The organism is Nonomuraea sp. KM90 (assembly GCF_052246675.1).
Taxonomy (GTDB): domain Bacteria; phylum Actinomycetota; class Actinomycetes; order Streptosporangiales; family Streptosporangiaceae; genus Nonomuraea.
The window spans coordinates 56,637-171,979 of sequence record NZ_JBQQCB010000006.1 but is presented as its reverse complement, the minus strand read 5'-3'; the positions used below and the strand labels follow the sequence as shown (position 1 = coordinate 171,979).

99 protein-coding genes and 1 pseudogene (1 of these 100 only partly in view) are annotated in these 115,343 nt (G+C 70.0%); 50 read left to right on the top strand and 50 right to left on the bottom strand.

What is annotated here, in order from left to right; genetic code table 11:
* A protein-coding gene (locus ACTWPW_RS09945) for a proline--tRNA ligase (RefSeq protein WP_443168502.1) crosses the window boundary here: on the top strand, positions 1–781 show its 3' portion. The gene continues 965 nt to the left of window position 1, outside the view; only the last 781 of its 1,746 coding nucleotides appear in the window; its start codon lies beyond the left edge, outside the window; the stop codon is at positions 779–781.
* Between the two features lie 193 nt (positions 782–974).
* Here the strand turns inward: ACTWPW_RS09945 and ACTWPW_RS09940 are convergent, their stop codons facing one another.
* Both ACTWPW_RS09940 and ACTWPW_RS09935 read right to left on the bottom strand, forming a co-directional pair.
* Positions 975–1,475: a ferritin-like domain-containing protein gene (locus ACTWPW_RS09940; RefSeq protein ID WP_443168501.1), complete on the bottom strand. Its 501-nt coding sequence runs from the start codon at positions 1,473–1,475 to the stop codon at positions 975–977.
* A 72-nt stretch (positions 1,476–1,547) separates the two neighbouring features.
* Positions 1,548–2,012, bottom strand: coding sequence for a hypothetical protein (locus tag ACTWPW_RS09935; protein WP_443168500.1), 465 nt, complete (start codon positions 2,010–2,012; stop codon positions 1,548–1,550).
* 234 nt (positions 2,013–2,246) lie between these two features.
* Here ACTWPW_RS09935 and rimP point away from each other — a divergent pair, with 234 nt between their 5' ends.
* The 8 genes from rimP (at position 2,247) to truB (ending at position 10,176) form a co-directional block, all read left to right on the top strand.
* Positions 2,247–2,735 carry a ribosome maturation factor RimP gene (gene rimP / locus ACTWPW_RS09930; RefSeq protein ID WP_375115811.1) on the top strand — a complete coding sequence of 163 codons (489 nt, stop codon included), beginning with the start codon at positions 2,247–2,249 and terminating at the stop codon, positions 2,733–2,735.
* A gap of 12 nt (positions 2,736–2,747) precedes the next feature.
* Complete coding sequence (gene nusA / locus ACTWPW_RS09925; RefSeq protein ID WP_364130402.1) at positions 2,748–3,752, top strand: transcription termination factor NusA; 1,005 nt, start codon at positions 2,748–2,750, stop codon at positions 3,750–3,752.
* On the top strand, positions 3,736–4,035 hold the full coding sequence (locus ACTWPW_RS09920) for a YlxR family protein (protein ID WP_375115812.1): 300 nt from the start codon (positions 3,736–3,738) through the stop codon (positions 4,033–4,035). The genes nusA and ACTWPW_RS09920 overlap by 17 nt, the downstream gene beginning before the upstream one ends.
* A gap of 125 nt (positions 4,036–4,160) precedes the next feature.
* Positions 4,161–7,331 (top strand): translation initiation factor IF-2, encoded by a 3,171-nt coding sequence (infB, locus tag ACTWPW_RS09915; RefSeq protein ID WP_375115813.1) that lies wholly within the window; start codon positions 4,161–4,163, stop codon positions 7,329–7,331.
* Positions 7,332–7,451: 120 nt separating this feature from the next.
* Entirely contained in the window at positions 7,452–7,748 is a 297-nt protein-coding gene (locus ACTWPW_RS09910; RefSeq protein WP_375115814.1) for a DUF503 domain-containing protein, read from the top strand.
* A 39-nt stretch (positions 7,749–7,787) separates the two neighbouring features.
* Positions 7,788–8,267: a 30S ribosome-binding factor RbfA gene (gene rbfA / locus ACTWPW_RS09905; protein ID WP_364130411.1), complete on the top strand. Its 480-nt coding sequence runs from the start codon at positions 7,788–7,790 to the stop codon at positions 8,265–8,267.
* Positions 8,264–9,304: a DHH family phosphoesterase gene (locus ACTWPW_RS09900; RefSeq protein ID WP_443168499.1), complete on the top strand. Its 1,041-nt coding sequence runs from the start codon at positions 8,264–8,266 to the stop codon at positions 9,302–9,304. The genes rbfA and ACTWPW_RS09900 overlap by 4 nt, the downstream gene beginning before the upstream one ends.
* Complete coding sequence (gene truB / locus ACTWPW_RS09895) at positions 9,304–10,176, top strand: tRNA pseudouridine(55) synthase TruB (RefSeq protein WP_375115816.1); 873 nt, start codon at positions 9,304–9,306, stop codon at positions 10,174–10,176. Before ACTWPW_RS09900 ends, truB begins: the two co-directional genes overlap by 1 nt.
* A gap of 152 nt (positions 10,177–10,328) precedes the next feature.
* Here truB and ACTWPW_RS09890 read toward each other — a convergent pair whose 3' ends face one another.
* Positions 10,329–11,348, bottom strand: coding sequence for a TRM11 family SAM-dependent methyltransferase (locus ACTWPW_RS09890; protein ID WP_443168498.1), 1,020 nt, complete (start codon positions 11,346–11,348; stop codon positions 10,329–10,331).
* An 82-nt stretch (positions 11,349–11,430) separates the two neighbouring features.
* Here ACTWPW_RS09890 and ACTWPW_RS09885 point away from each other — a divergent pair, with 82 nt between their 5' ends.
* From ACTWPW_RS09885 to ACTWPW_RS09845, 9 genes are all read left to right on the top strand, one after another.
* Positions 11,431–12,357, top strand: coding sequence for a bifunctional riboflavin kinase/FAD synthetase (locus ACTWPW_RS09885; RefSeq protein ID WP_443168497.1), 927 nt, complete (start codon positions 11,431–11,433; stop codon positions 12,355–12,357).
* A gap of 198 nt (positions 12,358–12,555) precedes the next feature.
* Positions 12,556–12,825, top strand: a complete 270-nt coding sequence (rpsO, locus tag ACTWPW_RS09880) for a 30S ribosomal protein S15 (RefSeq protein WP_090945762.1) — start codon at positions 12,556–12,558, stop codon at positions 12,823–12,825.
* 291 nt (positions 12,826–13,116) lie between these two features.
* Positions 13,117–15,456, top strand: coding sequence for a polyribonucleotide nucleotidyltransferase (locus tag ACTWPW_RS09875; protein ID WP_375115823.1), 2,340 nt, complete (start codon positions 13,117–13,119; stop codon positions 15,454–15,456).
* A complete protein-coding gene (locus tag ACTWPW_RS09870; protein ID WP_375115824.1) occupies positions 15,453–16,763 on the top strand; it encodes a M16 family metallopeptidase in 1,311 nt (436 codons plus the stop codon). Before ACTWPW_RS09875 ends, ACTWPW_RS09870 begins: the two co-directional genes overlap by 4 nt.
* Positions 16,764–16,772: 9 nt before the next feature.
* Positions 16,773–17,510 carry a 4-hydroxy-tetrahydrodipicolinate reductase gene (gene dapB, locus ACTWPW_RS09865; RefSeq protein ID WP_375115825.1) on the top strand — a complete coding sequence of 246 codons (738 nt, stop codon included), beginning with the start codon at positions 16,773–16,775 and terminating at the stop codon, positions 17,508–17,510.
* A 163-nt stretch (positions 17,511–17,673) separates the two neighbouring features.
* A complete protein-coding gene (locus tag ACTWPW_RS09860; RefSeq protein WP_375115826.1) occupies positions 17,674–18,150 on the top strand; it encodes a GNAT family N-acetyltransferase in 477 nt (158 codons plus the stop codon).
* A gap of 140 nt (positions 18,151–18,290) precedes the next feature.
* Positions 18,291–18,815, top strand: coding sequence for an ABC transporter substrate-binding protein (locus ACTWPW_RS09855; RefSeq protein WP_443168496.1), 525 nt, complete (start codon positions 18,291–18,293; stop codon positions 18,813–18,815).
* Positions 18,812–19,513, top strand: a complete 702-nt coding sequence (locus ACTWPW_RS09850) for an ABC transporter permease (RefSeq protein ID WP_375115828.1) — start codon at positions 18,812–18,814, stop codon at positions 19,511–19,513. The genes ACTWPW_RS09855 and ACTWPW_RS09850 overlap by 4 nt, the downstream gene beginning before the upstream one ends.
* A gap of 1 nt (position 19,514) precedes the next feature.
* Positions 19,515–21,248 (top strand): ABC transporter ATP-binding protein, encoded by a 1,734-nt coding sequence (locus ACTWPW_RS09845; protein WP_443168495.1) that lies wholly within the window; start codon positions 19,515–19,517, stop codon positions 21,246–21,248.
* A gap of 30 nt (positions 21,249–21,278) precedes the next feature.
* Here ACTWPW_RS09845 and ACTWPW_RS09840 read toward each other — a convergent pair whose 3' ends face one another.
* The 7 genes from ACTWPW_RS09840 to ACTWPW_RS09810 form a co-directional block, all read right to left on the bottom strand.
* Positions 21,279–21,872: a helix-turn-helix domain-containing protein gene (locus ACTWPW_RS09840; RefSeq protein WP_443168494.1), complete on the bottom strand. Its 594-nt coding sequence runs from the start codon at positions 21,870–21,872 to the stop codon at positions 21,279–21,281.
* Between the two features lie 80 nt (positions 21,873–21,952).
* Entirely contained in the window at positions 21,953–22,666 is a 714-nt protein-coding gene (locus ACTWPW_RS09835) for a GAF and ANTAR domain-containing protein (protein ID WP_443168493.1), read from the bottom strand.
* 66 nt (positions 22,667–22,732) lie between these two features.
* Entirely contained in the window at positions 22,733–23,731 is a 999-nt protein-coding gene (locus tag ACTWPW_RS09830; protein WP_443168492.1) for an adenosine deaminase, read from the bottom strand.
* A 25-nt stretch (positions 23,732–23,756) separates the two neighbouring features.
* Complete coding sequence (locus ACTWPW_RS09825; RefSeq protein ID WP_375115833.1) at positions 23,757–24,632, bottom strand: 1,4-dihydroxy-2-naphthoate polyprenyltransferase; 876 nt, start codon at positions 24,630–24,632, stop codon at positions 23,757–23,759.
* Positions 24,633–24,647: 15 nt separating this feature from the next.
* Complete coding sequence (locus tag ACTWPW_RS09820; protein WP_364128145.1) at positions 24,648–25,256, bottom strand: GNAT family N-acetyltransferase; 609 nt, start codon at positions 25,254–25,256, stop codon at positions 24,648–24,650.
* A 44-nt stretch (positions 25,257–25,300) separates the two neighbouring features.
* Positions 25,301–25,834, bottom strand: a complete 534-nt coding sequence (locus tag ACTWPW_RS09815) for a CGNR zinc finger domain-containing protein (RefSeq protein WP_375115834.1) — start codon at positions 25,832–25,834, stop codon at positions 25,301–25,303.
* A 29-nt stretch (positions 25,835–25,863) separates the two neighbouring features.
* The gene (locus tag ACTWPW_RS09810; protein ID WP_375115835.1) at positions 25,864–27,291 is read right to left on the bottom strand and encodes an aminotransferase-like domain-containing protein; all 1,428 of its coding nucleotides are present in this window, start codon (positions 27,289–27,291) and stop codon (positions 25,864–25,866) included.
* A gap of 175 nt (positions 27,292–27,466) precedes the next feature.
* On the opposite strand from ACTWPW_RS09810, the gene ACTWPW_RS09805 reads away from it, so the two are divergent.
* Both ACTWPW_RS09805 and ACTWPW_RS09800 read left to right on the top strand, forming a co-directional pair.
* A complete protein-coding gene (locus tag ACTWPW_RS09805; RefSeq protein WP_443168491.1) occupies positions 27,467–28,453 on the top strand; it encodes a DMT family transporter in 987 nt (328 codons plus the stop codon).
* Positions 28,454–28,499: 46 nt separating this feature from the next.
* Positions 28,500–29,522: a hypothetical protein gene (locus ACTWPW_RS09800; RefSeq protein WP_375115837.1), complete on the top strand. Its 1,023-nt coding sequence runs from the start codon at positions 28,500–28,502 to the stop codon at positions 29,520–29,522.
* Between the two features lie 37 nt (positions 29,523–29,559).
* Here the strand turns inward: ACTWPW_RS09800 and ACTWPW_RS09795 are convergent, their stop codons facing one another.
* The 4 genes from ACTWPW_RS09795 to ACTWPW_RS09780 form a co-directional block, all read right to left on the bottom strand.
* Positions 29,560–30,099, bottom strand: coding sequence for a GntR family transcriptional regulator (locus tag ACTWPW_RS09795; protein WP_443168490.1), 540 nt, complete (start codon positions 30,097–30,099; stop codon positions 29,560–29,562).
* 41 nt (positions 30,100–30,140) lie between these two features.
* The gene (locus tag ACTWPW_RS09790; protein WP_364128162.1) at positions 30,141–30,629 is read right to left on the bottom strand and encodes a GntR family transcriptional regulator; all 489 of its coding nucleotides are present in this window, start codon (positions 30,627–30,629) and stop codon (positions 30,141–30,143) included.
* A 162-nt stretch (positions 30,630–30,791) separates the two neighbouring features.
* On the bottom strand, positions 30,792–31,079 hold the full coding sequence (locus tag ACTWPW_RS09785) for a pentapeptide repeat-containing protein (RefSeq protein ID WP_443168489.1): 288 nt from the start codon (positions 31,077–31,079) through the stop codon (positions 30,792–30,794).
* Positions 31,080–31,093: 14 nt separating this feature from the next.
* On the bottom strand, positions 31,094–31,567 hold the full coding sequence (locus ACTWPW_RS09780) for a MarR family winged helix-turn-helix transcriptional regulator (protein WP_375115841.1): 474 nt from the start codon (positions 31,565–31,567) through the stop codon (positions 31,094–31,096).
* A 57-nt stretch (positions 31,568–31,624) separates the two neighbouring features.
* Here ACTWPW_RS09780 and ACTWPW_RS09775 point away from each other — a divergent pair, with 57 nt between their 5' ends.
* Complete coding sequence (locus ACTWPW_RS09775; protein ID WP_375115842.1) at positions 31,625–32,425, top strand: alpha/beta fold hydrolase; 801 nt, start codon at positions 31,625–31,627, stop codon at positions 32,423–32,425.
* A gap of 1,090 nt (positions 32,426–33,515) precedes the next feature.
* On the opposite strand, the gene ACTWPW_RS09770 is transcribed toward ACTWPW_RS09775, so the two are convergent.
* Together ACTWPW_RS09770 and ACTWPW_RS09765 are read right to left on the bottom strand one after the other, a co-directional pair.
* Positions 33,516–34,172, bottom strand: coding sequence for a JAB domain-containing protein (locus ACTWPW_RS09770; protein WP_375115944.1), 657 nt, complete (start codon positions 34,170–34,172; stop codon positions 33,516–33,518).
* Between the two features lie 1,040 nt (positions 34,173–35,212).
* Entirely contained in the window at positions 35,213–35,929 is a 717-nt protein-coding gene (locus tag ACTWPW_RS09765) for a GntR family transcriptional regulator (RefSeq protein WP_375115843.1), read from the bottom strand.
* Between the two features lie 1,005 nt (positions 35,930–36,934).
* Between ACTWPW_RS09765 and ACTWPW_RS09760 the strand changes: the two genes are divergently transcribed.
* The 3 genes from ACTWPW_RS09760 to ACTWPW_RS09750 all read left to right on the top strand — a co-directional run bounded on the left by ACTWPW_RS09760 (position 36,935) and on the right by ACTWPW_RS09750 (position 40,751).
* Positions 36,935–37,381, top strand: a complete 447-nt coding sequence (locus ACTWPW_RS09760) for a GNAT family N-acetyltransferase (protein ID WP_375115844.1) — start codon at positions 36,935–36,937, stop codon at positions 37,379–37,381.
* Positions 37,382–38,093: 712 nt separating this feature from the next.
* Positions 38,094–39,011 carry a 4-hydroxy-tetrahydrodipicolinate synthase gene (dapA, locus tag ACTWPW_RS09755; protein ID WP_443168488.1) on the top strand — a complete coding sequence of 306 codons (918 nt, stop codon included), beginning with the start codon at positions 38,094–38,096 and terminating at the stop codon, positions 39,009–39,011.
* A gap of 54 nt (positions 39,012–39,065) precedes the next feature.
* Positions 39,066–40,751, top strand: a complete 1,686-nt coding sequence (locus ACTWPW_RS09750) for a ribonuclease J (RefSeq protein ID WP_375115846.1) — start codon at positions 39,066–39,068, stop codon at positions 40,749–40,751.
* Between the two features lie 403 nt (positions 40,752–41,154).
* Here the strand turns inward: ACTWPW_RS09750 and ACTWPW_RS09745 are convergent, their stop codons facing one another.
* The 3 genes and pseudogenes from ACTWPW_RS09745 to ACTWPW_RS09735 form a co-directional block, all read right to left on the bottom strand.
* Positions 41,155–41,931, bottom strand: coding sequence for an ABC transporter permease subunit (locus tag ACTWPW_RS09745; RefSeq protein WP_443168487.1), 777 nt, complete (start codon positions 41,929–41,931; stop codon positions 41,155–41,157).
* A 280-nt stretch (positions 41,932–42,211) separates the two neighbouring features.
* Complete coding sequence (locus ACTWPW_RS09740; protein WP_375115848.1) at positions 42,212–42,976, bottom strand: ABC transporter permease subunit; 765 nt, start codon at positions 42,974–42,976, stop codon at positions 42,212–42,214.
* Positions 42,977–43,038: 62 nt separating this feature from the next.
* Positions 43,039–43,692 (bottom strand): annotated as a pseudogene (locus ACTWPW_RS09735) (ABC transporter ATP-binding protein); the annotation flags it as partial.
* 113 nt (positions 43,693–43,805) lie between these two features.
* Between ACTWPW_RS09735 and ACTWPW_RS09730 the strand changes: the two are divergent.
* Both ACTWPW_RS09730 and ACTWPW_RS09725 read left to right on the top strand, forming a co-directional pair.
* A complete protein-coding gene (locus ACTWPW_RS09730) occupies positions 43,806–45,005 on the top strand; it encodes a sensor histidine kinase (protein ID WP_443168486.1) in 1,200 nt (399 codons plus the stop codon).
* Positions 45,002–45,643 (top strand): response regulator, encoded by a 642-nt coding sequence (locus ACTWPW_RS09725; protein WP_375115850.1) that lies wholly within the window; start codon positions 45,002–45,004, stop codon positions 45,641–45,643. Before ACTWPW_RS09730 ends, ACTWPW_RS09725 begins: the two co-directional genes overlap by 4 nt.
* A 20-nt stretch (positions 45,644–45,663) precedes the next feature.
* Here ACTWPW_RS09725 and ACTWPW_RS09720 read toward each other — a convergent pair whose 3' ends face one another.
* From ACTWPW_RS09720 to ACTWPW_RS09705, 4 genes are all read right to left on the bottom strand, one after another.
* Positions 45,664–45,873 carry a hypothetical protein gene (locus ACTWPW_RS09720; protein WP_443168485.1) on the bottom strand — a complete coding sequence of 70 codons (210 nt, stop codon included), beginning with the start codon at positions 45,871–45,873 and terminating at the stop codon, positions 45,664–45,666.
* Between the two features lie 53 nt (positions 45,874–45,926).
* A complete protein-coding gene (locus ACTWPW_RS09715; RefSeq protein WP_375115851.1) occupies positions 45,927–46,424 on the bottom strand; it encodes a DUF402 domain-containing protein in 498 nt (165 codons plus the stop codon).
* A 594-nt stretch (positions 46,425–47,018) separates the two neighbouring features.
* Positions 47,019–48,227, bottom strand: coding sequence for a hypothetical protein (locus tag ACTWPW_RS09710; protein WP_375115852.1), 1,209 nt, complete (start codon positions 48,225–48,227; stop codon positions 47,019–47,021).
* A 540-nt stretch (positions 48,228–48,767) separates the two neighbouring features.
* Entirely contained in the window at positions 48,768–50,036 is a 1,269-nt protein-coding gene (locus ACTWPW_RS09705; protein WP_443168484.1) for a glucarate dehydratase family protein, read from the bottom strand.
* 89 nt (positions 50,037–50,125) lie between these two features.
* Between ACTWPW_RS09705 and ACTWPW_RS09700 the strand changes: the two genes are divergently transcribed.
* Positions 50,126–51,592 (top strand): aldehyde dehydrogenase (NADP(+)), encoded by a 1,467-nt coding sequence (locus ACTWPW_RS09700; protein ID WP_443168483.1) that lies wholly within the window; start codon positions 50,126–50,128, stop codon positions 51,590–51,592.
* A gap of 441 nt (positions 51,593–52,033) precedes the next feature.
* Here the strand turns inward: ACTWPW_RS09700 and ACTWPW_RS09695 are convergent, their stop codons facing one another.
* The 5 genes from ACTWPW_RS09695 to ACTWPW_RS09675 form a co-directional block, all read right to left on the bottom strand.
* Positions 52,034–52,936 carry a 5-dehydro-4-deoxyglucarate dehydratase gene (locus ACTWPW_RS09695; protein ID WP_375115855.1) on the bottom strand — a complete coding sequence of 301 codons (903 nt, stop codon included), beginning with the start codon at positions 52,934–52,936 and terminating at the stop codon, positions 52,034–52,036.
* 12 nt (positions 52,937–52,948) lie between these two features.
* Positions 52,949–53,716 carry an IclR family transcriptional regulator gene (locus tag ACTWPW_RS09690; protein WP_375115856.1) on the bottom strand — a complete coding sequence of 256 codons (768 nt, stop codon included), beginning with the start codon at positions 53,714–53,716 and terminating at the stop codon, positions 52,949–52,951.
* A 67-nt stretch (positions 53,717–53,783) separates the two neighbouring features.
* Positions 53,784–54,644 (bottom strand): carbohydrate ABC transporter permease, encoded by an 861-nt coding sequence (locus ACTWPW_RS09685; protein WP_443168482.1) that lies wholly within the window; start codon positions 54,642–54,644, stop codon positions 53,784–53,786.
* Entirely contained in the window at positions 54,641–55,570 is a 930-nt protein-coding gene (locus tag ACTWPW_RS09680; protein WP_443168481.1) for a carbohydrate ABC transporter permease, read from the bottom strand. The genes ACTWPW_RS09685 and ACTWPW_RS09680 overlap by 4 nt, the downstream gene beginning before the upstream one ends.
* A complete protein-coding gene (locus ACTWPW_RS09675) occupies positions 55,567–56,781 on the bottom strand; it encodes a sugar ABC transporter substrate-binding protein (RefSeq protein ID WP_443168480.1) in 1,215 nt (404 codons plus the stop codon). The genes ACTWPW_RS09680 and ACTWPW_RS09675 overlap by 4 nt, the downstream gene beginning before the upstream one ends.
* A gap of 232 nt (positions 56,782–57,013) precedes the next feature.
* Here ACTWPW_RS09675 and ACTWPW_RS09670 point away from each other — a divergent pair, with 232 nt between their 5' ends.
* The 3 genes from ACTWPW_RS09670 to ACTWPW_RS09660 all read left to right on the top strand — a co-directional run bounded on the left by ACTWPW_RS09670 (position 57,014) and on the right by ACTWPW_RS09660 (position 59,997).
* Positions 57,014–57,808, top strand: coding sequence for an NAD-dependent epimerase/dehydratase family protein (locus tag ACTWPW_RS09670; RefSeq protein WP_443168479.1), 795 nt, complete (start codon positions 57,014–57,016; stop codon positions 57,806–57,808).
* 297 nt (positions 57,809–58,105) lie between these two features.
* The gene (locus ACTWPW_RS09665; RefSeq protein WP_364128232.1) at positions 58,106–59,068 is read left to right on the top strand and encodes a LacI family DNA-binding transcriptional regulator; all 963 of its coding nucleotides are present in this window, start codon (positions 58,106–58,108) and stop codon (positions 59,066–59,068) included.
* Positions 59,065–59,997, top strand: a complete 933-nt coding sequence (locus ACTWPW_RS09660) for an aldose epimerase family protein (protein ID WP_443168478.1) — start codon at positions 59,065–59,067, stop codon at positions 59,995–59,997. The genes ACTWPW_RS09665 and ACTWPW_RS09660 overlap by 4 nt, the downstream gene beginning before the upstream one ends.
* Here ACTWPW_RS09660 and ACTWPW_RS09655 read toward each other — a convergent pair.
* Complete coding sequence (locus ACTWPW_RS09655) at positions 59,990–62,452, bottom strand: SpoIIE family protein phosphatase (RefSeq protein ID WP_443168477.1); 2,463 nt, start codon at positions 62,450–62,452, stop codon at positions 59,990–59,992. The genes ACTWPW_RS09660 and ACTWPW_RS09655 overlap by 8 nt on opposite strands.
* A gap of 95 nt (positions 62,453–62,547) precedes the next feature.
* Here ACTWPW_RS09655 and ACTWPW_RS09650 point away from each other — a divergent pair, with 95 nt between their 5' ends.
* From ACTWPW_RS09650 to ACTWPW_RS09615, 8 genes are all read left to right on the top strand, one after another.
* The gene (locus ACTWPW_RS09650; protein ID WP_443168476.1) at positions 62,548–66,321 is read left to right on the top strand and encodes a HAMP domain-containing protein; all 3,774 of its coding nucleotides are present in this window, start codon (positions 62,548–62,550) and stop codon (positions 66,319–66,321) included.
* Positions 66,318–66,932: a response regulator gene (locus ACTWPW_RS09645; protein WP_375115864.1), complete on the top strand. Its 615-nt coding sequence runs from the start codon at positions 66,318–66,320 to the stop codon at positions 66,930–66,932. Before ACTWPW_RS09650 ends, ACTWPW_RS09645 begins: the two co-directional genes overlap by 4 nt.
* A 265-nt stretch (positions 66,933–67,197) precedes the next feature.
* Positions 67,198–69,531, top strand: a complete 2,334-nt coding sequence (locus tag ACTWPW_RS09640) for a DNA translocase FtsK (protein WP_443168551.1) — start codon at positions 67,198–67,200, stop codon at positions 69,529–69,531.
* A gap of 83 nt (positions 69,532–69,614) precedes the next feature.
* Positions 69,615–70,376, top strand: a complete 762-nt coding sequence (locus ACTWPW_RS09635; protein ID WP_375115866.1) for a helix-turn-helix domain-containing protein — start codon at positions 69,615–69,617, stop codon at positions 70,374–70,376.
* 70 nt (positions 70,377–70,446) lie between these two features.
* A complete protein-coding gene (gene rimO / locus ACTWPW_RS09630) occupies positions 70,447–71,856 on the top strand; it encodes a 30S ribosomal protein S12 methylthiotransferase RimO (protein ID WP_443168475.1) in 1,410 nt (469 codons plus the stop codon).
* Positions 71,853–72,425 (top strand): CDP-diacylglycerol--glycerol-3-phosphate 3-phosphatidyltransferase, encoded by a 573-nt coding sequence (pgsA, locus tag ACTWPW_RS09625; protein ID WP_364128255.1) that lies wholly within the window; start codon positions 71,853–71,855, stop codon positions 72,423–72,425. Before rimO ends, pgsA begins: the two co-directional genes overlap by 4 nt.
* A 12-nt stretch (positions 72,426–72,437) precedes the next feature.
* On the top strand, positions 72,438–72,929 hold the full coding sequence (locus tag ACTWPW_RS09620) for a CinA family protein (protein WP_375115868.1): 492 nt from the start codon (positions 72,438–72,440) through the stop codon (positions 72,927–72,929).
* Positions 72,930–73,215: 286 nt separating this feature from the next.
* The gene (locus ACTWPW_RS09615; protein ID WP_090929002.1) at positions 73,216–73,572 is read left to right on the top strand and encodes a helix-turn-helix domain-containing protein; all 357 of its coding nucleotides are present in this window, start codon (positions 73,216–73,218) and stop codon (positions 73,570–73,572) included.
* Here the strand turns inward: ACTWPW_RS09615 and ACTWPW_RS09610 are convergent.
* Positions 73,569–74,348 carry a DNA-formamidopyrimidine glycosylase family protein gene (locus tag ACTWPW_RS09610; protein WP_375115869.1) on the bottom strand — a complete coding sequence of 260 codons (780 nt, stop codon included), beginning with the start codon at positions 74,346–74,348 and terminating at the stop codon, positions 73,569–73,571. The two genes, ACTWPW_RS09615 and ACTWPW_RS09610, sit on opposite strands and share 4 nt — an antisense overlap.
* Before the next feature lie 196 nt (positions 74,349–74,544).
* Here ACTWPW_RS09610 and ACTWPW_RS09605 point away from each other — a divergent pair, with 196 nt between their 5' ends.
* The 3 genes from ACTWPW_RS09605 (at position 74,545) to ACTWPW_RS09595 (ending at position 80,633) form a co-directional block, all read left to right on the top strand.
* The gene (locus tag ACTWPW_RS09605) at positions 74,545–76,464 is read left to right on the top strand and encodes a protein kinase domain-containing protein (protein WP_443168474.1); all 1,920 of its coding nucleotides are present in this window, start codon (positions 74,545–74,547) and stop codon (positions 76,462–76,464) included.
* Positions 76,461–78,371 carry a serine/threonine-protein kinase gene (locus ACTWPW_RS09600; RefSeq protein ID WP_443168473.1) on the top strand — a complete coding sequence of 637 codons (1,911 nt, stop codon included), beginning with the start codon at positions 76,461–76,463 and terminating at the stop codon, positions 78,369–78,371. Before ACTWPW_RS09605 ends, ACTWPW_RS09600 begins: the two co-directional genes overlap by 4 nt.
* A gap of 174 nt (positions 78,372–78,545) precedes the next feature.
* Entirely contained in the window at positions 78,546–80,633 is a 2,088-nt protein-coding gene (locus tag ACTWPW_RS09595; protein ID WP_443168472.1) for an ATP-binding protein, read from the top strand.
* Between the two features lie 15 nt (positions 80,634–80,648).
* Here the strand turns inward: ACTWPW_RS09595 and ACTWPW_RS09590 are convergent, their stop codons facing one another.
* Positions 80,649–81,098: an RrF2 family transcriptional regulator gene (locus tag ACTWPW_RS09590; protein WP_443168471.1), complete on the bottom strand. Its 450-nt coding sequence runs from the start codon at positions 81,096–81,098 to the stop codon at positions 80,649–80,651.
* 293 nt (positions 81,099–81,391) lie between these two features.
* Here ACTWPW_RS09590 and ACTWPW_RS09585 point away from each other — a divergent pair, with 293 nt between their 5' ends.
* Entirely contained in the window at positions 81,392–82,573 is a 1,182-nt protein-coding gene (locus ACTWPW_RS09585) for an ROK family transcriptional regulator (RefSeq protein ID WP_375115874.1), read from the top strand.
* 116 nt (positions 82,574–82,689) lie between these two features.
* On the opposite strand, the gene ACTWPW_RS09580 is transcribed toward ACTWPW_RS09585, so the two are convergent.
* The 4 genes from ACTWPW_RS09580 to ACTWPW_RS09565 form a co-directional block, all read right to left on the bottom strand.
* Positions 82,690–84,129 (bottom strand): glycoside hydrolase family 3 protein, encoded by a 1,440-nt coding sequence (locus tag ACTWPW_RS09580; protein WP_375115875.1) that lies wholly within the window; start codon positions 84,127–84,129, stop codon positions 82,690–82,692.
* Between the two features lie 70 nt (positions 84,130–84,199).
* A complete protein-coding gene (locus ACTWPW_RS09575) occupies positions 84,200–85,051 on the bottom strand; it encodes a carbohydrate ABC transporter permease (protein WP_375115876.1) in 852 nt (283 codons plus the stop codon).
* Positions 85,051–86,055, bottom strand: a complete 1,005-nt coding sequence (locus ACTWPW_RS09570) for a carbohydrate ABC transporter permease (RefSeq protein WP_375115877.1) — start codon at positions 86,053–86,055, stop codon at positions 85,051–85,053. The genes ACTWPW_RS09575 and ACTWPW_RS09570 overlap by 1 nt, the downstream gene beginning before the upstream one ends.
* Positions 86,056–86,060: 5 nt before the next feature.
* Positions 86,061–87,386, bottom strand: a complete 1,326-nt coding sequence (locus tag ACTWPW_RS09565; protein WP_375115878.1) for an extracellular solute-binding protein — start codon at positions 87,384–87,386, stop codon at positions 86,061–86,063.
* Positions 87,387–87,524: 138 nt separating this feature from the next.
* On the opposite strand from ACTWPW_RS09565, the gene ACTWPW_RS09560 reads away from it, so the two are divergent.
* From ACTWPW_RS09560 to ACTWPW_RS09550, 3 genes are all read left to right on the top strand, one after another.
* Positions 87,525–88,673 (top strand): ROK family transcriptional regulator, encoded by a 1,149-nt coding sequence (locus tag ACTWPW_RS09560; RefSeq protein WP_375115879.1) that lies wholly within the window; start codon positions 87,525–87,527, stop codon positions 88,671–88,673.
* 12 nt (positions 88,674–88,685) lie between these two features.
* Entirely contained in the window at positions 88,686–89,336 is a 651-nt protein-coding gene (locus tag ACTWPW_RS09555; RefSeq protein ID WP_443168470.1) for a M15 family metallopeptidase, read from the top strand.
* Between the two features lie 88 nt (positions 89,337–89,424).
* On the top strand, positions 89,425–90,510 hold the full coding sequence (locus tag ACTWPW_RS09550; RefSeq protein WP_443168469.1) for a carboxylate-amine ligase: 1,086 nt from the start codon (positions 89,425–89,427) through the stop codon (positions 90,508–90,510).
* Here the strand turns inward: ACTWPW_RS09550 and ACTWPW_RS09545 are convergent.
* The 13 genes from ACTWPW_RS09545 to ACTWPW_RS09485 all read right to left on the bottom strand — a co-directional run bounded on the left by ACTWPW_RS09545 (position 90,507) and on the right by ACTWPW_RS09485 (position 107,947).
* On the bottom strand, positions 90,507–91,247 hold the full coding sequence (locus ACTWPW_RS09545) for a sulfite exporter TauE/SafE family protein (protein WP_375115881.1): 741 nt from the start codon (positions 91,245–91,247) through the stop codon (positions 90,507–90,509). The two genes, ACTWPW_RS09550 and ACTWPW_RS09545, sit on opposite strands and share 4 nt — an antisense overlap.
* Positions 91,244–92,998 carry a gamma-glutamyltransferase family protein gene (locus tag ACTWPW_RS09540; RefSeq protein ID WP_443168550.1) on the bottom strand — a complete coding sequence of 585 codons (1,755 nt, stop codon included), beginning with the start codon at positions 92,996–92,998 and terminating at the stop codon, positions 91,244–91,246. Before ACTWPW_RS09540 ends, ACTWPW_RS09545 begins: the two co-directional genes overlap by 4 nt.
* A 50-nt stretch (positions 92,999–93,048) precedes the next feature.
* The gene (locus ACTWPW_RS09535; RefSeq protein ID WP_375115882.1) at positions 93,049–94,017 is read right to left on the bottom strand and encodes an ABC transporter ATP-binding protein; all 969 of its coding nucleotides are present in this window, start codon (positions 94,015–94,017) and stop codon (positions 93,049–93,051) included.
* A complete protein-coding gene (locus tag ACTWPW_RS09530; protein ID WP_375115883.1) occupies positions 94,014–94,979 on the bottom strand; it encodes an ABC transporter ATP-binding protein in 966 nt (321 codons plus the stop codon). The genes ACTWPW_RS09535 and ACTWPW_RS09530 overlap by 4 nt, the downstream gene beginning before the upstream one ends.
* A complete protein-coding gene (locus ACTWPW_RS09525; RefSeq protein ID WP_443168468.1) occupies positions 94,976–95,821 on the bottom strand; it encodes an ABC transporter permease in 846 nt (281 codons plus the stop codon). The genes ACTWPW_RS09530 and ACTWPW_RS09525 overlap by 4 nt, the downstream gene beginning before the upstream one ends.
* Complete coding sequence (locus ACTWPW_RS09520; protein WP_375115885.1) at positions 95,814–96,773, bottom strand: ABC transporter permease; 960 nt, start codon at positions 96,771–96,773, stop codon at positions 95,814–95,816. Before ACTWPW_RS09520 ends, ACTWPW_RS09525 begins: the two co-directional genes overlap by 8 nt.
* Positions 96,773–98,392: an ABC transporter substrate-binding protein gene (locus ACTWPW_RS09515; RefSeq protein ID WP_375115886.1), complete on the bottom strand. Its 1,620-nt coding sequence runs from the start codon at positions 98,390–98,392 to the stop codon at positions 96,773–96,775. The genes ACTWPW_RS09520 and ACTWPW_RS09515 overlap by 1 nt, the downstream gene beginning before the upstream one ends.
* A 91-nt stretch (positions 98,393–98,483) precedes the next feature.
* Entirely contained in the window at positions 98,484–99,161 is a 678-nt protein-coding gene (locus tag ACTWPW_RS09510; RefSeq protein WP_443168467.1) for a GntR family transcriptional regulator, read from the bottom strand.
* A 24-nt stretch (positions 99,162–99,185) separates the two neighbouring features.
* Positions 99,186–99,974: a hypothetical protein gene (locus ACTWPW_RS09505; RefSeq protein ID WP_443168466.1), complete on the bottom strand. Its 789-nt coding sequence runs from the start codon at positions 99,972–99,974 to the stop codon at positions 99,186–99,188.
* A gap of 10 nt (positions 99,975–99,984) precedes the next feature.
* On the bottom strand, positions 99,985–101,727 hold the full coding sequence (locus ACTWPW_RS09500; RefSeq protein WP_375115889.1) for a hypothetical protein: 1,743 nt from the start codon (positions 101,725–101,727) through the stop codon (positions 99,985–99,987).
* Complete coding sequence (locus tag ACTWPW_RS09495; protein WP_443168465.1) at positions 101,718–102,467, bottom strand: ABC transporter ATP-binding protein; 750 nt, start codon at positions 102,465–102,467, stop codon at positions 101,718–101,720. The genes ACTWPW_RS09500 and ACTWPW_RS09495 overlap by 10 nt, the downstream gene beginning before the upstream one ends.
* Positions 102,464–103,069, bottom strand: a complete 606-nt coding sequence (locus ACTWPW_RS09490) for a TetR/AcrR family transcriptional regulator (RefSeq protein ID WP_375115891.1) — start codon at positions 103,067–103,069, stop codon at positions 102,464–102,466. Before ACTWPW_RS09490 ends, ACTWPW_RS09495 begins: the two co-directional genes overlap by 4 nt.
* 186 nt (positions 103,070–103,255) lie before the next feature.
* Positions 103,256–107,947: an Lhr family helicase gene (locus ACTWPW_RS09485; RefSeq protein ID WP_443168549.1), complete on the bottom strand. Its 4,692-nt coding sequence runs from the start codon at positions 107,945–107,947 to the stop codon at positions 103,256–103,258.
* Between the two features lie 117 nt (positions 107,948–108,064).
* Here ACTWPW_RS09485 and ACTWPW_RS09480 point away from each other — a divergent pair, with 117 nt between their 5' ends.
* Positions 108,065–108,553, top strand: a complete 489-nt coding sequence (locus ACTWPW_RS09480; RefSeq protein ID WP_375115892.1) for a VOC family protein — start codon at positions 108,065–108,067, stop codon at positions 108,551–108,553.
* Positions 108,554–108,792: 239 nt separating this feature from the next.
* Complete coding sequence (locus ACTWPW_RS09475; protein ID WP_364128329.1) at positions 108,793–108,987, top strand: DUF3046 domain-containing protein; 195 nt, start codon at positions 108,793–108,795, stop codon at positions 108,985–108,987.
* A gap of 19 nt (positions 108,988–109,006) precedes the next feature.
* Here the strand turns inward: ACTWPW_RS09475 and ACTWPW_RS09470 are convergent, their stop codons facing one another.
* Together ACTWPW_RS09470 and ACTWPW_RS09465 are read right to left on the bottom strand one after the other, a co-directional pair.
* Positions 109,007–109,285 carry a hypothetical protein gene (locus tag ACTWPW_RS09470; protein WP_375115894.1) on the bottom strand — a complete coding sequence of 93 codons (279 nt, stop codon included), beginning with the start codon at positions 109,283–109,285 and terminating at the stop codon, positions 109,007–109,009.
* 73 nt (positions 109,286–109,358) lie between these two features.
* Entirely contained in the window at positions 109,359–109,628 is a 270-nt protein-coding gene (locus tag ACTWPW_RS09465; protein WP_443168464.1) for a hypothetical protein, read from the bottom strand.
* Between the two features lie 475 nt (positions 109,629–110,103).
* Here ACTWPW_RS09465 and recA point away from each other — a divergent pair, with 475 nt between their 5' ends.
* From recA to rny, 3 genes are all read left to right on the top strand, one after another.
* A complete protein-coding gene (gene recA, locus ACTWPW_RS09460) occupies positions 110,104–111,204 on the top strand; it encodes a recombinase RecA (protein ID WP_443168463.1) in 1,101 nt (366 codons plus the stop codon).
* Positions 111,205–112,385: 1,181 nt separating this feature from the next.
* The gene (locus ACTWPW_RS09455) at positions 112,386–112,868 is read left to right on the top strand and encodes a regulatory protein RecX (protein ID WP_443168462.1); all 483 of its coding nucleotides are present in this window, start codon (positions 112,386–112,388) and stop codon (positions 112,866–112,868) included.
* An 851-nt stretch (positions 112,869–113,719) separates the two neighbouring features.
* A complete protein-coding gene (gene rny, locus ACTWPW_RS09450; protein ID WP_375115898.1) occupies positions 113,720–115,336 on the top strand; it encodes a ribonuclease Y in 1,617 nt (538 codons plus the stop codon).
* Positions 115,337–115,343 lie beyond the last annotated feature (7 nt).

Here is a 115,343-nt window from a genome sequence, read left to right as displayed (position 1 = left end):
GCTGTCACCCGGCGAGCCCGCCATCTTCGAGGCCGCCGACTTCGCCAAGCACCCCGGCCTCGTACGCGGCTACATCGGCCCGCAGATCCTGCGCGAGCTCGGCATCCGCTACCTCGTGGACCCCCGGGTCGTCACGGGCACGTCGTGGGTGACCGGCGCCAACGAGGCCGGCAAGCACGCCGCCAACGTGGTCGCGGGCCGCGACTTCACCCCCGACGGCACGATCGAGGCCGCCGAGGTGCGCGCCGGCGACCCCTGCCCCCGCTGCGGCTCCGCGCTGTCCATCGACCGGGGCATCGAGATCGGCCACATCTTCCAGCTCGGCCGCAAATACGCCGACGCCGCCGGTCTCGACGCCCTCGGCCCCGACGGCAAGCCCATCCGCATCACCATGGGCTCCTACGGCATCGGCGTCTCCCGCGCGGTCGCGGTCATCGCCGAGCAGGCCTACGACGAGCTCGGGCTGGTGTGGCCGCGCGAGGTCGCGCCCGCCGACGTGCACATCGTCGGCACGGGCAAGGAGAACCAGGTGGAGGCCGCCCTGCAGCTCGGGGCGGAGCTGGAGTCGCGCGGGCTGCGGGTCCTGGTGGACGACCGGCCGCAGGTCTCGCCCGGCGTGAAGTTCAAGGACGCGGAGCTGCTGGGCCTGCCGACGATCGTGGTCGTCGGGCGCGGGCTGTCGCAGGGCGTGGTGGAGCTGCGGGACCGGGTGTCCGGCGAGAAGTCGGAGATCCCTCTCGCCGAGGCCGCCGAGCGCATCCTGGCGGCCGTCAACGGCTGACCCTGCTTCTCCCCATCGTCAGCGCCACGTACGGCCCTCCGGGCGCCGTGCGTGGCGCGCGGTGTCAGGCGACCGGGAGGGCCGGCCCCGACCCCTGGGTGACGGTGACGAGACCCGTGCCTCGGGTGCCGGGCACGTCAGGCGCTTCGGGCACGTCGGGTGCTTCGGGCACGTCGGGCGTCTCGGGCCCGACCTACCCTCCGCCCTGTACCGCTGAGGGCGAGACCGACGGGGCCGCCGCCACCGGCATGCCGGGGAAGGCGGCCGGCTGGGCGGGCCGGAAGGAGTAGGAGCGGGCCACCGCCTCCTGCATGGCCAGCGCGGCGTAGCGGCGCAGCGCCGCCTCCTCGGCGGCGGCCAGCTCCAGGTAGGCGGCCGTGACGCCGGTCTCCAGGTGCACGGCCAGCTTGGCGGCCAGCGTGGCGTCGGAGGGGAAGAACGGCAGCATGTAGGAGGCGTCCGGCTCGGCGGGCTTGCCGCCGCGCGTCGTGATGTACGAGCGCAGCTGGTCGCGCCTGGCCCGGTGCGCGTCGAAGGCCGCGCTGACCTTGTCGCGCAGCGATCCCGACGTCCGCGCCCCGAGCAGCCCGTACGCGAACAGCGCGGCGTGCTCCGCCGCCAGCGCCTTGCGCAGCTTCTCGACGTCGCCGGCGGTCCCGGCGGTCCTATCGCGGGCGGTCCTCACAACACTCACAACGACCTCGGCAGGGCGACGGCTCGGACGGCGTTCACAACGACCTCGGCGGGACGGCGGCTGGGACGGTGTTCACAGCGACCTCGGCAGGGCGACGGCGTGGGCGGCCTCGCAGGCGCCGATGCTGGCGATGAGCTGGGCCACCCCGGGCGAGACGCCGTCGAGCTGGCGCGTCCGCTCGGCGGCGGCCTTGCGCTCCAGGGTGCGCAGCCGCGCCAGCGAAGCCTTGGCGGTCGCCGTGGCGCCGGCGGACGGTGACGGCGGCGCCGTGCCGGCCTTCACGTGCTTGCGCAGCTCGTTCAGATGGGCCTGGTGCCGATCCCGGAACGGCACGAGCTTGTCGGCCCCGCCCGAGATCAGGGACGAATAGAGCGCGACCGTACGTTCCTTCTCGGCGATGAGATCCTTCAGCAGGACGGTTTCCGGGGAGTCGGGAGCCGGGGCGGACGGCTGCGGCGGGTCCGACGCGCTGCAGGCGGTCAGAGCGGCCGCCCCGCCCGCCAGCAGGGCTCGCCGGGAGAGCTGACGCGGGCGCACGGACTCGAACCTCCAGTTGGTGCCGGCCCTTGTCGGGGGCCTCGGTAGCATCGTACGGCCAGTGCCCCGGATCACCGTCCGGCGACGCTCCGCCATTCGACCGTGACGAGTGGCGCTCTTTCCGTGCCCTCATACGGATAGGGTGTCAACTGTCGTCGCTGGCTGAGCGGCCAGGCGGCGGGGAGCCAGTGGCGAGGTCCGCCCGGCTGAGACATGACAATAGGGGAGGTCGATATGGGCAGCGCATCACCCCGCGACCACCTGATGAAGCTCCTGGAGCCCGTGGTCAGCGCGGAGGGCCTCGACCTGGAGGACATCACGGTCACCCAGGCAGGCAAAAGACGGCTGCTGCGCGTGATCGTCGACCGTGACGGCGGCGTGAGCCTCGACGACGTGGCCGACGTGAGCCAGGCCGTCTCCGCGGCCCTGGACGACGACGACTCGATGGGCCAGGGTGCCTACACGCTCGAGGTCTCCTCGCCAGGCGTCGACCGTCCCCTCACCGAGCCGCGCCACTGGCGCCGTGCGGCCAAGCGGCTGGTGAAGGCGGAGCTGAGGGACGGCACCGTGGTGGAGGGCCGCATCATGGCCGCCGATGAGGGCGGCGTCGAGCTCGACGTCGCGGGCGCGGCACACAGGCTTGATTACGAAGACCTGACCCGGGGACGGGTACAGGTGGAATTCCGCCGATTCGACGACGACGTCGACGGCGACGAAGGCTAAGGGGGAGCCGTCGTGGACATCGACATGAGCGTCCTGCGCAGCCTGGAGCGGGAGAAGGACATCTCCTTCGACCTGGTCGTCAAGGCGATCGAGGACGCTCTGCTGATCGCTTACTTCCGCACCGACGGCGCCGCCTCCAAGGCGCGGGCCGAGCTCGACCGCAGCAGCGGTCACGTCATGATCTGGGCGGCCGAGCTGGACGAGGAGGGCGAGGTCGTCAGGGAGTTCGACGACACGCCTAACAACTTCAGCAGGATCGCCGCCACCACTGCCAAGCAGGTCATCCTGCAGCAGCTGCGCGACGCCGAGGACGAGATCAACTTCGGTGAGTTCGCCAGCCGCGAGGGCGAGCTGGTCTCCGGCGTCATCCAGCAGGGCAAGGACCCGCGCGTGGTGCTGGTCGACCTCGGCAAGATCGAGGCCGTGCTGCCGCACGCCGAGCAGGTCCCCGGCGAGGAATACGTGCACGGTGAGCGCATCCGCGCCTACGTGGTGCAGGTGAAGAAGGGCCACAAGGGCCCCTCGGTCACCCTGTCGCGCACGCATCCCGGGCTGGTGAAGAAGCTGTTCGCGCTCGAGGTGCCGGAGATCGCCGACGGCACCGTGGAGATCGCGGCGGTGGCGCGCGAGGCCGGCCACCGTACGAAGATCGCGGTCCGGTCGCGCAAGCCCGGCGTCAACGCCAAGGGCGCCTGCATCGGGCCGATGGGCTCGCGCGTGCGCAACGTGATGACCGAGCTGCACGGCGAGAAGATCGACATCATCGACTGGTCGGAGGATCCCGGCGACTTCGTGGGGAATGCCCTGTCGCCCGCCCGCGTTTCCCATGTCGAGGTTCTCGATCTCGACGGGCGTGTGGCCCGGGTGACCGTGCCCGATTACCAGCTCTCGCTGGCCATCGGGAAAGAGGGGCAGAATGCCCGGCTCGCCGCGAGACTCACAGGATGGCGGATCGACATCCGGCCCGATACACAAGCCGAGGACGCCGCCGGTTCCGTAGATGCGTCAACACGGTAAGCTGGAATATGGTGGCCAAGCGGTCCCACAGCGCACCTGTGTGGGCTGCAGGGTTCGCACGGCTAAGTCCGAGCTGCTCCGCCTGGTGAGGGTCGAGGACCACGTGGTCCTTGACCTGCGAGGACGGCTTCCTGGCCGAGGTGCATCGCTGCACCCGTCCATAAGCTGTCTGGAGCTTGCCGAGCGGCGCCGAGCGTTTCCGCGCGCGTTCCGCGTGCCGGGGCCGCTTGACGTGTCGCCCGTGCGGGCGCACCTGGAGGGAGAACCACGAAATGTCATGTAGGACGCCGAGTTGATGGGCGGAGTCAGATTGCTATGAGCGCCTGATGAGCACGCGGCGATGAAGACGTCAAGGTAGCGACGGTCCGGACGGCACAGCCAGCCTCCCGGGCCGAGTAAGGGAGTGCAGTGGCGAAGGTCCGGGTATACGAGCTCGCTAAGGAGTTCGGCGTAGAGAGCAAGGTCGTCATGGCCAAGCTCCAAGAGATGGGAGAGTTCGTCCGTTCGGCGTCCTCGACCATCGAAGCGCCGGTGGTCCGCAGGCTCACCGAAGCGTTGGGGGCATCCAAGGGTGGCCCCTCGAGAGGCGGCGGTCAGCCGTCCAACAAGCCGCAGCCGCCAAGGGCTGCTCCCCGGCCGGCGGACAGCCAGGCCGGTAACGGCGCCGGACAGGCGTCGGTCCCCGCCCCACCGCGTCCGGGTCCCAAGCCCGGTCCGCGTCCAGGCCCCGCGGGTGGCGGTCAGCCGCGCCCGCCGGTGCCGATGCCTCACCAGCCGCAGCAGCAGCCTGAGGCCGCGCGCGGTGAGACTTCAGGGGCTCCGCAGGCGCGTTTCGAGAGCGGCGCGCCCGCTCGTTCCGAGAGTGCGCCCGCTCGTCCTGAGAGCGGGGCGCCAACCCGTCCCGAGAGCGGTGCGTCCGCTCGTCCGACCCCGGGCCCGCGGCCTGGGCCCGCGCCCCGTCCCGGCCCCAAGCCCGGCCCGGCGCCTCGTTCGGGCGGTCCGGGTGCCGGTGGCGGCTCCCAGCAGGCGCCGCGCCCCGGTGGCGGCGGTGGCGCTCGCCCCGGACCGGGTCCCAAGCCCGGCCCGCGTGGTCCGCGTCCTGGTAACAACCCGTTCTCTTCCAACGCCAGCGGCATGGGTCAGTCCCGTCCGCCGCGTCCGGGCGGCAACCGCGAGGGCGGTGGCGGTCCCGGCCAGCGTGAGCGTCGTGACGGTCCGCCGCGCGACGGCGCGATGCCGCGTCCGCCGCAGGGTCGTGGCGGTGGCGAGGGCAGGACCGGCGCGGCCGGCCCGCGTCCGGGCCCGCCCCCCGGCGGCCCGCGTCCGGGTCCCGGCGCCGGTGGTCCCCGTCCGGGTGGCCCGCGTCCCAACCCGATGATGATGCCGCAGGGTCGTCCTGCCGGTCCCGGTGGTGGCGGCGGTGGCCGTCCCGGTGGTGGCGGCGGTGGCGGTGGCGGTCGTCCCGGCGGTGGCGGCGGTGGCCGTCCCGGTGGTGGCGGCGGTGGCGGTCGTCCCGGTGGCGGTGGCGGCGGTTTCGCCGGTCGCCCGGGTGGCGGCGGCACCGGCCAGCGCACCGGCACCGGTGGTCCCGGCGGCGGTGGCGGCGGCTTCGGCGGTCGTCCCGGTGGCGGCGGTCGTGGCCGTGGCGGTGGCACCGCGGGAGCCTTCGGGCGCCCCGGCGGCCGTCCCGCGCGTGGCCGCAAGTCCAAGCGCCAGAGGCGCCAGGAGTTCGACAACATGTCGGCGCCGGCGATCGGCGGCGTGCAGGTCGCTCGCGGCAACGGCGCGACGATCCGCCTGCCGCGCGGTGCGTCGCTGTCCGACTTCGCCGACCGCATCGGCGCGAACCCGGCCTCGCTCGTGCAGATCATGCTGCACCTGGGCGAGATGGTGACCGCGACGCAGTCGGTCAACGAGGAGACGCTGCAGCTGCTCGGGGCCGAGCTGGACTACAACATCCAGGTCGTCAGCCCGGAGGAGGAGGACCGCGAGCTTCTCGAGGCCTTCGACATCGAGTTCGGCGAGGACGAGGGCGACGAGGCCGACCTGGCCGCGCGTCCGCCGGTCGTGACCGTCATGGGTCACGTCGACCACGGTAAGACCAAGCTGCTCGACGCCATCCGCAAGACCAACGTGGTGGCGCGCGAGGCGGGTGGCATCACCCAGCACATCGGTGCTTACCAGGTCGCCGCCGTCCACGAGGGCGAAGACCGGAAGATCACCTTCATCGACACCCCGGGTCACGAGGCGTTCACCGCCATGCGTGCCCGAGGCGCCAAGTCCACCGACATCGCGGTGCTGGTGGTCGCGGCCGACGACGGTGTGAAGCCGCAGACGATCGAGGCCCTCAACCACGCCCAGGCGGCCGAGGTGCCGGTCGTGGTCGCGGTCAACAAGGTCGACAAGGAGGGCGCCGACCCGAACAAGGTCCGGGCCCAGCTCACCGAATACGGCCTGGTGGCGGAGGAATACGGCGGCTCGACGCTGTTCGTCGACATCTCGGCGAAGAACGCCACGGGCATCGACGAGCTCCTCGAGGCCATCCTGCTGACCGCGGACGCCGAGCTCGACCTGCGGGCCAACCCGACGATGGACGCCCAGGGCATCGCGATCGAGGCTCACCTCGACAAGGGCCGCGGCCCTGTCGCGACCGTCCTGGTCCAGCGCGGCACCCTGCGCGTCGGCGACTCGATCGTGTGTGGCGAGGCCTTCGGCCGCGTCCGCGCGATGCTCGACGACAACGGCGACGCGGTCGAGGAGGCCACGCCGTCCCGTCCGGTCCTGGTGATGGGTCTGACGGCCGTTCCCGGCGCCGGTGACAACTTCATCGTGGTCACCGACGACCGGATGGCCCGGCAGATCGCCCAGCAGCGCGCGGCGCGCAAGCGCAGCGCCGACATGGCGAAGTCGAGCCGCCGCCTGACCCTTGAGGAGCTGTTCAGCAACCTCGAGAAGGGCCGCGTCGACGAGCTCAAGCTCATCATCAAGGGTGACGTCTCCGGTTCGGTGGAGGCCCTGGAAGACGCCCTGCTCAAGATCGATGTCGGCGACGAGGTCAGGCTTCGTGTCCTGCACCGCGCGGTCGGCGCGATCACCGAGTACGACGTCAACCTGGCCGTCGCCGACGACAACGCGGTCATCATCGGCTTCAACGTCCGCCCCGAGCCTCGGGCGCGCGACCTGGCCGAGCGCGAGGGCGTCGACATCCGCTACTACTCGGTCATCTACCAGGCGATCGAGGAAATCGAAGCGGCGCTCAAGGGCATGCTCAAGCCCGAGTTCGAAGAGGTCCAGATGGGCACCGCCGAGGTCCGCGAGGTCTTCAAGGTGCCGAAGATCGGCAACGTCGCCGGTTCGCTGGTCCGCTCCGGCGTGATCGTCCGCAACAGCAAGGCCAGGGTGATCCGCGACGGCGTCGTCATCGCGGACAACCTGACCGTCTCGTCCCTGCGTCGCTTCAAGGATGACGCGACCGAGGTCCGCGAGGGCTTCGAGTGCGGTATCGGTGTCGGCTACAACGACATCCGGATCGACGACGTGATCGAGACGTTCGAGATGCGGGAGAAGCCGCGCGTGTGACGCGCGGCCGGGCGCCCGGCGGGACATCCGCCGGGCGCCTCTCGCACGCCCTGGCCTGGTTCCCACCGCAGCAGGCCGGGCGTGCGTTCACCACACCAGGCCAAGCGGTGGTTGACAACGATGTATGTGGGTGCTCTGACCCTGGACATCCTGCTCGGCGACGTCAGATCGCTGAAGCAGAAGCGCTCTGTCGTACGGCCGCTGATCGCCGAGCTGCAGCGCCGTTACCCCAGCATCGCGGTGGCTGAGACCGGCCATCTCGACCTGCACCGCAGGGCGGAGGTCGGCGTGGCGGTAGTGTCCGCCTCCGCGGGTAACTGCAAGGAACTGCTGGACGCCTGCGAGCGGATGGTGGCTTTCCGCCCCGAGATCGAGCTGCTGTCGGCCCGGCATCGGCTCTACAACGACGAAGATTGAACGACTGCACGGCCAGGTCGTGCGTGAGGGGGAGCGAACATGGTGGATGCCGCACGAGCGCGCAAGCTCGCCGATCGCATCCAGCAGATCGTCGCCGAGATGCTGGAGCGACGGATCAAGGATCCGCGCCTGGGCTTCGTCACCGTGACCGACACCCGCATCACCGCCGACCTGCGCGATGCGACGGTGTTCTACACGGTGTTCGGCTCCGACGCCGAGCGGGCCGACAGTGCCGCCGCCCTCGAAAGCGCCAAGGGGATCATCCGCTCCGAGGTGGGCCGCCAGACCGGCGTACGCTTCGCCCCGACGCTGACGTTCAAGCACGACCCGCTGCCCGACAGCGCCCGTCACCTGGACGACCTGATCAACGCCGCCCGGGCGCGCGACGCCGAGGTGGCGCGGCAGGCCCAGACGGCGTCGTACGCGGGCGAGCCCGATCCCTACAGGAAGCCCGACGAGGAGGGTGTCGACGCGGTGTCCGAGCTGAGCTCGGAAGTCAGTAGGGAAGACCAGGCGTGACGCCCGACGTACGCGACCGGGCCGACCGCCCGGCGCGCCTGGACGCGCGGCCGGCGGACACCTGCCCGATCCCGGAGTCCTCGTGGGATCGGGCGCTGCGGCTGATCAGCCAGGCCGACGAGGTCGCGCTGGCCTGCCATGTCACCCCCGACGGCGACGCGCTCGGCTCGATGCTGGCGGTCGCGTTCGTGCTGCGCTCGATGGGCAAGCGGGTGGTGGCGTCGTTCGGCGACCGGCACTTCGCGGTGCCGCGGCTGCTGCGGTTCCTGCCGGGGCAGGAGATGCTGGTGCCGCCGTCGGACTATCCGGCCGCGCCCGAGCTGATGATCGTGTTCGACTCCTCGACGTTCGAGCGGCTCGGGCTGCTGGGCCCCAACGCGGCCGTGGCGCGCGAGCTCGTCGTGGTCGACCACCACCCGTCGAACGCGGGGTTCGGCACGCTCAGCCTCATCGACGCCAAGGCCGCCGCCACCGCCATGCTGGCCGAGCAGCTCGTCTACCGGCTCGGCGGCCGGCTCGACCGGGACATCGCCACCTGCCTGTACGCCGGCCTGGTGACGGACACCGGGTCGTTCCGCTACTCCTCGACCACGCCGGCCGTGCACCAGATGGCGGCCAGGCTCGTGGCCACCGGGCTGCACACCGACGAGATCGCCCGCGAGCTGTGGGACCGCTCGCCGTTCGGCTACCTCAAGGTGCTGGCCGCCGCCCTCGACCGGGTGGAGCTGGAGGGCGGTCTGGTGTGGACGTACGTGACGCGGGTGGACCGGGCCGCGTACGGGCTGCCGTACGCGGAGCTCGAGGGGATCATCGACATCGTGCGCCGCACCGACGAGGCCGAGGTCACGGTCGTGCTCAAGGAGGACGACCAGGGCGACTGGCAGGTGTCCACCAGGTCCAAGGGCGCCGCCGACGTGGCGGCCGTGTGCGCGGCGCTGGGTGGCGGCGGGCATCACAACGCGGCCGGGTACACCTCGCACGACACCGTGGAGGAGACCATGGCGAAGTTCCGGCGCGAGCTGGGGAAGGTTTCCTGATGGCCGAGAGCGGTCTGATCATCGTCGACAAGCCGGGCGAATGGACCTCCCACGACGTGGTGGCCAAGATGCGGCGCATCGCGGGCACCCGCCGGGTGGGGCACGCCGGCACGCTCGACCCGATGGCGACGGGCGTGCTGGTGATCGGCGTGGAGAAGGCGACCAGGCTGCTCGGGCACCTGACGCTGACCGAGAAGGTCTACACCGCCACGATCCGGCTCGGCGTGAGCACCAACACCGATGACGCCGAGGGCGAGGCCACCGCCACGACCTCGGCGGCCGGTGTCACGGAGGCCGAGATCCACAAGGGCGTCGCGGCGCTGACCGGCGAGATCATGCAGATCCCGCCGCAGGTCAGCGCGATCAAGGTGAACGGCCAGCGGGCCTACAAGAAGGCGCGGGCGGGCGAGGAGGTCGAGCTGGTCGCCAGGCCCGTCACCGTGCGCCAGTTCGACGTGCTCGACATCCGGGCGTCTGGTGACGTCGTGGACGTCGACGCGGTCGTGACCTGCTCCAGCGGCACCTACATCCGCGCGCTGGCCCGCGACCTGGGCGCCGCGCTCGGGGTGGGCGGGCACCTGACGCGGCTGCGGCGCACCCGGGTGGGGCCCTACGACCTCACCCTGGCCAAGACCATCGAGGAACTGGCCGGGGAGTGCGTGATCCTGCCGATCGGCGAGGCGGTGGCGGCGGCGTTCCCGCGCCGGGACGTCACGGCCGAGGAGGCCCGCGTCATCGGGCACGGCGGGCGGCTGCCCGCGGCCGGGCTCGGCACGGGCCCGATCGGGGTGTTCGGACCGGAGGGTGAGCTGCTGGCGCTGGTGGAGGAGCAGGGCCGGGTGGCCAAGCCCCTGGCCGTCTTCGTCGGTTGATTCCACGGTGCTGTGCTCCAGTGGACGACACCGGTTCTGACCCGGCACTGTGGCGGGCACCGTGGCGCCGCGATGAGCGCGATGAGGCGCACCTTTGGGGAGGCCGTCCGGATTTCGACGTGCCGGAGTGATTCCTCGCCTCCCGGGACCTCTCAGGCGGGTTTGCGGGCGACGATGATGTCGCGGACGATCGCTTGGTCCACCCAGTGCTCGAAGTCTGGATAAGTCACGACCTCGAGGCCGGCGTCTCCCAAGATGCCCGCCAGTTCCGCGCTCTTGCCGCCGTAGGTGTTCCAGGCGATGCCCATCGCCCCGCCCGGCCGCAGCAGCTCGGCCCAGACCGGCACGGCCCGGGCGAGCAGTTCCAGAGGGCTTCGGGACAGGCCCGCGCCGCCCTTGCTGCCGTGCTGGACGCCGTAGGGGGCGTCGGTCACCAGGAGGTCGAACGAGCGCGGCTTGAAGAACTCGCGGCTCTTGAGGGTGTCGGCGTTGACCACGGTCAGGTGCTGCACGTCGCCGGCCTTGACCGCCTCCTTCGACAGGCCGAAGGTGACGTTGAACCGCCGCCCGGCCAGGGCCCGCTCGCGGCGCACCGGTACGGTCTCGGCGGTGTGCTTGAGCCGCTTGTTGCGCAGCCAGGTCTTGACGAAGCCCGTGTAGGCCTCGAAGTCCTTGGCGTCGACGTCGATGCCGTAGGCGTCGTAGCCATACATGAGGGCCTGGTTGAGGGTCGTGCCGCGGCCGCACAGCGGGTCGAACACCGACAGCCCGTCGGCCAGGCCCTTGTCGCCCGCCAGCGCGGTGACGTTGAGCAGCAGCTTGGTGAAGTGCTCGTTGGTCTTGCCGGCGTATTTCTGGATGGTGATCAGGTCGCTGCTCAGCCGGTCGCGCGGCCGCATGGTCTGCGGCCTGAGCAGCTCGCCCTCCATCCCGAAGACGGCGTAGACGGAGGAGAGGTTGGACAGCAGCGCGAGGTCGGCGTCGTCCAGCGGCCGGGTCGTCTCGAACGTCACGTAGGGGACGCCGCCGATCCGCGTCTCCTCGCTGTCCAGCACCACGCCGCCGAGGGCACGCGCGCTGAAGACGGCCAGCTCACTGCGGGTCAGCCGGATGGAGCTCTCACCGTAGACCCGGTTGAAGGCAGGCAGGATCAGAAGCGCGTAACGAGGCATGATGCCCGATGATAGTCCCCTCGATTGGAGGGAATGCCGAGCCGCATGGCAGGCTTGTACGGGTTGATCCGGCGACGAGCGAATGGGGCCTAGCGTGCAGGGTTCGGAGAGGTCTGTCGTCACCATCGGCGTGTACGACGGAGTCCACCGAGGGCACCAGCGGGTGGTCGAGCGAGCCGTCTCCGTCGCTCGCGAGCGGGGGCTGCGCAGCGTGGCCGTCACGTTCGAGCCGCATCCGGACGAGGTCGTGCGGCCCGGGTCGCACCCGCCGCGGCTGACCAGCGCGCGGCGCAGGGCCGAGCTGCTGGGCGGGCTCGGGGTGGACGAGATCGACACGGTGGCGTTCACGTTCGGCCTGTCGCGTAACAGCCCCGACGAGTTCGCCCAGAACGTCCTGGCCGAGCGGCTGCGCGCCGCGGTCGTGGTGGTGGGGGAGAACTTCCTGTTCGGGCAGGGCGCCAGCGGCGATGTAGAGACATTGCGGACGCTGGGCGATAAGTACGACTTCGAGGTGGAGGCCGTGCCCGAGCTCGACGCCGTCTCCTCGACCGCGATTCGCGAGCGGCTCGTCACGGGCGACGTGGCGGGCGCGGCGGACCGGCTCGGCCGCCCGCACCGGGTGGAGGGCGTGGTCGTGCGCGGCTACCAGCGCGGGCGCCAGCTCGGCTTCCCCACGGCCAACGTCGAGACCCCGCAGCACACCGCGATCCCGGCGGACGGGGTCTACGCGGGATGGCTGGAGTGCGTTCCGGTGGCCAACCTGCCCGCCCTGTACGAGGGGGAGCGCTGGCCGGCGGCGATCTCGGTCGGCACCAACCCGACGTTCGAGGGCGTGCCGCGCACGGTGGAGGCGTACGCGCTGGACCGGGACGATCTGGAGCTCTACGGCGTGCACGTGGCGGTGGAGTTCGCGGCGCGGCTGCGCGGCAACACCCGGTTCGACTCGATCGACGAGCTGATCGCCCAGATCCACGCCGACGTGGCGGCCACCCGGCGCCTGACGAGCTGACGCCCGGCGCCTGACGAGCTGACACTCGTCCATGACGGGCCGCCCGAGCACTGGACATGAGGTGGTAACCTTTCATGTCGGCTCTGTAGCGGCGGTGCTGCGCGCTGCCCATGACGGCCTTCACGCGGCGACTGTAGGCACGCACGGTTGTTCGCGACCTCATCTCATTCGCGCGTGTCCGTAGTTCGAAGGAGAGCCGTGTCCCTCGACACCGCTGCCAAGAAGACCATCATCAGTGAGTACGCGACGGCCGAAGGCGACACCGGTTCGCCCGAGGTGCAGATCGCGCTGCTCAGCAAGCGCATCAGCGAGCTCACCGAGCACCTGAAGACGCACAAGCACGACCACCACAGCCGTCGTGGTCTGCTGCTGCTCGTCGGGCGCCGGCGCCGCCTGCTGAAGTACTTGCAGAAGGTCGACATCCAGCGCTACCGTTCGCTCATCGAGCGGCTCGGCCTGCGCCGATAGCATGAAAGGGAGCGGCGTCCGCGCCGCTCCCTTCTCATATGGGGTAGGACCCCATAGGGCCAGGCGCGTGGCGGCGTGAAACAGCCCAGCGCCTGACGTAAAACTGAAAATCCGAGACACACAGCCCCCGCGTCCGTTCAGCACCATGCGACCCGCGACGCCTGCGGGCCGGTCCTCGGTAGTGGCTTCCGGTAAGAATGACCGGGCGCTTCGATCGAAGACCGGCGCTGCACCTAACGAGGGTGCCGGTGAGAAAAAGGGCGCGGGAGACCGACCACAAGGAGGTCCCCCGTGGAGGGTGTCCACACTGCTGAAGCCGTCATAGACAACGGCTCATTCGGCACGCGTACGATCCGGTTCGAGACCGGACGGCTCGCGCGCCAGGCGGCGGGTTCCGCCGTCGCCTATCTCGACAGCGACACGATGGTGCTGTCGGCGACCACCGCGTCCAAGAATCCGAAGGAGCAGTTCGACTTCTTCCCGCTCACGGTCGACGTCGAGGAGCGGATGTACGCCGCGGGTCGCATCCCCGGCTCGTTCTTCCGCCGTGAGGGCCGTCCCTCCGAGGACGCCATCCTCACCTGCCGGCTGATCGACCGGCCACTGCGCCCGTCGTTCGTCAAGGGCCTGCGCAACGAGGTCCAGGTCGTCGCCACCGTCATGGCGCTCAACCCCGACCACCTCTACGACGTGGTCGCGATCAACGCCGCGTCCCTGTCCACCCAGCTCGCGGGCCTGCCCTTCTCCGGCCCGATCGGCGGCGTGCGCGTCGCGCTGATCGACGGCCAGTGGGTGGCTTTCCCGACGCACCACGAGCTGGAGCGGGCGACGTTCGACATGGTCGTGGCGGGCCGCGTGCTCGACGACGGCGATGTCGCGATCATGATGGTCGAGGCCGAGTCCACCAAGGACACGCTCAAGCTGGTCGCCGAGGGCGCCGTCGCGCCCACCGAGGAGACCGTCGCCCAGGGTCTCGACGCCGCCAAGCCCTTCATCAAGGTGCTGTGCGAGGCGCAGTCGCGCATCGCGCAGGTCGCCGCGAAGGAGACGGCCGAATACCCGGTGTTCCTGGAATACCAGGAAGACGTCTACGCCGCCGTCGAGGCCGCGATCAAGACCGAGCTGGCCGCCGGGCTGACCATCGCCGGCAAGCAGGAGCGCGAGAACGAGCTGGAGAAGGTCAAGGCGCTGGCCGCCGAGAAGCTCCTGCCCGAGTTCGAGGGCCGGGAGAAGGAGATCTCCGCCGCGTTCCGCTCGGTGATGAAGAAGCTCATGCGCGAGCGGGTCGTCAAGGAGGGCATCCGCATCGACGGCCGCGGCACCAAGGACATCCGCGCGCTGTCGGCCGAGGTCCACGTGGTGCCCCGGGTGCACGGCTCGGCGCTGTTCGAGCGCGGTGAGACCCAGATCATGGGCATCACCACCCTCAACATGCTGCGCATGGAGCAGGTCATCGACACGCTCAACCCCGAGCGGACCAAGCGCTACATGCACAACTACAACTTCCCGCCCTACTCCACCGGCGAGACCGGCCGGGTGGGCTCGCCCAAGCGCCGCGAGATCGGTCACGGCGCGCTGGCCGAGCGGGCGCTGATCCCCGTGCTGCCCACGCGCGAGGAGTTCCCGTACGCCATCCGCCAGGTCTCCGAGGCGCTCGGCTCCAACGGCTCCACCTCGATGGGCTCGGTCTGCGCCTCCACGATGGCGCTGCTCGACGCGGGCGTGCCGCTCAAGGAGATGGTCGCGGGCATCGCGATGGGCCTGATCGGCGAGGGTGACACCTACGTCACGCTGACCGACATCCTCGGCGCCGAGGACGCCATGGGCGACATGGACTTCAAGGTCGCCGGCACCAAGGACGTCATCACCGCCCTGCAGCTCGACACCAAGCTTGACGGCATCCCGGCCAGCGTGCTGGCCGGCGCGCTCAAGCAGGCCAAGGGCGCCCGCCTGGCGATCCTCGACGTGATGCAGGAGGCGATCGACTCTCCGGCGGAGATGAACCCGACCGCGCCGCGCATCATCACCATCAAGGTCCCGGTCGACAAGATCGGCGAGGTCATCGGCCCGAAGGGCAAGATGATCAACCAGATCCAGGACGACACGGGCGCCGAGATCACCATCGAGGACGACGGCACGATCTACATCGGCGCCACCGACGGGCCGTCCGCCGAGGCCGCCCGCTCGGCGATCAACGCGATCGCCAACCCGCACATGCCGGAGGTCGGCGAGCGCTACCTGGGCACGGTCGTCAAGATCGCGGCGTTCGGCGCGTTCATCTCGCTCATGCCCGGCAAGGACGGCCTGCTGCACGTCTCCCAGATCCGCAAGCTGCACGGTGGCAAGCGGATCGAGAACGTCGAGGACGTCATGAGCGTCGGCGAGAAGGTCCAGGTCGAGATCGCCGAGATCGACGGCCGGGGCAAGCTCTCGCTGGTGCCGGTCGAGGTCATCGAGAAGGAGGCCGCCGAGAAGGAGGCGAAGGGCGCCACCGGTGGCGAGGGTCCCGCCGAGGGTCCCGAGCAGACCGAGGACGCCGCTCCGGCCGCCGAGGAGAAGTCCGACCGGCCGCGCCGCACCCGTACGCGCGTGCGCAGCACCCGCAGCGATGGGGACGACCGGAACTCGTGACGACGACCACGCTGCACCCCGGCAAGGACGGAGCCGGGGTGGTAAGGCGCACCGTCCTCCCGGGTGGGCTGCGCGTGGTGACCGAGACCATGCCGACCGTGCGGAGCGTCGCGGTCGGCATGTGGGTCGGCATCGGCTCGCGTGACGAGGCCCCCGAGCACATGGGGGCCACCCATTTCCTTGAGCACCTGCTGTTCAAGGGCACGCCCACGCGCGACGCCATGGAGATCTCCGCCTCCATCGAGGGGATCGGCGGCGAGATCAACGCCTTCACGGCGAAGGAATACACCTGCTACTACGCGCGGGTCCTCGACGAGGACCTGCCGATCGCGGTCGACGTGCTCGCCGACGTGGTGACCAGCTCGCTGGTGACCGACGAGGACGTCGAGTCCGAGCGGGGCGTGATCCTCGAAGAGATCGCCATGCACGATGACGACCCCTCTGACGTGGTGCACGAGCAGTTCGCCGCCGCGCTCTACGGTGACTCGCCGATCGGCCGGCCCATCCTGGGCACGGTCGACTCCATCAACGCCCTCGGGCGGGAGCGGATCGCCGAGTACTACCGCCGCTACTACCGGCCCCGCCGCACGGTCGTGTCCGTCGCCGGCAACATCCGGCACGAAGAGGTCGTCGAGCTGGTCACCCGGGCGTACGAACGGGCCGGGGCGCTGGTCGGCCCGGCCGAGTTCGCGCCGCCGCGCACGAGCGGACCGGGTGCCGAGACGCACTCCGGCGTCGCGGTGCTCGACCGGCCCACCGAGCAGGCCAACCTGGTGCTCGGCACGACCGGCCTGTCCCGCACCGACGAGCGCCGGTTCGCGCTGGGCGTGCTCAACGCGGCGCTGGGCGGCGGCATGTCGTCCAGGCTGTTCCAGGAGATCCGGGAGAAGCGCGGCCTGGCCTACTCGGCCTACAGCTACACCTCGGCCTACGCCGACACCGGCCAGTTCGGCATCTACGTGGGCTGCCTGCCGTCGAAGATCGACGACGTGCTCAAGATCTGCCGGGACGAGGTGTCCAGGGTGGTGGCCGAGGGCCTGAGCGCCGACGAGATCATGCGCGGCAAGGGGCAGATGCGCGGCGGGCTCGTGCTCGGTCTTGAGGACACCGGCTCGCGCATGTCGCGCATCGGCAAGAACGAGCTGGTCTACGACGAGCTGATGTCGGTGGACGAGGTGCTGTCGCGCATCGAGTCCGTCACCCCCGACGAGATCTCCGAGGTGGCCCGCGACGTGCTCAACCGGCCGCTCACGCTCGCCGTGATCGGCCCGTACGGCGACAAGGACTTCACCGACGCCGTCCGATAGGGTTTTCCTGTGATCAGGGTAGGTGTGCTCGGCGCCCAAGGGCGTGTGGGCGTCGAGGTGTGCAAGGCGGTCGAGGCGGCCACCGACATGGAGCTGGTGGCCGCGCTCGACAAGGACGACCCCATCGAGGGCCTGTCGGGTGCCGAGGTGGTGGTCGACTTCACCCATCCCGACGTGGTCATGGGCAATCTCGAATGGGCCATCGGCCACGGCGTCCACCCCGTGGTGGGCACGACCGGGTTCGACGAGGGGCGCCTGCGGACCGTGCGGGGCTGGCTGGCGGCCAACCCCGGCACCAACTGCCTGATCGCCCCCAACTTCGGCATCGCGGCCGTGCTCATGATGCACTTCGCCCAGCAGGCGGCCCGCCACTTCGAGTCCGTCGAGATCGTCGAGCTGCACCACCCCAACAAGGCCGACGCGCCCTCCGGCACGGCCCGCCGCACGGCGGAGCTGGTCTCCGAGGCACGGGCCAAGGCCGGGATGGGCGCGATGCCCGACGCGACGAGCACCGCGCTCGACGGCTCCCGCGGGGCCGACGTGGGCGGCGTGCACGTGCACGCGGTGCGCCTGTCCGGGCTGATCGCGCACCAGGAGGTGCTGCTCGGCGGCGACGGCGAGATCCTCACGATCAGGCACGACACGATGAGCAGGGCCGCCTTCACCCCGGGCGTGCTGCTCGGCGTGCGCAGGGTGCGCGAGCTGCCCGGTCTCACCGTGGGCCTGGAGCCGCTGCTCGACCTCTGAGGTCTCCACGCCGCACGCGACATGACCGCACACGACGTGCCCACGCCCGAATAGGCCGTGGGCACGTCGTGAGGAGAGGGTCCCGGCTCCGCACAGCCGGGCCTACGATCTTCAACCCTAATACGAGCTGCGACATCCGCCCGAAACATGAGATCGTGTCGCCATGGTGCGATGGGCGGAAGCGGGCGAGCTGCCCGGGCTGGTCTCCATCGAGCTGGCCGCCGACCGGCTGTTCGAGCAGGTGGGCATCGTGTTCCCGCCCGGCACCACGATGATCGAAGAGGTCGACGACCCCAGTGCCGTGCTGGTCGAGGGGACGCCTCCGGCCGGCTTCGCGCTGATCGGATGGGTCGACGGCAACCTGCACCTCGACCAGCTCGCCGTGCACCCCGGCAGCATGCGCCAGGGGATCGGCGGGCGCCTGGTGACGGCCGTGATCGACCACGCGCGGGCCGCGGGCGCGCCGGCCGTGACGCTGACGACGTACCGGGACGTGTCCTGGAACGCGCCGTGGTACGCCCGGCACGGCTTCTCCGTGATGCCCGAGGCCGAGTGGGGCCCGGAGCTCCGGGCGCTGGTCGAGCACGAGCGCGAGCTGGGCATCGAGGTCGCGCCGCGCGTGGTCATGCGCCGCGCCTGACCCTGACCCCGTATTCCCCATTCGAGGAGTGGGTTTGACCGGCGACGGAACGACCGAATACTCTCATGTGCCAATTGGATTTTGCCGATAGACACTGCAGCTAGGCGGGTTGGCCGGTCGCGTGAAAGTAGGGTCCCCCGGTGGCCGAACTGCCCCTCTCCCGGCGTTCCATCCTGCGGTCCGCCGCGCTCGTCGCGGCCCTCCCGGCGTTCCTGGCCGCGTGCGGCTCCGACGACGCCACCGCGCCACCGTCCGGGCAGGCTCCCCTGGACACGCTGCGGGTGGCCCTGCCGTCCTCCATCGGCTCGCTGGACGCGGGCAAGGAGGCGGGCATCATGAACTACGTCGTCGCCCTCCTCGTCCAGGAGGCCCTGGTGGGAGTGGGCCAGGACGGCAGCCTCCAGCCGTCCCTGGCCGAGTCGTGGACCAGGAAGGACGCGACCACGTACGTCTACCGGATCCGCTCCGGCGTGACCTTCTCCGACGGGACCCCGCTGACCGCCGCCGACGTCGTGGCCAGCCTGAACCTGCACGCCAAGGAGGGCTCGACCACCGCGTTCGCCTACGCCTACGCCGACGTGGACTCCGTCGAGGCCACCGGCGCCTCCGAGGTGACGATCAAGCTCAAGGCCCCCGACGCGTCGTTCGCCTGGACTCCCTCATGACCGGCATCTCCCTGCCGGGTCCTGGCCACCCGCTCGGCACCGACGACCTGGGCCGGGACGTGCTGCAACTGCTGGTCGCCGGGGCTCGTACGGCGGTGCCGGGCGCGCTCGCGGTGGCCGCCGGGTCGATGCTGATCGGCAACCTGATCGGGCTGGCCGCCGGATACCTCGGCGGCTGGGCGGACACCCTCGCCATGCGCTGGGCCGACCTGATGTTCTCGCTGCCCGCGCTGCTGGTCGCCATCGTGGTGGCGGGCGTGCTCGGCGGCGGCTACGGGCCGGCCATCGCCGTGCTGGTGGTGCTGTTCGCGCCCACGGACACGCGGGTCGTGCGCGGCGCGGTGCTGGAGCAGCGCCACCGGCCCTACGTCGAGGCCGCCCTGCTCAAGAACCTCTCCTCCTGGCGGATCATGACCCGGCACATCTGGCCGAACGTCGCCTCCGTCAGCCTGGCCGGGGCGTTCGTGAACTTCGCGTACGCGCTGGTGTCGCTGTCGTCGCTGTCGTTCCTCGGCCTCGGGGTGCCCGCCGGGTCGCCCGACTGGGGACGGACGCTGGCCGACAACCGTACCCAGTTCCTGACCAACCCGTGGGCCGTCATCGCCCCCGGCCTGGCCATCATCGCCACCGCGGCGGCGCTCAACGTCGTGGGCGACTGGCTGCACGAGCGCGTCGACCGGCGCGGAAGGGCACGCTGACATGCTGAGCGTGAACGGCCTGACCGTACGGCAGCCCGCCTCCGGGCGTACGTTGCTCTCCGACGTGTCCTTCGAGGCCGGCCCGGGGGAGTCGGTGGCGATAGTCGGCGAGTCGGGGTCGGGCAAGTCGCTGACCGTGCGCGCGCTGCTCGGGCTGCTGCCCGCCGGACTGGAGTCGGACGGGCAGGTGCACATCGACGGCCGCCGGGTTGACGACGACCCCCGGACGCTGCGGCGGATGCGCGGCGGCACCGTCTCCCTGCTCATGCAGGACCCGTTCACGCTGCTCAACCCGCTGCGCAGGGCGGGCAGGCAGATCGCCGACGGCCTGCCGCGCGGGATCGACGCCAAGGGCGAGGTGACCCGGCTGCTCGCCGAGGTGGGGCTCGGGGCCGAGGTGGCGGGGCGGTACCCGTCCCAGCTCTCGGGAGGGATGCGGCAGCGCGTCGGGCTCGCCGCGGCGCTGGCGGCCGGGCCGCGGATCCTGGTCGCCGACGAGCCCACCACCGCGCTGGACGCCACCACGCAGCGGGAGGTGCGGGCGCTCATCCGGCGCGTCCAGCGGGCGCGGGACATGACGTTCGTGCTGATCACGCACGATCTGCGGGTGGCGTTCTCGATGTGCGACCGGGTCGTGGTCATGTACGCGGGGCGGGTCATGGAGGTGGCCAACGCTGCCGAGCTGCGGAAGGAGCAGCGGCACCCGTACACGCGGGCGCTGCTGGCCGCCGAGCCGCCCGCCGATCGTCGCCTGGCGGCCATCCCGTCGGTGCCGGGGTCGGTGCCGGCGCACGACGCGGTGACCGGCCGGTGCGGGTTCGCCGACCGGTGCGCGCACGTCGCCGACCGGTGCCTGGCGGGCACGCCCGAGCTCCGGGGCACCGGGTGGTCGTCGGCGTGCGTGCGGGCCGGCGAGCTGCCCGTGGCGCCGCCGCCGCCGGTGGGCGTCGCGGCGCCCGTACGGGCCTCCGCCGAGCCGGTGCTCGACGTGCGGGAGCTGCGCAAGACGTACCCGGGAGCCACCGGGCCCGCCCTCGCCGGCGTCGGCCTGACCGTCGCCCCCGGTGAGATCGTGGCCGTCGTCGGCGAGTCCGGCTCCGGCAAGACGACGCTGGCCCGCTGCGTGACCGGGCTGGAACGGCCGGACTCCGGCACGATCCTGCTCGGCGGGCAAGACTGCTCCGACTACACCCGGATGGCCCGCAAGGACGTGCGCCGGGCGCGGCGGACCGTTCAGATGATCTTCCAGGACCCGTACTCGACCCTCAACCCCGCCCGCACCGTGCGCGCCACCCTCAAGGAGGCGCTCGAGGCCGACGGCCGCCCCGCCGACGTGGCCGCGCTGCTGGAGCTGGTGGGCCTCGACCCGGCCATGGCCGGGCTGCGGCCGGCCAACCTGTCGGGCGGCGAGCGGCAGCGCGTGGCCATCGCCCGCGCGGTGGCCGGCGAGCCCCGGCTGCTGGTCTGCGACGAGCCCGTGTCGGCGCTCGACGTCTCCGTGCAGGCCCAGGTGCTCACCCTGCTCGCCGGGCTGCGCGAGAGGCTGTCGATGGGCCTGCTGTTCATCACGCACGACCTGGCCGTGGTGCGCCAGCTCGCCGACCGCCTCTACGTCCTGCGGGCCGGCGAGTGCGTGGAGAGCGGCCCGGTGGAGCGGGTGCTCGACGACCCCGGCCACGCCTACACCCGGGAGCTGCTGGCCAGCGTGCCCGACGGCTCCGGCGACTGGCCCTAGCCGGTCCTCCTCAGCTCTCGTCGGTGCCCGTCAGTCCTCGGAGAACGAGATCAGCGTCAGCACCCGGCAGCCCGCCTCGCCGGTGACGTAGACGTGGTCCAGCTCGGCCGCGAAGCGCACCGCGTCGCCCTCGCCCAGGCGCACCGTCCACGCGTCGGTCTCGACGCTGACCGTGCCCGTGACCACGTAGGCGTGCTCGACGGACCCGCGCCCGTGGGCGCTCTTGGCGCTGCGCGTCATCGGCGGCAGGTCGCCCTCGGCCAGCTCGAACCGCCGCCGGTCCGCCGCCGCGAACAGGCTGCGCACCGTCGTGTCGCCGACCACCTGGGGCTCGCCCTCGCCCCGGCGGATCACCTCGGGCTCCACCAGGTGGGTCCTGGTCAGCTCGGCGAACGTGAGGTCCAGCGAGGTGGCCAGCCTGGTCAGCACCTCGATCGTCGGGTTGGCCACGCCCCGCTCGATCTGCGAGATGAGCGCCTTGCTCACCCCGGTCAGCTCGGCCAGCTCGCGCACGCTGAACCCGCGGGCCAGCCGGGTGCGCCGCAGGTTGCCGGCGATCGCCCCCCTGACCCCCGAGGCCGGCCCCGGGGTCACCGCCAGAACGGGGGTCTTCTCGTGCCGCACGTGGTCAGGTCCCTTCCTCGGAAAAGCTCACTCCATGATGCCTCGCCGCCGGCGTCCCGCCGTCCGCGATCTCGTGCGCGTCAGCGCTCGATGTGGGGCGGCGGCTCCTCGAAGCGGGAGCGCTGCGCCGGCTCGCCGCTCACCTGCTCCACGATCGAGGCCGCGATCTGGTGCAGCTTGACGTTCCGGTCCTGGGAGACGTGGCGGAGGACCTCGAACGCCTGCTGGGCGGTGCAGCGGCGTTGCGCCATGACGATGCCGAGCGCCTGGTCGATGATCGCACGGGTGGTGAGCGCCTCCTTGAGCTGCGCCGCCACCTCACGCATGCGGGCCACGTCCAGCGCCGTACGGAACAGCAGGCCGATGTGGGCGGCGGTGACGCCCACGGCGACCCGGGTCTCCCCGGCGAACCCGGCCGAGCGGTAGGAGTAGAGCGTGAGCACGCCGAGCAGCGCGCCCTCCGACTCCAGCGGCTCGCAGTGCACGGCGCGTATCTCCGGCCACTCCGCCGTGAAACGCGGCCACGGGGAGCCGGCGGCCAGATCGCGCGCCGTCACCGGCCGCCCGCTGTCGATCGTGTCGAGGACGGGCCCCTGCCCCGCGGCCACCTGTAACCCGTCGAGCAGCTCGGCCCGGGCGTGCGAGCGGGCCACGGTGCGCAGGCCGCCCTCCGCGCACAGCGCGACGCTGAGCATCGGGGAGTCGGGCATCGCCCGCTCCGCGATGGTGACGCACTCAGCGAGTGCCCGCTCGAACTCCTCGATGCCGCTGGGCACGCTCAGCCGGTTGACCACGATCCCTCGCGCTCGCTGCGTCGGGGTGCACGGTTGTGTTCCTAGGCTAGCGGCTCGGTGACGCCGTCACGAGACATAAGCGTCGACCTCGGCGACATAGGCGTCCTTGAGCCGCCGGGGCAGCCAGGTGATCTCGAAGGCGTTGCGCTGGAGCTGGGCCAGGTCCTCCCGGCCGAGCTGCAGGGCCTCCTGGACGGCCACCAGATTCTCCGCCACGTAACCCGAGAAATAGGCCGGGTCGTCGGAGTTGATCGTCACCCGCACACCCAGGTCCATCAGCTTGCGGATGCCCTCGGCCTTCATCGACTCGGTGACGTAGCCGTTGGAGATCGGGCAGCAGGTCAGCCCGATGCCCCGCGCCAGCACGGCCTCGACCAGGCGCTGGTCCTCCAGGATGTTGACGCCGTGGTCGATCCGGTCGACGCCGATGTCCTCGATGGCCTGGCGGATGTGCTCGATCGCGTTGTCCTGGTCCACGTCGCAGTGCATGGTCAGCAGGTAGCCCTCCTGCCGGGCCCGCTCGTAGACCGCCGCGAACTTGCTCGGCGGGTTGCCCTTCTCGTCGGAGTCCAGCCCGACCCCGGCGATCCACTCCTTGTACGGCAGCGACTCCAGCAGCGTCGCCATCGCGTATTCGGCCTGGAAGTCGCGCAGGAAGCACATGATCAGCTGCGCCCGCACCCCGAGCTGCGCGTGCGCGTCCATCAGCGCCCGCCGCAGCCCCCGGATCACCACGTCGAACGGCACGCCCCGCGAGGTGTGCGCCTGCGGGTCGAAGAAGATCTCGGCGTAGCGGACGTTCTGCTCGGCGGCCTTGCGCAGGTAGGCCATGGCCAGATCGTAGAAGTCGGGCTCGGTGCGCAGCACCCGCATGCCCTCGTAGTAGATCGTCAGGAAGGAGGACAGGCTGTCGAAGGTGTAGGCCGCCCGCATCTCCTCGACCGTCGCATAGGGCAGCTCGAGGCCGTTGCGCCTGGCCAGCTCGAACTTGAGCTCGGGCTCCAGCGTGCCCTCGATGTGCAGGTGCAGCTCGCACTTGGGCAGTCCGGCGATGAAATCCTTCACCGTCCCACCTTAGAACGGTCGCCCGCTAGAAGATGATGGCCAGGCCCACCGCGAACAGCACCCCGTACGCCATCTGCAGCTTGCCCGTCTGCTGCAGCACCGCGATGAGCGCCGGGCCCACCGCCTTGCCCAGCACCGTCCGGATCGGCTGGATCGCCAGCGGCGCGGCCAGCAGCACCAGCGCCGCCCACGGCGTGATCGGGATCATCGCCAGCGCCACCACGAACGGCACGACCTGGCAGGCCACGTAGAGCGTACGGGTGCGCTCGGCCCCCAGCAGCACCGCCAGCGTGCGCTTGCCCGCCTGCCCGTCCGTGCCGACGTCACGCAGGTTGTTGACCACCAGCATCGAGCACGACAGCAGCCCCACCGGGATCGACGCGAACAGCGCAGGCCAGCTCAGCTGCTCGGTCTGCACGTACGCCGTGCCCACCACCGGCACGACCCCGAAGAACACGAACACGGCCAGCTCGCCGAGCCCGCGGTAGCCGTACGGGTGCTTGCCGCCCGTGTAGAACCAGGCGGCCGCGATCGCCAGCGCGCCCACCACCAGCACCCACCACGCCCGCGTGACCAGCACCAGCACGAGGCCCAGCACCGCGGCGAGCGCGAAGCAGCCCAGGGCGGCGATCAGCACCTGCCGCGGCGTGGCCGCGCGCGAGCCGACCAGCCGCATCGGGCCGACCCGCTGGTCGTCAGTGCCACGGATGCCGTCGCTGTAGTCGTTGGCGTAGTTGACGCCGATCTGCAGTGAGAGCGCCACGAGCAGCGCCAGGATCGCCCGCCACCACACGAAGCCGTCTTCGCCGATCGCGACGCCGGTGCCGACCATGACAGGCACGACGGCGTTGGGCAGTGTGCGCGGGCGGGCGCCGGCGAGCCACTGGCCGGGGGTTGCCATATCCTTCTTCAACCTCTAGCTGATGTCTGTGGTGAGCCTGACCATCCGGATCGGGCGGCCCATGTCGAGGACACGTTCGGCCATGTCCTCGCCCCAGCCGGCCGACTCCAGGAAACCGAGCACCGCGTAGTTGTCGGCGAACACCCAGGTGACGATCTGGCGGAAGCCGTCCTCACGAAGGTAGTCGACCGTGGCGTTGAGCAGGCGGCTGCCGTGGCCCCGGCGTACGAAGTCGGGGTCGACCAGCAGCGTCAGCATCTCGGCCACCACGCTGGGGTCGAGGTCGGGATCCTCGGCGGGGGCATGGGAGGCCAGGCCGACCACGCGCTCTCCGCCGCGGGGGGTGACGAGGGCGGCGCTGCCACCCGCGCCGAGGGCCGGGAAGCCCTCGGTGTCGAGGATGGTCTCCACCGCCACCAGAACCCGATGCATGGACGTGGGAGGTGCGACGATCGCCTCGTCCCACTGGCGCAGCCACATCTTCTCGGCCGCCGCGCCTGTCATCTGCTCGAGTGGGCCTTCGGGGAGGAAGTCCCGATAGCCGTAGCGCCAGGCGCGGATCTGAGTGTTCGCAACCTGGAGCACATCCTCGCGCCGGGCCGCCCGGACGCCTACGTCTGCCATCTCGGCCCGCTCCTTCGCCTGCCGTTCGTGCCACAAGGCACGAGTTACACCGTATCGGTGTTTGAGCCTTGGAGATGACGCGAACCCCGCTTCCTCGCCCGGTAAGCCCGTGTCTTGGTGCGGTTGCCGCATACCCGCATAGAACACCACGAGCGGGAACGATTCTTCGACGAGTCGATGAACGCCCACTGACAGGTTCCCTCCGCGCACACCTTGAGCCGGTCCCACGACGCGCCCGTGGCTGCCGCGGCGATGCCGGCCAGCCCGCCCTGCACACCACCCGTGGCGGGAACCAGCTCCGGCCGCTCCCCCGCCCGCACGCCGACCTTGAGGGGGAGCGCCGGGAGATCGGCGGCCTCGCGCCTGAGCGCGGCCCTGAGGCCCTCGCGGAGGGAGTGAGCGGTCTGGAGGTCGTCGTCGGTGGCGCGGTCGCCGGGGCCGATGAGGGCGCGTTCGCGCAGCCACAGGGCCAGCTCGGCGGGGGAGGACAGCTCGTCCGCCTGGACTTCGACGTCGAAGGTGTTCACGAAGTCTCGTACGAGCTCCGCGTCACGTACGAGCTCCGCGGAGAACTGCATGCCGTCACTCTACTCGGCGGGCCGGACGCCTATGATCGCCACGTCCTCGGAGAACCGATCGCCGTCGCTTCGGAGAGTGCCTCGGCGAGCCGCCGGACTCCTTCCCCCAGCTCCGCCAGATGGGCGGCGGCCATGTGCGTGACCCGGATGCGCGGCCCCGGCGGCTCGGACGCGTAGTACATCCGGCCCGGGCTCACCAGCACCCCGTTCCGCCTGGCGGCCTCCACCAGGGCGTTCTCGTCGACCTCCGCCGGCAGCCGGACCCACAGGTGCATCCCGCCGGCGGGCAGCAGGTGTGGCTCGGCCTCCGGCATGCGCGCGGCGAGCGCCGCGGCGAGCGCGTCGCGGCGGGTCATGATCTCGGCGTGCACGGTCGCCAGATGCCGCCGCCAGGCCGGCGAGCCCACGAACTCCAGCGCCGTCTCCTGCAGCGGCCGCGCCACGAAGAACGACTCCACGAGCTGGCTCGCCCGCAGCCGGTGCGCGGCCGGCCCCCTGGCGATGACGGCCGCCACCCGCATGCTCGGCGACAGGATCTTCGTCAGCGACACGATGTGCACCACGGTGCCGTGCTGGTCCATGGACGCCAGCGACGGGGGCGGCTGCTCGGTCAGGTAGCGGGCGAAGTCGTCCTCCACCACGAACGCCCCCGCCGCCCTGGCCACCTGCAGCACCTGCTCCCGGCGCTCCGGCGACAGGGTGGCACCGGTGGGGTTGTGCAGGGTGGGCTGGCAGAAGAACACCCGCGCCCCGGTGACGGCGAACGCCTCGGCCAGCAGCTCCGGCCGTACGCCGTCGCGGTCCATCGGCACGGCCGTGGCGCGCAGCCCCGCCGCCCTGGCCGCCGCCAGCGCCCCCGGATAGGTGGGCGTCTCGACCAGGATCGGCGTCCCCGGCGCCGCCAGCGCCCTGAACGCGTGCGTGAGCGCCGCCTGCCCGCCGCTCACGATCAACGCGTCGGCCGCGGTCATGTCGCCACCGGCCTGCGTCGCGAACCACCGCCGCAACTCCAGCAGGCCCGTCAGGGGCGGCATGGCCCAGGCGTCCGGCCGGCGTACGGCCCGCGCCGCCGCGGCCGCGAGCTGCCGGTCCGGCCGCAACCCCGGCCGCAGGTACCCGCCGGTCAACGGCACCACCCCCTCGGGCGCCGCGCCCAGCAGCATCGAGACCGGCCCGTCGTCGACCACCCGATCGCCGAGGGCCACGGTCTGCCAGGACAGGTCGGCGGCGTCCTGCGCGCGGCTGACCCGCTGCGCCACGAACGCGCCACTGCCCGGCCTCGTCACCACCCGTCCTTCGGCGGTCAGCTGCCCGATGGCCCGGGACACGGTGACGGGGCTGACGTTGTGCCGGCGCATGATCTCCCGGCTGGACGGCAACCGCGCCCCCGGCCCCAGCCGGTCGGCCTCTTCGCGCAGCATCGCGGCGATCTGGGCGATACTGCTATCGTTGTCCATGAAGGATGAGAATAGCGCTACTGCTCCCGAAGGAGTAGCGGTCCCTGCCCCCTCGAACCGCCGCCCACCGCCCACCGCCACCCACCCGGGCGCCGCGTCGTCTCATCCGGGCCCCGCATCCGCTCATTTGGGCGCCGCGCCCGCTGCCCCGGGGCTGACCGCGGATCCCGTGGCCGTGGGTCCCCCAGGGTCGCCGCGTCGGCGAGGCGTCGAACGGTCCGGCTCGGCGCAATCCGACGGCGCTCAGCCCCCGACCTCCACGGACAGTGCCCAGCCACCCACCACCGACCAGCACAAGCGCCACCGCCAAGGCACGGCCCTGGCCTTCCTGGGCGTCCTGGCGTTCTCCGGCTCCTTCCCCGCCACCGTCCACGCGATGCAGGGCTTCAACCCGTGGCTGGTGGCAATAGGCCGAGCCGCGATAGCAGGCGCCATAGCCGTAGCCTGCCTGAAAGCCACCAACCGCCCTCTCCTTCCCCGGAAGTCCCAATGGCCCGCCTACGCCCTGATCTCTCTCGGCGTGGTCTTCGGCTTCCCGGTCTTCAGCGGCCTGGCCCTCGACCTGGGCGCCAGCACGGCCCATGCCGCCGTGATCACCGGCCTGCTCCCGGCGGCCACGGCCGCCTGCGCCGTCCTGCGGGCCTCGGAACGCCCCCGCCCCCTGTTCTGGGCAGCATGTACGGCCGGCGCCATCGCCATCACGACGTTCACCCTCATCCAGCACCAGGGCAGACCGTCGTGGCCCGACCTGCTCCTGATCGGCGCCCTCCTCTCGGCCGCGGTCGGCTACACGGAGGGCGCCCGCCTGTCCAGGCACACCCCGGGCTGGCAGGTCATCTCCCACACCCTCGTACTGTCACTCCCCCTGACGGCCCCCATCACGGCGGTCCTGGCCCTCACCACCCCCATCACCCTCACCCCCCAGGCCGTGACCGGCTTCGCCTATGTGTCGGCGGTCTCCATGTTCATCGGTTTCATCCCCTGGTACGCGGGCCTGGCCAGAGGCGGCATAGCCCGGGCCGGTCAGACCCAGCTCACCCAGCCCCTCCTGACCCTCATCTGGGCGTGGTTCCTGATGGGCGAGCGCTTCGGCCCCGCGACGGTGGCGGCGGCGCTGGCCGTACTCGTCTGCGTGGCCATCACCCAGCGCGCCCGTACTTGAAAGCCGTGACGCCACCCCGCAGGATAGGAGAGGAGGTGTCACAACCATGGCGGACCTCACGATCCCAGAAGGCGGCTTCTGGCCGGCGCCGGAGATCCCGCAACCCAACATCTATCCCATGGAATGGCGAGTGGAGACGGAGAAACTCGCCGCCATATACGAGAAGTCCAAGCGCGTGCTCTGGAACCCGGCCGACCTTCCCTGGGACGGTTTGAGCCCGGACGACTTCACGCGGGAGCAGCGCCTGGGCATCATGTACTGGTTCGCGGTCCTGGCGAACTTCGACGCCTCGGGGCCCGCGGTCTTCGCCCGGGCCACCATCCAGGCCTTCGAGAAACACGAAGAAGACCCCGTGAGGAAGTGCTTCTTCTCGATCACCCGTGACGAGATGAACCACGAGGAATGTTGCCAGCGCACCATCGCCAAACTCTGGCCGGGCGGCCCGCTCGACTGGACCCCGTCCGACGACCTCGAATCCGCCGCGCACAACAACATCGGCTGGCTCTATCACAACGGCGGTCGCTACTGGACCGGCTACACCTCAGCCGTGGGGAGATATTCGCTGCCGGTCCTGTTCACGAGCTTCATGATGGGGGAGATGGCCGCATCCACCCTGTTCAGGGGCATGGCGTCGGGCACCACGCACCCGGTCTTCAGCGAGATGTTCCAGCGCATCGGCCGCGACGAGTCCCGCCATCTGCAAATCTGCATGACCATCCTGGAGAACGAATGGCCGGGCCTCACGGAGGACACGCGTAGCCTCATCACCCGTCAGCTCAGAGCGGGTTTCGTCTTCCTCAGCATGATTCTCTGGGAACCGCCTGAGGGCTTCTGGGAGCTCCCGCCGTACTTCCTGGGCAACCACCGCGTCCTCATGGACCACGCCAGGGAGGCGGGGCTGGGCGTCCTGTCGTACGACGAGCAGGCGGAGAACTGGCGCGTGGCGATGGCGCGAATCCGCGCGATAGTGGAACGCTGGGGGATCGCCTTCCCGGCCATTCCTGAGCTGGACCTGGAGGGCGTACAGGTCGATTTCATCGACCCGGAGGAAATCATCCCGGTCTTCTGACCCTGGCCGGCCGGCGGCGCCCGGTGCCATTCCTGCCCTAATCGCAGGAGGGCCACCGCTCCTCGGGAGCGACATAACTCCCGCGATGCGGAACGCTGTACACCCATCCCTCCTCACGCAACACGGCAATGGCCCGGCGTACGGTCTCGCGCGCGGCCCCGTATGCACGGACCAGCTCGACCTCGCTCGGAATCAGATGGCACGCCACGAGCTCGCGATTTCTTATCCGCTCCCGGATTTCACCGGCGATATGTCGATAGAACGGCGTCCGCCGCCCCGAGGGGCCGGTCTGCCCCGGGACGTTGACGAACGTTCCCTCTCCTTGCCGCGTGTGGACCAGCCCCTGGTTCCGCAGCACCCGAATCGCCCTGCGCGCGGTGGTGCGCGCGACCTTGAACTCCCGCTGGATCCCCGCCTCGCTGATCACGAGATCTCCAGGGGAGAGCTCGGCCATGATGCGCGCCCTGATGACCTCGCTGATCACGAGATCTCCAGGGGAGAGCTCGGCCATGATGCGCGCCCTGATGACCTCGCTGATCTGCAGATATAGATAGGTGTCACCCTCGCGATTCAGCACGCCTCAAGGGTAATCCAAGGGCCCCGCCAAAGGAGGGGCAATCAAGAACCCTGATTTATGGGCCATTTTTCGGGGTCGGTCACGTATGTGCCCCGATATGGCACCGTGAAGACCCAGCCCTGATCCCGGAGATGCGCGACAGCCTGGCGTACGGTCACCTTTGCGGCGCCATATTGGCGCATCATCACTTTCTCGCCGGGAATTGCCCGGTTGGGGGGAATCTCGCCCCGCTGAATACGTTCGGCGACCTCTCCGGCGATCTTCCGATAAATCGGCATCCTCCTCGGCGACCGCGGCGTGCCCGGCCGCCCGACGAACGTGCCTTCGCCCCGAATCGTGTACGCCAGCCCCTGCTCCCGCAGCTCCCTGGCCACCCGCCGGGCGGTGGTCCGGGCGATCTCGTAGTGCCTCTCGAGGGTGGCCTCACTGGGGACGGGATCGCCGGCGCCGAGCTCACCGCGTTCGATCTGATCGCGAACCAGGTCGGCGACCTGCTTGTATATGGGCACGGGCCCCGCGCGATCCAGCACGCCCGGATTATAGAACAGGCACCGGCCCTGCCTGCGGAAAGACCGCCGAGGCAGTCCCCATTGGCATGGTCATGCCGACGGGGTGCCCGTCAGACGGCGAACGCGTCCATCGCCCATCCCGCTCGACTCCGCGGACGATGAGCCGGTCGCCACCGACAACTCTCACGCGAACACCAGGACCGCCAGGACGGCCCGCGCCAGGACGGCCCGCGCCAGGACGGCCCGCGCCAGGACGGCCCGCGCCAGGACGGCCCGCGCCAGGACGGCCCGCGCCAGGATCGCCCGCGCCAGGATCGCCCGCGCCACGACCGCTCCCGCCTTCGCCACCTGCCCGAACCCGCCGAACAGCACGGCCACCGCCGACGCCAAGTCCGCCGGTCCGCCGACGAGCCCCAGCACAGCCACGTACTGGGGCGCCGGGCCAGACCGCTCGACCGTCCTGCCCGCCACCCATGCGACGCGCCCTAATCCACCTCGACGTCGTCGAGAAGCCGGAGGAGACGGGAGAGTACTCGGAGGCAGGCGGCCACCTCCGCCTCGGTCAGGTCACCACCGACCTGGCGCAGCACCGCCCGCTCACGGTCCATCACGGCGTTGATCGCGGCCCGGCCCTCCCCGGTGAGTCGGACGAGCGAGGACCTCTTGTGTGCCGGATTGCCGACGAACTCCACCAGACCTCGTTCGGCCGCGTCGTTGCTCATGCGCTGTACGAACTGCCGGCTCAGCGCCTGAGCCCGCCCCATCTGGGGAACGGTCATGGGCCCGTGCTCGCGGAGCAGATTGAGCACCGCCCGAACCCCGACCGACAGCCCTTCGATGGGCGCGTCCTGCTCCACCTTGCGCTGGGCACGCCGGTACAGCGGCCCCACGAGGTCGAACACCTCGGTCAGCCGGTCGGTCAGCTCTCCGGACACCTGGGCCGGATCCGTCTCACTCACCCCTTCATGATGACACCTTAGTTGTCATCCTTCTCCAGAAGTGACACCTTGGTTGTCATGAAGGATCTGTTCTGGCTCGACACCGGCACCGGCCGTCCCCTCGTTCTGCTGCACGGCGGCTTCCTCGACCACCGCATGTGGGAGGACCAGATCCCGGCCTTCGCCTCGCGCTACCGGGTCATCGCCCCTGACGCCCGCGGTCACGGCCGCTCCGCCAACGGTACGGAGCCGTACCGGCTGACCGACGACCTGGCCGCGCTGCTACGCCACCTGGACACCGGCCCCGCCGTCCTGGTGGGCGTCTCCATGGGCGCGAGCGTCGCCGTCGACACCGCGCTGGAGCACCCGGACCTGGTCAGCGCCGTGGTGGTCGGTGGTGCCGGAACCAGCGAGCCCTACTTCACCGACCCCTGGACCACCCAGGCCATGACCACCTGGCACTCGGCGATGGCCGCCGGCGATCTGGACGCCTCCGTGGAGGCGTTCACGCTCCTCGGCGCGGGTCCGCACCGCCCTCTCGACGATCTCGATCCCGAGGTCGTTGCCCGCCTGCGACGCATGGCCAGGGGCACCATGGCCAAGCACACCGCCGGCGAGCCCAACCTGCTCATCCCGGTACGCGACACGTGGGAGCGCGTGGCCACGATCGACGTTCCCGTGCTGGCCATCAACGGCGCCGTCGACTCGCCTGACCACATCGGCATGGCCGAACGCCTGACCCGGACCGTCGCGAACGGCCGTACAGCGTCGATCGACCAGGCCGGGCACTATCCCAACATGGAGCGTCCGGACGTCTTCAACAAGATCCTCGCAGACTTCCTGGACGGCCTACCCGCTGACCACCTGGCAACCAGATGAACACAACTGCCCCGCCAGCTTGGCAAGGCGGCCGCAGCCGCGGAGCGCGAAGATGCCATCGTCACCATGCCGTTGCCAATATGACGGCACCTCCACAAATCTCCACGCTCAGCAAACAGACCCTAAATTCACGTATCCCGCCGTAGTTGCAACCAATGCCGGAATTTGGTGCGGACCTGCACAATTTTGGTCCGCTTGTCCCTGCGAGCACAGGATCGAACCACGGACATTCGCGGCACGATGGCAGTCCGTTGTGCTGTCGGCCTTGTGAAGGAGCGCTCTTCCTTGCGCCCCTTGACCGATTGGTCGTCGAATTGCCGAGGTGGAAGAAATGGTGACGGCCATCGCGGTCCTTTTGAAGACGCAGTTCAGAAGGACATCGAGCGCGATGGCCGCAGACACATTCTGATGCCTGCACCACCGGCCGGTGAAGGGTTCACATGACCGGTGGCTCCGACTTTTGTTGTGGAGCCGCGGCGAAAGCCAAAGGCGCTGGCGCCACACCGTTGCCGAACGGACCCCGCGTCCCATCCTCGGGGCGACAAGGCACGCCGAGTCTCGGCGACTGCGGCACACTGAGCCTCGTCCGCAACGCCGACCCCTCGCCCGTCCTGGACCGAGACAGCGGGGGCGGCAGCAGTAAGCAGTGGCCGCAGAGTCCGGGCCTCCCGACCGCGAGAAAGGCGCGGCCGCAAGTCGAGTACGTGTCATCACCACCGCACCAGGCCATGACGACCACATCGAGCGATGACCACCGAATCAAACCGTGGCCGTCACATCCGTGGAAAACGCACCGTGTGTCTTCGCGCGATCCCGGGCGACGCGCCTGCCCAGATCTCAGAGGGAGGAATGGGCTTCACCCGGGATCAGCGGGAGACCATGGCGTGATCCCGCGCTTCCAGGAGGTGCGCGGAACCACGCCATGACGAGTAATGGCCGGCTGACGTCCATAACGGCCTACCCGCGCCATTAGGTTCTCATGGTCGTCCCTTGGAAAACCTCGGTTCGGCGCTATATGCGGGATCATGCCCTTTGCGCATCACAGAAGTTAACTTTCGCTGTGGAGTTGGTTTATAAGACATGAATTGCCCTAAAGGGGGATTCGCCTCCAGGATCCGTCCGCGACGATCAGATGGTCGAGAAGCCGCAACCCCACCGTCCGTGCGGCCTCAAGGATCATGGCCGTGGCCTCGAGGTCCTCCGGGCTCGGGTCGAGTGATCCGCCAGGATGGTTGTGCGCAAGACCGAACATCGCCCCGCCCGAGGTGAGCACTTCCGTGATCAACTCACGTACGGGCATCACCGTGTGATCGCTCCCACCCTCGGTAAGCACCGACCGCTTCAGCACCCGCCCACCGGTGTCGCACACCACCATGACCAACCGCTCCTGCGTCCGGTCGCGCAGCAACGGAGCGCAGGCATGGGCCAGGTCGGACGTGCTGGTGATGCGTTCTCGCTCGGGCCACGCCTGCGCTCGGCGTACGAGATGGAAGGCCGCCGTCACCCGTGCGGCCTTGGCCGGACCGATACCGCGCAAAGTGAGTAACCGATGCGGATCGGAACGCGCGAGGGCGTCGAGATCCCCGCAGTGCTCGATCACCTGGCTGGCCAGGTCGAGGGCGCTCGCCCCGCGGAATCCCGAGCCGAGCAGCACGGCCAGCAGCTCCCGGTCCGCCAGGGCGGCAGCACCGATGGACATGAGCCGCTCGCGCGGCCGATCGCTCTTGGACAGATCTTTGACTCGCATCGGCAACCTCCGCAACCGTTGTACCAACGCCCACCGACAATCTCTGACCTGCACATTCGCCCCGAAGTGGTTCGTGACCGCTTGTCCGTCATGTCCCGCCACCTGCCGGCACGCCCAACAGCGATGGTGTGTACGCAACGTCCCCGGCGGCCATCGCACGCGGGTGGACGTTCAGGTGAGTCCAGCCGGGCTCCTTGGCATGCCTCGTCGATCACCATCGCGCCCAGGCGGTCGTCCGCGTGACGATCTCGTACAGCGACAGCGTCCGGCGGGTCGCCAACAACCACGGGATCGCCTGCACGACCATCCCTCCGACCAGTCCATCCGACGCAGGTGGTGAATGGAGGTGCTCAGAGACCATGTGCAAGAGCGATTCGGCGCGCCTCCCCACGCGGTGCCTCCCCACGCGACGCCTCCCCACGCGGTGGGCGGGTGCGTCAGCTAAGGCCTGGCGTCACGGCGAATCGGCCCCCCCATGCGCCGTGTTAGCGCGACATGAGGAGAGGGCGCCGCCAATCCGCCCGCATGGACCGTGCCACGGTCGGAGGGCAGTCGGGTGCCACTGTCGGAAGGGCAGCCGGGACCCCGCCGTAGCCGGCGTACCCGACTGCGACACCAGCCCCACATACCTCGCGCTCTGGCACCAAGCCCCACCGCCTTCCGCGTGCTCTGGCAGGTTCGCGGCGTGCCGGGCATGCCACAAACTCCGACGAGCGTTCGGCCGATGCCGAGATCGGACCGGAGCATGACCCACACCGGTTTCCTCAGGCGCCCTGACGCAGCACGATCGTGCTGGCGGACGGGAAATTCACGCGTGATGCCAACCCCAGGAAGCACTGGGATCAGCACGGTGGGGCGCGCAACGCCGATGATCTTCCACGCTCATGAGCCGACGCTGGCCCGGCGAGTGCGTGATCGTCGGGCCTGACGAGTCGAGTCGGGCCGGCCCTTCTCCCAGGGGCGGCACAGGTCATCACTGGGTCAGACCGGGAGGCCCCGGTGAGAACGCGCTCACCAAGAGGCCTCCCGCGCCTCCCCGTCTAAACGGGCATGCTGTACGTGACCCGGAAGCGATCGCCCGGAATGACGATGTCGCTGGTCTCGACGGGCCGATCGCCTGCCCAATGGGTACGTTCCACGTGCAGAACGTGCACGCCCGCCGCCAGATCCAGCGCATCGCTCTCCACCGGGCGAGGGATGCGGGTCTGTACGCTTTCGACGATCTCCGTGATCTTTATGCCATGCGCGTACATCCTCGCGACCAGGCTCCGGCGCTCCTCGTCCGTGTGAGGAGCGAACTCCCGTAGCTCATAGGACGTGGCAAGCTGCAGCGGTCTGCCGTCTCCGCGGAAGACATAATGCGTTTTGGTCAGCGTGGCGGACTCCGGCAGCCGTAGCCGCCTGGCGATATCCGGCCCCGCCTCGGCCGGTTCGCTGTGCCAGTCCCACGTCACACGTCTGCCTTGAGATTGCAGATCGGCGGCGAAGGGGGCAGGGTGATCGAGAAACCGCCATCGGTACAGCGGGGTTAGGTCGGGGCGTTCCCTGACGTAATGACCCGAGCCCACGCGGCCTATGATGAGGCCTTCGCCCGCGAGCACACGTAGTGCGTGACGAGCGGCAGTCTCGCCGACCTGATACTTGCGGGTCAGCTGCGCCCGCGAGGGAATCGGCGCGCCGGGGGGAAGGGTGCCGTCGGTGATCTGTCGCCGGATGTCTTCGACGACACGCAGGTAGACCGGATCTGAGGTGGCCACTAGTCCATCCCTGGGGGTTCGTGTGAGGCGTTGCCCCATGTTGCCGTATTCGGCAGGTAACCGACCGTCATCGATGACTGCTGGAGCCCCAACTTTGCGATGGCGGAAAATTATCGGAGAAACCCTGTAACGCAGATGTAAGGGGTGCCGATTCTCCGGTAGAGGTCGTCGATGTGTGTACCCCCGAGCACATATCGGCGACCTCTTCCATGTCCGGCCCCTGGAGCCACGACGCTCCCGGGTAACGAACGCCCTGGTCGGATGCGGTTATTGGGGAAGCTGTGAGGCGTCTCGAACGCAGACTCGGCCGACACCGGCACGTCCGGCCCGCCACCTCCGCAAGCGCCCATCCCCATCCTCACCAGCGACATCCTCAAAGCTCGTGTCCTTACTCTGCCATCCTTACCTCGCGAATCTTCAAGTTACGCAAGTTCAGGTTGGACGTTGTAGGGGCGCATGTGGCTGAGTGCGCATCTCGGTTGCACCTGCCTTGCACCGCAGGGCTTCGGGCGTACGCCTTCGCGGTGCCTGTGCTTCGGGTTGGCTGTACGTCTTCGCGTCTCGCATCCTCGCTTCGCGCCGCCGCATCCGCGCCTAAACGCCCTCGCTTGCCACTGCACGCGCCTTCCGTCACCTTGCCGCTCAACCTCGCCCCCGCATGTTCGCAGCAGTCATCTCATGCCTTGGGATCGAGATGCGGTCCGGGTGCTCGGCGCCCGGCGGTTGTGCTCTGGGGGTTACGGTCTCGCGCTCTGGAGTTACGTAGGTCGCGAGGGCACGGCGTACGGGTATTCCTCCATGATCAGAGCCGGTTCTTTGACGCCATGAGGCAAGTGGTCATCCGGTATCGCCATGGAGTGGCCGTAACCGGGAAGAGTCACCTTCTTCTAACTTGTGACGTCGAAGCCGTTCCGGCGACCTACGACCAGGCCATGCCTCTGGATCGCCGAACAGCACCATGGCTGTCCCGTCGCACGACGGGATGCATCACTTCGAGGGACCTTCATGATCGACATTGGCCGGCTTCTCCCGTCCGATCGGGACGTTTGGGAGGGCTTGTTCCGTGCGTACATCGACTTCTACGAGAGAGTCGAGCCGGACGAGATGTACGACCGGGCATGGCACGAGTTCCAGGCGGACGGCCGGTTGCACGCCCTGGGGGCGCGGCTGGACGGGCGCCTGGTGGGCATCACGCACTTCCTCACCCACGGGAACACCTCGGCGCCCGACACTGACGTCTGCTATCTGCAGGACCTGTTCTCCGCACCGGATGTCCGTGGCAGAGGCGTGGGGCGGGCGTTGATCGAAGCTGTCACGGATTGGGCTCGGGAGCGCGGTTGCTCCCGTGTGTACTGGAACACGCACGAGTCAAACAGCACGGCGCGGCGCCTGTACGACCAAGTGGCCGAGAATCGCGGCTTCATCCGATACCAGATCGAACTGTCGAAGTAGGGATGGATTGCGTGGCGATGTCGTAAGCCGCGACTCGACCTCGTCCGACGTGCTCCGGCACGTCGACACACCTGTCGCCGACATGGCCAGGTACGTGCCCAGCCGACGCGGCCGGGTGCGTGCCCACAAGCCTGCCGGGACCGAGGACGGGGGTCTTTCGGTCGTCCCGGGCGGGCAGAGTCGGATGCGTTGGAGTCCCGCCCCACCGTGGCGTTTGCCGGTTGGGCGGCTGTCCAGCCCGTAACGGTTCATGGGTCGGGTGTCCTTCCGGGCGCCGCTTCGGTAACCGATCGAGCTGCACGCAACGGCCAAGTGGAGTGTGGGCGCGCCCTTGCAGGTGGTGAGGCGTCACTCGCGGATATGCATGTCTCGCCAAACGGTGGTGGTCGCGTGACATCGGCGACAGACGGTCCAGTTGGGTTGGAGGGCTTGGACTCGCCGCCATGCAGGTGGACATGGGTGGGATTAAGGGGATCCGGGGCGGATCGCTGCTGGATCCCCGTTTGCGGTGGTGCGCCGGGGACCCGGATTGAGCCGTATGGTGTGATTGGAGAACGTGGTCGGTGGTGTGGCTGCTGGAGTCGGCTGAGCCGCCAGGCGTCGGGTGGCTGGGGGGCCAGATGCCGGCGAAAGGGGGCAAAAAGCGGTTCCAGGCAGGCAAAGCGGGGTGGCGACGTCCAATGGATTTCTGAATCCAGGTAGCGTTCGCACTATGGCATCGCCAACTGGAACCACCGACGCGCCCTTCGGCCGTATGCTGACCGCGATGGTCACGCCGTTCACTTCCGACGGCGAGGTCGATTATGTGGCTGTGCGACGGCTTGCCACCTATCTGGTGGACGAGCAGCGCAATGACGGCTTGATCGTCAATGGGACGACCGGCGAGTCGCCCACTACTTCGGACGACGAGAAGCAGCGCATCGTCAACGCTGTCCTCGATGCGGTCGGCGATCGCGCGACAGTGGTGGCCGGCGCCGGCACTAACGACACCCGTCACAGCGTCGAACTCGCGAAGCAGGCAGCACGTGCCGGTGCGCACGGCCTGCTGGTGGTGACGCCGTACTACAACAAGCCCCCGCAAGAGGGCCTGTATCGGCACTTCACCGCTGTCGCCGACGCTACCGACCTTCCCGTGATGCTCTATGACATTCCGGGACGCAGCGGCGTACCGATCAAGACGGAGACCCTGATCCGGCTGGCGCAGCACGAGCGCATCGTCGCCGTGAAGGACGCCAAGGGAGACCTGTTCGCCGCCAGCCAGGTGATGACCTCGACGGATCTCGCCTTCTACTCCGGCGACGACCTGCTCAACCTGGCCTGGCTCTCCCTTGGCGCGGCCGGGTTCGTCAGCGTCGTCGGGCACGTGGTGGGTGCCGAGTTGGCGCGTATGATCCACCTGCACAAGAACGGCGACGTCGCCCAGGCCCTGGCCGTAAACAGCCAGGTGGCACCCGTGGTGGACGGGATCATGCTGCGTGCGGGCGGCGCGATCATGGCAAAGGCGGCACTGAGCATGGTGGGGGTGCCGGCCGGTCCGGTGCGGCTGCCGCTCGTGGACGCAACAGAGAAGCAAATCGCCGAGCTGCGTGCTTGCCTGGTGGCCGGCGGGGTGAAGTTGACAGACGTATAGGAACGGGGAGGAACCGGGAGTTTTGAGAACAAGATCTGACCGTGGGGGCCAGGCATGAGCCATCCGCATCCTGAGCTTGGCCCCCCGCCGACGCTGCCTGAAGGCGGCTTGCGCATCGTCGCGCTCGGTGGGTTGGGGGAAATCGGCAGGAACATGGCCGTCTTCGAATATGACGGTCGCCTGCTGGTCGTCGACTGCGGGGTACTGTTCCCCGAGCCCGACCAGCCGGGTGTCGACCTCATCCTGCCTGACTTCGAGTACATCAGGGACCGGCTCGACGACGTCGAGGCCGTGGTGCTGACCCACGCCCACGAAGACCACATCGGGGCGGTGCCGTATCTGCTGCGCGAGCGGCGCGACATCCCGCTCATCGGCTCCAGGCTCACGCTTGCCCTGATCGAGGCCAAGCTGACCGAGCATCGAATCCAACCGACCAAACTCGAGGTCATCGAGGGCGAACGACACGTCTTCGGGCCTTTCGACTGCGAGTTCCTCGCGGTCAATCACTCGATCCCCGACGCTCTGGCCGTCGCGATCAGGACGCCTGCGGGCATCGTCCTGCACACCGGCGACTTCCGGATGGACCAGTTGCCGAGCGACGGCCGCCTCACCGACCTCGGCGGGTTCGCCAGGCTCGGCACCGAGGGCGTCGATCTGCTGATGTCCGACTCCACCAACGCCGAGGTGCCGGGATTCGTCACCAGTGAGCGGGAGATCGCGCCGGTCATCGATGAGGTGATCCGCACCTCCGAGCAACGCGTCATCGTGGCCAGCTTCGCCTCGCACGTGCACCGCATCCAGCAGGTCATGGATGCCGCTGCCAGGCACGGCCGCAAGGTGGCCCTGGTCGGACGGTCGATGGTGCGCAACATGGGAGTGGCCCGTGACCTCGGATATCTCAAGGTGCCGCCGGAGCTGATCGTAGACTCGCGCGACATCGAGGAATGGCCGCCCAAGGATGTGGTGCTCGTCTGCACCGGCTCCCAGGGCGAGCCGATGGCGGCACTGTCCAGAATGGCCAACCGCGATCATCCGATTCGCATCGCCGAGGGCGACACCGTGTTGCTCGCCTCGTCCCTGGTGCCGGGCAACGAGACCGCCGTCAACAAGGTCATCAACGGGCTGACCAGGTGGGGCGCCCGGGTGGTGCACAAGGGCAACGCCAAGGTGCACGTCTCCGGTCACGCGGCCGCCGGCGAGCTCCTGTACGTCCTCAACCTGACGCGTCCGTCGAACTTCATGCCCGTTCACGGTGAGTGGCGTCATCTGCGCGCGCACGCCAAGCTCGCGGCCCTCACCGGCGTTCCCGATGACCACATCGTGATCGCCGAGGACGGCGTTGTGGTGGACCTTGTCGATGGGCGTGCCAAGATCGTCGGCGCGGTCCATGCCGGGTACGTCTATGTCGACGGCTCGTCCGTGGGCGAGATCACCGACACCTCGCTCAAGGACCGCAGGATCCTGGGCGACGAGGGGTTCATCTCCGTGGTCATCGTGGTCGACTCCAACACGGGCAAGCTCACCGCCGGCCCCGAGATCCACGCGCGCGGGTCGGGCATCGACCCCATGCAGTTCGACGAGTTCATTCCGCAGATCGAAAGGGCCCTCCAGGAGAAGGCCGCGGACGGCGTCGTCGACATGCAGGAGATCCGCCGGGTCGTGCGTCGTACGGTGGGGCGCTGGGTCAGCGACACCTATCGCCGTCGCCCGATGATCATCCCTGTGGTGCTCGAAGTCTGAGCCTCCTGACGGTACGGCAGACGTTTTCGTCTGCCGTACCTGTGGATGGGCGTGCGCCGTGGGCTGTCGTACCTGCGGAAGGGCATGCGTATCTGTCTGCCCCACCTGTGGCGGAAGGTCGAAGGCGCGCGCGGTTGGAAGGCCGTATGTACAGGTGGCTTCGTCCGGGCCCCACTTTTGCTGTCGCTGTGCTGTGGCGGTGGTGGCGGCTGTTGTCGTGGTTGCGAGGTGACAGGCAAGGCCACGGGGCCGTCTTGGACGGTCTGGCTGGGCCGTTGTTCGCCAGGCTGTGGTGCGGGGCCGGCGTGCTTGCTGGAGCAGGCGGCTTGCGCCCTGATGCGTGAGGGCATGGCGTCGGAGGAGCGCTGGCATCCAAATCTTGGGAACCGGTCGGGTCCACATGTCAGGCGTCCCTTCGGCGTACCAGCCAGATGGCCGCAAGCAGGGGAACGGCCGCGTACGCGATCATGACCGCGGCGGCTGCCGCGGGAGGCAGGAGCGAGCCGTACACCGAAGTGGTGATGAGGTCGCCGGTGATCTGACGGGGTAGTGCGCCGATCATCAGTGAGCCGAGGCGTTCGCTCCACGGTTCGGGGATGTTGCCGATGATGATGGGGACTACATAGACGAGGCCTGCGATGATCGCCGTCGCGCCTGCCGTGGAGCGCAGGAGCGCGCCGAGCCCCAGGCCGAGCAGCGCGAAAATCGCCACTGTCAGACTGTGCGTGAGCAGGAGTGGTAGCCGGTCTCCGAATGCAGTGGAGTATGCACCGGAGAAGCGGTCGCCGAGCGCGCTTCGAGCCGCGAAATAGGTGCCGAAGACAGCCAGCGCACCGACGATCAGGCCCAGCGTGCCGACAATCGCGGATTTGGCGGCCAGGACGGGCCAGCGACGGGGGACGATGGTCAGGCTCGTCCTGATCAGGCCTGTTACGTATTCGGATGTGATGATCAGGACGCCCAGGATGCCCATGCAGAGCTGGGGAACGATCACGAGGGCCTCCTCCAGGTTGGCGATCCGGGCTCTGCTCTGCTGCTCGGGGGGAGCAGCGTCGTGCGTGCCCGCGGCCATTACGGCGATTGCCAGGCCGAGAAGGACGGTGCTGAGGCTGAGGGCGAGGATCAGGTGGGTCGAGCGGACCGAGCGGATCTTCAGCCATTCGGAGGTGAGGATGTTCATGTGCGTACCGGGGCGTAGCCGAGCGGTCTCATCCATGGATTCGTTCTCGTGGTTGCTTTCACGGCAGGCGGTCGTGGGCAGTTGTCGCCGGCCCGGGTGGCTGGGCCAGAGGCAGGCTGAGTGGATGGGCGGGGGTTCATGTGGGCGGCCGGGACATGCTGGTGCAGGTGGTCCACTTCGAGTGAGGTGACGCACGCGCGGGTGTGATCCCCCAAAGCGCGGGGGTTGGGGTGGGCGGGTGGAGGACTGGTGTGGGGCTGCGGGGTTGGAATGGGGAAGGTCACGCGTCTTTCCGCTTGAACTCGTAGTAGCCGATGGTGAGGGCGACGATCGGGTAGGCGAGGAGCACGGCGAGCGCGGCCCAGGGAGGCAGGAGGCCGTCGCCGAGGCGGGACGACAGTCGCTGATCCGCTATCTGCGGAACGAGGTTCGGCAGAAGAAGTGTGGCGATGCGCGTGTTCCACGGCGGAGGCAGGTAGTTGACCACGCCGGGCAGCACGAACAGCATGGCCACGACCGACACGATGGCTCCCGCTGTGGACCGGATGGCCGCGCCGAGGCCGAGACCTACCAGGGCCAGGGCGGTCACCGAGAGGCCGGACGCGAACAGCATCGGCAGGTCGTCGGCGAATGAGGTCTCGTTGAAGCCGAGGTGACGATCGTTCGCGATCAGGCGGCTCGTGGCATAAGTGAGCAGGAGGGTCGAATTGGCGGCCACGAACGTGGCCAGGCCGACGATGCCTGCTTTGGCCAGGAGTAAGGTGCTGCGTTTCGGGACGGCGACGAGACTGGTGCGGATCATGCCCGTGGCGTATTCGGAAGTGATCGCCAGCACGCCGAGCACTGCCAGGCTGATCTGGACCAGCGGCAGGAAACCCTCCTCGGGGGCGGCTGCGCGGAGCGTGCCGCGCTCGTCGGCGAGGCTGCTCACGTAGAACGTCCAGATGACGCCCAGGACCACCATCAGGGCTGCGATGCCGATCGCGTGATGGGTCGCTCTCACCGAGCGGAGCTTCAGCCATTCGGAGGAAAGGACCGTCTTCATCGGGCCGCTCCATATTGGACACTGTCGGCGGTCAAGGCCATATAGGCGTCTTCGAGCGATGGGTAGCGCGTTGTCAGCTCTGCGACGGTGGCCTCGGCGACGAGCCTGCCGCGGCCGACGATGACGATGCGCTCGGCGGTGAGAGCCATCTCGCTCATGAGATGGCTGGAGAGCAGGATGGTCCTGCCCTCGGCGGCCAGCGAACGCATCAGATCGCGGATCCAGCGCACGCCGTCGGGATCAAGGCCGTTGACCGGTTCGTCGAACATCAGCACGCCCGGATCACCGAGCAGTGCGGACGCGATGCCGAGCCGCTGTTTCATGCCGAGGGAGAAGCCGCCTACGCGCTTGCGCGCCACGCCCGAAAGTCCGACCTGCTCGAGGACCTCGGCCACGCGTATCGCGCCGATGCCGTTGGTGCGGGCCAGGCAGAGAAGGTGGTTGTAGGCGCTGCGTCCACCGTGGACGGCGCCGGCGTCCAGGAGGGCCCCGACCTCGTGCATGGGCCTTCTCAACGCGGTGTATCGACGCCCGTTGACGAGGGCCTGGCCGGATGTCGGGGCGTCGAGCCCGAGGATCAGGCGCATCGTGGTGGACTTGCCGGCGCCGTTGGGCCCCAGGAAGCCGGTCACGTGGCCGGGCTGGACCATGAAGGACAGGTCGTCCACGGCGAGCGTGCCGCCGTAGCGCTTGGTGAGGTGTTGGAGTTCGATCACGCGGTAAAGGATGCGGGACGGTGGGTGGCCGGCGCGTCGGACCACGGTTCGAACCTCAAGGTCAGACCGTGGGTTGACGTGGGCACGCGGGTTCAGCGGCTACGGTTCAACGCGTGGACGACACGCACCCCTTCTTCGCCAGGCGCCTGAGCCGGCATCAGCTGATCATGTTCGATGCGCTGGTGGGGTTGTTCTTGGGGTTCACCTTGTTCACGGTGACACTTCACGCCACGGCCATGCCTCCGTGGATGCGGATCGCCCTTCCCTTCGCACTGGGGCTGCCGCTGGCCCTGCGCAGGCTGTGGCCTCTGCCGGTCTTCTGCTTCACCCTGGTGCTCGCCGTCTATGCCGTGCTGGTGGACACCGTGGGATTCGCTTACCTCGCGCCTTCGTACGCCCTCTATGTCGTTGCTCTGTCCGACGGGCGCGGTCCGGCGATCCCTACGTCGGCCATCGCGGCGGTCAGCTTGGCCGCTGTCCTGGGCCTGACCATGGCGGGCGCGCCGCAAGGCACAGCTCCGAACTGGCTGTTGCACCTCGACCAGCCGCTCTTGGGCATCGGGGCACTGGGAGGGGCATGGACGATCGGCCGCGCCGTGCAGGAGCGCAGATTTTTCGCGGCTCGTGACGCCGAGCGGCTGGCGGCGCAGGCTGTGACGGAGGAGCGGTTAAGGATTGCTCGCGAGCTGCATGATGTCGTCACGCATAACGTGGGGCTGATCGCTGTCAAGGCGGGCGTCGCCAATCACGTCCTGGCGACCAAGCCGGAAGAGGCGCACGACGCTTTGCGCGTGATCGAGACCGCCAGCCGAAGTGCGCTTGTCGAAATGCGACACCTGCTCGGTGTGCTGCGGTCCACTGCGGTGCCCGACCTGGTGCCCGCGCCCGGCCTGGCGGGAATCCGGGGCTTGGCGGGACAGGCTCGGCTGGCGGGGGTCGACGTTGAGCTCGAGCTCCGCATTGAGGCCGGTGACGAGGAAGGGCTACGCGAAGGGCCAGAGGAGTGGAAACGGCTGCCTGAGGGCGTGGCGCTCTCGGTTTATCGCATTGTGCAGGAGGCGCTGACCAATGTTGTGAAACATGCCGCGCCCGCGCGCTGCCGGGTGTCCGTGGTCGCTGACAGCAAGAATGTACGGATCGAGGTGACCGATGATGGGCCGGGGCGGCGTACTTTGCCCTCAGCCGGTGCCGGGCATGGGCTTATTGGGATGCGGGAACGGGTCATGATGTACGGTGGCTCGTTTGAAGCCGGGAGCCTTCCGGGGCGGGGGTTTCGAGTATTCGCGAAATTGCCCTATGAGGAGGTCAAGTGATCCGAGTGGTCATTGCCGACGATCAGGCGTTGCTCAGGGGTAGTTTCCGGGTGTTGGTCGACTCCGAGCCTGACCTGGAGGTGGTCGGAGAGGCTGCGACCGGGGCTGAAGCGGTTGCCGTGGCGTTGGAGGAGCGTCCGGATGTGGTTCTTATGGACGTACGGATGCCGGAAATGGATGGGATTGAGGCTACTCGGCGTATCAAGGACGTTGCTCGGGTTTTGGTTGTGACGATGTTCGATCTGGATGCTTATGTTTACGATGCGCTTCGGGCTGGGGCGAGTGGGTTTCTGCTGAAGGATACGCCGCCTGCGGATTTGCTTGCTGCTGTTCGGGTGGTGGCGGGTGGGGAGGCGCTGCTGGCTCCTACGGTTACCCGCAGGCTGATCGAGGAGTTCACGCGTACGCCCGTACTGCCTCGGGTGAAGGGGCTCGAGGGGGTTACGGAGCGGGAGCGGGAAGTGCTGATGTTGATTGCGCGAGGGTTGTCGAATGGTGAGATCGCTGCTTATTTGCAGGTGAGTTTGGCTACGGTTAAGACACATATCACGCGGTTGCTGGCTAAGCTGGAGGCTCGGGATCGGGCGCAGCTTGTTATTGTGGCGTATGAGAGTGGGTTGGTTTCGGCTGCCGGATGAGATTGTCGCCGGTGGTGCGGTTAGGATGATGGTGCTGCGGTGTTGGTGTTGTGGGTTCTGCGGTGGAAGTGGCGGATTTCGGTAATAGCGGCAAAGCGGTCGTAGTGTGGTGATCGCGATTGTGGTTGTGCCAGGGTGATGTGTCGGGCATATTTCTTGGATGATTGCTTGATCGATTGTTTGGGTTGTTGGCCTGGCTTGCTTGGCTTGACTTGCGTGGGCGTGAGCATGTGATTATGTTGGGGATGCTGGGTGTGAGTGCTGAAATTTGAGTTGAATGGGATTAGGTGGCTCTTGCGAGCCATTCCAGATGTGCGCCGCCGAAAGGGCCTTTTCTCTCTCCGACTGCGTCCAGTAGCCAGTGTGCGGTTTCTTCTGCTCGTGTGATTAATTCAGGTGGATAATTAAGCAGGAGTTGGTGTTCGGCGAATTCGTCTTCGTCGTCGAGGATCAGGCGCCCGTTCCTCAGGCGGATCACGTCCAGGTCCAGGTCGAGCATGGTGACCTCGTCGTCCTTCCATTCGGGAACGGTGGTGACGTCGACGTAGATCTCGCTTTTGTGGGGTGGCATGTTGAAGGATGCGGTCCACCAGGCGTCCCGGGGGAACAACATGATCGCGGTTGACTCCCACGTGACAGGCGGGCCTTCGCCCTTGCGGGCGACTGTTCCTCCTGGGATTTCCGCCCAGACGCCGTGCTCATCCTCGCCAAGTAGGCGGCCGGGGTGGTTCCAGTGCAATGCGCCGCCGTACTTTCGAAAGACGATTCGCACATCAGTCATGTGATGAACCTATCCGTGTCGGACGGTATGCACACGAAGGGCTGGTGATGGGGGTGCGGATCGAATGGGGGCCTGAGGCGGACCAGCGGAGGTGCGCGTGGAGGAGACGTGAGGGCTCTTGGGATGGCGGGTTGGTGAGGTGGCGCCATCCCGGCCGCTTCTCTGGCGGAGGTGGTGGTGGGGGGCTGACTGGTTTTGGTGTGGGCCAGCGATTCGCGCTTTTGGATTGCTGATGCCGGTGAGGTCGTGTGGGAAGAGGCGGTAGTGCGGGAGAGGTCGTGTGGCGAGATGGCGGTGGTGCAGGTGAGGTGGTGCGCCGAGAGGGCGGTGGTGCGAGGGCGGCTTCATGCGGTGGGGGGTGGTGCGCGGGCGGCTTTTATGTGGTGGGGGATCAACCAGCTCCAGCCACCCGGCGCGCCGCCGATGGCGACGTGGTGTTGAGGCGGGTGGGCTTCGGCTGTATCCGGTTGGCCCCGGGCTGGTGTGATGTGAGGTCGAGTTTGCGTGGGTGAGATGTCGGGTCGTTGGGCGTGGTGGGCTCGGTTGAGAGGGTGCTACGTGGGATTTGGGTCGGGGGCCATGGCGGGGAGGAGGTTATTGGTAGAGGCGGAGCGCTTGGGAGAGGGCTGCCAGGCGTTGGAGAGAGGCCAGGCCTGCGTGGTACAGGTGGAACTCTGACGCTCCTGCCTTGGCGTACGTTCTGAGCTGGTCGGCCAGGGTGTCGGGGTTGGCCGGGCGGGGTGGGAGGGCTAGGACGTAGGCGCCTACTCGCTGGCCTGGCGTGGAGAGCTCCTTCAGGCGGGTGAGGCGGATGGCGTCGGTGGCGGGGTCGCCCCAGCAGTTGGCGACCAGGACGTCTGCTGCCGGTTCGCCTGAGGGGAGAGGGGCGAAGGCACCGGTGGCCCAGGGGTCCGGGTTGGCGTGCAGGGTGATGGGAACCTCGGGGGCGGTGCTGCGGGCGGTGGCGATAAGGCGTTGACGGAGAGCGGTTGACAGGGTGACGCGGATGGTGCGTACCTCGTCGGCCAATGTGCCGAGGGCGTCCTCGATGGTGCTGGGGGCCTGGTCGGTGGTGTTGGCAGCGTGGTCGGCGGTGTTGAGTGCCTGGTTGGTGGTGTGTGGAGTGTGGTCGGTGGTGTCCCGAGCTTGGTTGGTGGCGCGGTCTATGGCGGTGCGGACTGCGGTCTTTGTCTCTTCGGGATAGCGGGGGGCGCAACTCGCGCAGAAGCACAGAGAGAGAAGGTCGTTGTCCACGGGGGTCCAGTCAGCGCCGGATGTCTTCTCGTGGACGCTCTGGTGGCCGAAGCCCATCGGGCCGCAGGCCTCCAGGATCAGGCCGTCCGGCTCGCCGACCTCCAGGATCTCCTGGACCAGGTGTTCGCAGTACTCGATGACGTCCTCTTGGGCCGGGCAGAGGGCATAGGGGTACGGGTCGCCGAAGGCGTTGCGTACGGCCAGGTCGGGGTTGGCTTTGCCCAGGTGGGAGTTGTGGGTGAGGACGGTCCAGGCGTGTACCTGGAGGCCTGCGGCCTTCAGGGCATCCCTGGCCTGGAGGTAGGCGTCGGCGGGGGTCCACGTGGGGGTGGCCGGGACCAGGCGGGACCAGGAAGACGGGCGGATCGGGAGGTAGAAGGCCGGATATGGAACATCCAGTACGCGGTGGGCGGGGTGGTACGGCGTGGCCGCCCTCGTCGAGTGGTAGCTGGCTGCCAGGGCGACCGCTTGGACGCCGAGGTCTGCCAGACGGCTGGGGGCTGACGGGTCCCCGACCACGTCCCACGGGTAGAGGTAGGCGACGTTCACCAGCGGTTCTCCTTGAGGATGTTCATCAGTGGGTCTCATTGCCGATGTTTATCGGGTGTTCGGTCTGTTTGCCGGAGCTCATCGGAGGTCTGGTTCCCCCGGCCGGCTTTCTTCGTTGGTGGTTTTGGTGGGTGGTCTCGGCGGGTGGCCCGTTGGACGGTCTCGGTGGGCGGTTCGCTGGATGGTCTCGGATCAGCCCTTCGGCGGAAGGGTCTTCCCCCTGCTGGTGTTCGTAAGGGTGGTGCGTCTCGGTGGGTGCGTCAGTGGGGTTCGCTCGGGGGCTGGTTGTGAGGGTTCGCGAGGGGGGCTGCTTGTCGGGGACTGCCCGGGTATGCGAGTGGGGATGCGCGGGCAGGGTCCGGTTGCGAGGCGCTCCGAGCGGGTCCGGCTGCGAGGACTCACCAGTGGGCTCCGCTTGCCGGGGTTTGCCAGCAGGGTTTGCGAGCGGTCCGCTTGCGGGGGTTTGCGAGCGGGGTCTGCTTGCGGGGGTTCGCCTGGGGGTGCTTCTCGCAGGGCCCAGTGAGGGTGGTTCGGGAGAGGTCACCAGCGGGGTCTGCTTGCTGAGAAGGAGGGGTCGATGCGTCGCATGTACGAAGTGTCGTCGCGGGCTGTGATCCCGCACCTCTCGTACTGCTCGTTCATCACCGCCAGCATGTCCCGGTCCAGTTCCACCCCCAGACCGGGGCCGGTGGGGACCGGTACGGCGCCGTTCACGAAGCGGAGGGCGCCGGGGAGGATCACGTCCTGGCCGTCCTGCCAGGGGGTGTGCGTGTCACAGGCGAACGTGAGGTTCGGCGTGGCGGCGGCCAGGTGCGTCATGGCCGCCAGGCTGATCCCGAGATGGGAGTTGGAGTGCATCGACATGGCCAGGCCGAAAGCGTCGCACATGGCGGCGATGTGCGAGGAGCGTACGAGGCCGCCCCAATAGTGGTGGTCCAGGAGGAGTACGCCGATCGCATGGGACGCTATGGCGGGGGAGAGGTGCTCCGGGGTGACCACGCACATGTTCGTGGCCAGGGGCATGGGGACGGCGGCGGCCACCTCGGCCATGCCGGGGATGCCGGCGGTCGGGTCCTCCAGGTATTGGAGGGCTCCGTCGAGTTCCTGGCCGACGCGGATCGAGGTCTCCACCGACCAGGCGGCGTTGGGGTCGAGGCGGAGCGGTACGTCGGGGAACGCCTCGTGCAGCGCGCGGATCGCGGCCATCTCCTGGTCAGGGGGGAAGACGCCACCCTTGAGCTTGATGGACCTGAAGCCGTACTCCTTGATGAGCAGCCCCGCCTGATCGACGATGCCGGCCTCGTCCAGCGCGGCGCCGAACCGGTCCGGCTCCTCGCCGGGATGGCCTGCCCACTTGTAGAAGAGGTACGCGCTGTACGGCACCGCGTCCCGGACCTTGCCTCCCAAGAGGTCCGACACCGGGACACCGGCGGCCTTGCCGCGAATGTCCAGGCAAGCCACCTCGAACGGGGAGAAGATGCGGTCGATGCTCTTCTCCGTCGTGGTGACGCCGGTCAGGCCGTGCAGGTCGGTCACCGCTTCGCCGATGATCGCGCCGATCCGGGCGTACATCGTGTTCAGGGCATGAACGTCGAGGCCGATCAGCGCCTGCGCGCACTCGCGCACCTTGCCGAGATGATCGAGGTCACCGTAGGTCTCGCCCAACCCGGTCAGACCTTCGTCGGTGACGACCTCGACAATGGTACGGAGAGCCCACGGCTCGTGGACTCCGGCGGCGTTCAAGAGGGGCGGATCCCGGAAGGCAACGGGAGTTACGTGGATCTGCCTGATGATCATCTCGCCGTCCATATATGTGAACAATAGCCAGATTTGTGGACAAGTTGCCGCAACTGTAAGAATCAGGCTGAAGAAGTGTCAAGACTCCGAAGGGCCATTCGATGATCTACGGACACGACCCCAGGACAGGCGGAACCGTGGGCGCCGCCCTGCCCGAGACCGACAGCGCCGGGGTCGACATGATCGTTTCTGCTGCGGCCGCCGCCGGAGCGGCCTGGCGGGCGACCTCGGCGGCCGAGCGGGCCGTCGCGCTGGAGGCCGTCGCCGACGCGCTCGCCGCACACGTGGACGAGCTGTGGCAGCTCGCCGACGAGGAGACCGCGCTCGGCGAGGTACGGCTGCGCGGCGAGGTGGCGCGTACGGCGGGGCAGTTCAGGCTCTTCGCCGACGTGATCAGGGATGGTGGCTACCTGGAGGCCATCATCGATCATGCCGATCCTTCGCTCACGCCGCCCCGGCCGGACGTGCGGCGGATGAAGCACCCGCTGAAGGGCGTCGTGGCCGTGTTCGCGGCCAGCAACTTCCCGTTCGCGTTCTCGGTGGCCGGGGGTGACACCGCCTCCGCGCTGGCCGCCGGGTGCCCCGTCGTCGTGAAGGCGCACCCCGGGCATCCGAACACGTCCGAGCGGGTCGCGAAGATCGTACGGGAGGCGCTGCCGAACCCCGACCTGCTGGGCCTGGTTCAGGGCATGCAGGCCGGTATCGATCTCGTGCAGCACCCCGGCGTGGTCGCCGCCGGGTTCACCGGGTCAGTGGCCGGTGGGAAGGCGATCCAGAAGCTGATCGACGAGCGGGAGGTGCCGATCCCGTTCTTCGGCGAGCTCGGTAGCGTCAATCCCGTGGTCGTGCTGCCGTCGGCGCCGGTCAAGGAGGTGGCCACGGGGTTCGCCGGGTCGCTGACGATGGGGGTCGGGCAGTTCTGCACGAATCCGGGGCTCGTGTTCGTGCCCGAGGGTGACGAGCTGCGCAACGCGCTCGTGGAGGCCGTCGGGGGCACCACCGGCGGGCCCATGCTGGCCGAACGGATCCGGGACGGATACCTCGGGGGCATCGAGCGGCTGGGCGAGCTGGACCTGCTGGCCGAGGGCAAGCCGGGGGAGGGCAGCTGGGCGGTCACGCCCAAGGTGTTCACCGCCGATCTCGACACGTTCGCGGCCAAGCTGCCGCACATCGGCGAGGAGTGCTTCGGTCCGGCGTCGATCGTGGTGACTTATCGCGAAATTTCGGACCTGCAGCCGGTGCTTGAGCGGCTCGACGGGTCGTTGACCGCGACCCTGCACGGCACGGACGCGGATGAGGCCACTGAGCTCGTCGACGTCCTGGAGCGGAAGGCCGGGCGGCTCATCTGGAACGGGTGGCCGACCGGGGTCGCGGTGTGCTGGGCCATGCATCATGGCGGTCCGTGGCCTGCCGCCACGACGTCCTACACGTCTGTGGGGGCCACGGCGATCGGTCGGTGGCTGGCGCCCACGGCTTACCAGGACTGGCCGGAGGCGCTGCTGCCGGATGAGCTCAAGGAGGGCAACCCGCTGTCCATCCCGCGGAGGGTGGATGGTCGCCTGAGCTGAGCTGAGCTGAGCTGGGCGGAGTTCGGCTGGGCGGAGTTCGGCTGGGCGGAACTGCCCTGTGCTTGGCCGTGCTGGGGTGGGCTGAGCTGCGTTGGGCTGAGCTGCGCCGTGCCGTGCTGGTCTGGGCGGAGCTGTGTTGTGCCATGCTGCGCTGGGCTGAGCTTACTGCGCTGTGCTTGGCCGTGCTGGGCTCATTGGGTTCGGGGTTCGGAGTGTGGCTCGCCGGTCTGGCTGAGAGGTGGGGATCTCCACATCGCCAGGCCGGTGAGCGTCGGCGGCCGGCTGGTCGGTGGTGGGTCGGGTCCCGTGAGGGTGCGGGTGGGGGCCCGGCCGCGGTGGGAAGTGTCGGGAGTGGCTTGAGGTCGTGCGCGGGGTGTGGGTGGTTGGCCAGCGTTGTGCGGGGAGTGCTGGTGGTGGGCCAGTGGTCGTGTGGTGGTGGGGTCAGGGGGCGGCTATTTCCAGGCCGGTGGCGATGATGCGCTCCAGCGTCGCCAGGTGCTCCGTCGTCGGGTCCACCAGCGGTGCCCGTACGCCCCCCACCTCCAGCCCCCGCATCCGCACCCCCGCCTTGACCAGCGCCACCGCGTACCCGGGCACGAGGTCGCGCAGTTGTACGAGCGGCAGGTAGAAGCCGGTCAGGAGCCGCTGCACCAGCACCTCGTCCCCGCCCGTCACCGCCTTGTGGAAGGCGAGCGCGATCTCCGGTGCGTACGCGAACACCGCGCTCGAGTACAGGCTCACCCCGAGCCCCCGGTACGCGGGTACGGTCAGCTCGGCGGTCGGCAGGCCGTTGAAGAACGTGAAGTCCTCCGTCACCTGACGCACGGTCAGGATGATGCGCTGCAGCAGGTCGAAGTCGCCCAGGCCGTCCTTGAAGCCCACGACGTTCGGCACCCGGGCCAGCTCGGCCACGGCCTCCGGGGTGAAGCGGGCGGTGCCGCGCTGGTAGATGACGACGGGGAGCCCGCCCGCCTCGGCCACCTCGCGGACGTACCGCACCAGGCCGGAGGCAGGGCCTGTGACCAGGTAGGGAGGCATCAGCAGCAGCCCGTCGGCGCCCTGCGCGGCCGCGGCGCGGGCGATGGACCTGGCGGTCGGCAGCGGGCCGCCGGCGCCGGCGAAGACCGGGACGCGGCCGGCGGTGGCCGTGACCGAGGTGGCCACGACCCGGGTGTACTCCTCGACGTCGAGTGCGTTGAACTCGCCGGTGCCGCACGCGGCGAACACCCCTCCAGCCCCCGCCGCGACCCCCTCGGCGACGTGCCGGGCCAGCGCGGGTTCGGCGAGGTCGCCGCCGGGCCCGAACGGGGTGACCGGAAAGAAGAGAACGCCGTCCAGCCGCATCTACGATCCTTTCTAGCGGATGCCCTCCCTGCGGAGGGTCGCAGCCAGCTTTCGGGTGTGCTTGATAACCGCTTCGGTGATCCGCTCGACCTCGCCGGCCGCGAGGCCCGCCGGCATCGAGCAGCTGATCGCGTCCGTGGCCGGGATGCGGTAGTCGACCGCCACGGCCACGCAGGCCACGCCCAGCGTGCCTTGCTCGCGTTCGTACGACCAGCCCCTGGTGCGGACCTGGTCGAGCTCTCCTGTCAGTTTGGTCAGGTCGGTGAGGGTGTGCTCGGTCAGCCCGGCCAGGGGTTGCGGCAGCAGCGCCTCGACCTCGTCATCGGTGAGCTGGGCGAGCAGCACCTGCCCGAGCGCCGTGACGTGGGCGGGAAGCCGCCGGCCCACCCTCGGGATGATGTGGTCGGCCTCGCGGGAGTCCCGGGTCGCGAGGTAGAGCACGTGCGCGCCGTCCCGCCGGGCGAAGTGCACGGTCTGCCCGATCTCGTCCCGCAAGTCCTCCAAGCTCTCCTGCGCGAACGGCAGCGCGGGGTCCTTGTCGAGGTACGCCGTGCCGGTCAGCAGCGCGTGCGGCCCGATCCCGAACGCCGACCTGGCCGAGTCGGTCTCCACCCAGTTGAGCTCGACCAGGGTGCGCATGAGGGCGTGCAGGCTGCTGCGCGGAAAGCCGGTCCGCTGCTGGAGCTCCGACAGCGTCATGTGGTCGTGTGATTCGGCGAGCGTTTCGAGGATGCGTACCGTCCGTTCCGCGGACTTGACCAGCTGGGGCTCCATACTCATCCCATCTCGTATCCTTCGGCGGCTTCGGAGATCCAGGATATTGGATACCGTCCAGATACATGGACACCTAACCCTTGACCGCGCCGCTTGTGAGACCGCGCATGAACTGCCGCTGGAACGCCAGGAACGCGATGATCGAGGGCAGCAGCGCCAGCAGCGAGGCCGCGAGCAGCACGCCGATCCCGACCTCCTCGTCGGAGCGGAGCGAGCGCAGTGCGATGGGCAGGGTCCACATGTCCGACTCCGGCGCGACGATCAGGGGGAGCAGGTACTGGTCCCAGATCATCGTGAAGCCGAAGACGCCGATCACGCCGAGCGCGGGGCGGCACAGCGGCATGATGATCGTGGCGAAGATCCGCAGCTCGCCGGCGCCGTCGATGCGCGCGGCCTCCTCCAGCTCGACCGGCACCTCCTTCATGAACTCGGTCATCACGAGGATGGAGAAGCCCCAGGCGCCGACCGGCAGGATCATCCCGGCGTACGTCCCGATCAGGTTGAGATGCAGCAGCGGCAGGTCGGCCAGGACGAGGGAGAGGGGAATCGCGATGATCTCCTCGGGGAGCATCATCGTGGTGAGCATGAGCAGCATCACGAACGTCATGCCGCGGAACTTCTTGCGGGCCAGCGAGTACGCGGCGAAGACGCTCACCAGCATCTGCAGCAGCAGCCCGAAGCCCACGACGATGAACGAGTTGAGCAGGTAGAGATAGACGTTCTTGTCCTGGGCCTGGATGAAGTTCTCCAGGGTGAAGTCGTCCGGCCAGAGGGTGAAGGAGGTGGGGTCGAGCGTCTTGCTGAACGAGCTCATCAGCAGCCCGACCAGCGGCCCGGTGAAAACCACCACCATAAGCCCATAAATCAGGATCTTTCCGGCGACGGCCAGCGGGCCCCGCCGCGACTCCAGTCCCAGCGCGCTGTCGAACCTCATCTCGTCTGCCTCCTGCGCAGCATCTGCACGATCACCGTGAGCGCCAGCGTGGCCAGAAACAGCACGATCCCGCCCGCCGAGGCGACCCCCAGCTCGTTCTTCTGGAACCCGAGCTTGTAGATCAAGGTCATCAGCACCTCGGAGGAGCCGTTCGGCCCTCCGTTCGTGAGCACGTAGACCTCGACGAACACCCGCAGGCCGCGAATGGCCGCCAGCGTGAACAGGATCCAGAACACCGGCCGCAGCGCCGGCAGCGTGATGTGCCGCAGCCGCCGCCAGGTCGACGCGCCGTCCACGGCCGCCGCCTCGTACAGCGTGCGGTCCACGCCCACCAGACCGGCCAGGAAGATCATCATGTCGTACGGGGTGCCGCGCCAGATGCTCATCAGCATGATCGACCACAACGAGGAGTCCTCGCTGGCCAGCCAGGGCTGTGGATCGATGCCCACCCAGCCGATGACGATGTTGAGCATCCCGCTGTCGGCGGGGTGGAACATGATGCGCCACACCTCGGCCACGGCCGCCATCGTGGTGACGACCGGCAGGAAGGCCGCGGTCCTGACGAACCACAGGTATCGGGCGGGCCCCTCGGTGAGCAGCGCCAGCCCGAGGCCCAGCACGATGGAGCCGACGGTGGTGCCCAGCGCCAGCACGACGCTGTGCCAGATCGCCGCGCCGAACTCGTCGTCGGAGATGATCGTCTGGTAGTTCTGCGTGCCGACCCACTCGTCACCGAGGAAGGTCTGGACCTTGAACAGGCTCTTCCACAGGCCCACGAACATCGGGATGAACTTGAAGTACAGGAAGAGCAGCAGCGCGGGTGCCAGGAACAGCCAGGCGATCAGCGGCCCCCGCCACCGCACCGATTTGGGGCGGTGGCCGGGGGGCGCCGTCCGGCGAGAGGACGGGGCGAGTGTGCTGGTCATGACGCTTTCTGGCTCTGCAGTTCCTGGGTCAGCTTGGTGTTGAGCTGATCCATCGCCGACTTCACGTCGGCGGAGCAGTCGGCCCAGACGGCGTTGATGGAGTCGGCGGAGGTCTGGCGGATCGGCGCCCAGTTGGGCACCGGCGGCGCGTAGACGGCGTTCGCGTACGACTCCTGGAACACCTTCCAGCGCGGATCCTGCCGCTCGGCGGACATGTCCACCGTGGTGTTGACGGGCAGGCGGACGATGGCGCCGTTGGCGTCCTTGTTCATGCCGATCTTCTGGCCCTCGGGCGAGATCGCGAACTCGGCGAACTTCTTCTGTGCCTCCTGGTTCTTGGAGCCGGCCATCATGTAGACGTTCTCGCCCTCGCCGAGCGTGCCGGGGCCGCCCGACGGGCCCTTGGGCACGGGCAGGACCTCGATCTTGTCGGTGCCGATGCTGTTGACGAACCTGGCCAGCACGTACGGGCCCACCAGGTAGATGCCGCCCTGGCCCTTCTCGAAGACCTCGTGCGTGACGGTCGTGTCGTTGCTGACGGCGCCGGGGTTGACGGTCTTGGTCTTGCAGAACTGGTCCTGCAGGTACTGGACGGCCTCGACGGTCTTGGGGTCGTTCACCGTGGCGGCGTACTTGCCGTTGCCGGTGGACTTGATGAAGTCGCCGCCGTTGGCGTAGATGAGCGAGGAGGCGTACCAGGAGGCGTAGCCGCGCTTGGTGCCCGCCGGGGCGACGAAGCCGGAGGTGTCCTTCTGGCCGTTGCCGTCGGGGTCCTTCTCGGTGAACGCCGTGGCCAGCTTGGCGAGGTCCTCCCAGGTCGCGGGCGGCTCCATGTCCACCTTCTCGCGCCAGTCCTTGCGGACGATCAGCGCGAACGCCTGGGCGGAGAACGGGGCCGCGTACTGCTTGCCGTCGCTGCCGGTGGCGGCCTTCCAGGCCGTTTCCGCCAGCTTGTCGCCGCCGGCCAGCGCGGCCTTGTCGACCGGCTGGAGCCAGCCCTGAGACTGCATGTTGCCCAGTTGGGCGGTGTCGTTGATGACGATGTCGGGAAGGTCTTTTTGCGCCGCCTGCTGGTTGAGTTTGGTCTCGAAGTCGTCGAAAAGGGCGACGACTTTCGTTGGCACCCCACTGGCCTTGGTAAATGCGTCGGCCAGCTTCTTGGCGGTCTTGGCGGAGTCGGAATCGGGCGCCTGCCTGATCCAGATCTCCAACGTGTTGTCCGAACTTGTTGATCCCCCGGAACCGCAGCCTGTCAGTCCAACGGCCAGAGTCGCCATGATGGCGACTCCCAGCAGACGACGTGACATCAGACCGCCTCCTGTTCACATATGTGGACATGAGTCGTGGACTTGGATGTGTGCCTGTGAACGTAACTAGTGGCATGGCTCACGGTCAATATTCAAGGATGTGAATTTCGGCCAGATTCGTGTACATCATGGATGCATGCGCATTCTCATGACAGGAGCCGCCGGAAAGGTCGGGACGCTGCTTCGCCCACGGCTCGCCCGTGAAGGCCGTACGCTGCGGCTTTCCGATATTCACCCGATCGAACCGGGGCCGGGGGAGGAGTGGGTGACGGCCGACCTGGCCGATCCGGTCCCCGTGGCCGAGGCGATGAAGGGCGTGGACGCCGTGCTGCACCTGGGCGGCCAGAGCAGGGAACATCCCTGGGCCGACATCGTGCAGGCCAACATCCACGGGACCCAGGTGCTGCTGGAGGCGGCGTACAAGGAGGGGGTCGAGCACGTCGTCCTCATGGGCAGCCACCACGCGGCCGGCTTCCAGACCAGGCCGGAGTCCGGTGAGGACCTGCCTGACTACGCCTTCCCGCGGCCCGACACCTACTACGGCGTGAGCAAGGTCGTCATGGAGGCCCTGGGCAGCCTCTTCCACGATCGTTTCGGCATGAACGTCACCGTGGTCCGGCTCGGCACCTGCAACGAGGGGCCCGCCGACACGCGGGGGCTGGCCACCTGGATCTCGCCCGACGACCTGGCCCGGCTGGTCGAGGCGGGGCTCACCGCTCCGGGGTATCACGTGGTCTGGGGCGTCTCCGACAGCCCGCGGCGGTGGTGGTCGTTGCAGGAGGCGGAAGCCATCGGGTTCGTCTCCGAAGACTCTTCTGAGCCCTTCGCCGCGGCGCTCATCGAGGAGCAGGGTGAGCCCGACCTGTCGGAGCCGCTGCACCACCGGGCCGGGGGGATCTTCACGTTGAACGAGCTGGGGGGCAAGTGGTGACACCCGCCTGAGCCGCTTCCCCGCCGTACTCCGGCGGGGTCCTTCCAGGGAGGAAGGCGCGGGCCGGGCCCCATCGGCGGGGAGGGTGGGCGCGGGCTGGGCTCACCGGCGGGGGCGCGGGCTGGGGCTCATCGGCAGGACGAAGGGTGCGCGCCGGGGTCGCTCGGGGAAGGAAGGCGAGGGGGCAAAAGGGACGGGTCAGGGGCCCCGTCTTGGCAACCGGTTGCAAGAACCTTGACGGCGCTAGGCGTAAAGGTCAAGGTTTGATCTGGCAACCGTTTGCAAGGGAGGACGGCGATGGCGGCGACGATCAAGGACGTGGCGCGCGCGTGCGGCGTGCACGTGTCCACCGTGTCCCGTACCTTCTCCGCGCCGCACCTGGTCAATCCTGCCACCAGGAGCCGGGTGCTGGCCGCCGCCGACGATCTGGGCTACCGGCCCAACCGGGCGGCCAGGGCGCTCACCACAGGACGCACCTTCAACATGGGCCTCATCGTGGCCGACATCTCCAACCCGTTCTTCCCGCCCCTCATCAAGGCCGCCCAGGCGCAGGCCAGAGGGCGTGACTACCACGTGTTCGTGGCCGACACCGACGAGGACCCGAGGGTCGAGGAAGAGCTCATCAGGACGTTCACCAAGCAGGTGGACGGCGTCCTGCTGTGCAGCCCCCGCCTGTCGAACAAGATGATCGAGCGCCTGGCCGAGGACGTGCCGTTCGTGGTGGTGAACCGGCGCATCAAGGGCATGCCCGCCGTGCTCATGAACGTCGCCCAGGGCGCCAAGCTCGCGCTGGAGCACCTGGCCGGGCTCGGCCACCACCGGATCGCGCTCGTGTCCGGGCCGATCGGCTCGTGGACCAGCAACGAGATGCAGGGCGCGGCCGCCGAGGCGGCCGGGCTCGACCTGATCTTCTTCGGCCCCAACCAGCCAACGGAGGCCGGCGGCCTGGCCGTGGCTCCCGAAGTGGCGGCGTGCGGGGCCACCGCGGTGCTGGCCTACAACGACCTCGTCGCGCTCGGCCTCATTGAGGGGCTGGCGGCGATGGAGATAGGGGTACCAGACCAGATAAGTGTGATCGGGTTCGACGACATCCTTCCGGGACGGCTCAACCGGCCCAAGCTGACCACTGTCGCCATGCCGGCCGTGGCGGCGGGGAGGATGGCCGTCGATCTGCTGCTGCAGTCTGGGGGCGAGGGCGCGACAGTGACCCTCGACACCGCCCTCATAGTCCGCGAGTCCACGGGAAGGGCACAAACATGATCTTCGGAACGCTGCCGTCGGGCCAGCAGGTCGAGCGCGTAGAGCTGTCGTCGGGACGGTTGCGCGCCGAGGTGCTCACCTACGGGGCCGTCGTGCGCACGCTGGAGGTGTCCGGGGTCAACGTCGTGCTCGGGCTGGACACGATCGAGGACTACCTGACGCGCAGCCGCTACTTCGGCGCGGTCGTCGGCAGGTACGGCAACCGCATCGCGAACGCCCGCTTCACCCTCGACGGGACCGAATACCGGCTGCCGGCCAACAACGGCCCCAACAGCCTGCACGGCGGCACCGAGGGCTTCGACAGCAAGGTGTGGACGATCGCCGCCCGCACGGACTCGTCGGTGACGCTCACGCTGACCAGCCCCGACGGCGACCAGGGCTACCCGGGCACGCTGACCGCCTCGGTCACGTACACGCTGGAGGACGACGCCCTCCGCATCGACTACGCGGCCGAGACCGACGCGCCGACCGTGGTCAACCTGACCAACCACTCCTACTTCAACCTCAAGGGCGGCGGCGACGTGCTCGACCACGTCGTGCGGATGGAGTCCGAGCACTACCTGCCGGTGGACGAGGACAAGATCCCCACGGGCGAACTGGCGCCGGTCAAGGGCACGCCGTTCGACTTCACCGAGCCGCACGCCGTGGGCGAGCGGTACGACGGCGGCTACGACCACTGCTTCGTGCTCGACGGCGCCGTCAGGGTGACGGCCGGCGGGCTGACCATGGAGGTCACCACCACCGAGCCGGGCGTGCAGTTCTACGCCGGCAGCATGCTGGACGGCACCGCGACGCCGTACGGGCCGTTCGCCGGGCTGTGCCTGGAGACGCAGCACTACCCCGACGCGCCCAACCAGCCGCAGTTCCCCTCCACCGTGCTGCGGCCGGGCGAGCGCCGCACCTCCACCACGACGTACCGGTTCATCTGACCGGACGCAGGGTGGCGGCGGCCTTGATCACCAGCAGGGCCACGTCGTCCTGGACCGGCTGGGCGGCGAACGTCTCGACCGCGTGCCGCACCCGCTCGGCCACCGCGTGGGCGCTCAGCCCCGCGCAGCCGGCCAGGATCGCCGACAGGCCGTCGCCGTCGTCCAGCAGCCGGTCGCCGTCGCGCCGCTCGGTCACGCCGTCGGTGACGCACAGCAGCACCTCCTCCGGCGCCAGCTCGAAGGTCTCCACGTAGAACCTGGCGCCGGCCTCGATGCCGAGCAGCAACTGCGGGGTCGCCACCGCCTCGACCTCGCCGTCGGCCCGCAGCAGCAGCGGCGGCGGATGGCCGGCGGAGGCGATCGTGCACAGCGCGCCGCCCTGCGGGAGCGGGGTCAGCTCGCCGCACAGGAGGCTGAGGAACCGGCCCTCGTCACCCTCCTCCAGCAGCGCGTGGTTGAGCCGGTCGAGGATGTCGGCCACGGTGTAGTGCTCCTTGGCCAGCAGGCGTACGGCGTGCCGGGCCAGCCCCGTGACGGCGGCCGCCTCGGGGCCGCTGCCGCACACGTCGCCCAGCGCGAAGCACCAGTGGTCGGCCACCGTGAACAGGTCGTAGAAGTCGCCCCCGACGTCCGCGCCCTCCTCGGCCGGCTCGTAGACCACCGCGGACTCCAGGCCCGGCATGGGCGCCACGCGCATGGGCAGCAGGCTGCGCTGCAGCACCCGGGAGGTGGTCGCCTGCCTGGCGTACAGCATGGCCGTGTGCAGGTTGAGCGCCACCAGGCGGCACAGATCCGCCAGCAGGTCGGCCAGCTCCAGCGGCAGCGTCGGCTCGGAGCGGCCGATCACCAGCGCGCCGTGCGACCTGCCCTGCGTGAGCAGCGGGAAGGCCAGCACCGTCTCGGGGCCCACGGGCCAGCTCACCTCGGTGAGCGCCGTCCGGGGGATGGCGGGCAGCGACTTGCGCAGGTCGGCGTTGTGGCGCTCCTCGCTGTGCCAGACGTGGGCGAGCCTGGTCATGCCGGTCAGGTCGGTCAGGTAGACGGCCGCCCACGTCGCGATCTTGGGCACCACGAGCTGCGCGGTCAGCGCCGCGATCAGCTCGTCGTCGTGCACGCCCGCCAGCAGCTCGCCCGCCTCGGCCAGGAACGACAGCCGCCCCCGGTGGGCCCGGTCCTGCTCGGCCAGCCGCTCGCGCTGCACGGGCACCGCCACCTGGTCGGCGATGTGCTGCAGGCTGACCGTGAGCTCCTGGTCGAAGCGGTTCTGCTGGGCGGCCGTGACCACGAGGTAGCCGATCACCTCGCCGGTCACGAGCAGGGGCGCGCAGGCCAGGGACCTGGCGCGCAGCTGCTGGGCCAGCTCGACGTCCTCGGCGAGCAGGTCCTCCGTCAGCGACGGCGTCCTGCGGTCGCCGCCGAACACGTCCGTGGCCAGCACGCCCACCAACCCGGCCGTCGCGCCCGCGCCCGCCGCCACGCCGAACCGGTTGCCGCCCTCGGCGGCCAGCAGCACGTAAGCGGCGTCGCCGCCGCTGGACATCTGCACGATCTGGGCGATCGTGTCGAGCAGCTCGGTGAACGGCATGTCCTGGTCGAGCAGCTCCTTGATCCGCCGGCCCGCCTCCCTGCGCAGCGGCGCGGGCGGCGGCGTCAGGACGTAGCGGTGGTCGCTGCCCACGATCATCCAGATCGCCCTGCGCTCCCCTGAGTGCCCCCGGGAGCGCATGTGGGAGACGTAGACGGGGATGAGCCCGCCGTCGCGGTGCCGCATGCGCGCCTCGCCCCGCCAGCGGCCCAGGCCCAGCGTGTCGGCCAGGGACAGCGCGTACGGGCCGTGGCCGCGCCAGGCCACCAGCTCCTTCAGCGACCGGCCGATCGCCTGCTCGGGCGGCCAGCCGAGCAGCTGCTGGGCCTCGGAGTTCCACGACTCCACCACCCCGTCGAGATCGGCGACCACCACGCCGACGTGCAGGGTCTCGAGGGGTCCCACGACGGGGGCCGGGACCAGGGCGGGCGGGCCGGCCAGGGACTCCTGGCGGTCGCAGCCCTCGCCGAGCTCCATGCGTACCCAGACGCGCTTGGCCGTCCTGGTGTAGGTGACACCCCAGGCGTCGGCCAGCATCCGGGCGAGCGCCAGGCCGCGCCCGGAAGTGGGCAGGGCACCCTCGGCGGGGGCGGGCCCGGCGGCCGGCACGGTGCGCGTGGGATGGTGGTCGTCGACCTCGATCTCGAGTTTCGCCGGGGTGGCATCGACGTCCAGGCGGCAGGTCAGCTCGACGCCGGTGCCCGCGTGCACCACGGCGTTCGTGACGAGTTCGCTGGTCAGCAGCACGGCGTCCTCGGCGAGATGGCTCAGGCGCCATTCGCCGAGGACCTGCCGGACGAACTTGCGCGCGTGCGCCGGTGCGTGCGGAGTGCCGTCGAAGGCCGTGCTCGACACCCTGGTCGTGTCCACTCTGCGTCCTAGAACATCACTCGATGTGGCAGTTCGGTCACTCTCAGAGTGGCAGACTGATGCCGTCGATACCTCCAGTTGTGAAGAAGGCCTCCATGGTCGCGCAGTTGGACTCCCCTTACACGCATGGATCGATCCATCCGGCGGACCTCCGTCCGCTGCTCGTGGCCCTGCGCGGGCTGCGTGACGGGAACTTCCGCACGCGACTGGAGTTGCCGGACGATCCGCTCCTCGCCGAGCTGGCCACCACGTTCAACCAGGTGATCGACCGCAACGAGCACCTCTCGAACGAGCTGACCCGGCTGCGCACCGAGGTGGCCAGGCGCGGGCGGCTCGACGAGCGGCTCAGCCCGAGCCCCGGCACGGGTAGCTGGGCGGTCAACGTGGCGGCGGTGAACACGCTCATCGACGCGCTGGTCATCCCGGCGGCCAAGGCCACCAGGGTGCTCAACGCGGTCGCGGACGGCGACCTGTCGAAACGGGTCGACCTGCAGGAGGACGACCGGCCGCTGCGCGGCGGACTCCGCCTGATGGGCAAGGCGGTCAACCGCATGGTCGAGCAGCTCGCGCTGTTCTCCGGCGAGGTGACCAGGGTGGCCCGCGAGGTCGGCACCGAGGGGCGGCTCGGCGGCCGGGCGAAGGTGCAGGGCATGTCGGGGAGCTGGCGCGACGTGACCGAGGCGGTCAACGCCATGGCCGGGCGGCTGACGGCCCAGGTGCGTGACATCGCCGTCGTGACCACCGCCGTGGCCAGGGGTGATCTGACCAGGCAGGTGACGGTCGAGGCCACCGGCGAGTTGCTGGAGCTCAAGCTGACCGTCAACACCATGGTCGACCAGCTCTCGGCGTTCGCCAGCGAGGTGACCAGGGTGGCCCGCGAGGTCGGCACCGAAGGGCAGCTCGGCGGCCGGGCCGAGGTGAAGGGCGTGCTCGGCACCTGGAAGGACCTGACCGACAACGTCAACTTCATGGCCTCCAACCTCACCACCCAGGTGCGCTCGATCGCGCAGGTGACGACGGCGGTGGCCAACGGCGACCTGTCCAAGAAGATCACCGTGGACGCGCGCGGCGAGATCCTGCAGCTCAAGGACACCATCAACACGATGGTGGGGCAGCTGTCGGCGTTCGCGGACGAGGTGACGCGGGTGGCCCGCGAGGTGGGCACGGAGGGCCGGTTGGGCGGTCAGGCGCAGGTGCGGGGGGTGAGCGGGGTGTGGAAGGACCTGACCGACAACGTGAACTTCATGGCCTCCAACCTCACCAGCCAGGTACGCAGCATCGCCATGGTCACCACGGCCATCGCCAACGGCGACCTGTCCAAGAAGATCACCGTGGACGCGCGCGGAGAGATCCTGCAGCTCAAGGACACCATCAACGCCACCGTGGACAAGCTGTCGGCGTTCGCGGACGAGGTGACCCGGGTGGCCCGCGAGGTGGGCACGGAGGGCCGGTTGGGCGGTCAGGCGCAGGTGCGGGGGGTGAGCGGGGTGTGGAAGGACCTGACCGACAACGTGAACTTCATGGCCTCCAACCTCACCAGCCAAGTACGCAACATCGCCCAGGTCGCCACCGCCGTGGCCAACGGCGACCTGTACAAGAAGATCGACGTGGACGCCCGGGGCGAGATCCTCGAGCTCAAGACCACGATCAACACCATGGTCGACACGCTGTCGTCGTTCTCCTCCGAGGTGACCCGGGTGGCCCGCGAGGTCGGCTCGGAAGGCAGGCTGGGCGGCCAGGCCGAGGTCGAGGGCGTCTACGGCACCTGGGAACGCCTCACCAAGAACGTCAACGAGCTCGCCGGCAACCTCACCACCCAGGTGCGCGCCATCGCCGAGGTGGCCAGCGCCGTGGCCAACGGCGACCTGAGCCGCTCGATCAGCCTGGAGGCCAAGGGCGAGGTCGCCGAGCTGAAGAACAACGTCAACCTCATGGTCGCCAACCTGCGCGAGACCACCCGCGCCAAGGACTGGCTGGAGAGCAACCTGGCCCGCATCGCCGGCCTCATGCAGGGGCACCGGAACCTGGTCGAGGTGGCCGACCTGATCCTGCGCGAGCTGACACCGCTGGTCAACGCCCAGTACGGCGCCTTCTTCCTGACCGACGCCGACTCGCTCGACGGCTCCTTGGCCTTCATCGCCGGCTACGGCGCCGCCCACGACGTGCTGCCCGGCCAGGGCACTCCCGGGCCCGGCCTGATCAGGCAGGCCGCGCTGGAGCGCAAGCGCATCCTGCTCGAGGACGTGCCGCCCGGCTACATCAAGGTCCACTCGGGGCTGGGGGAGGCCGCGCCGGCCAGCGTGGTGGTGCTGCCCATCGTGTTCGAGGACAAGGTGCTCGGGGTGATCGAGCTGGCCTCGTTCAGCCGGTTCAGCGACGTGCACCTGGCCTTCTTCGACAAGTTCGTGGTCACCATCGGCGTCGCGATCAACACCATCATCGCCAACGCCCGCACCGAGGCGCTGCTGTCGGAGTCGCAGCGCCTGGCCCAGCAGCTCCAGGGCCGCTCCGACGAGCTGCAGCGCCAGCAGGCCGAGCTGCGCAGGTCCAACGCCGCGCTGGAGGAGAAGGCCCACCTGCTGGCCACCTCCTCGCGCTACAAGTCGGAGTTCCTGGCCAACATGTCCCACGAGCTGCGCACCCCGCTCAACAGCCTGCTCATCCTGGCCAGGCTGCTGGCCGACAACCCCGAGGCGAACCTGTCGGAGCAGGAGGTCGAGTTCGCCACCACGATCCACAACGCCGGCAGCGACCTGCTCCAGCTCATCAACGACATCCTCGACCTGTCCAAGATCGAGGCCGGGCGGATGGACGTACGCCCGGAGAAGCTGCCGCTGAGCAAGCTGCTCGACTACGTGGACGCCACCTTCCGGCCGCTCACCGTGGACCGGGGGCTCAAGCTGGAGATCGAGGTGGGCCCGCGCACCCCGCGCGAGCTGTACAACGACGAGCGCCGCCTCCAGCAGATCCTGCGCAACCTTCTGTCGAACGCGGTCAAGTTCACCTCCGCGGGGGAGGTGCGACTGGCGGTCTCGGTCGCCGAGGACCGGCCGGATCCCGGTGGCCGCCCGATGATCGCGTTCGCGGTCAGCGACACCGGCATCGGCATCGCGGCCGACAAGCTGCCGGCCATCTTCGGCGCCTTCCAGCAGGCCGACGGCACCACCAGCCGCAAATACGGCGGCACCGGCCTGGGCCTGTCGATCAGCAGCGAGATCGCCCGCCTGCTCGGCGGCGAGATCCACGCCAGCAGCACCCCGGGCGTGGGCAGCACGTTCACGCTGTACGTGCCCGCCAGCTGCCCCGCCTCCAACCTGGCCGGCGAGCCCGAGTGGGCGGTGGAGCAGCCCTCGCCGGAGGCGGCGGAGACCCGCGCCGCGCCGCCGCACGCCGAGTGGCCGGCGGCGGACGGCGAGGACCTGTGGCAGTCCGCCCCCAACCTCACCCGGCTCAAGGACGGCCCGCTCGCGGCGGTGTTCGCGGGCCGGCGGGTGCTCATCGTGGACGACGACATCCGCAACGTGTACGCCCTGACCCACGTGCTCGGCCGGCTCGGCATGGAGATCGTCTACGCCGAGAACGGCAGGGAGGGCATCGAGGCGCTGGAGCGGGACGAGGAGATCTCGCTCGTCCTCATGGACGTGATGATGCCCGAGATGGATGGCTACGAGACGCTCGCCGCCGTACGGGAGATGCCGAGGTTCGCCGACCTGCCGATCATCGCGCTCACCGCCAAGGCGATGCCGGGCGACCGGGAGAAGACGATCTCCTGCGGCGCCTCCGACTACGTGCCCAAACCCGTTGACCTCGACCAGCTCCTGGAGGTGATGCGGGGGTGGCTCGCGGGAGAGGGGGAGAGCGACGGATGAACCGTCAGGTCAAGATCCTGCTGGTGGACGACAACGAGGAAAGTCTCATCGCGCTGGAGGCCGTGCTCAGGCCGCTGCAGCAACTGCTGTTCAAGGCCAGGTCGGGGCCCGAGGCGATGAAGCTGATGCTGCGCCACGACTTCGCGGTCGTGCTGCTCGACGTGCTCATGCCCGGCATGGACGGCTTCGAGACCGCCACCCACATCAAGCGGCTCGACCAGACCCGCGACGTGCCCATCATCTTCCTGACCGGCACCGAGCCCAGCTCGGGCGCGGCCTTCCGGGGATACGCGGTGGGCGCGGTCGACTACCTCACCAAGCCCTTCGACCCGTGGGTGCTCCGGTCCAAGGTGGCGGTCTTCATGGAGCTGTTCCGCAAGACCGCCGTGCTGATGGAGCAGGCGGCGCTGCTCGCCCAGCTCGTCCAGGACCACGAGGCCCTGGCGGACTTCGCGCAGCGGCTGGGAGCGGTCGAGTCGCGCCTGGCGGGCATGTCCGGGGCCGCCTCGGAGGACGAGGGGGTCCGGGAGGCGGTCAAGGACCTGGCCGACCGGGTGGCGGCGATGCAGTCCGCCTTCGAGGCGGTCTCCACGACCCGGGTCAGGGAATGAACGCAACACGCCGGGGACGTAACGCGGTTGCCAGGACACCGGCGAGCCTACGCGCGTACAGCGGTGTCTCCGTCGTACCTTTGGCATCATGGCCACCCGTACGCCGAAAAGCGCATCGAAGGGGCCGGCGAAGCGGTCGACCTCGTCTCGCTCGACCCCCGTCAAGCGCGGGACCACGTCGGCGGGGCGGTCCAGGGCGAAGGGAGCCGCCTCCGGCCGCAGGTCTTCGGTGACCCATCCCGACCCGATCAGCTGGGTCTTCACCATGATCGGCAAGCTGGTCGTCGGGCTGTGGATGCTGCTCGCCAACGGCATCGGCAGCGCGGCGCGGGCGCTCGGCAAGAACGCCCGCGAGCTGGATCCCGCGCACCGCCGCGACGGCGTCGGCCTGACGGTGCTGGCGGGCGCGATCGTGCTCGCGGCCATGACGTGGCGCAACTCCGACGGTGCGGTGGCCGGTGTGGTCAACGCGACCGTGCGCGGCGTGTTCGGCTCGCTGGCCTGGGCGCTGCCGCTGCTGCTCGGGCTGCTGGCCTGGCGCTACCTGCGCCACCCCGACCAGAACGCCGACACCGGGCGCATGGTGATCGGCTGGGCCGCGCTGCTGGTGGGCGTGCTCGGCGTCATCCACGTGGCCAACGACACCCCCTATCCGGCCGGCGAGGGCCAGGGCATGGACAAGGTGTCGCAGGCGGGCGGCATGATCGGGTTCATCGTGTCGGCGCCGCCGATGAGCATCCTGCCGCCGTGGGTCACGATCCCGCTGCTGCTGCTCCTGTCCGGGTTCGGCGTGCTGGTGATCACCGCCACCCCGGTGCACCGGATCCCCGAGCGGCTGGGTGAGCTCAAGCACCTGCTGTTCGAGCGGCATGCCGAGACCGAGCAGCCGAAGTCGCCGCCCAAGAAGCGGGTCAGGGCCAAGAAGCCCGAGCTCGGCGAGGACGGCGAGATCATCAAGCCCTATGACACGCCGGTGCTGGCCGAGAAGGACAAGCGCGCCGATCACTCGCCGGAGATCGTGCCGGGGCTCACGGACGAGGAGGAGCCGCCCGCTCCCGACCTCGAGCGCAAGCCCGAGCCGCCGCAGCCGACGCCCGCGCCGCGCAAGGTCGAGCAGCTCGTGCTGTCGCCGCAGGCGGGGCCGTACAGCCTGCCCGACCTGCAGTTCCTCAAGCCGGGTACGGCGCCCAAGCCGCAGACCAAGGCCAACACGACCGTGGTGAACGCGCTGACCAGCGTGCTGGAGCAGTTCACCATCGACGCGCAGGTGATCGGGTTCACCCGCGGGCCGACGGTGACGCGCTACGAGATCGAGCTCGGGCCGGCCGTGAAGGTGGAGAAGGTCACGGCGCTCACGAAGAACATCGCGTACGCGGTCAAGTCCGCAGATGTCCGCATCCTGTCTCCCATTCCGGGGAAGTCGGCGATCGGGGTCGAGATCCCGAACGCCGACAAGGACCTGGTGGCACTCGGCGACGTGCTGCGCGCCCAGGTGGCGCAGGCCGACCACCACCCGATGATCGTCGGCCTGGGCAAGGACGTCGAGGGCCGCACCATCGTCGCGAACCTCGCCAAGATGCCCCACCTGCTCATCGCGGGCGCCACCGGCGCCGGTAAGTCGGTCTGCGTCAACGGGCTGATCACCAGCATCCTCATGCGGGCCACCCCGGACGAGGTGCGGATGGTGCTGGTGGACCCCAAGCGGGTCGAGCTCAGCGTGTACGAGGGCATCCCCCACCTGATCACCCCCATCATCACGAACCCGAAGAAGGCCGCCGAGGCCCTGGAATGGGTCGTGGGCGAGATGGACCGGCGCTACGACGACCTGGCCGCGTCGGGGTTCCGGCACGTGGACGAGTTCAACAAGGCCGTGCGGGCGGGCAAGCTGCAGCCGCCGCCGGGCAGCGAGCGGGTCTACCAGCCCTACCCGTACCTGCTGGTGATCGTGGACGAGCTGGCCGACCTCATGATGGTGGCCCCGCGCGACGTCGAGGACTCGATCGTGCGCATCACGCAGCTCGCCCGCGCGGCGGGCATCCACCTGGTGATCGCCACGCAGCGGCCCTCGGTCGACGTGGTGACCGGCCTGATCAAGGCGAACGTGCCGTCCAGGCTGGCGTTCGCGGTCTCGTCGCTGACCGACTCGCGGGTCATCCTCGACCAGCCGGGCGCCGACAAGCTGGTCGGCCAGGGTGACGCGCTGTTCCTGCCGATGGGCGCGAGCAAGCCGATCCGGATCCAGAACGCGTTCGTCTCCGAGAAGGAGATCGCCGAGATCGTCGGGCACTGCAAGGCGCAGATGCAGGTCGAATACCGCGAGGACGTCGCGGCGGCGCCGGTCAGGCGGGAGATCGACGAGGAGATCGGCGACGACCTCGACCTGCTGGTCCAGGCGGCCGAGCTGATCGTGACCACGCAGTTCGGCTCGACCTCGATGCTCCAGCGCAAGCTGCGGGTCGGGTTCGCCAAGGCCGGCCGGCTGATGGACCTGCTGGAGAGCCGCAACGTGGTCGGCCCGAGCGAGGGCTCGAAGGCGCGCGAGGTGCTCGTGAAGCCCGACGATCTGCCGGGTTTGCTGGCTGATCTGCGTGGCGAATGACCCCAATGCGTGCTTGCACGGCGATAACTGATTGAATATGTACCACCACGAAGAGTAGTCGCTGTGGTGGGGGGCGTTTCGCTGTGCAGGAGCAGAGCATCGGAGCCATGCTGGCCGCGGCCAGGCAGTCGGCCGGACTGACGGTCGCGCAGGTCAGCGCGGCCACCAGGATCCGCGAGGCGATCATCCAGTGCATGGAGCAGGATGATTACGGCCAATGCGGCGGCGACTTCTACGCCAGGGGGCACGTCAGAGCCGTGGCCGAGGCGGTGGGGCTGGACCCCGAGGCCACTGTCCATCTCTATGACCAGCAACACGGCGGGGTGCCTCGGCCCGTCGCGGCCTCGGCGGTGTTCCAGGCCGACCGCAAGATCCACCTGCCGGAGCGGCGGGGGCCCAACTGGACGATGGCGCTGGGCGTGGCCCTGGCCATCGTGGTGGTCTTCGGCATGATGCGGGTGCTGGGCGGCGCGAGCGACCAGGTGCGTACGGGTGACGTACGGGTGGCCTCGGCCCGGCCCAGCGTCCCGCCCAACACACCCATCACCGAGTCGCCCAAGCCCTCTCCGTCCAAGATGGACGCCAAGAACATGGTCACGGTGCGTATCAAGGCCAAGCGGTCGTCGTACGTCAACGTGCACGACGCCGAGGGGCACAAGCTGTTCGCCGGCACGCTCAAGGCGGGAAAGACCTCCACCTGGCGCGCGGCCGAGAAGGTCAACGTGCTGCTGGCCGACGCCGGGGCCGTGACACTGCACGTCAACGGCAAGAAAGTGAAGCGGCTGGGCGGCCGGGGAGACGTCGTGCGGCGCTCGTTCGGGCCGCCGAAACCGCAGTCCCGGTAGTCACGCGGAGGTCACGCGGGGGATCCCGTGCATCGGGTGGTGGCCAACTCCCGATACCGTAGTCTTCACCATGTCATCCCGCCGAACCGCATCGCTGATCACTCTGGGCTGCGCGCGCAACGAGGTCGACTCCGAGGAGCTGGCCGCGCGACTCGAGGCTGCCGGTTGGCAGCTGGGCGACGACGACCCCGAGGTCGTCGTCGTCAACACGTGTGGCTTCATTGACTCGGCCAAGAAAGACTCCATCGACACCCTCCTGGCCGCCGCGGACTCCGGCGCCAAGGTGGTGGCCGCGGGTTGCATGGCCGAGCGCTACGGCAACGAGCTGGCCGAGGCTTTGCCGGAGGCCAGCGCGGTCATCTCCTTCGACGACTACGCCGAGATCGGCGGCCGTCTCGACGACGTGCTCGCCGGCCGGCCGCTCAAGCCGCACACGCCACGCGACCGCCGCACCCTGCTTCCCATCTCGCCGGTGGATCGTGCCGGCGCGCCCAAGGCCAACATCCCGGGCCACGGCGACCTGCCGGAGGGCCTGGCGCCCGCCAGCGGGCCGCGGGTCCTGCGCAAGCGGCTCGACGAGAGCCCCGTGGCCTCGCTCAAGCTGGCCTCGGGCTGCGACCGGCGCTGCTCGTTCTGCGCCATCCCGGCCTTCCGCGGCTCCTACGTCTCGCGCAAGCCGGACGAGTTGCTGGCCGAGGCCGACTGGCTGGCCCACAGGGGCGTGCGCGAGCTCGTCCTCGTGAGCGAAAACTCCACCTCCTACGGCAAGGACCTGGGCGACCTGCGGGCGCTGGAGAAGCTGCTGCCCCAGCTCGCGGCCGTCGAGGGCATCGAGCGCGTGCGCGTCAGCTATCTCCAGCCGGCCGAGCTGCGCCCCGGCCTGATCGACGTGCTCACCGGCACCGACGGGGTCGTGCCCTACTTCGACCTGTCCTTCCAGCACGCCAGCGGCACGGTGCTGCGCCGGATGCGCCGCTTCGGCGACCCCGAGCGCTTCCTCGGGCTGCTCGAGAGCATCCGCGAGCGCGCCCCCGAGGCGGGCGTGCGCTCCAACTTCATCGTGGGCTTCCCGGGCGAGACGGAGGAGGAGTTCGGCGACCTGGTCGGGTTCCTGGAGGCGGCCAGGCTCGACGTCATCGGCGTGTTCGGCTACTCCGACGAGGACGGCACCGAGGCGGCCGGGCTGCCGGGCAAGCTGGAGCAGGAGGTCATCGACGAGCGCGTGCGCGTGCTCACCGAGCTGGCCGAGGAGCTGACCGCCCAGCGCGCGGAAGAGCGCATCGGCACCGAGGTCGACGTGCTGATCGACGACGACCTGGGCGACGGCGGCTACGAGGGCAGGGCGGCCCACCAGGGGCCCGAGGTCGACGGCTCCGTCACGGTTCAGGGCATCGGGTTGGTCAAGGGGCAGATCGTGCGCGCGCTCGTGGTCGATGCCGAGGGGGTTGACCTGATCGCGCGCATCAAGGCCGGTCCATGAAAAGGGACGAGCGCCGCGTGGTAAGCCCGTGGAACATCGCCAACGTCCTCACGGTCCTCCGGTTGGCGCTCGTCCCTTTCTTCGTCGTCTGTCTTTTCCTGCCCGGCACGGGGTGGCGGGTGGCCGCCCTGGCGGTGTTCGCGGTGGCCTCGTTCACCGACCACCTCGACGGGGAGCTGGCCAGGCGCTACGGCCTCATCACCGACTTCGGCAAGATCGCCGACCCGATCGCCGACAAGGCGCTCACCGGGGCCGCGCTGGTGTGCCTGTCGATCCTCGACGAGCTCCCGTGGTGGGTCACGATCGTGATCCTCGGCAGGGAGGTGGGCATCACGATCCTCCGGTTCCTGCTGCTGCGGCACGCGGTCATCCCGGCCAGCTACGGCGGCAAGGTCAAGACCGTGCTGCAGATCGCCGCCATCGTGCTCTATCTCCTGCCTTTCGTGCCGGGGCCCGTCCGGTGGGTGGTGATGGGCGCGGCGACCGTCGTCACCGTGGTCACGGGCGCCGACTACATCTTCCGGGCTCTGAAGCTGCGTAAAGTGGCCAGGCAGGCGCGCGGGGAGTGATCGGAGTGAGCGATGGCTGACGTGGCCGAGGCCCTGGCGATGCTGGTGGCCCAGGACGCCACGGTGGCCGTGGCCGAGTCGCTGACCGGTGGGCTCATCGGGGCGGCGATCACCTCGGTCTCCGGCTCCTCCAAGGCGTTCAGGGGCGGGGTCATCTCCTATGCCACCGATCTCAAGCGGGAGCTGCTGGGAGTGCCGGAGGGGCTGCTGCGGCGCGAAGGGGCGGTGCACCCCGAGGTGGCGGCGGGCATGGCGGCGGGGGTCGCGCGGCTGTGCGGGGCGACGTACGGCGTGGCCGTGACGGGGGTGGCCGGGCCGGAGCCGCAGGACGGCAAGCCCGTCGGCACCGTGCACATCGCCGTCTGCGGGCCTGGCGGGCGGATTTGGGCCCGGGAATTGAGCCTTGAAGGGTCGCGTGAACGTATCAGGGTAGAGACGGTGGACGAGGCAGTCGATCTACTGTCAGGTGTGCTGAAGGCGAACATAGGGGAACATTCCGGGTGATTACCGTGTTACGTCCCGAGCGAACATGCGATGCGCGGTCTGACGCGGTGTCGGTGGATACGGGTACGGTGGAGCTGTGAGTGAGGTCCGTGAGCCAACTGCAAGCACCGAGCGCCCGGCAGGCGGGCCTGATGAGTCGCGCAACGAGGCACGAGCGGCGGTCCAGGGGCGGCGACGCCCAGTGATGACGGCGAGGAGTATGTACGAAGCTAAGAAGACCAATGTGCGGCACGATCCGATCGCGCGGGGCGTGGTGAAGACATCCGCGCCGGGGAGGGAGCGACAGATGATTCTGCTGCGTCAGCTGCTCGGTGACGTGCTGAGGCGGTTGCGGGTGCGGCAGGGACGCACGCTACGCGAGGTGTCCACGCTGGCCCGGGTTTCGCTCGGTTACTTGTCCGAAGTGGAGCGTGGCCAGAAAGAGGCCTCGTCCGAGCTGCTCGCGTCCATTTGCGGCGCGCTCGGAGTGCCGCTTTCGCAGGTGTTGCGTGAGGTTTCCGACCAGTTCGCGCTGGCGGAGCTCCAGGCTGCCCCTGTGCTTGCCGACGTGCCCGAGCACGAGCGGCTGCCCCTTTCGGAGACGGTTCCCGGGTCGATTTCCGACTCCGTGTTCCCCGAAGTCAAGGACATGGTGGCTGCCTAACGCGGCTGGCAGCCAGCACACCACAGGATCAGCCGTTCCTGTGGCTGCGCCCCCATCTCCCCACGGCTGATGCGGGTGCCGCATCGGCGACAGGGTCTCCCTGCCCTGCCATAGACCCAGGTCTGATTCGCCGGGCGGCGATCGCCTGTGGTCACCGTGCCCGCATGTCCCCTGTTGGCGTCCAGCAGTCGCTGGGCCAGTGACACGAGCCCGTTGAGATCCTCGATCTCCCCGACCTTCTTCCACGGCCAGATTCCGCGCAGGAAAAGGGTCTCGGCGCGATAGATCGTGCCGATCCCCGCCAGGTTGCGCTGATCGAGCAGCGCCTCCCCGATGGTCCTGTCGGGTGCCTCTCGCAGCCTTCGCACGGCCTCGTCCGGGTCCCAGTCCGCGCCGAGCAGATCCGGCCCCAGGTGGCCCACCAGGCGTGCCTCGTCGTCCGTGCGGACGAGATCCACCATCCCCAGCTTGATCCCCACCGCCTGCCACTGCTCGTTGGCCAGGATCAGCCGCACCCGGTCGCCGGGGGCGGTGCGCCGGCCGGCGGGCATGATCTGCCAGCTGCCGTCCATGCGCAGGTGGGTGTGGACGGTGAGGCCGCCGTCGACGCGGGTGAGCAGGTGCTTGCCCCGGGAGACAGTGGTGACGACCGCGCGGCCGGTGAGGTCGGCGGTGGCGTGCCGGGGGACGCGGAAGTCCGACCGGGTGAGGACGCGCCCGTCGAGCGCGCCCCGCAGGCGGGCGGCCGTGCGGTAGACGGCATCTCCTTCGGGCACCCCTCCAGTGTAGAAATCCGCCCTTCGTGACGCTGCGGGCTTTGTGGCGGTGTGGGCAATGGTGACGGCGGAGGGCTTCACGCGCGTCTTCTTGACCGATCGCGTGATGAACCTTGACCCGTTTTGCTGCCTTTGCGGGTGTTCGCGGACATAATGCTGATCAGGACTGGGCCTTGACGGAAGGCTTGAGCGCGGCATGCCGGAGATCACGGATTTACGCGCGGGAGATCCCGCGGAGGTCGCGGAATACCGGTTGAGCGGGCGGCTGGGGTCCGGCGTCTTCGCCGGGATCTCCAGGACCGGGGAGGCCGTCGTCGTCCGCCTGTTACCGGCCGAGATGGAGGCCGAGCCCTTCCTGCGGGTCATGGAGCCGCTGCGGGCCGCGTCCGCGGTGGGCAGCGCGCAGATCCTGGACATGGGCGTGCACGACGAGCAGGTGTACCTCGTCACGGAGCTCGTGGACGGTCCCACGCTGAAAGAGGTCGGCGGATCCGTCGGCGGGGTCGGGCTCTACCGGCTGGCGACGGGCACGATCACCGCGCTGGTCGCCATCCACCAGGCGGGGCTGGTCCACGGCGACATCAGGCCGGGCAACGTGGTGCTCGGCCCCGACGGGCCCCGGGTGATCGACGCCGGCCTGGAACAGGCGATGGCCGAGGCGTCCGTCTCGACCCGCAAGGTGGCCGTGCCCGCCTACACCGCGCCCGAGCGGCTGCGCGGCGGTGGTGCCGAGCCGGCGGCCGACGTGTTCTCGTGGGCGGCGACCATGGTGTTCGCCGCGAGCGGCGCCTCGCCCTTCGAGGGCGGCTCCATGAGCGGCACCGTCGATCGCATCGTCAACGGCGAGCCGGACCTGCCCGACCTCGGCGAGCTGCACGGCCTGATCGTGGCCTGCCTGGACAAGGATCCGGCCGCCCGGCCGGCCGCCAGCGAGGTGCTGCTGCGGCTGGTCGGCCAGACGTCGTTCCTGACCGGGCGGGTGGAGGTCGCCGCGCCGCCGGTCCACGAGACCAAGCCGCCGGCCCGGCGGGGCGGGAGCGTGCCGGCATTGGTGGCCGCGTTCGCCGCCGGGGCGCTCGTGGCGGGCGCGGGCGTGTACGCCGTGGCCGGTGACCCCACGCCGGCCAGGAGCACGGCCGCCGCCACGACCTCGGCCACCCCCGCGGGCACGCCCACGATCACGTCGGCCCAGACGGAGGCGCCGCTGGAGGCGGTGGAGAAGAAGGCGGAGAAGGACACGGAGCTGCCGGCGATCGGCATCACGCTGCACGAGCACTCCAAGGACCCGGTCCGGATGATGGCCTACATGGGCTCCACCGACAAGTACACGTCCTACGCCCGGGACAGGAACGGCACGTTCAAGGCCGTGGGTACGGGCGAGCAGCCCGTCATCTCGCCCGGCGGTGACTGGGTGGCGCTCAACCCCATGCTCAAGTTCCAGACCTCCGAGCTGGACCAGATCAAGTTCACCAGGATGTCCACCGGCGAATCCTTCGTCGTCAGCACGGTCAAGAGACCCTTGCAGCACCTGAATCCCGTCTGGTCCAGGGACGGCGGCAGGCTGCTGCTCTCGGTCCACGACTCCAGCAAGGAACCGTGGCGGCTCGTGGGGTTCGTGGTCGTCGACCTGGCCACCAGGAAGGCCGTGCACGTCGAGACCGAGTACCTCGACAACCCGTCCCTCGCCTACACCTTCGCCCCGGACGGCTCGATCGTCCGGGGCTACTGGGACGGCAAGCGGGGTGGGATCGAGTATTACGACATGTCGGGCGAGGTCACCAAGACGTGGCACTGGGTCGGCCTGCCGCGCGGCACGCAGTGGTTCTCGCCGTCCGGCAAGCGGCTGGCCACCATCTGCCCGGGCGGCGAGAAGGACTACTGCGTCTGGGACGCCCGGACGGGCGCCCGGCTGGCGACGGTGCCCTCCGGGACCGCCGAGGGCAGCTTCATCGGCTGGTTCAACGACAAGCACCTCCTCGTGCAGGATCCCGGTAAGAAGAAGGACACCGAGGTCGTCCAGGTCATCGACTTCTTCGGCAAGACCGCACGCGTCCTGGCCGACGTCTCCACCAAGAAGCCGGCCCTGCTGCAGTACGCGCCGGTGCCCCGCTCATGAAACCGCTGGCCACGGGCGACCCCGTCCAGATCGACGGCCACCGCGTCGTGGGGCGGCTCGGGGAGGGCGGCCAGGGCGTCGTCTACCTGGGCGAGTCGACCGACGGGACGCGGGTGGCGATCAAGATGCTGGGCGCGGGCCTGGACGAACCCGACGCGCTGGCGCGCTTCGGCCAGGAGATCGGGTACGCGCGCCGGGTCAAGGCGTTCTGCACCGCGCAGGTGCTGGCGAGCGGGGAGCTCGGCGGCACCCCGTACGTCGTGAGCGAGTACGTGGACGGCCCCTCGCTGGCCGAGGTGATCCAGGAGCGGGGCCCGTTGCGCGGGGCGGAGCTGCGGCGGCTGGCGATCGGGACGCTCACCGCGCTGGCCGCCATCCACCAGGCGGGAGTCGTGCACCGGGACTTCAAGCCCGGCAACGTGCTGCTCAGCAGGGACGGGCCCCGGGTGATCGACTTCGGCATCTCCCGCGCGCTGGGGGAGTCGGAGAGCGGCGAGCATCTGGTGGGGACGCCGCCGTACATGGCTCCCGAGCAGTTCGACGGCCGTCCGGCGGGGGCGGCCTCGGACCTGTTCGCGTGGGCCGCGACCATGGTGGCCGCCGCGACGGGGCGACCGCCGTTCGGTACGGGCGCCCTGCCCGCGCTGATCAACCGCATCATGCATGCCGAGCCCGATCTCGGCGGCCTCGACGGCGACCTGCGGGACCTGGCCGCGCGCTGCCTGGCCAAGGAGCCGAGGGCCCGCCCCACGGCGGCGCGGGCGCTGCTCACCCTGCTCGGGCACCGCCTGCCGGAGCAGGCGCTGCGCGACACCGGGGCGCAGCGGCTGCTGGCCGAGGGCCGCCAGTCCGCGGCGCCTCCCACGCCTCCCGCACGTGCCCGCAGGCGATGGCCGCTGATGGCCGGGGCGGCGGGCACCGCCCTGGCGGTCGCGGCCACCGTACTGCTCCTGAGGCCCGCGCCGGCGCCGAGGCCGCCCGCGCCCACCCCGGCGCCGCTGCCGGTGCCGCGTCCGGGGCCGATGGCGCTCACGTCGCAGTCGGAGCTGAAGATCCCGGACACCCGCATCACGTTGTTCGAGAACCCCGCCGACGCCGTCTGGGTGTCCTCCTACCACGACCAGCGCAAGACCGGCACCTACCCGACGTACGTGCGGGATCCGGCCACGGGCGCCTTCTCCTTCTTCGGTATGTGGGAGGAGCCGATCACCTCGCCCGGGGGCGGCTACGTCGCGTCCCTGTCCTTCACCCGGCTCAAGCGGGACGACTTCGAGACCATCCGGCTGCGCGATCGCACCGGCCGGGAGCGCGAGCTGCGTACCGTGGACAAGCCCGCCACGCTGATGGCCCCGCGCTGGTCCGGCGACGGGCGGCGGCTGCTGGCGACCGTCATCGACACCAGCGCGTCGGACCGGGCGGTGGGCTTCGCGGTGGTGGACCCGGTCGCCGGGTCGGTCAAGGTCACCAAGGTGACCGGGGCGGGCAAGATCCGCTATGTGTGGGGCTCCGACGACGCCAGCGTGCTGTATCAGGCGCCCGGTGGGGTGATACGGGCGCTGGACCTCGACGGCAGGCAGCTGCGGGCCTTCTCGGGGCTGGGGGAGCTGGTGGTGAGGCAGGCGGAGCGGACGGCCCTGGGGACGATTTTCGCCACGAAATGCCGGGAGAATTCGCACAATATCTGTGTCTGGGATGAGAAGGCCGGCGCCAGGAAGGGCGAGATCCGGCTGCCCAAGGGCGTCGGCTACAGCGGCTGGCTGGACGATCAGCACTTCCTCGGGTCCAGGCCGGACGGCGGGAACACGGACGTCGTCATGATGGACGCGACCGGGCGCGTCGTACGGACCCTGGCGACCGGGCCCAAGGCCGAACTCGACGCGATCGTGCTCTGGTACTCCAGGAAGTGACTTCGTGGACCGGGGCTCGGGCGGGCTGGGCCAGGATCAGCGTCAGCCCGTCGGAGGGCGGCACGGACTTCTGGGCTGGTCTGGTGGTGAGTAGTCACCTTCTCACTTTTAGTGACGGTGCGGGCGTGGTTCCGGCAAACTGTGGTGCATGCCTAGCGCTGTGAGGTGACGATCGTGCAAGCAAGCCGGTGGCGGGGGAACCTGCCCAGCGAGACCACGACGCTGATCGGGCGCCGCGAGGAGGTCGCCGTGCTGCGGGCGCTGCTCGCCGGGTCCCGGCTGGTGACCGTCACGGGGGTGGCGGGGGTCGGGAAGACCAGGATCGCCCTGCGCGCCGCCGCCGGGTTGCAGGGGGACTTCGCCGACGGGGTCTGGCTGGTGGCGCTGTCGCCGCTGGCCGAGGGCAGTGCGCTGCCGTACGCGATCGCGGAGTCGCTGCCGCTGACCGACCAGGCCGCCCGCCCGGTCACCGAGATGCTGGCCGGCTACCTGGCCGGGCGGGAGCTGCTGCTCGTGCTCGACACCTGCGAGCACGTGGCGGGGGAGTGCGCGGCGACGGTCGAGGCGCTCCTGGCCGCCGCTCCCGGGCTGCGCGTGCTGGCCACCAGCCGCCGCTCGCTGAGCTGCCGGGACGAGCAGGTCTTCGCGGTGGAGCCGCTGCCGGTGCCGAGCGGGTCCACCTGGGCGGACGGCGACGCGGTGGCGCTGCTGGCCGACCGGGCCGCCGCGGCGGTGCCCGGCTTCGCCGTCGACGAGCACAACCGCGAGGCCATGATGCGGGTGTGCCGGCGGCTGGAGGGGCTGCCGCTGGCCATCGAGCTGGCCGCCGCCCGGCTGCGCGAGCTGCCCGTCGAACGGCTGGCCGAGCGGCTGGAGGACCGGTTCGACGTGCTGGGCACCACCGAGCGCAAGGTGTACGAGGCCGACCCGCCCTGGCACCAGGCCCTGCGCACGGCCATCGGCTGGAGCCACCAGCTGTGCACCCCGGCCGAGCGGCTGCTGTGGGCGCGGGCCTCGGTGTTCGCGGGCGGCATCGACCCGGTCGCGGTGAAGGAGGTCTGCGCCGACGACCGGCTGCCGAGCTGGCAGATCCCCCAGCTGCTCGAGTCGCTCGCGGACAAGTCGATCCTGATCTGGGAGCCGACCGGCGCCGGCGACCGCTACCGGATGCTGGACACCATCCGCGAGTTCGGCGGCATCTGGCTGAAGGACCTGGGCCAGGACGAGCGCCTGCGGCGCCGGCACCGCGACTACTACCTGGCGCTGGCCCGCGAGGGGGACGCCTGCTGGATCGGGCCCGACCAGTACTCCTGGTACGACCGGATGACGGCCGAGCACGACAACCTGCGGGCCGCGCTGCAGTTCTGCCTGGCCCGGCCGGAGGGGCACGCGGCGCTGGAGCTCGCCGGGGCGCTGTGGTTCTTCTGGTATCCCTGCGGGTTCCCCAAGGAGGGGCAGCACTACCTGGAACGCGCGCTCGCCCAGGACCGCGAGCCCGGCCCGGCCCGCAACAAGGCGCTGTGGGCCTGCAGCTTCGTCATGCTGTGCCAGGGCGAGGAGGCCCTGGCGGAGAAGCTGGCCGTCGAGTGCCTGGCCGAGGCCGAGCGGCAGGGCGACGCGGAAGCGGTGCTGGCCGCCAGGAGCGCCGTCGTGTGCTCCAGGCTGCTCGCCGGCGACCACGCGCGCACCGCCGAGCTGGCCAGGAGGCTGATCGACGGGGCCGGCGACTCCGTCGTCGTCTTCCCCACGCTGTTGGTGCTCAACTGCTACAGCCTCTCCCTGACGGTCACCGGGCACCACGAGGAGGCCATCGCCGTGCTGGAGCGGCTGCGGGCGCTGTGCGACCGGCACGGCGAGCGCTGGCAGCGCGCCTACGGCGACGTCCTGCGGGCCCAGGCCGAGCTGGCGGGCGGCCGGGCCGCGGAGGCCCTGGCGTACGCGCAGGCGGGGCTGGAGGTGAAGTGGCGGCTGCACGACAGCGTGGGCATGGCGATGGCGATCGACGTGCTCGCCCCGGCGGCGGTGGCCGCGGGGGAGGGGGAGCGGGCCGCGCGCATGCTGGGCCTGGCCGAGGCGATCTGGGACACCCTCGGCAAGCGGCGGATCGGCCTGCCGGAGGTGGTGACCGCCCGCCAGGCGTGCGAGAGCCGGGTGCGGAAGGTGCTCGGCGACGGGGCCTACGACAGCGCCTTCCGGGCCGGTCGGGAGGCAGATCTGGACGCGGGCGTGGCGTACGCGCTGGGTGGGCCCACCCTGCGCTGATCTTCCGGGGTGGTGTCAGTCCCAGGCGGCGGGGTCGGCGGCGAGCAGGCGGATGCGCTCGGGCAGCGTTCCGGAGGCGACGTGCTCGAGCGTGACCTCCTCCAGGATCGAGCGCTCGGTGGCCCGCAGCGCGATCCACACCTGCTGCAGCGACTCGGCGGGCCCCCGGTAGCCGACGTGCTCTGGCCGCTCGCCGCGGACGTTGGCCAGGGGGCCGTCGACCGCCCTGATCACGTCGGCCAGGGAGATCTGGGCGGCCGGCCTGGCCAGCACGTAGCCTCCCTCGGGCCCGCGCTGGCCGCGTACGAGCCCGGCGCGGCGCATCTGCAGCAGGATGTTCTCAAGGTATTTGGGCGGCATGTCCTGCTCTTTGGCGAGCTCGCCCACAGTAGTCGGGCCTGCACCGGCTGCGGCGAGTTCGGCGGCGGCGCGGAGGGCGTAGTCGACACGAGCGGATAGGCGCATGTTCTCGATTATCCCTCCTGGTCAACACTGGTTAGGCGCAAGGTCGTCAGAACGGGCAGGTGATCCGAATACGGCAACCTCGGCACCTGGGCGGACACGAGCCTGCGAACCCTCGCCTGGACGCGCAGGACATCGAAGAGGACTACGATGCCGAGCGCGAGCACGGTGGCCGGGCCCAGGGGATGACCATGAGGCATCCTCGTGTTCACCTGCGGTGGCGCGCAAGGCCGTGGCGCTAAACTTCCAATAATCTTTTCGATTACGGTCATTCGATTGCGACGGCGGGATTCAGCGTGGAGCGACGCCCTGGTGTGCCCAGACTTCTGCGGGAGATCAATGACCGGGCCGCGCTGGAGCTGTTGCTGGCCACCGGGCCGATGACGCGCGGGCAGATCGGCGACCTGACCGGCCTGTCCAAGGTCACCGCCTCGCAGACGCTGGCCAGGCTGGAGGAGCGCGGGCTGGTCGAGGTGGTCGGCGCCCAGGCCGGCGGGCGCGGCCCCAACGCGGCGCTCTACTCGGTGATCCCCTCCAGCGCGTACGTCGCGGGGCTCGAGGTCGGCCCCGAGCTGATCTCCACGGCCGTCGCCGACATCCACGGCCGTACGATCGCCGAGGTCACGGTCGACCCCAACGGCCACGACGACCCGGTCTCGGTGGTGCACGGCGCGATCGTCAAGGCGTGCCGCAGCGCCAAGGTGAGCATCGCCAAGCTGCGCGGCGTGGTGATCGGCACCCCCGGCGTGGTCGACCCGCGCAGCGGCGACATCCGCTTCTCCTTCGACCTGCCCGGCTGGCACGAGGGCATCCACGAGGCCCTGGCCGGCGACCTGCGGCGCGAGGTGACGATCGAGAACGACGTCAACCTCGCCGCCATCGCCGAGCGCGTCGACGGTGCGGCCACGGGCATCGACGACTTCGTGCTGCTGTGGTCGAGCCGGGGCCTGGGCCTGGCCATCATGCTGGGCGGCAAGCTGCACCGGGGACGTTCGGGCAGCGCGGGGGAGATCGGCTACCTGCCGGTGCCCGGCGTGCCGTTGCCCGAGGACATCCGTACCGAGCCGGGGCGGCTGCCCTCGCTGGCGGGCGGGCTGCAGTCGCTGGTCAGCGCCGAGGCGGTGAGCGAGCTGGCCCGGAGCTACGGCTTCGCCGCCGGCAGCGCCGGCGAGTGCGTCAAGGTGGCGGTGGCCGCCGGTGCCGAGGGGGAGCCGCTGCTCGACGAGGTCGCGCGGCGGCTGGCCCTGGGGGTGGCGGCGGTGTGCGTGATCCTCGACCCCGGGCTGGTGGTGCTGGCCGGTGAGGTGGGGCACGCGGGCGGGGCCGCGCTGACGTCGCGGGTGGAGGAGGCCGTGGCCCGGATCTGCCCGGTGCGCCCCCAGGTGGTCACGACGACGGTGACCGACAAGAACCCGGTCCTGCGCGGCGCCGTGCTGGCCGCCCTGGACCAGGCGCGCGAGGAGCTGCTGGCCACCTGATCCCGGCCCGCCGGCCTCCTCGGAGGGGGCCCTGGCTCGATCGCCCGCCGGTCACCCGCCCCACGCCCTCTCCACCCCCGGAGCGCGGGGAAGAGGAGAGAGCGGGTAAGGCGGGGTCAGGCGGTCAGGAGTTCGACGGCCGCCTGGGCGTTGGCGCGGGCGGCGCCGTACGTGGCGATGTAGGCCGCGCTCCCGGGCTGCCAGACGGGCAGGCCCATCTCGATCACGGTCGTGTCGGGGCGGGCCGCGACCAGCGCGGAGACCAGATCCCGGCTCTCGTGGTGGCGGTGCGCGTCCTTGACCACGACGACCAGCGACCGGTTCGCGGCCTTGGCCAGCAGGTCCTGGACGTCGGCGGCCGCGGGCTTGACCCGGACGATCTCGGCGTCCGGCAGCCACGGGCCCACCCCCCACGGCACGTCGCCCACGGCGATCGTCGGCGGGGTGTCCACCTCGATCACCAGGGGCTCGACCAGGGGCTTGGCGGAGCCGGTCAGGCGTACGGCGCGGCGCGCCGCGTCCAGCCCGACGACGTTCTGCTCGGCCGCGAACCGTTCCGGCGCGCCGGCCCAGGCCCGCAGGGCGGCCACCCGGGCGGCCGCCTCCTCCAGCCGGGCCGCCGGCAGCCGGCCCTCGTGCACGGCGGAGACGATCTCGGCGATGATCGCCTGCACATCGTCATAGGTGGGCAGCGGGCCCAGGCACAGCAGGTCGGACCCGGCCGCGATGGTCAGCACGGCGCCCCCGGCCAGGCCGACGCTGCGGGTGATCGCGTGCATGTCGAGCGCGTCGGTGACGACCACGCCGTCGTAGCCGAGCTCGCCCCTGAGGAGCCCGGTCAGCGCGGCGCCGGACAGCGTGGCGGGCGTCTCGCCCGTCACCACCGGAACCGCGACGTGCGCGGTCATCACCGACTTGGCCCCCGCGCCGATCGCGGCGCGGAACGGCGCCAGCTCCCGCGCCCGCAGGACGTCCATGCTGACGTCCACCACGGGCACGGCCAGGTGCGAGTCCACCCGGGTGGCGCCGTGGCCGGGGAAGTGCTTGACGCAGGCGGCCACGTTCACCGACTGCAGGCCCCGTACGGCCGCCACCGTGTGCCGGGCGACCAGCTCCGGGTCGGACCCGAACGACCTGGTGCCGATCACCGGGTTGTCGGCCTCGGTGTTGACGTCGGCGCTGGGCGCCATGTCCAGGTTGATCCCGCAGGCGGCCAGCTCGGAGCCGATCGCCCGGTAGACCCGGCGGGTCAGCTCGACGTCGTCCACGGCCCCCAGCGCCGCGTTCCCCGGGTACGGGCTCCCGACGTGGTAGGCGAGCCGCGTGACGTCCCCGCCCTCCTCGTCGAGCGAGATGACGGGCTCACCGGCTCCCCGTAGCGCGGTGGTCAGCTCGAGCACCTGGCCGGGGTCGGCCACGTTGAAGCCGAAGAGCGTGACGCCGCCCAGACCGTGCTCCAGTTCGCGCAGCACCCAGTCGGGCGCCGTGGTGCCCTGGAAGGCGACGAGCAGTGTGCCGGCCGCGAGGCGGCGCAGCCCCCGATCACTCTGACTCATGGCTCCTCATCAGTTTTCAGGCATGGTCGGGTACGGCATCGTCGTGCCGTACGGGACTTTGCTGGTGTTGTCAGCCCTTCACGGCCCCGGCGACCAGGCCGGAGACCATGCGGCGTTGGACGAGCAGGAAGAAGATGACGACCGGGAGGGTCATCATCGTGGAGGTCGCCATGATGGCGCCCCAGTCCGTGCCCTTCTGCCCGAAGAAGTACTGCAGGGCGACGGGCATGGTGTATTTGGTGGGATCACCGAGCAGGTACAGCGCCATGATCAGTTCGTTCCACGCGGTGATGAACGAGAAGATGCTGGTCGCGACCAGACCCGGAGCCACCAGGGGGAAGAGCACCTTCCAGAAGGTGGTGAACCGGCTCGCGCCGTCGATCCAGGCCGCCTCCTCCAGCGACTTGGGCACGGCGGCGACGAACGTCCGCAACATCCAGATCCCGAACGGCAGCGTCAGGGCCACCTGCGTGACGATCAGCCCGAGCAGCTGGTCGTAGAGGCCCAGGCGCTTGACGCTCAGGAACAGCGGGATGAGCAGCGCCTCGGCGGGGATCATCTGGGCGACGAGCAGCAGGCCCAGGAACGCCGTGCGGCCCTTGAACCGGAAGCGCGCGATCGCCGTGGCCGACAGCAGCGCGAAGACCGCACCGATCAGCACCGTCGCGATGGCGACGATGGCGCTGTTGCGCATGTACAGCCAGATCGAGTGCCCGGCCACACCGTCGGTGAGCACGCGCGAGACGTGCTCGAAGGTGAGGTGGGTCGGGATCGGGATGAAGTCGGTGGTGAAGATCTGGTCGTTCGACTTGAAGGCGGTCGAGACCATCCAGTACACCGGGAAGGTGGCCGTCAGGAAGACCAGCACGCCCGCGGTGTTGAGCGCGGCCTTGCCCAGGCGCCTGCGGGCCAGCGGGCTCATCACAGCTCCTCCTGCTTGAAGATCTGGCGGATGTACACGGCGGTGATGACGAGCAGGATCACCGTCAGCACCACCGCGATGGCCGCGCCCGACCCCATCTTCGGCGGGGCCTTGAACGCCTCGGTCACCGCGTACATCGACAGGTTGTACGCCTCCCGGTTGTTGGTCCCGGCCAGCACGTACAGCTGGGAGAAGACCTTGAAGTCCCAGATGATCGACAGCACCGTCAGCACCGCGAACACCGGCTTCAGCAGCGGGAACGTGATCTTCCTGAACGTCCGCCACGGCCCGGAGCCGTCCACCTTGGCGGCCTCGTAGAGCTCGGCGGGGACACCCTTGAGCCCGGCGAGCACCGAGACGGCGACGAACGGGAAGCCGGCCCAGACCACGCAGATGATCAGCACCATGTAGATGGACCAGGCGTCGTTGAGCCAGGGCTCGCCGGTCCAGTCGGCGCGGCCGAACAGGGCGCTGGAGAGCCAGTCGGGCAGCAGGTTGAGCGCCCAGTTGATGATCCCGGCCTCGGCGTCGAACAACCAGCGCCAGATCACGCCCTGCGCCACCGGCGGGACGGCCCAGGCGAACATGATGCCGATGATCACGAACAGCGACATCTTCTTGCCGAGCCGCTGCAGCAGGACGCCGACGGCGGTGCCCAGGATGAGCGTGAGCGGCACCGCGATCGCGGCGAACACGACCGAGTTGCGGAGCGAGGACCAGAAGATGTCGTTCTCGAGGATGTTGGCGAAGTTCTCGAGGCCCACCCAGGTGGCGGGTTTACGGCCCGAGATCTGGACGAGGCCGACCTTCTGGAAGGCGATGATCGCCATCTGGGCCAGCGGGTACAGCAGCAGTGCGCCGATGACCAGCAGCCCGGGGACCAGCAGGACGTAGGGGATCGACCAGACGGGGAGCCCGCTGGCCTTCTGGGGCGGGCGCGCGCGGCGCCGCCCCGGGGTGGTGGAACGACCTCCACCCCGGGGGAGCGTTGACGTGTTCGTCATAGGACTCAGGACGCGTTGAGGATGTCTTCGAGTTCCTTGTTGGCCGCGGCCAGCGCCTCATCCGCGGACGCCTTGCCCTCGATGACCTTGCGGGCCGCGTTCTGCAGCACCGCCTTGGTCTCGTTGGCCTCGGTCCACTGCGGGTCGGCGGGGAAGGCCTTGGCCTTGGCGAAGGCGGCCGCGAACGGCGCCTGCACCGGGTCGCTGGACAGCGCGGCCAGCGCCTCGGGGTAGACGGGCAGGAGGCCGCCGTCGGTGGCGTACTTGACGCCCCACTGCTTGCCGGAGGCGAGCTTCACGAACTCCTTGGCCGCGTCCTTCTCCTTGGCGGTGCCCCAGACGGCGATGTCGTTGCCGCCGAGGAACGACTGCGCCTCGCCGCCGTCCTTGGACGGGAGCGGGAAGAAGGCCAGCTTGTCGCCCTTGACCTTGCCCTTGCTCTCCTCCTCGATGGTCGCCAGGTCCCACGCCGCGGTGAGGTACATGCCGACCTTGTTGTTGGAGAAGCGGGTGCGGATCTCGGTGGTGTTCTGGTTGAGCCGCGACTTGCTGGACAGGCCGTCGGTGACGAGGCCGGTGTACTGCGCGAAGCCGGTCTTGAAGGCCGGGTCCGTCAGCTTGCCGACCCACTTGTCGCCCTCCTTGACGGCGTACTCGCCGCCGGAGGTCCAGGCGAGGGCGCCGAGCAGGTGGTTGGCGTCGGAGCCGCCGTTGAAGGCGAAGCCGTCGACGTCCGAGCCCTTCTTCTCCTGGATCTTCTTGGCGGCGGCCACGAGGTCGTCCCAGGTCTTGGGGACCTCGATCTTGAGCTCCTTGAACCAGTCGGCGCGGTAGAGCACCGCCCGGCTGCCGCCGCCCCACGGCACGGCGTACGTCTCGCCGTCGATGGTCTCCAGCCCCATCAGGTTCTTGGGGATCTGGGCCTGGTCGCCCGCGGCGACGATGTCGGTGATCGGCTCCAGCGCTTCCTGGCTCTGCCAGAGCGGCACCTGGTCGTTGCCGATCTCGGTCACGTCGGGGCCGGCGCCACCGGCCGCCGCGGCCGTGAACTTGTCGTTGACCTGCGGCCACGGGATCCACTCGACGTTCACCTTGGCGCCGGTCTGCTTCTCGAACTCGGCGACCAGCTCGTCGGTGTACTTCTTGGCGTCGGGGTTGCTGTCGCCCAGGCGCCAGAAGGTCAGCGTCTTGCCGGCGTACTTGGGGCCGCTGGCGGAGGCGGCTGCGCTGGGTGAGGACGTGGGGGGTTCTTCACCGGATCCACAGGCGGCCAGTCCCAGGGCCAGCGTGGCCGTGGTGACCGTAGTGGCCGTGATCTTCGCGATCCTCACAGGGTTCTCCCTTCCCGGGTGCTGGCCTACGGTCCGCACCAGGCTGATCGTCAAATGCCGAACGATGCTGTTAAACTAACAAGAAACTTTCTTAAAAGAAACGCTCGTTAGCCGATCGTGACGAGAGAGGGCGCGCCGATGAGTCGAGACCCGGGAACCCCCCGGCTGCTGCGCCGGTTGAACGATCGCGCGGCGCTCGAACTGCTCCTCGGAGACGGTCCTCTCACCCGTGCCGAACTCGGCGAGCGGACCGGGCTCTCCAAGGTAACCGCAGGTCAGCTCCTCGCTCGACTGGAGGATCGAGGGCTCGTGGAGGTCGCGGGAGAGCGCGCGGGCGGCCGGGGACCGCACGCCGCCCTGTACGCCGTGGTTCCCTCCAGCGCGTACGTGGCCGGCCTCGAAGTCCTGCCCGACAGCCTCACCGTGGGTGTGGCGGACATCACAGGCCGGGTGGTGGTGGAGATCACGCTCAACCCCTCCGACGGCCGCGATCCGGTCAAGGCGGTGCACGCGGCCGTGCAGCGCGCCTGCGACGCGGCGAACGTCAGCCTGTCGCGGCTGCGCGCGTTCGTCATCGGCACCAGGGGCGTGGTCGACCCGGTCACCGGCGACGTGCGCCTGTCCGTCGACCTGCCGTCCTGGCACGTCGGCGTGCTGGCCAGCCTGCGCCAGACGCTCGGCGCCTCGGTGACCATCGAGAACGACGTCAACCTGGTCGCGCTCGCCGAGCACAGGCACGGCGCGGCCGTCGGGTTCGACGACTTCGTGGTCATCTGGGCCGGCGTCGGCCAGGGGCTCGGCGTCATGCTGGGCGGCCGGCTGCACCGGGGCATCACCGGGGGCGCGGGCGAGATCGGCTGGCTGCCGGTCCCGGGGGAGCCGCTGCCGTCCGACGTCTCCCGGCCGCAGTCGGGCTCGTTCCAGCGCCTGGTGGGCCACGACGCGCTGCGCGGGCTGGCCGAGGAGCACGGCGTGGCCGGCGCCACGGTGCCCGACCTGGTACGCGGCGGCGACGAGGGCTATCTGGACGCCGTCGCGGCCCGGCTGGCCCTGGGCGCCGCGGCCGTGGCCGTCGTGCTCGACCCCGGGCTCATCGTGCTCAGCGGCGACATCGGCCGGGCGGGCGGCGACCGGCTGGCCGCGAAGGTGCAGGAGGCCGTGGCCCGCGTGTGCCCGAGCCAGCCGACCGTCGTCACCACCAGGGTGGCCGGGAACCCGGTGCTGCGGGGCGCCCTGGTGGCGGCTCTGGAGCAGGCCCGGGAGCAGGTCTTCTCCGACACTGTGTGAGAATTTCTGCCTATGTGGCAGTCCCCGAACGATGTCGTGCTCATCTCCGACCCCCGCGTCACCTCGATCCCGGTGCGGGAGAGCGGCGAACCACTGGCGGACGTGCGCGGCCGGCTGCGCGTGGACCAGCGGCTGGCCGACGGCGCGGGCGCGTACGCCCACCTGCGCTCCGGCCTGCTGCTGCGGCTGGAGCACGCGGAGAGTCTGCTGCCCGACGGCTACCACCTCCTGATCGTCGAGGGCTACCGGCCGATCGCCACGCAGCGCCGCATCTTCGACGAGTACAGAGCCACATTCTCCGATTTGACGCCCGACGAGTCATATATCGCGGCAAGTCGGTACGTGTCGCCCGTCGAAGTCGCCCCCCACACCGCCGGCGCCGCCGTGGACCTCACCCTCTGCGCCCCCGACGGCACCGAATACGACATGGGCACCGCGGTCAACGACAACCCCGAGCAGAGCCACGGCGCCTGCTACACCGCCGCCCCCAACATCTCCGACGACGCCCGGGCCCACCGCAAGCTCCTGGCCGCCGCCCTGGAGCCCGCCGGTCTGGTCAACTACCCGACCGAATGGTGGCACTGGTCGTACGGAGACCGTTACTGGGCGATGTCCACGCAGGCCGGGCACGCACTGTACGGCCCCGTGGAGTTCACCGGTTGACAACCGATTGTCGGGAGGGTTTTCCCGACGGTGTGGTACGGGCACAACCTCGTACGGAGGCTTGTGGACTCCCCTGCGAGGTGTGGGCATGGTTCCGCTCATCGGGATCGAAGAGGAATACCTCATAGTCGATCCCCGCACTCGCCACGTGACCCCCCGGGCGGCCGAGGTCCTGACCGCGGCGACGGACATGCTTGACGTGGTGCACGAAATCACCAGATTCCAGGTGGAGGCCCGTACGCCGCCCTCCGCCGACCTCAGCGAGCTGGGCTCGCAGCTGCGCGCGGCGCGCAAGGAGGTGGCGGGCGCGGCCCGCTCGTGCGGCCTGGCCGTCGTCGCGAGCGGCATCCCCGTGCTGGGGAACGTGATGCCGCCGCCGCTCACCGACGACGACCGCTACCTGCAGGGCAAGGTGCTCTACCGCGCCCTGCAGGACGAGATCAGCATCTGCGCCCTGCACGTGCACGTGGACGTGCCGGACGCCGAGCACGCCGTCTACGTGGGCAACCACCTGCGTCCCTGGCTGCCGACGCTGATCGCGCTGGCCGCCAACTCGCCGTTCTTCGTGGGCCGCGACACCGGTTACGCGTCCTGGCGGGTGATCAGCTGGGGCCGCTGGCCGGTCTCCGGGGCGCCGCCGTTCTTCCCGTCGTTCGGCGCGTACGAGCTGGCCCTGAGGGCGCTGGCGGAGTCGGGCGCGCTGCTCGATCCCAAGACCGTCTACTGGGACACCCGGCCCTCGCCGCGCCTGCCCACGGTGGAGATCAGGGTGGCCGACGTGCCGCTCGACGTGGCCGACAGCCTCACCCTGATCGGGCTCATCCGCGCGCTGGTGGTCACCGCGCTGGCCGCCGTCAGGCGCGGCGACCGGGGGCTGCCCGTCCCGTCGGAGGTGCTGCGCGCCGCCTACTGGCGGGCGGCCCGCGACGGGCTGCAGGGCGACAGCCTGGACGTCCGGCACGGCACGCTGGTGCCCGCCGCGGTGATGGCCGGGCGCCTCCTGGAGCACGTACGCCCGGCGCTGGGGGAGGCGGGGGACCTGACGTTCATCCAGGAGGGCCTCGACCGGCTGCTGCGCAAGGGCTCCGGGGCCATGCGGCAGCGGCGGGCGTACGAGAAGGGCAACGACCTGGCCGAGGTGGTGGACGACCTGATCGAGGCGACCGTCGCCTAGCGCAACGCGAGGGCGGCGGCCACCCCCAGGCCGAACGCGACGACGACGCCGCGCAGCACCTTCGGCGGCATGAGCCGGGCCAGCCGCGTGCCCAGGAACCCGCCCGCCAGGCTGGCCGGGGCGATCACCGCCACGGCCTCCCACCGCACGGCGCCGAACAGCGAGAACGCGACGACCGACACCGAGCTGACGACCAGCGCGAGCGTGGCCCGCAGGGCGTTCACGCGATGCAGGTTGTCGTGCAGGAACATGCCGAGCACGGTCAGCAGCACCACGCCCATGCCCCCGTTGAAGTAGGCGCCGTAGCACCCGCCGAAGAACACCCCGACGTACACCATCCGATTGGTCGGGCCGTCCGCCTCGCCGCCGAAGAGCTTGCGCAGCCACGGCTGCGCGAGCAGGGCGAGGCTGGCGAAGGCCACCAGCCACGGCACCATCGACTCGAACAGCTTGCCCGGCGTGAGCAGCAGCAGCGAACTGCCCGCGCACGCCCCCAGCACCGCCGTGACCGACAGCAGCGTCGCCCTGCGGCGCTGGCCGCGCAGCTCGGCCCGGTAGCCGAGCACGCCGCCCAGATAGCCGGGCCACAGCGCCACCGCGTTCGTCACGGTGGCGGTCAGGCCCGGGTAACCCATCGCCAGCAGGGCGGGGAAGGAGATGAGCGTGCCTCCCCCGGCCAGGGCGTTCACCACACCGGCCAGCAGACCGGCACCGACCAGGAAGAGCAGGTCGGTCATCGGCCGACAGCGTAGCCCTGGGCGCCACGCGGGTTGGCGGCGGCCTTGAGGAAGGCGCCGTCACGGGCGACCGCGCTGAGCCGGCCGAGCGACCACGGGCCCTGAGCCTCGACCTCGTGCCCGCGCCGTCGCAGCTCCGCCACCACGCCCGCGTCCACCCGGTCCTCGACGTGCATGACGCCGGGGCGGGAGCCGCGCGGGAAGAAGGAGCTGGGGAAGTGCTCGGAGTGGAACATGGGGGCGTCGATGGCCTCCTGGAGGTTCAGGTTGCCGTGGACGACCGCGAGGAAGAAGTTCAGGCTCCACTGGTCCTGCTGGTCGCCGCCGGGGGTGCCGAACGCCAGCCACGGCTTGCCGTCCCGGAGCGCGAACGACGGCGACAGCGTGGTCCGCGGGCGCGCCCCGGGCCGCAGGGCGGTGGCCACGCCCTCCTGCAGCCAGAACATCTGCGCCCGCGTGCCCAGGCAGAAGCCCAGCGTGGGGATGGTCGGGGAGCTCTGCAGCCAGCCGCCGCTGGGGGTGGCCGACACCATGTTGCCGAACCGGTCCACCACGTCGATGTGACACGTGTCACCCTTGACCACGCCATCGCGTGCCACGGTCGGCTCGCCCACCCCCTGCGGCTTGCGGGCGCCGGACAGGCCCGGCGCGTCGCTCGCCGTGCCCGGGTCGGGGAAGACGGGCAGCCGGGGCGCGCGCCCGCCGGGGGCGCCGGGCCGCAGCTCCAGGCTGGCCCGGTCGCCGATCAGCCGGCGCCGCTCGGCGTTGTACGCCGGGCTCAGCAGATCGGCCATGGGCACGTCGGTGTCGCCGTACCAGGCCTCGCGGTCGGCGAAGGCCAGCTTGGCGGCCTCGGTCACGGTGTGCAGGTAGTCGGCGCCGAGGAAGTCCAACGCGTCCAGGTCGAAGCCCTCCAGCAGGGCGAGCTGCTGCAGGAACACCGGCCCCTGGCCCCACGGCCCCGTCTTGGCCACGGTGTGACCGTGGTAGTCGAAGGTCAGCGGCTCCTCCACCGAGGCCGACCAGCCCGCCAGGTCGTCGCCCGTCAGCAGGCCGCCGTGCACCTCGCCCGAGCTGTCCCGCCAGGCGGTGCCGGCGCTGAACGCGGCGATCTCCTCGGCCACGAAGCCCTCGTACCACGCCTTCCTGGCGGCCTCGATCTGGCCCTCACGGGTGCTCGAAGCCGACTCGGCCTCGGCGACCAGCCGCCGGTAGGTGGCGGCCAGGACGGGGTTGGCCAGCTTGGAGCCGGGCTCGGGAACGTTCCCGCCGGGCAGCCAGGTCGCCGCCGACGTGGGCCAGTCCTCCCGGAACAGGCCCTGGACCGACTCGATCGTGGCCGCGATCCGCTCCAGCACCGGCACGCCGTGCTCGGCGTAGTGGATCGCGGGCGCCAGCACGTCGGCCAGCGACCACGTGCCCCAGCGCTCCAGCATCAACATCCAGCCGCCGAACGCCCCCGGCACGGTGGCCGCGAGCAGCCCCGTGCCGGGCACCACGTCCAAGCCGAGCTCGGCGAAGCGCTCGATGGTGGCCGCGGCGGGAGCCACGCCCTGCCCGCACACGACCGACACCTTCTGCTCGGCCTCGTTCCACGACAGGATCGGCACCTCGCCGCCCGGGCCGTTCAGGTGCGGCTCGGCGACCTGCAGCACGAAACCGGCGGCGACCGCCGCGTCATAGGCGTTGCCGCCGCGCTCCAGCACGCCCATACCGGTGGCGGAGGCCAGCCAATGCGTGCCGGCGACCATGCCGAAGTCGCCCGACAGCTCGGGCCTGGTGGTGAACAAACTGACTCCTTCTATAGGTTCGCGGCCGCGTCGGGGACGCGATCCGCCGTGACCAGGTGGCAGGCGGCCGGGTGACCGTTGCCACGTGGATCGTTCAAGAGGGGCTCGGACGTACGGCACTCGTCGTACGCCAGCGGACACCGCGTGTGGAACCGGCATCCGGAGGGCGGGTCCACCGGGCTCGGCACGTCGCCGCCGAGCACGATCCTGCGCCGCTCCCGCTGCCTGACCGGGTCGGCCACCGGCGCCGCCGACAGCAGGGCCTGCGTGTACGGATGCCGCGGCCCCGCGAAGATCTCGGCCGTCGGCCCCGACTCCACGATCCGGCCCAGGTACATGACCGCGATCCGGTCGGCCAGGAACTCCACGACCGACAGGTCATGGGTGATGAACAGGCACGAGAACCCCATGTCCCGCTGCAGGTCGGTGATCAGGTTGAGCACCGACGCCTGCACGGACACGTCCAGCGCCGACACCGGCTCGTCCGCCACGACCAGCTTGGGCTCCAGGATCAGCGCCCTGGCCAGCCCCACCCGCTGCCGCTGCCCGCCGGACAGCTCGTGCGGGAAGCGCTTGCGCATCTCCTGGCGCAGCCCGACCTTCTCCAGCATGGCGGCCACGCGCGTGGTCGTCTCCCGCCGGTCGCTCACCTTGTGCCGCAGCAGCGGCTCGCCCACGATCTGCTCGATCGTGAAGCGCGGGTTGAGCGAGGAGAACGGGTCCTGGAAGACCATGTGGACGTCCCGGCGCAGCGGGCGCATGGCCCGGCGCGACAGGTGGGTGATGTCCCGGCCGTTCAGCTCGATCGAGCCCGAGGTGGGCTCGGTCAGGCGCAGCACGCACTTGCCGACCGTGGACTTGCCGCTGCCCGACTCGCCGACCAGGCCGAGCACCTCGCCCTGGCCGATCTCCAGCGAGAGGCCGTCCACGGCGCGTACGGGTCCGTAGTGCTTGACCAGGTTGTCGATCCGCAGGATCACTTCCCACCTCCCGGGTGGAAACAGGCCGCCAGATGGCCTTCGGCCTGGCGGGCGAGCGGGGGCCTGGACAGCCGGCAGTCCGCCTGGGCGCGCGGGCAGCGGTCCTGGAAGGCGCACTCGTCGGGGTCCGACATCGGCGAGGGCACCATGCCGGGGATCTCCGCCAGGCGGCCGTTCACGGCGGCGGAGGGCAGGGCCTTCATCAGGCCCAGCGTGTACGGGTGGCGCGGGTTGGCGAACAGCTCCGTCACCGGGGCCTGCTCGACGGCGCGGCCGGCGTACATGACCACGGCCCGGTCGGCGATGTCGGCCACCACGCCCAGGTCGTGCGTGATCAGGATGATCGCGGTGCCCAGCCGGTCCCGCAGGTCGCGGAACACGTCCAGCACGCCCGCCTGGATCGTCACGTCGAGAGCCGTGGTGGGCTCGTCGGCGATCAGCACCCGGGGTGAGCAGGCCACCGCGATGGCGATCATCACGCGCTGCCGCATGCCGCCCGAGAGCTGGTGCGGGTACTCCTTCATCCTGCGGACCGGCGCCGGGATGCCGACCAGCTCCAGCAGCTCGAGCGCCCGCCTGGCGGCGGCCTGCCGGGACAGGCCCTCGTGCCGGCGCAGCACCTCGGCGATCTGGTACCCGACGGTGAACGACGGGTTCAGCGAGGTCATCGGCTCCTGGAAGACGACCGAGACCGTCTTGCCGCGCACGCGCCGCATCTCCGGCTCGGGCAGCGTGGTGAGCTCGCGGCCCTCCAACTGGATCGAGCCGGACAGCCGCGTCGTGTCGGGCGGCAGCAGCCTGGGCACCGACATCGCGGTGACCGACTTGCCGCAGCCGGACTCCCCGCACAGCGCGAGGATCTCGCCCTCGTCCAGGGTGAGCGAGATGTCCCTGACCGCCTGGACGAGGCCGTCCTCGGTGGCGAAGCCGACGCTCAGGTCGGAGATCTCCAGCAGGCTCATCGCGCGCTCCTCGGGTCCAGTACGTCACGCAGGCCGTCGCCGAGCAGGTTGAAGCCCAGCGTGGCCAGGGCGATCATCAGCCCGGGCCAGATGGCCAGCCAGGGCGCGTCACCCAGGTACTGCTGCGCGGTCGTCAGCATCACGCCCCACGACGGCGTCGGCGGCTGCACGCCCAGGCCGAGGAAGGACAGCGTGGACTCGCCGATGATCGCCGCCGGGATCGCCACCGTGGCCTGCACGATGAGCGGGCTGGCGCAGTTCGGCAGCACGTACCGGAAGATGATGTGCCCGTCGCCCGCGCCGTCGGCGATGGCCGCGGCCACGTAGTCCATCTCCCGGACCGCCAGCACCTCGCCGCGCGTGATCCGGATGATGGCGGGGAGCTGGGAGAAGCCCAGCGCCAGCACCACGCCCTTCAGCGAGGGCCCGATGATCGCCGCCAGGCCGACCGCGAACACCAGGAACGGGAAGGCCAGCGTCACGTCCACCAGCCGCATCACGATCGGGTCCAGCCAGCGCCGGTAGAACCCGGCGACCAGCCCGATCGGGATGCCGACGACCATCGCCAGCAGCGTGGACAGCACGCCCGCCTGCAGCGAGACCTGGGCGCCGTGCGCGATCCTGGCGAAGGCGTCCCTGCCCAGGTCGTCGGTGCCCATGGGGTGGGCGCCCGACGGGGGAGCGAGGGTGGCCATGTAGTCCTGCGCCGCCGGGTCGCCGGTCACCAGCGGCCCGAGCAGCGCCAGCAGCACGAACGCGACCACCAGCACCAGCCCGGCCACCGGCATCGGCCGCCGGCGGAAGCGCCGCCACAGCCTGGTCCGTCGCATCACCTCAGTCATGGCGGGCTCCTGACAGGCGGATCCTCGGGTTGAGGAAGGCGTAGGCGATGTCCACCAGCAGGTTGACCACCACGTAACCGATGACGGTGACCAGCACGACCGCCTGGATGACGGGGTAGTTCCTGGTCAAGACCGCGTCCACGGTGAGCTTGCCGAAGCCGGGGATCACGAAGATCTGCTCGGTCACCACGGCGCCGCTGATCAGCGCGCCGAGCTGCAGGCCGAGCACGGTCACCACGGTCGTCAGGCTGTTGCGCAGCGCGTGCGCGCCCACGACCTTGGCCTCGGACAGGCCCTTGGACCTGGCGGTCCTGACGTAGTCGGCCGACAGCGCGCCCAGCATGGCCGAGCGGGTCTGCCGCATCAGGATCGCGGCGAAGCCGGTGCCGAGCACGAGCGCGGGCAGGAGCATGCGCTGCAGGTTCTGGGCGGGGTCCTCGGTGAAGGGGACGTACCCGGAGGCGGGCAGGACCCGCCAGGTCACCGCGAAGAGCAGGATGCCGAGCAGGCCCAGCCAGAAGTGCGGCACCGACAGCCCGGCCAGGCCGAACCCGGTGGCCACGTAGTCGGCGAACCTGCCCCGCCGGACGGCCGCCACGATGCCGGCGCCCACGCCGACGACGATGGCGACCAGCATGGCGAGCGCCGACAGCTCCAGCGTCACCGGCAGCCGCTCGGCCAGGATGTCAGCCACGGGGAGCTGGTCCTGGGTCGAGCGGCCGAAGTTTCCGGTGAGGGTCTGGCCGACGTAGTCGAGATACTGCGCGGGCAGCGGCTTGTCCAGGCCGAACTCGTGCCTGATGGCCTCGATCGCGGCGGGCGAGGCCTCCTGGCCCGCCATGACCGAGGCCGGGTCTCCGGGCAGCGCCCGGATTCCCAGGAAGATCAGCACGCTGGAGAGGAACAGCACGATGACGGCCGACCCGCAGCGCCGGAGGATGAACCAGACCATCAGGCGGCGAACCCGGCGGTGATGAAGCGTGGCAGGCCGTCCTTGAAGTACTGGACGCCGGCGACGGTCTTGTGCATGCCCAGGTAGTACTTGTTGTGGTACAGGTACACGACGCCCCGGAGCTCGGCGGCCTTCTTCATCGCGGCGCCGTAGAGCTCGGCGCGCTTGGCCGGGTCCGTCTCGGCGGCGGCCTGCTTGATCGGGTCGTCGATGCCCGGGTCGGACATGCCGGCGTAGTTGTTGCTGCCCTGGGTGGTGACCAGGTTCGTGAGGTTGCCGTCCGGGTCCACGCGGCCCGACCAGCCGCTCAGCAGCACGTCGAACTTGCCCGCCTTGCCCTGCTCCAGGACGCTGACGAACTCGGCGGTCTGCACGCTCACGTTGAAGCCCGCCTCCTTGGCCATCGACTGGATGACCTGCGCCAGGCGCTGGTTGACGGCGTCGTTCGGGGTGGCCATCGAGACCGGGATCGGCGTCGGGACACCGGAGGCCTGCACCAGCTGCTTGGCCTTGGCCAGGTCACGCTTGGGGCAGGTCAGGTCCTTCGACCGGTACGGGCTGTCCAGCGGCACCGGGAAGCAGTCGACCTCGTGCAGTCCGTTGTATACGGTCTTGTTGATCGCGTCGCGGTCGAGCGCCAGCTCGAACGCCTCGCGCAGCTGCGGGCTCTTGGCCAGCGCCGTGTCCACGGCGCCCGGCTTCTCGGTGGAGCCGCTGGCGTTGCCGATGTTGATCTGGAAGCCGTAGTAGCCCAGGCCACCGCCCGACACCACGGTCAGGTTCGGGTCGGACTGCACGCCCTTGACGGTGTTGGTCGCGAGCTGGTCGCCCACCTGCACGTCGCCGGACTTCAGGTTCGCGGCCCGCACGTTGGGGTCGACGATGATTTTGTATACGAGCTTGTCCAGCTTGACCTTGGCCGCGTCGTAGTAGTCCGGCGCCTTGTCCAGCACGATCTGGCTGCCGGACGTACGGCTGGCGAACTTGAACGGCCCGACGCAGACGGGGCTGGCGCCGAAGTTGTCGCTCCCGGCGTCCAGCGCCTTCGGCGACATGATCATGCCGGCGCGGTCCGCGAGCTGCGCGGTCAGCGGCGTGAACGCCTGCGTCAGCGTCAGCTTCACCGTCGTGGCGTCGACGACCTCGACCTTGGACACCGCCGCCAGGTCGGCCTGGCGGGCGGACTTCTCCCAGGTGCGATGCCGGTCGAGCGACTTCTTGACCGCCTCGGCGTCGAGGGCGGTGCCGTCGTTGAACTTGACGCCTTCGCGCAGCTTGATCGTCACTTCCCTGCCGTCGCCCGAGAGCTCCGGCATGGCCGCGGCGAGCTGCGGGATCAGGGTGGAGGAGGCGTCGATGTCGTAGAGCTTCTCGCACATGTTCGCGAACACCTCGCGACCGACCAGCGTGGTCGAGATGCTCGGGTCCAGGGCGTCTGGGTCGGCGGGGAGCGCGATGTTGAGCGTGCCGCCGGCCTTGACCGGCCGGTGGTCGGCCGAGGCGCTGGCTATGGAACTGGGTGCCGCGGGTGTGGTGCTCGTTCCGCCGCCGCCACCACAAGCCGCCAGGGCGAGGGGGAGGGTGACGAGCGCCGCGACGACCTTGGGGGACGGTCGCATGGTGCCTCCGATGAAAACGTTTAGGAGACTGTATACAAGATCTGACATTTCAGGGATGTTTCATGACCCTATGTCGTTATCTGAGTGTTTCCTAATTGTTTGGGGGGTTTGGCTCCCGGCGGGCCGAGGCCAGGAACGACCGCCTCGCCGCGGCCACGTGCGCGATGGCCCTGGCCTGCGCTTCGTCCTCGTCACCGGCCTCGATGGCCTCGCACAGGCTCAGGTGCTCCTGCCATGAGTGCGGCCCGCGCGCGGCCGCGGTCTGGCTGAAGATCCACTGCGCCCGCTGGAGCATCGGTTTCATCATCAGGGCGAGGTAGGAGTTGCCCGCTGCCTCGCCCACGGCCAGGTGGAACGCGGTGTTGAGGTCGGCCACCTCCTCCAGCCGCCCGCTCTCGACCGCCTCCTTGGCCTGCTCCAGGACCCGGCGCAGGCGCTCGGCCGAGGCGGGGGTGCGCTTGCGGGCCGCCAGTCGGGCCGCCAGGCCCTCGACGGCCATCCGCACGTCGAACAGCTCCTCGCCCTCCTCGGCCGACAGGCGGGCGACCGTGGCGCCGAGCCGGGGGACGACCTGGATGAACCCCTCGGCGGCCAGCACCCGGATGGACTCGCGCACGGGGTTGCGCGAGACGCCGAGCGCGGCGGCCAGCCGGTCCTCGACCAGCCGCTCACCCTGGGCGAGCTCGCCGGTCAGTATGCGGCGGCGCAGCTCGTTGGTGACCTCGTCCCGCAAGGTCCGGTGGGCCGCGCCCAGCGTGAGATCAGTCATATCGGGCTAATCGTATACAGGAGGTCAGCCGCGCTGCGTCGGGTACCAGTCGGCGTCCGTCACCTCCCTGGCCGCCTCCCAGAGACCGTCGAACTCCCCGATGAAGTGCCGGCACCAGTCGCGATCGCGGCGGCCGTCGAGCGTGAAGCCCGGATTGCGGGTCGGCGAGTGGTGGGTGCCCATCTCGATCTGGATCACGCCGTCGTCGTCCGCCGGATCCAGCATGAGCATGCCGAACCCGGGCAGGAACGGTAGCAGCCGCACTTCGAGGCGCTCCTCGGTGTGCAGGTCGCGCAGCATGTAGAGCGTGGACCTGACCCGGTGCTCGAAGACCTCCGACTGGTCGGGGATCAGGCATATCCGCGCCGCCTCGGCCGGAGCCGTGCCCGCGGGATCGATCACCAGCACCTTGACCGAAGCACCCCGCTCCAGGCTTTTGCGTAGATCGTCAACGTAGGCGCGGATCGTGCGGCCGAGCGTCACCCCGGTGAAGCGGATGTCGTCCGCCCGCGCGATCCGCTCCCTGAGATCCGCACGCTCGTCGCTCAGAAAGCCGTCGCCGGCCAGCTTCGTCTCCACCAGGCGGCTCAGCTCGACCACCCGCTCCTCGAGCTCGGCCACCTGGTGCCGGGGCCCGAGGGCGTTGACCGCCACGAGGGCGAGCGTGGCCAGCGTCGCGGCGCCCACGACCTTGGCGTCGACCTTGTCGAAGACGCCGAGCACGCCGACCACCAGCGCGATCAGCGCCGTCACGTAGATCTCGAGGTTCTTGCCGGTGCCGAGGTCCGCGCGTAACCGCTCCAGTAGCCGCATGCGCTGATTCTTACCCGGCCGCCGCCTTCTTCTTCGCCCGGTACGGGAGCCACAGGCCCGTGCCGTACATGGTCAGGCCGATCAGGATGAAACCGATCGCCACCGGCCAGCGCAACCCCGGCTCCATGTGCGTGGCCAGGAACCAGGAGTGCCGCAGCTGCCCGTTGGAGACCATGATCGCCGCCACGACGCCCTGCGGGATCAGCGGGATCGCGCCCAGCGACCAGCAGATCATCACGATCGCCCGATGCGACGTCGGCATGTCGGGCATCTTGAACGTGGACGGCTTGGCGCTCTCCGGCCTGCGTCCCGTACGCATGAGGTGCAGCAGCTCCGGCCCCTGGGCCGCCAGCCGCCGATCCGCCAGCAGGCCCAGGCCCCAGTAGCACAGCGCGCCGGTGGCCAGCCCGGCCGCGACGCCCCACCAGCCGTACAGCGCCGCGACGGCGATGGCCGGCGCGCCGGTCAGGACCACCAGCACCATCATCAGGTACGCCAGCCCGGTCAGGGCGCCGTCCTCCTCGCTCGTGCGCAGCGGGTTGCCGGCCCGTTTCTGCGGGTCGGTGCTGGGCACCAGCGCGTACACCGAGATGAGCGGCACCAGCCCCGCACCGCCGCCGAGCAGCGCGGCCGTGGCCGTCAGGATCACCGCCCACGGGCCACCGGTGATCAGCGTGAACGCCACCGCCACCAGCACCGCCACCGGGCCCACCGTCACCAGCCAGGCCAGCTGCCTGCCCCGCACGTCGGACGAGCCCGGCGTCATCAGGGCGAGCCAGAGGGAGGTGCCGTCGGTGCCGTACAGGTTGGAGGTCATCGCGGCCGCCATGATGATGAAGATCGGAGCCGCCCACGGCAGCATGTCCGTCGAGCCCAGCACGAGCGGCGCGCCCGCGAAGAACACCCCGTAGGCGAGGGCGAACGTGAGCTGGTGGTTGCGCACCAGGTCCCGCGACCAGGTGCGCAGCTCCTTGGCCACCACCGCCTCCCGGCCGTTGCGGGCCCGCATCGGCCGCCGGCCGCGGGTCGAGGGCCGGTTCGCGCCCGCCCGGCGGGTCAGCAGCCCCGCCCACGCCGCCAGCAGCAGCGCGATGAGCACGACCATCGCGGCCAGCGCCAGGTAGTCGCCCTGGACGGCGAGCAGCCCCCAGCCGGACGGCAGGTAGCGGACGAACTCCGGGATCTGCGCGCCCTGCCCGAACGCCACCGCGAACACCCACGCCTGGCCCAGGAAGGCCAGCACCACACCGTTGAGCAGGCCCGCGCCGATCGCCCCTGCCCGCGAGCGCAGCGCGATGCCCAGCAGCGCCACCGCCACCTTCGACAGCAGCACGAACACCGCCAGCTGCAACACCATCGCCGGCACCGCCACGAGCGCGTTCACCGGTGAGGTGGCCGCGACGACCAGACCGGCCAGCGCGATCAGGCCGATCACCGGGGCCACGCCCACGAACGCCGACACCAGCAGCCCGGCCGCCAGCCGCCACGGGGGCAGCCCCATCAGGGAGAAGAACTCCGGGCGCAGCGTCTCGTCACCGCCGCCGGAGAAGACGGGGCCGATGATCCAGCCCAGCATCCACACCGCGAGCCCGGCGGCCAGCCAGTCGCCCTCCAGGAAGGCCAGGTAGATCGTGCCCGCCGCGAGCACCAGGCCGAGCGTGCCGCCCGAGGCCATCATGGTGCCCTTGTCGCCCTTCAGCGAATGGCGCAGGATCGCGAGCTTCATCCGGGCCATGGTGACGGCTACAGCCATGACAGCCCCTTGGTCGCGGTGGTGCCGGAGCCGACCAGTTCCACGAACCTGTCCTCGAGCGTGGCCGTGCCGCGTACCTCGTCCAGCGTGCCGGCCGCCGCCACCCGGCCCTTGTCGATCACGCCCACGTGGTCGCAGAGCTGCTCCACCAGCGCCATCACGTGGCTGGACAGCACGATCGAGCCGCCGCCCGCCACGAAGCCGCGCAGGATCGTCTTGATCGTCGCCGCCGAGACCGGGTCCACCGCCTCGAACGGCTCGTCCAGCACCAGCAGCTTGGGCGCGTGCAGCAGCGCCGTGGCCAGAGCGATCTTCTTGCGCATGCCCGTGGAGTACTCGATGACGAGCGTCTTCTCCGCGCTGTCCAGCTCCAGCACCGACAGCAGCTCCGCGGCCCGCTCGGCCACCACCTCCTTGCTCAGCCCGCGCAGCAGGCCGAGATAGGTGAGCACCTCACGCCCGGTGAGCCGCTCGGGCATCGCCAGGCCGTCCGGCAGCACGCCGACGAGCTGCTTGGCCTTCCCCGGGTCGGACCAGACGTCCGAGCCGAAGATCCACGCCGCCCCCGAGTCGGGCCGCAGCAGCCCGACCGCCATGGACAGCGTGGTCGTCTTGCCCGCGCCGTTCTGCCCGACCAGGCCGTAGAAGGAGCCCTGGGGGACGGTCAGATCGACGTGGTCCACGGCGGTTTTGTCGCCGAAGGTCTTGACTAAGCCCTTGATCTCCAAGGCCGCTGTCATGGTTGTCTCCTGGTCGCGATGGTGAAGGTGGTGACCAGCTCGCGGGTGAGCAGGTCGAGGTCGAAGTCGGGGTCGTGAAGGAGACGCCCCGGCACGGCGTCGATGGCTCCCCGGATGGCGATGGCCATGGTCCGCTGGTGGAAGTCGCGGAACTCGCCGGTCTGCCGGCCCCAGTCCAGGACCTTCTCCAGGTCGGTGACGGCCACGTCGGCCTGCTCGGCGTACGGCCCCGGGCCGCTTTCGTCGCCCTGGGCGTGCGTGACGATCTCCACCAGCGCCAGGAGGGGCTTGCGGTGCAGCCGCATGAACTCGAGGTTGCCCTCGATGTACGCGCGCAGCGCCTCCGTCGCGGAGGTCTGCGCCAGGATGCGCGGGACCATCAGATCGGTGGCCAGCTTGGCCACCTCCGCGACGACGGCCTGGATGAGCTGGTCCTTCCCACCGAAGTGGTACGAGATCACGCCGGTGCTGATCTTCGCCTGCTTGGCGATCCTGGCCATGGTGGCGTGGGCGTAGCCGTGCTCGGCGAACACCTCGATGGCACACGCGATGATCTGCGCCCGGCGGGCCTCTTCAATGAACGTGCGACTTTCTGGCTGCACATGCAGAACTTTAAACGGTCATTCAAATTTTTGGAAGAGCAATCAGGCATCGGCATGCTCAGGTCCGAGATGTCACGCCTTCAAGGCGAATACGCGCCGGTCCGCAGCCTCGGCGGCAGCTGCCTCAGCCTGCGCAACCGCGGCACCGGGCGGCGCCCACCCCGCTGGGCGCCGCCCCTGCGCCGCTCAGGCCCGCAGCCGCAGCCCGCGTGGCGTCGGATGGAAGCCGGCCGCCTCCAGAGCCGCGGCCAGCGGGGAGTCCACGATGGAGGCGCCGTCGGCCCGCTCCACCGTCAGCTTTCCCAGCGCCCCGTCGCGTACGGCCAGTGCCAGCGCGTCCACCGCCGGCTGCAATCGCTCGTCGTCGGAGAACGACAGCAGCGTCTTGCCGCCCCGTTCCACGTACAGCACCAGATGCCCGTCCACGAGCACCACCAGCGACCCGGCCTTCCGGCCCGGCTTGTGCCCGACGTCGTCGGGGCGCTGCGGCCAGGGCAGGGCGGCGCCGTACGGGCTGGCCGGGTCGGCCGCGGCCAGCACCACGGCCCGCCGCCCGCCACCCGCCTGGGATGTCCCGGGGGCGGGCTGGGAGGTCGGTGCGATGCCCGGCGCCATGGCCCGCATCCGGTCCACCGCCCCCGGCAGCGCGAACTGCGCGCCCCCGAGCCCCTCGACGAAGTAGCCCCGGCGGCACCGTCCGCCCTCCTCGTAGGCCCGCAGGACCTGATAAATCGGCGTAAATCCCCCCGGCAGCCGTTCCGACGTCACCGCGCCCCGCGTCACCACCCCGTGCCGCTCCAGCAGGACCTCGGCCTGCGCGTTGGCCCGCTGCGTCGCGTCGGCGGCCGGCGAGGGCAGCAACCACCACCGGCCCGCCACGGTGGGCGGGCCGCTCCGGCTCGGCAGCACGGCCCGGCGCCGCCGCGTCGTGGCCGGCCGGTGGGCGGGCCGCCCGGTGCCGAGCGTCGCCCGCAGCGGCGCGAGGGTGTCACCGGACACCCGCCCCGCCCACACCAGATCCCACAGCGCGGACACCAGCGAGGCGTCGTCCAGCGACCCGAGCTGATCGGAGATCCCCCGGAAGAACAGCGCCCCGCCCCCGCCGAGCAGCTCCAGCACGCGATCGTGCACCGGCGTCATCGTGATCTCGGCGGGCACGGGCATCAGCAGCGGCGCGGTGTCGGCGAAGTAGAGCGACACCCACCCGTCGCCGCCGGGCAGCGACCCCTGCCCCACCCACATCACGTCACCCGACGAGGCCAGCTCGTCGAGCAGCGAGGGGTGGTAGCCGGGCACCCGCGAGGGCAGCACCAGCGTCTCCAGCGCCGATGCGGGCACGGCGGCCCCCTGGAGCTGCTCGAGCGAGCGGACCAGCGCGTCCATCGCCCGGGCCGCCCCGACGGGCCCCCGCGTGCCGGGGTCGCCCTGGGTGATGCCGTGCCAGGCGGGCAGGAACAGCGCCAGCGTCTCCGGCGCGACCGGCTCGACCTCCTTGCGCAACCTGGCCAGCGACCTGCGGCGGAGCATCCGCAGCACGCCGGCGTCGCACCACTCCTCGCCTCGCCCGCCGGGCCGGAACTCGCCGTTGACCACCCTGCCGGTCGCCGCCAGCCGGCGCAGCGCGTCGGTCACCACGGCCACGCCGAGCCCGAACCTCGCGGCCGCCGTGCCGGCGTGGAACGGCCCCCGCGTACGGGCGTGCCGCGCCACCAGGTCGGCCAGCGGATCCGCCACCGGCTCCAGGAACGCGTGCGGCACCCCCACCGGCAGCGGCGCGCCCAGCGCGTCACGTATGCGCGCCGCGTCCTCGATGGCCGCCCACTGCTCCTCGCCCGCGATGCGGATCCGGATCGCTCGCCGGGCCCGCTCCAGCTCCGCCAGCCAGCCGGGGTCGCCGCCGCGCACGCTCACGTCGGGCGCCAGCAGCGGCCCGTGCGAGCGCAGCAGGTCGGCGAGGTCCTCCAGGTCACGCAGCGGGCGGTCGAGCCGGGCCAGCTCGCGCTCGCTGTCGGAGATCACGTCGGGGTCGAGCAGCTCGCGCAGGTCGGCCTGGCCCAGCAGCTCGGCCAGCAGCGTGGTGTCCAGCGCCAGGGCCTGCGCCCGGCGCTCGGCCAGCGGGGCGTCGCCCTCGTACATGAAGGCGCCCACGTAGTGGAACAGCAGCGAGGCCGCGAACGGCGAGGCCTGCGACGTCTCCACCTCCACCAGCCGCACCCTGCGCGCGGCGAGGTCGCGCATGAGCTGCACCAGCCCCGGGACGTCGAAGACGTCCTGCAGGCACTCGCGCATCGTCTCCAGCACGATCGGGAACGAGGCGTACTGCGAGGCCACGCCCAGCAGGTGGGCGGCCCGCTGCCGCTGCTGCCACAGCGGGCTGCGCCGGCCCGGCGTGCGGCGCGGCAGCAGCAGAGCCCGGCCCGCGCACTCCCTGAACCGGGAGGCGAACATGGCCGACCCGCCCAGCTCCTCCGTGACGATCTGCTCGATCTCCTCGGCGTCGAAGGCCGCCACGTCGGTGGGCGGCTCGGCCAGCGTGTCGGGGATGCGCAGCACGATGCCGTCGTCGGAATGGACGGCCTGCACGTCGATGCCGTAGCGCTCGCGCAGCCGCCGGTTGATCGCCAGCGCCCACGGGGCGTGCACCCGCGCGCCGTAGGGGGAGTGGATCACCACCCGCCAGTCGCCCAGCTCGTCGTGGAAGCGCTCGACCAGCAGCGTGCGGTCGTCGGGGACGTAACCGGTGGCCTCGCGCTGCTCCTTGAGATAGGCCAGCAGGTTGCCCGCGGCGAACTCGTCCAGCCCCGCCGCCCGCATCCGCTCCGTCGAGTCCTGCTTGGCCTGCTCGCGCAGGAACTGCCCGATCGCCCGGCCCAGCTCGGCCGGCCGCCCCGGCGCGTCGCCGTGCCAGAACGGCAGCTTGCCCGGCTGCCCCGGCGCCGGGGACACCAGCACCCGGTCGGCGGTGATGTCCTCGATCCGCCAGGAGGTCGCGCCCAGCACGAACACGTCGCCCACGCGCGACTCGTAGACCATCTCCTCGTCCAGCTCGCCCACCCTGGAGGCTCGCTCGCCCACCAGGAACACGCCGAACAGGCCCCGGTCGGGGATCGTGCCGCCGTTGGTCACCGCCAGCCGCTGCGCGCCGGGCCGGCCCTGGAGGACGCCCGTGACGCGGTCCCACACGATGCGCGGCCGCAGCTCGGCGAACTCCTCGCTCGGGTAGCGGCCGGCCAGCATGTCGAGCGTGGCCTCCAGCGCGCTCCTCGGCAGCGTGGCGTAGGGGGCGGCCCGCTTCACCACGGTCTCCAGCTCGTCGACCGTCCACTCGTCGAGCGCGGTCATCGCCACGATCTGCTGGGCCAGCACGTCGAGCGGGTTGCGCGGATAGCGCAGCTCCTCGATCAGGCCGCTCTTCATCCGCTCGGCCACCACGGTCGTCTGCACCAGGTCACCCCGGTATTTGGGGAAGATGACGCCCCTGGACACCGCCCCCACCTGGTGGCCCGCCCGGCCGATGCGCTGCAGCCCGCTGGCCACGCTCGGCGGCGCCTCGACGCACGCGACCAGGTCGACCGCGCCCATGTCGATGCCCAGCTCCAGGCTGGAGGTGGCGACCACGGCCGGCAGGCGGCCCGACTTGAGGGCCTCCTCGATCTGCGCCCGCTCCTCCTTGGAGACCGAGCCGTGGTGGGCGCGTACGATCTCCGTCACGACGCCCTTGCTCGCCCCGGCCTGCGCCATCATCTCGGCCGGCATCCGCTTGGCCGGTGCCCACCTGGGCGGCCCAGGGTTCCCTCCCGGCCGCGCCGACCCGCTCGCGGCGCCGTCTCGCGGCGGCCAACCCCCTGCGTCGTCCGGGAGCGACCCGGGCCCTGCGTCCTCCCGCAGAGGCCCGCCCTTCGAGTCCTCCGCGTCCTCCGCGCCCTTCGAGTCCTCCAACGGCGGGCCCGTCTCCCAGATCGACAGGTCTACGGCCTCCAGGCCCTGGTCGCGGCCGTAGGCGAGCTCGTTGAGACGGGTGCACAGCCGCTCGGCCAGCCGCCGCGAGTTCGCGAACACGATGGTGGAGCTGTGCGCCTCGATCAGGTCGAACAGCCGCTCCTCGACGTGCGGCCAGATCGACCGGTTGGCGGGCTCGGGGGCGAACTCGTCACCGCCGGCCTGCGGCCGGCCCTCCGTCTCCGTCATGTCCTCGACGGGGACGACGACCTCGACCTCGATCCGCTTGTCCGACGGCGGCTGCACGACGGTGGCCGGCCGCGCCCCGCCCAGGAACACCGCCACCTCGCTCACCGGCCGCACGGTCGCCGACAGACCCACCCGCTGCGCCGGCCGGTCGAGCAGCGCATCGAGCCGCTCCAGGCTGAGGGCCAGGTGGGCGCCGCGCTTGGTGCCCGCGACCGCGTGCACCTCATCCACGATCACCGTCTCCACGCCCCGCAGCGCCTCCCGCGCCTGGCTCGTGAGCAGCAGGAACAGCGACTCCGGCGTGGTGATCAGGATGTCGGACGGCCGGGCCGCGAACCGCCTGCGGTCCTCGGCCGGGGTGTCGCCCGAGCGGATCGCCACCGAGATCTCCGGCACCGGCAGCCCGAGCCGCCGCGCCGTCTGCTTCATCCCCGCCAGCGGCGCGCGAAGGTTGCGCTCGACGTCCACGGCCAGGGCCTTGAGCGGCGACACGTACAGGACCCTCGTCCCCGTGCGCTCCTCGCCGGAGGCGGCGAGCCGGTCGAGGGACCACAGGAAGGCCGCCAGCGTCTTGCCCGACCCGGTGGGCGCGACGACCAGGGTGTTGTCGCCACGCGAGATCGACTCCCACGCCCCCTCCTGGGCGGCCGTGGGAGATTGGAAGGCTCCATCGAACCATTGCCTGGTCATCTGGCTGAACTGGTCTAGCGAGCTCACCAGCACATACTGCCTCGCGCCACCGACAGAAAACGCATTTGGCCCGGTGGCAGGTGATTGAGGGGCGGCCCTGGCGGACATACAGCGACCGTGACCATCGATTACGCGGCCATCGAAGCCCGCCGTTCTGACCTGCGACAGCGCTACGTGTTACCGCACCGGCCCTCCAGCAGCGCGCGCGGCCTGCACCACATGGCCCTGCTGTCGTCCGACGTGGAACGGACCATCAAGTTCTACCAGGAACTCCTGGAGTTCCCGCTGACGGAGATCATCGAGAACCGCGACTACAAGGGCTCGAACCACTTCTTCTTCGACATCGGCAACGGCAACCTGCTGGCGTTCTTCGACTTCCCGGGGCTCGACCTGGAGCCGTACCAGGAAGTGCTCGGCGGGCTGCACCACGTCGCGATCTCCGTCGATCCCGCGACGTGGGAGCGGTTGCGCGGGAAGCTGGAGATGGCCGGCGTGCCGCACCAGATAGAGAGCGGCGCCTCCATTTACTTCAAGGACCCCGACGGCGCCCGGCTGGAGCTGCTCGCCGACCATCTCGGTGAGATGTACGGCGCGCGGGTGATGTGAACTAGCGTCGCGACGCCCTCCGCGTACGCGGCTTGCCCGCACGTGGTGCCTGCCTGATGTTCGCGTGCCGTTCGGCGCGCTCGGCCTTCTCCTTCTGCACGGTAAGCCGCATCGCCAGTAACAAGCGGCGGCGCTTGGCCCTGTTGGCCTTCGTCTTGGCTGTCTTCGGGGGTGAAGACTTGGGGGTCTTTGGCATGCGGGTGTCCTACCCACTCCCGGTGCGATTCCATACTTGAGTCATGCGCCTGACCGAGTTCTGGAGACGGATGAACGCTCACTTCGGTGAGACGTACGCCGAGTCGTGGGCCCGCGACTACGTGATAGCCCCTCTCGGGGGTCGCACCGTCGTGCAGGCGCTGGCCGACGGGGAGAGCGTCAAGACGGTGTGGCGCGCGGTCTGCCAGGTGGAGGACGTCCCGTCCAAGCTGCGCTGACTCCTCGTCCGCCGGCGCGTCAGCCCTCCGGCTCGGCCGGGGCGAGCGTCTGGCGGAGGGCCGCGCCTGTGCGCTGCAGGTCGTCGGCCGAGCCCTGCCCGCCCGGCGACCACAGGAACTGCCATCCGCGGTTCGAGGGGGTGGCGAAGACGATCGTCTGGTTACCGGTACGCGGGTGCCACACCCACAACACCGGATCCTCGCCTCCCACCATCCGGCTGACCAGGCCGTGGGCGGGCAGCAACTCGGCGAGCGCCTCGAGATGGACGCGCCGTTCCCCGGTGTAGCCGCTCGCCACGTGCCGCCTCCAACCGTCGCCCTGTGCAGTGAGTCTCCCCAGCTCACGGCGCATGACAACACGTCGGCGGGCATCATCGCGCGGGCGGCTCCACGAGGATGCGCACGCGCTCGAAGTCGAACGTGTGCGCGTACGGGTCGAAGAACTCGTGCGTGGGCAGACCGCAGACGCGGAACCCGAATTCGTGCTCGATCCACTCGGGAGCCCCGGCAGCCCCGGCACCTGAAACCGGATCCCAGCGGTCACCTCCCCGGCCGTCGAGGAACACCAGTGGGAGGCAACGCGAGCGCAACGGGCTCGCCCCGCTGGAGGAGGCGGAGAAGGCGTTCGCGGAGCGGCACATCCAGGGTCCCGCCGACGAGGAGGCGGGCTCATCAAGGGCGCCGTCAACTTCGCGGCAGAGAGCACCTGCCGCTGATGGCCATGCACCGCCTCGGCCGCGAGGCCCAGGCTTGGGCAGACCGCCTGGCATTGCCTGGCCCTGATCCCTTGGTTGCACTCCGGGCGCGACGCCGACGAGCCGATGGCGGACCCGAACGGGTACGCGCGTGTTCCCCCGACCTATTGCCCTGCCCTACGCCCGCTTGCCTTACGCCCGCTTGCCCTACGCCTCCACCTGTTCTGCGCCTGCTCGGAGCCTCCAAGACGGGTGATTGACGGGAGACGGGTGTTCGGGCGTGTTCCTGCTGTGATCGAACAGCCGTTCGGCTACGATGGACAACGCCGGGCCACGTCTTCCCCGACTACGGCAGAAAATGTCGGTGGCAGGCCGTAGCTTTCACTCGACTGATCGGACCACGACCCTCCAGGGGAGTTCCATGGCTATCAACGACCGCGAGAAGGCCCTCGAGACCGCACTCGCTCAGATCGAGCGGCAGTTCGGCAAGGGCTCCGTCATGAGACTGGGCGATGACGCCCGAGCTCCCATCGAGGTGGTCCCCACGGGGTCGATCTCCCTTGACGTGGCCCTCGGCATCGGCGGCCTGCCGCGCGGGCGCATCGTGGAGATCTACGGCCCTGAGTCCTCGGGCAAGACCACGGTCGCCCTGCACGCGGTGGCCAACGCCCAGCGGGCCGGCGGCATCGCGGCGTTCATCGACGCCGAGCACGCCCTCGACCCCGAATACGCCAAGAAGCTGGGGGTCGACACCGACGCCCTGCTGGTCTCCCAGCCCGACACCGGTGAGCAGGCGCTCGAGATCGCCGACATGCTGATCAGGTCCGGCGCCGTCGACATCATCGTCATCGACTCGGTGGCGGCCCTGGTGCCCAAGGCCGAGATCGAGGGCGAGATGGGCGATAGCCACGTCGGCCTCCAGGCCCGCCTCATGTCCCAGGCCCTGCGCAAGATCGCCGGCGCCCTCAGCAGCACCGGCACCACCGCCATCTTCATCAACCAGCTCCGCGAGAAGATCGGCGTCATGTTCGGCAGCCCCGAGACGACGACCGGCGGTAAGGCGCTGAAGTTCTACGCCTCGGTCCGCATGGACATCCGCCGCATCGAGACCCTCAAGGACGGCACGGAGGCCGTCGGCAACCGCACCAGGGTCAAGGTCGTCAAGAACAAGATGGCCCCGCCCTTCCGCGTCGCCGACTTCGACATCCTTTACGGGGTGGGCATCTCCCGCGAGGGCGGCCTCATCGACATGGGTGTGGAGCACGGCTTCGTCCGCAAGTCCGGCGCCTGGTACACCTACGAGGGCGACCAGCTCGGCCAGGGCAAGGAAAACGCCCGCAACTTCCTGAAGACTCACCCCGACATGGCCAACGAGATCGAGAAGAAGATCAAGGACAAGCTGGGCGTGGGCCCGCGCCTCGACGCTCCCGCCGAAGCAGCTGCGGCCGCTGCCGCTCCGGCCCCGGCCGCCGCTCCCTCGGGACGCGGCTCGAAGTCCACCCCCAAGCCGGGTGACGTCTGATCGATCACCGCATGAGCAGCACGGACCGGCCGCAAGCGCCCCCTCCACCGGACCGGGGCGCCTGGCCCGACCACACGTCTCCCCGGAAAGGCGATCTGGCCCGCTCAGCCACGGACGGCTGGCCGTCGGTGGACGAGTGGCGCGAGCAACGCGACCGCCAACGGCGTGCCGAGGAGACCTCCTCCGCCGCCGCCACAGACCTTCCCGAGGAGACAACCTCCTCTGCCACCACGGACGCTCCTGAGGAGGCGGCCTTTGTTGCCGCCACGGGTCCTTCCGAGGAAGTGTCCTCCGCCATCCCCACCGGCCCTTCCCCCTTGGGAGAGCCGGAGAGGCCCCATGACCCCGCCGGCGACTCACCCGGTGCCACCCCGGTCCACCGGCCTTCTGGCGACTCACCTGGCGACCTGGGCGGCGGCGAGCGCCAGGGTGGCAAGGACGGCCTGGGCATTCAGGACAGTCTGAGGAGCAAGGACAACCTGGGCGCTCAAGGTGATCCGGTCGGTCGGGTTGGTGCGGTCGGTCAGATGCGTTCGGACGCCGGGGAGGGGCCGGGCGATGAGAGCGGGGCGGGGGGCCAGGACGACCGGAGTGGTCGTACGGAGACCTCGCCCAAGGCACGGGCCGCGGATGAATGGCACTCCGAGGTGCTGGCTGGGAGCAGTTGGTTCGGGCGCGAGCAGAGTGACGCAGGAACGGGACAGCCGGGAAAGGGGCGCCGATCCGGGGGATCCGGCAACCGGGCCGGGCGTTCCGGTGGGAAGTCCCGGCGTTCCGGCCGAGGCTCTTCGCCGTTCGGCACGGGTCCCGAGGAGTTCGGCACGGGTCCCGGGGGGTTCGGTGAGGGCTCTGGGGGGTTCGGAGCGGGTTCAGCGCCGGGGGAATTCGGTGCGGGTCCCGAGGAGTTCGGTGAAGGAACCGGGGAGTTCAGGGCAGGCCCGGGGGAGTTCAGTACGGGGCCGGGGGAGTTCGGTGCGGGCTCAGGGCGGTTTGGTGACGGTCCTGGGGGGTTCGGAGCGGGCTCTGGGGAATTTGGTGAGGATTCTGGGCAGGGCGGTGGCAAATCCTCCGGACGGTTCGGGGGGAGGGGCCGGAAGGGTGGTCGGAAGCGGGGGTGGTCGTCCGACGGGCCCGATGCCGAGAGTGCGGCCGGTTCGGGGGCTCAGGCCGATCCGGAGTCGGTGGCCCGGGCGATCTGCCTGCGCCTGCTCACCATGGCGCCCAAGACGCGTGCCCAGCTCGCTGAGGCCCTGCGCAAGCGGGACGTGCCGGAGGAGGCTGCCGAGGCGGTGCTCAGCCGGTTCTCCGAGCTGGGACTGATCAACGACGAGGCGTTCGCGGCGGCCTGGGTCGATTCCCGGCACCACGGCCGCGGGCTGGCCAAGCGCGCCCTGGCGGCCGAGCTTCGCCACCGGGGTGTGGACGGTGACACGGTCAAGGAGGCCGTGGAGCGGCTGGATCCCGACCAGGAGGCGGAGACGGCCCGGCGGCTGGTGGAGCGCAAGCTCGCCGCCACCCGGTCCCTGGATCCTCAGACCCGTACCCGGAGGTTGGCGGGCATGCTCGCACGCAAGGGCTACCCCTCGGGGCTGGCCTTCCGTGTCATCCGAGAAGCCCTCGAGCAGGAGGGCATCGAGATGGAAGAGGACTATCCCCAGGGCTAGGGCTAGGGCTGGGTCTGGGGTTGGGGCTGGGGATGCCTTCCGGGCAGCGCCGTTCTTCCAGCTGGCCTCTCCCAGTTGGTGTCCCCGGCCAGCACTGCCCTCTTGGTCAGGACTGCCCTCTTGGCTAGGTCTGCCTCTTGATCGGGGCTGTTCCTAGCCAGTACTGCCTCTTGGCTTGATCCGCTCCCAACCGGCGGCACCGCTCCCAACAGGCGGCACCCCTTCCAACCGGCACTGTTCCCAGCCAGCACCTCTTCCAGGTAAGCACTGCGCTTCTGGCCAGCACCGCTTCTGGCCAGCACCGCTTCTGGCCAGCGCTGCTCCTGGCCGGTGTTGGTCCTGATCAGGATGGTCTCCTGGTTGGGGTGGCTCCTGGGTGGGAGGGCTTGTGGTCAGGATTTCCCCGGTTGAGGTGGGTTCGTGGTCGTATGCCTGGATGGGTGGTTCATGGCGGTGGCCAGCGCCTGAGGCTCGTTTGATGTCTGCGGTGGGCTATGTGGGCGACGTCGGCCTTTTTGGATCAAACGGTGCATTATCCTCCCGGAGGGGAGGCCGTAAGACACGCTTGATGACGCGTTTGCTTGCTCGTGACCTGTTCGACGCATAACCTCGACGGCAGTGAGGAGTTACTCCGCGCAGCGCGGATTGCCATACCGGTGAACGACGGACGAACGAGCTTGGTTGATCGAGGCAGGCGAGGTGTCGGCTTTGGCAGTCGACGCCCGGTCAGCCTTGGCTTGACCTCGATCCCGAAGATGACGCCGACCGGGCTCTCCGTGGCGCGCCTGTGACCCCTCCTGTTCTGTGGCCGCGTTATGAGTTCTTGACGACGCGAGGAGGGCGGGGCACGCATGGGGCCGCTGGTCGTGGTGCTGATGGTGGCGGTGCTCGTGCTCGCGTTCGGGATGATCGTGGCGCTCCTCGTCGTCATACGGCGCACCTCGGGCGGCCTGCCCCGGGCTGCCAAGCCGAGCCCCGAGCAGGTGCAGGCCGTGCACGAGGAGCTCGAACAGGCTCGTGAGGAGGCCCAGGAGATCCGCCACAAGGCGGAGACCGACGCCGAGGAGATCCTGCGCAGGTCCGAGGCGGCCGCCGAGAGCGCCACGCAGATGCGGCGGGAGGTCGAAGAGGAGAGCCGCATCCTCAAGACCGAGCTCAAGGAGCTGCGGGCCGATCTGGAGCGCCGGGAGGCCCGGCTGGCCGAGCGGGAGCAGCGGCTGGACGACGAGGCCAGGCGGCAGTCGGAGCGGGACAGGAAGCTGGCCGAGACCGAGGTCGAGCTGGCCGACCGCCGCGAGGAGCTGCTCCAGGTCGAGGAGGAGCGGCGGGTCATCCTGGAACGGGTGGCCGGGCTCACGGGCGAGCAGGCCAAGAACGAGCTGGTCAAGGAGATCGAGAACCAGGCCAAGCGCGAGGCCGCGCTGATCATCAGGGAGATCGAGGGGGAGGCCCGCAAGGAGGGCGAGAAGCGGGCCACGAAGATCGTGACGCTGGCCGTGCAGCGGGTGGCGGCGGAGCAGACGGCCGAGTCGGTCGTCAGCGTGCTGCACCTGCCCGGCGACGAGATGAAGGGCCGGATCATCGGGCGCGAAGGGCGCAACATCCGCGCGTTCGAGTCCACGACCGGGGTGAACCTCATCATCGACGACACGCCGGAGGCGGTGCTGCTGTCGTGCTTCGACCCGGTCAGGCGGGAGACGGCGCGGCTGACGCTGGAGAAGCTGGTGCTCGACGGCCGCATCCATCCGCAGCGCATCGAGGAGGCCCACGACCGCAGCCGCCAGGAGGTGCAGGACCTGTGCGCGCGGGCCGGCGAGGACGCCCTCGTCGAGCTGGGCATCACCGACATGCATCCCGAGCTGACGCTGCTGCTCGGACAGCTGCGCTACCGCACCTCGTACGGGCAGAACGTGCTCAAGCACCTCATCGAGTCCGCGCACATCGCCGGGATCATGGCCGCCGAGCTGAAGATGAACCAGACGCTGATGAAGCGGTGCGCCCTGCTCCACGACATCGGCAAGGCGCTCACGCACGAGGTCGAGGGCAGCCACGCGCTGATCGGGGCGGAGATCGCCCGCAGGTACGGCGAGGAGGAAGACGTGGTGCACGCCATCGAGGCGCACCACAACGAGGTCGAGGTCCGCACCGTCGAGGCGGTCCTCACCCAGGCCGCCGACGCGATCAGTGGCAGCCGTCCCGGAGCCCGGAGGGAGTCCCTGGAGGCGTACGTCAAGCGGCTGGAGCGGCTGGAGGAGATCGCGCAGTCGTACGAGGGCGTGGAGAAGGTGTTCGCCATGCAGGCCGGGCGGGAGATCCGGGTCATGGTCAAGCCCGACGCGATCGACGACATCCAGGCCCAGGTGATCGCCCGGGACGTGGCCAAGCAGGTGGAGGAGGAGCTCACGTACCCGGGGCAGATCCGCATCACCGTGGTCCGGGAGTCGCGCGCCACGGAGTTCGCCCGCTGAGCCGGGA

Coding starts and splice junctions, on each gene's coding strand:
- ACTWPW_RS09520 (WP_375115885.1), bottom strand. CDS start 96,773: ATGGTCTGGTTCATCCTCCGGCGCTGCGGGTCGGCCGTCATCGTGCTG.
- ACTWPW_RS09615 (WP_090929002.1), top strand. CDS start 73,216: ATGATTCTGCTGCGTCAGCTGCTCGGTGACGTGCTGAGGCGGTTGCGG.
- ACTWPW_RS09590 (WP_443168471.1), bottom strand. CDS start 81,098: ATGCGCCTATCCGCTCGTGTCGACTACGCCCTCCGCGCCGCCGCCGAA.
- ACTWPW_RS09740 (WP_375115848.1), bottom strand. CDS start 42,976: ATGAAGACGGTCCTTTCCTCCGAATGGCTGAAGCTCCGCTCGGTGAGA.
- ACTWPW_RS09555 (WP_443168470.1), top strand. CDS start 88,686: ATGTGGCAGTCCCCGAACGATGTCGTGCTCATCTCCGACCCCCGCGTC.
- ACTWPW_RS09600 (WP_443168473.1), top strand. CDS start 76,461: ATGAAACCGCTGGCCACGGGCGACCCCGTCCAGATCGACGGCCACCGC.
- ACTWPW_RS09825 (WP_375115833.1), bottom strand. CDS start 24,632: ATGGCAACCCCCGGCCAGTGGCTCGCCGGCGCCCGCCCGCGCACACTG.
- ACTWPW_RS09580 (WP_375115875.1), bottom strand. CDS start 84,129: ATGAGTCAGAGTGATCGGGGGCTGCGCCGCCTCGCGGCCGGCACACTG.
- ACTWPW_RS09525 (WP_443168468.1), bottom strand. CDS start 95,821: ATGACTGAGGTGATGCGACGGACCAGGCTGTGGCGGCGCTTCCGCCGG.
- ACTWPW_RS09850 (WP_375115828.1), top strand. CDS start 18,812: ATGACCGGCATCTCCCTGCCGGGTCCTGGCCACCCGCTCGGCACCGAC.
- ACTWPW_RS09640 (WP_443168551.1), top strand. CDS start 67,198: ATGATCGGCAAGCTGGTCGTCGGGCTGTGGATGCTGCTCGCCAACGGC.
- ACTWPW_RS09910 (WP_375115814.1), top strand. CDS start 7,452: ATGTATGTGGGTGCTCTGACCCTGGACATCCTGCTCGGCGACGTCAGA.
- ACTWPW_RS09665 (WP_364128232.1), top strand. CDS start 58,106: ATGGCGGCGACGATCAAGGACGTGGCGCGCGCGTGCGGCGTGCACGTG.
- ACTWPW_RS09510 (WP_443168467.1), bottom strand. CDS start 99,161: ATGACTGATCTCACGCTGGGCGCGGCCCACCGGACCTTGCGGGACGAG.
- ACTWPW_RS09545 (WP_375115881.1), bottom strand. CDS start 91,247: ATGACCGACCTGCTCTTCCTGGTCGGTGCCGGTCTGCTGGCCGGTGTG.
- rimP (WP_375115811.1), top strand. CDS start 2,247: ATGGGCAGCGCATCACCCCGCGACCACCTGATGAAGCTCCTGGAGCCC.
- ACTWPW_RS09720 (WP_443168485.1), bottom strand. CDS start 45,873: ATGCTCACGCCCACGCAAGTCAAGCCAAGCAAGCCAGGCCAACAACCC.
- ACTWPW_RS09650 (WP_443168476.1), top strand. CDS start 62,548: ATGGTCGCGCAGTTGGACTCCCCTTACACGCATGGATCGATCCATCCG.
- ACTWPW_RS09660 (WP_443168478.1), top strand. CDS start 59,065: ATGATCTTCGGAACGCTGCCGTCGGGCCAGCAGGTCGAGCGCGTAGAG.
- ACTWPW_RS09820 (WP_364128145.1), bottom strand. CDS start 25,256: ATGGCAGACGTAGGCGTCCGGGCGGCCCGGCGCGAGGATGTGCTCCAG.
- ACTWPW_RS09885 (WP_443168497.1), top strand. CDS start 11,431: ATGGGGCCTAGCGTGCAGGGTTCGGAGAGGTCTGTCGTCACCATCGGC.
- rbfA (WP_364130411.1), top strand. CDS start 7,788: ATGGTGGATGCCGCACGAGCGCGCAAGCTCGCCGATCGCATCCAGCAG.
- ACTWPW_RS09540 (WP_443168550.1), bottom strand. CDS start 92,998: ATGGTCGCCGGCACGCATTGGCTGGCCTCCGCCACCGGTATGGGCGTG.
- ACTWPW_RS09745 (WP_443168487.1), bottom strand. CDS start 41,931: ATGAACATCCTCACCTCCGAATGGCTGAAGATCCGCTCGGTCCGCTCG.
- recA (WP_443168463.1), top strand. CDS start 110,104: ATGGCTATCAACGACCGCGAGAAGGCCCTCGAGACCGCACTCGCTCAG.
- ACTWPW_RS09465 (WP_443168464.1), bottom strand. CDS start 109,628: ATGTGCCGCTCCGCGAACGCCTTCTCCGCCTCCTCCAGCGGGGCGAGC.
- ACTWPW_RS09500 (WP_375115889.1), bottom strand. CDS start 101,727: ATGGCTGTAGCCGTCACCATGGCCCGGATGAAGCTCGCGATCCTGCGC.
- ACTWPW_RS09575 (WP_375115876.1), bottom strand. CDS start 85,051: ATGAGCCCGCTGGCCCGCAGGCGCCTGGGCAAGGCCGCGCTCAACACC.
- ACTWPW_RS09475 (WP_364128329.1), top strand. CDS start 108,793: ATGCGCCTGACCGAGTTCTGGAGACGGATGAACGCTCACTTCGGTGAG.
- pgsA (WP_364128255.1), top strand. CDS start 71,853: ATGAAAAGGGACGAGCGCCGCGTGGTAAGCCCGTGGAACATCGCCAAC.
- ACTWPW_RS09495 (WP_443168465.1), bottom strand. CDS start 102,467: ATGACAGCGGCCTTGGAGATCAAGGGCTTAGTCAAGACCTTCGGCGAC.
- ACTWPW_RS09560 (WP_375115879.1), top strand. CDS start 87,525: ATGAGTCGAGACCCGGGAACCCCCCGGCTGCTGCGCCGGTTGAACGAT.
- ACTWPW_RS09670 (WP_443168479.1), top strand. CDS start 57,014: ATGCGCATTCTCATGACAGGAGCCGCCGGAAAGGTCGGGACGCTGCTT.
- ACTWPW_RS09605 (WP_443168474.1), top strand. CDS start 74,545: ATGCCGGAGATCACGGATTTACGCGCGGGAGATCCCGCGGAGGTCGCG.
- ACTWPW_RS09920 (WP_375115812.1), top strand. CDS start 3,736: ATGCGTCAACACGGTAAGCTGGAATATGGTGGCCAAGCGGTCCCACAG.
- ACTWPW_RS09530 (WP_375115883.1), bottom strand. CDS start 94,979: ATGAGCCTGCTGGAGATCTCCGACCTGAGCGTCGGCTTCGCCACCGAG.
- rny (WP_375115898.1), top strand. CDS start 113,720: ATGGGGCCGCTGGTCGTGGTGCTGATGGTGGCGGTGCTCGTGCTCGCG.
- ACTWPW_RS09550 (WP_443168469.1), top strand. CDS start 89,425: ATGGTTCCGCTCATCGGGATCGAAGAGGAATACCTCATAGTCGATCCC.
- ACTWPW_RS09860 (WP_375115826.1), top strand. CDS start 17,674: ATGGTGCGATGGGCGGAAGCGGGCGAGCTGCCCGGGCTGGTCTCCATC.
- ACTWPW_RS09705 (WP_443168484.1), bottom strand. CDS start 50,036: ATGGACGGCGAGATGATCATCAGGCAGATCCACGTAACTCCCGTTGCC.
- ACTWPW_RS09690 (WP_375115856.1), bottom strand. CDS start 53,716: ATGAGTATGGAGCCCCAGCTGGTCAAGTCCGCGGAACGGACGGTACGC.
- ACTWPW_RS09810 (WP_375115835.1), bottom strand. CDS start 27,291: ATGGACAACGATAGCAGTATCGCCCAGATCGCCGCGATGCTGCGCGAA.
- ACTWPW_RS09750 (WP_375115846.1), top strand. CDS start 39,066: ATGAGCCATCCGCATCCTGAGCTTGGCCCCCCGCCGACGCTGCCTGAA.
- ACTWPW_RS09515 (WP_375115886.1), bottom strand. CDS start 98,392: ATGCGACCGTCCCCCAAGGTCGTCGCGGCGCTCGTCACCCTCCCCCTC.
- ACTWPW_RS09715 (WP_375115851.1), bottom strand. CDS start 46,424: ATGACTGATGTGCGAATCGTCTTTCGAAAGTACGGCGGCGCATTGCAC.
- ACTWPW_RS09700 (WP_443168483.1), top strand. CDS start 50,126: ATGATCTACGGACACGACCCCAGGACAGGCGGAACCGTGGGCGCCGCC.
- truB (WP_375115816.1), top strand. CDS start 9,304: ATGGCCGAGAGCGGTCTGATCATCGTCGACAAGCCGGGCGAATGGACC.
- ACTWPW_RS09815 (WP_375115834.1), bottom strand. CDS start 25,834: ATGCAGTTCTCCGCGGAGCTCGTACGTGACGCGGAGCTCGTACGAGAC.
- ACTWPW_RS09760 (WP_375115844.1), top strand. CDS start 36,935: ATGATCGACATTGGCCGGCTTCTCCCGTCCGATCGGGACGTTTGGGAG.
- dapA (WP_443168488.1), top strand. CDS start 38,094: ATGGCATCGCCAACTGGAACCACCGACGCGCCCTTCGGCCGTATGCTG.
- ACTWPW_RS09775 (WP_375115842.1), top strand. CDS start 31,625: ATGAAGGATCTGTTCTGGCTCGACACCGGCACCGGCCGTCCCCTCGTT.
- ACTWPW_RS09485 (WP_443168549.1), bottom strand. CDS start 107,947: ATGACCAGGCAATGGTTCGATGGAGCCTTCCAATCTCCCACGGCCGCC.
- ACTWPW_RS09645 (WP_375115864.1), top strand. CDS start 66,318: ATGAACCGTCAGGTCAAGATCCTGCTGGTGGACGACAACGAGGAAAGT.
- ACTWPW_RS09800 (WP_375115837.1), top strand. CDS start 28,500: ATGGCGGACCTCACGATCCCAGAAGGCGGCTTCTGGCCGGCGCCGGAG.
- ACTWPW_RS09845 (WP_443168495.1), top strand. CDS start 19,515: ATGCTGAGCGTGAACGGCCTGACCGTACGGCAGCCCGCCTCCGGGCGT.
- ACTWPW_RS09770 (WP_375115944.1), bottom strand. CDS start 34,172: ATGCGAGTCAAAGATCTGTCCAAGAGCGATCGGCCGCGCGAGCGGCTC.
- ACTWPW_RS09505 (WP_443168466.1), bottom strand. CDS start 99,974: ATGCGGCTACTGGAGCGGTTACGCGCGGACCTCGGCACCGGCAAGAAC.
- ACTWPW_RS09695 (WP_375115855.1), bottom strand. CDS start 52,936: ATGCGGCTGGACGGCGTTCTCTTCTTTCCGGTCACCCCGTTCGGGCCC.
- ACTWPW_RS09685 (WP_443168482.1), bottom strand. CDS start 54,644: ATGAGGTTCGACAGCGCGCTGGGACTGGAGTCGCGGCGGGGCCCGCTG.
- ACTWPW_RS09570 (WP_375115877.1), bottom strand. CDS start 86,055: ATGACGAACACGTCAACGCTCCCCCGGGGTGGAGGTCGTTCCACCACC.
- ACTWPW_RS09620 (WP_375115868.1), top strand. CDS start 72,438: ATGGCTGACGTGGCCGAGGCCCTGGCGATGCTGGTGGCCCAGGACGCC.
- ACTWPW_RS09890 (WP_443168498.1), bottom strand. CDS start 11,348: ATGCCTCGTTACGCGCTTCTGATCCTGCCTGCCTTCAACCGGGTCTAC.
- ACTWPW_RS09680 (WP_443168481.1), bottom strand. CDS start 55,570: ATGACCAGCACACTCGCCCCGTCCTCTCGCCGGACGGCGCCCCCCGGC.
- rimO (WP_443168475.1), top strand. CDS start 70,447: ATGTCATCCCGCCGAACCGCATCGCTGATCACTCTGGGCTGCGCGCGC.